This window comes from Vibrio sp. McD22-P3 (genome assembly GCF_021568915.1).
GTDB classification, from domain to species: Bacteria; Pseudomonadota; Gammaproteobacteria; order Enterobacterales; family Vibrionaceae; genus Vibrio; species Vibrio mediterranei.
In genome coordinates, this window is record NZ_JAKGTN010000011.1 from 57,672 (window position 1) to 173,014 (window position 115,343).

The following is a 115,343-nucleotide window of genomic DNA, read 5'->3' on the forward strand; positions in this document are numbered from 1 at the left end:
ATGCATCTAGGTTTGTATTTGGTGTTTCTTTGTATATTGAAAATAAACCAACAAAAAAGCCAGCTATGCTGGCTTTCTAATTTGAAATACTGCTTTATGAGCAGAGCACGTTAAGTGCGGTAACGAGTCAGTACTCCTCCCAGTGTAATCGTCGCTTTAGTCAGGTTTGATACGCCCACCTCGCTTTGTTCCACTACTTCGCGAATGGTACCGGACTGAACTCGAATATCACTGAGCTCTGCTGCGATTTCAGCAGCCACCGCGCTTTGTTCCGCCGCTGATGTAGAAATTTGAGTACTCATGTCCATTACTGCGCGAGATGAGTCGGCGATAGAATTGACGTCATGTCCAATCTCCGAAATCAGTGTGCTACTGGATTCGGCTTGTTCTACCGTTTGTTGAGTAATGGCGGCAATATTTTGGCTTTCAGATTGAAGCTTTTCAATCATAGCTTGAATCTCGACCGTGGCTGTCTGAGTACGACCAGCTAACGTGCGAACCTCATCTGCGACGACTGCGAAACCTCGGCCTTGTTCACCCGCTCTTGCAGCTTCAATAGCTGCGTTTAACGCTAATAGGTTAGTCTGTTCAGAGATTGCATTGATGGTGGTAATTACTTCATTAATTTGGGTCGTATTATCCGTCAAAGCCGCTACAGAATGTGAAGCTTCTTCGATAAACGCAGACAATTGATTGATATCACCAATAGCTTGTTGAACGCGTTGATAGCTGAGCTCAACTTGCTTGGTATCTTCTTCCGCTTGTTCATTTGACTGACGAGAAATGTTCGACACTTCTTGAGCGGAAGCCGTCATCTGTTCCATAGCGGTAGCAACTGAGTCAAGTGACGCATATTGATTGTTGATTTGGTTGTTACTTTTCGCCATTTCCTCTTGAAAAGAAGAGGCTGTTTCTTCCAGGCTGGTTGCAGATGACTTAACGGTGGTGACTAGCTCAGTTAAAGTGTCCATAGCGCGGTCCAATGCCACACCTATGGTTCCAAACTCATCGCGGCCAGCGACAAAATTAAGACGAGAGGTTAGGTCGCCGTCGGCAATTTTTTGAGTGGTAGAGTAAAGAGTAAATAGTGCACCACCGAGGAAAGTGGCCAACCAATAGCTAAAGATAGAAAAAGGCAGTAGCCAGAGATAAGTGAGAGCAAGAGAGGTAAGTGCTTGAGACTTGGCGTTGTCTATTTGTATAGAAGCTGAAGTGGTTAGGCTGTAATTTTTGCCATCCAACCCGCGAGCTGTTGCTGTTACCTGACCGTTATTGATCGAAGATGCTTGGCTTGTGGATTCTATAACGTTGAAGTTTTTCAAAATGCTTGAGTTACCCGTTGCTGAACTTACTTCTAAATAACCAGATAGCTTGGCTTCAGCACTAGCGATTGCTTGTTGCTCTGCATTTGAGACGCTGTCTTGATAACGACTGACCGCAGAAAAGGTAAGTGCGGCGAAAAATAGGGCAAATAGTACCCACATCTTGTCATTAATCGACATCTTGATGAACAAGGCGTCGATCTTTCTAAATTTCACTTCTCTCATGATAACTCCGGGAGTGATATTGTTATTTGAATAGACTGATAAAATTAAAGGCCCTCATTGAGGACCTTCAATCTTGGTATGATATCGACATTTTATGAAATACATTTAGCTGCATTCATTTTAAATGTGATAACGATCACTTAACTAGCCAAGTGCAGGGAGGATCTTAAATGTTACAAGTAACTGAGAACCAACAATAATCACACCGATCAACATCGATGAATAAAGTGCAATGTGTCCGCCAGCGACTTGATAGCCAGTTTCACTTGTAAACTGTTTACGTGTTTTGGCCACCATGATGGTTGGTAGGAAGATAGCCAGTACAGCAAGTGCGATCGCTGCATACCCTAGTGCCATGATGAAACCTTGTGGATAGAACAAAGCAAAACATAGCGGTGGAAGGAATGTCACTAGCGCAGCAATTGCGCGTTGAGAGAATGACAGACCTTCTGTTTGCTTGGTGCCATTTTGTTTTGAAGTGAACTTGCTGCCCAAATCTCTTAAGTATTCAAAAAGACCTAAGCTCACACCCAAGAATGATGTTACTAGGGCTAGATCAGCGAATACACCGATAATAGTAGCGAGCTTCTCGACATGGACTGCTTCCGCCAATAAGCCAATTAGGTTAGACAAACCAGAGTTTTCAATCAGTGTACTTTGTTGTACTACGCCTAAGGTAACAATTTGCCAGAAAATATAAATAACAAGGGGTAAGCTAGAGCCAATAACAATTGCTTTTTTCAGGGCTTTTGTGTCGCCTTCGAGGTAGTTAACAATCGCAGGAATGCTGCCGTGGAAACCAAAAGAAGTAAAAATGACTGGGATAGAAGCGACAATGAGACCTTGCTGAACAGGCATACTCATCAGGTAGCCTTGGGTGACATTAGGAGCTAGTAGAAATAGAACACTGCCCATTGCGATCAGTTTCAGCGTAAAGAGTACTCGATTGAGTTTATCTACCGCATGAGTACCAATGGTAACTGTTAACGCGACTAAAACGGTAAAAAGAAGAGTGGCCACGGTTCCTGGCAAACGAATACCAAAAAGCATATCTAAACGGTCAGCGAACTGGCCACCGCCACCCGCGATATAGGCCGCACAAAGTGCATAGAACAAAAACAGCATGGCGAAACTCGCGATGTATTTACCTTTTTTCCCAAGTACTTGCTTAGCTAGTGTGTGTAATGTCGCGGAATGATCGGCGTACTGGTGAAGTTCTACCATCAACAGAGCGGTATAAGCCATTAAGGCCCATAAGGCGAACATGAGTACTAAAGAAGTACCAAAACCAATACCAGCAGAGGCTATTGGAAGGGCTAGCATACCAGCACCAATGGTTGTACCGGCAATAATAAGTGTGCTTCCGAGAACTTTTGATTTCATTGTACAGTCTACTTTACAGCTTGTAGGTTACTTTGCATTATCGTTTTAACGAACACTCAAATTTGAGTCATTAATGCTGAATTTTCGAGAAGTATGCAGTGTAATAATCCAAATAACAAGCATAATGTAAACATAAATTCATCTAGTGTAAATTTATGTTTACAGTGAGCGTTGGAGTAGGAGGTTTATTGGCTCCGCAATCGTTTAACAATGAGTTGTATCAAAATAAATGTCGATTTCTCTTGGGTTTCTTACTTTTGTCATATACGTTAGGTAAAACTCTATGACGAGTGTTCAAGCGATTTGTAGTTAGCAGCCTGGTGTTTACGGCTATGAATACAAAGGCGCTTGTTCTAAAACAGGATGACATTATGGAAACACAAACAAACGAAGAAGCACTCGAATGGCTTGATGCTATGGAGATCGGCTTCGAATTACCTGACTGCGAAGAATTGTCGCAAACGGAAGACTAATCAACATTACTACATGCAAACCAGCTCGTACCAATTAACTGTGTGAGCACATAGACTTAAAGCCGCTACACTGAATATATGAATTCGGTTGGAGATGAGATGGTTTGCAACGATTACTACTACTCTGCATTATTCTATTCCCCATACTTTCGGGGTGTTATCTCTACTATTTTGACCTGAACTGGCAGCTGGAAAATCTGGCCGCATTTATTGTCTTCATTCCCGCGTGTTATCTTATCTTCACGATTGTTCTGATTATTATTAAACAGACGTCAGCAGCAATGATGGCTGCGGTGTTGTCGGTTATCTCATTGGTTCTATTCGGAACGACGCCACAGTTTATTACTTCTGATGGTTGTGATGAGAATTACGTCAGTGTGATGCAATACAACACCTATTATGACAATCAACAGCTTGGGAACTTTATTGATTTTGTTCGTGAGCGACGCCCAGATATTTTGGTATTACAAGAAGTGTCCCCGCAACATGGGGAACAGCTTAAACTGTTGAAAGACCTTTATCCTTATCAATATGGTGGGCAGAGGCGAGTCGGTTATCCAAGTGGTCAAATGATACTTAGCCGCGCACCGTTGTATGGTATGAATACCACCACCTCGATATCGGGGCACAACATTATTCAAGTGGTTTGGCGAGCATCCAACGAACGAGATTTGTTTTTGATAGCTGCCCATCCGCCATCACCGCGATCGGAACTACTCTGGCGTGAAAGAAATGAGGTGATTGAAGATGTTGTTGATATGGCGCAAGCGTCGCCGTTAGATGTGACTATTGTGGTCGGGGACTTTAATTTGGCGAGTACGACAAAGCGATTCAATAAAATACTACCAAGCTTTGATAAGCAACCCGTTGCCAGTTGGCCTAAATTCATTAAACGTTGGTCGATACCTTTTGTGCCTGTAGTGGCAATAGATCATTTTTGGATTCGGCGTGTTGGTGGCTCGCAAAATACTATTTGCTTTCGAGAGAGTTTAAAACAGATTCAAGGGTCGGACCATGTTCCGGTCGAAACACGTTTTAAGTTATAGGGGAGCAACAAAAAAGCGACCCTAAGGTCGCTCTTCTTCTGTTCATTATAAATTGAACATCTTTATTTCTTGCGGCAGTATTCTGCAATCACATACATGGCTTGGCCGTTTGCTTTGCCTTGAACGTGTTTAGGGTCGTCTGCGTTAACGCTAATGCCACGAATTACAGTACCTTGTTTGATAACTTGAGAAGAACCTTTGATTGGCAGGTCTTTAATGACCGTTACGTCGTCACCCTTTTTAAGTTCTACGCCGTTTACATCACGTGGCTTTTCAATGTTTTCATCTAGGCCAAGTTCTGCCCATTTGGCTACTTCTTCTTCTAGATACATCATATCAACAAGATCTTGAGCCCAGCCTTCAGCAGAAAGACGTTTAAGTTGACGCCAAGCCATAACTTGAACAGGAGCAACTTGACTCCACATGCTGTCGTTTAGGCAGCGCCAGTGGTTAACATCCATTGTTTCTGGGTTTTCAATTTGGCCTGTGCAAGTGTCACAAAGCATAATCGCGTGATCAACCGTGATTTGGGTATGTGGAGCCACCGCGAAAGGCTTAAGTGCTGTTTCAGCACCACATAGTTCACATTTGTTTTCGCAGCGTTCAAGCATAGTTGCTTCAATAGACATACTTATACCTTTTATTTGGTGAGACGGGCCTAAGCCTCCGTCCGAATAGTTATGTGGTACTTACTTTGAGTATCACCGGTTTGATAGCCGCGCATTATACATGGTTTTAGCCAAAAGTGTGATCGGGAGCGACTAAAACCGCACGATAGACTTTTTGGGCTGTAAGAATATTCTCACTAAGTGAGATTAAAATGGGCATCAAGGCAAGGTTTGGGTATGAGTTCAAACTTTTGTTACTCCACAAATAAACAGTTCACATAACCCATTTGTTTCACTAGATAACTATATAGTTTAAGAGTAAATATAAAACTATATAGTTATTTTAAGTCTGAAGCATATTAGGGAAAGTGTATGACGAGAATAAATCTGAACGGTGATTGGCTGTTAACAAGTAAACAAAAACCGGAAGTTGAAGTAACAATGCAAGTACCAGGCGATAATTACTCTGCTCTACTTAAAGCCGATGTGATTAACGACCCATATTGGGGTTGTAACGAGCAAGAGGTTCAGTGGGTTCGGGATTGTGAGTGGCAAATTAGTCGCGCCTTTGAATTGAGTCAGCAGCAGTTATCCTCTGAGCAGTTACTCTTGTGCTTGTCTCGCCTAGATACGGTAGCGAAGCTTGTCATCAACGGAACAGAAGTCGACACTTTTTCCAATATGTTTGTCTCGCGTAGGATAGATATCAAGCCATATGTTCAGCTTGGCGTTAACACCATTTGTATCACTTTTACGCCAGCCCATCTTGAAGCTAAAAATAGATCGATATCATTACCTTTCCCAATACCGTCTTCGATGGGAAGCAATAACCAAATCCCTCATATGAACTTGCTACGTAAAACCCAGTGTCATTCGGGTTGGGATTGGGGAATTTGCCTAGTTGTTTCCGGCATCTATGACGATGTCTTCATCAGCGTGGTTAACGAAGTTAGCTTAGATCGCGTATCAACGGAGCAAATCTGGAAAGAGGACGGCTCAGTTGAAGTTGTGGTACAGGTTTACCACCAAGCTGTTTCTGGCGTAGAGATATCGATTGGATTTGATGAAGTTGAAACGCGAGTTAAAAGCTCAGACGGCGAGGTGACGTCAGTTAATTTTACCGTTGAGACTCCCAAACTCTGGTGGCCAGCGGGATATGGTGAGCAGCCACTGTATGATTTAAACGTCACAATGGACGGTCAAACAATAAACAAACGCCTTGGTTTGCGTAAGCTAGAGCTTAACAATGCAGAAGATGACATTGGCTCTGCGATGGAATTTCGTATTAACGATTTTCCTATTACAGCGCGCGGTGCGAACTGGATTCCTATGGATGCCATGCCTGCGCGAGAAAGCAAAACTCGTTATGAGTCCTTATTGGGTGATGCGGTCGCCGCTAACATGAATATGATTCGGGTTTGGGGTGGCGGCCAGTATGAAGCCGATATCTTCTATCAAACATGTGATGAGTTAGGTTTGCTAGTCTGGCAAGACCTCATGTTTGCCTGTTCGCTTTATCCATCCACTCAGACATTCGTTGACGATGTAGAACCCGAAGTACGCTACCAAGTTCAGCGGTTAAAAGACCACGCCTGTATTGCCTTGTGGTGTGGTGATAATGAAGTAATAGGCGCGTTGAATTGGTATGAAGAATCGAGAAACAGCAGAGACCGCTACGTGGTGAACTATGACCGATTAAACCGTAAGCTAGCGGATTTCGTCGCTCAAGAAGACCCATCACGAAAGTTCTGGTCTTCGTCTCCTTGTAACGGAGAGCTCGATTATGGCGATTCATGGCACGATGATGCACGAGGCGATATGCACTTTTGGGAAGTGTGGCATTCTGGTGCGTCGTTTAATGCTTACCATAATATTAAACCCCGATTTTGTTCGGAGTTTGGCTTTCAGTCATGGCCTTCATTATCAGAAGTAAAAACCTTTGTACCGCAAGAAGATTGGAACGTAACCTCACCTACATTTGAAGGACACCAAAAGAATGCCTCTGGTAATAGCATTATTACCGAGATGTTTACCAGATATTTTCGGTTTCCGGCTAGCTTTGAGCAGATGCTGTATTTAAGCCAAGTTCAACAATCCATTGCGATTAAAACCGGTTGTGAGTACTGGCGCTCTATATCTACGATTTGTCGAGGAATGTTGTACTGGCAATTAAATGACAACTGGCCGGTAAGTTCTTGGTCAAGTATTGAATATAGCGGTCGCTGGAAACAACTTCATTATCATGCCAAACGTGTATTTGCTCCTACCTATGTACCATTTGTTGAGACTGATGATGCCCTGACCTTGAGGCTGGTTAACAATCGAAGAACTCAAGAAAAGGTCACCGCTGAAGTGATGTGGATGAGTTGGAATGGTGAACCACTTGGCAACTGGAATTTGAACCTTGATATCGCACCGGATGAAAATCAAGAAGTTTGGTCGTTGAACAAATCGCAGTGGCAGACGCGAGCTGACCATGGTTTCTTCTTTGTCCGCTTCGAATCTCAAGGTGAGTGGAGTCAGAATACCTGGTTTGCTAAACCCGAGGTGAAACAGTTGGCCATTAGCAAAGCGAAAATTCAAGTGGATATCGACGGAAGTGCGATAATACTAACCGCTGATAAACCAGCGTTTTTCGTTCATTTGGAGCACGACGGTTCTGGGCGATTTAGTGATTCCAGTTTTACTTTGTTGCCCAATGAGCCTTATCAGGTTAACTATATTGGTGAGGAGTTAGAGACACTGCTATCGACGCTACGTGTCTATGACTTAAGCAATAGCTACTAATTAACGTTGACTTTGCTTCGCCCTTAGAGCCAGTGATACTTTTGATGCTGGCTCTTTGTTCAGTGCGTTACAGATTGTCCAACCAGCTCGGGCGACAGACTCAAGGTCTACACCTGTAGCGATTCCCAACTCATGGCAGAGATAGAGCACATCCTCAGTTGCCACATTTCCAGACGCTCCATCGGCGTAAGGGCATCCCCCAAGTCCGGCGACGCTGCTGTCTATGGTTTGAATACCCATTAGTAGCGCTTGATAAAGATTGGCAAGCGACTGCCCGTACGTATCGTGAAAATGAACGGCCAATTGCGATGTGGGGACATTCTCCAAGACAGCTTCTAACACCCTAGCTATTCTCAGTGGTGTTCCTGTACCGATGGTGTCGCCTAGTGACACCTGATAACAACCTAACTCTATTAGGGTGTCACTGATCGCTGCCACTTGCTCAGGCGTGGTTTTACCTTCATAGGGGCAATCAACGATGCACGAGAGGTAGCCACGAACTCTTAAATTGTGTTGATGAGCAGCTTCAATGACGGGAATGAACCGTCGAATGCTTTCTCCAATTGAGCAATGGATGTTTCGTTGAGTAAAAGACTCAGAGCAGGAAGTAAATACGGCCACTTCGTCAGCACCTGCAGTGAGAGCCGCTTCGAAGCCTTGTAAATTAGGCGTTAGGGCAGAGTAGGTGACTTTATTTTGCTTAGTTATTAGTTGAAAAACGTTAGATGAGTCCGCCATTTGAGGAATACGTTTTGCCGCCACAAACGCTCCTGACTCAATATGTGTTAGTCCAGCGGCTGTCAGTTGATTGATTAGGTTCACTTTGTGTGACGTGTCTACGTTGTTTTCGTTCTGTAATCCATCTCGCGGACCCACTTCAACAATATTAACGTGACTAGGAAGGACAGGATTAGTAAGGGTAGCCATTAGAATTTAATCCTCTTCTTTCCAAATAGGCGGCACTTTGTCGAAGAAGGCTTGCAGACCTTTCTGACCTTGAGAAGAGGTACGAGCATCGGCAATAACTTGGCTTGTGAAATCGATCAATGGAGGATCGATCGTATGGTTGTGGCAGTGCTGAATCAAGGCCTTTGTGTTTGCTATTGCGTTTGGGCTATTGGCAACGAATTTATCGACCAGTGCATCTACGAAGGGGTCAATTTTACTACCTAGTAGTACCTCGTGGACAATTCCAAGCTCCAGAGCTTGAGGGGCGCCCATGACTTCAGCACTCAGCATATAACGTCGAGCATAACGGGCACCTATGGTACGAATGACGTAAGGTCCAATGGTTGCAGGAACAAGTCCAAGTTTCACTTCGCTAAGACAGAAACGACAGTCGGCATGAGCAACTACAACATCGCAGCAGCACAGTAGACCTAATGCCCCGCCAAATGCCGAACCTTGAACGACGGCTACGGTTGGAATCGTTAGCGTGTCTAGACGCTTCATTAGTTCGGCAAGTTTTTGGGCATCTTCCAAGTTTTCGTTTTGACTTTTGTTGGCCATGGATTTCATCCAGGCCAAATCAGCTCCGGCGGAGAAGTGCTTTCCGTTACCACGTAACACTAAGCAGCGGATATTCTTGTCGTTCCCAACGCTAAGCAGTGCATCGAGCAGATCCTCAATCATGGCACCATCAAAGGCATTGCTTTTATGTTGACGATCTAACGTCAGATGAGCGACTCCTTTGGTGTCGACGGTAAGTTTAATAGTATTGAGATTAGTCATAACCGCAGCCCGTTACATTCGAAATATGCCAAACTCACTATCGGGGATAGGAGCGTTATCAGTAGCACGCAGCGCAAGCATCAGAATACGGCGTGTGTCTTTGGGATCGATAATGCCATCGTCCCAAAGTCTAGCACTGGCGTAATAGGGATGGCCTTCATTGTTATAGCGGTCGACAATATTTTGTTTGTAGCTTTGCTCTTCCTGTTCGGGCCATTGTTGATTCTGACGTTTCTTCACCTCACGTTTTACTTGAGTGAGCACATTAGCCGCTTGTAATCCCCCCATCACTGAGATGCGTGCATTTGGCCACATCCACATCATTGTTGGGTCGTAGGCTCGGCCACACATGCCGTAATTGCCTGCACCATATGAACCCCCAATGATGATAGTGAATTTGGGCACATCGGCACATGAGACCGCCATGACAAGTTTGGCACCATGTTTTGCTATACCGCCTTCTTCATATTGCTTGCCGACCATAAAACCAGTGATATTTTGCAGAAAAAGCAGAGGGATTTTACGTTTGGCACACAGTTCAACAAAATGCGCGCCCTTTTGGGCTGACTCGGAAAATAAGATGCCGTTGTTGGCAACAATTCCAATGAGTCGTCCATCAATTCGAGCAAAACCACAGACTAAGGTTGCTCCGTAAAGTGCTTTGAACTCGTCAAACTCAGAGTCATCGACGATTCGAGCTATCACTTCACGGACATCGAAAGATAATCTTAAGTCACTGTTTACGATGCCATATATCTCACTTGGGTCATAACTAGGTGACCCTGTTTTTGTAGCGGTGTGGCTAGCTGGTAACGTATTGCTTATGTTAGTGCTTGTAACGGCTTGTCGGGCTAACTCCAAAGCATGTTGTTCGTTGTGGGCGTAATAGTCAGCGACACCGGACTTTTTACAGTGTACGTCCGCGCCACCAAGTTCTTCATCGGTCACTTCTTCTCCGGTCGCTGCTTTTACAAGAGGGGGGCCAGCGAGAAAAATCGTACTTTGATTTTTGACCATAATGGATACGTCAGCCATAGCGGGAACATACGCGCCTCCAGCGGTACATAGACCGAGTACAACAGCGATTTGCGGTATACCTTTAGCTGACATTCGAGCTTGATTAAAGAAAATGCGCCCGAAATGATCCTTGTCTGGAAACACTTCGGCTTGGTGAGGCAAATTTGCTCCCCCAGAGTCAACAAGATAGATACAGGGAAGGTGGCAGCGCGCCGCTATTTCTTGGGCTCGAAGGTGCTTTTTGACGGTCAGCGGGTAGTAGGTTCCGCCTTTAACAGCGGGATCGTTAGCAATGATCATACATTGAGTGTTGCAAACCGTACCAATTCCAGCGACGACTCCTGCACAAGGCACTTTGTCCTCGTATACCTCCCATGCTGCAAATTGACCAATTTCAAGGAAATCAGAATGCTGATCGAGCAGGGCATCAATACGTTCGCGAACCGGGAGTTTTCCTTTTGCACGTTGACGTTGAATGGCTTTTTCGCCACCGCCTTCCGCGATGGTTGAAAGGTCGGTTTCAAGCTGTGCCACAAGCGCATTCATTGCTTTTTGGTTTTTTAGATAAAGCTCTGAATTGGGTTTCACTTTACTGACAATTTTAGTCATAAATCCCTCCGCTATTGAGACTCTTGGAATAGCTCTCGGCCGATAAGCATGCGGCGGATTTCTGATGTGCCGGCACCGATTTCATATAGCTTAGCGTCACGCAACAAACGTCCTGCTGCATATTCATTGATATAGCCATTCCCGCCTAACAATTGGATCGCATCTAACGCCATTTGTGTTGCAAGCTCAGCGTTGTAGAGAATGACACCAGCAGAATCTTTTCGAGTAATTTCGCCTCTATCGCAAGCGCTGGCGACCGCATACAAATAGGCACGTGCAGCATTGCAGCGTGTATACATATCAGCGAGTTTTGCTTGGACCAATTGAAACTCACCAATAGAGCGGCCGAACTGCTTTCGTTCGTGAACGTAGGGGACAACCAAATCAAGGCAGGCCTGCATGATGCCTAGTGGACCCGCTGCTAGCACGACACGCTCGTAGTCAAGCCCGCTCATCAGTACTTCAACACCGTGATTGATTTCCCCTAGAACATTTTCTAAGGGTACTTTGCAGTTTTGAAACACAAGTTCGCAGGTGTTGGAGCCTCTCATGCCAAGTTTGTCGAGTTTTTGTGCGTGGTTGAATCCTTCGAATTGTTTTTCAATAATGAAAGCAGTAATGCCGTGTTGAGCCGCTGAAGGTTCAGTCTTGGCATAAACCACAACCACATCCGCATCTGGGCCATTGGTAATCCACATCTTGCAGCCATTAAGCACAAAGTGGTCACCGTGTCTTTCTGCGCGAAGCTGCATGCTTATGACATCTGAGCCTGCATTTGCTTCACTCATCGCTAATGCACCAATGTGAGTACCATCAACGAGTCTTGGGAGGTATTTTGCTCGCTGGGCATCATTACCATTTCGAAAGATTTGATTAACGCAAAGGTTGGAGTGAGCTCCGTAACTGAGGGCAATGGAAGCAGAAGCGCGGCTGACTTCTTCTAGAGCGATGACATGAGCAAGATATCCCATGGCAGCACCACCATATTGCTCGTCAACGGTTACGCCGAGTAGACCCATCTCACCAAGCTCTGGCCAGAGGTGGTTTGGAAATGCGTTATCCGCATCTACTCGTGCAGCGATAGGGGCGATGCGTTCGCGAGCAAAAACACTGACATGCTCGCGCAGTAAGTTAATGGATTCATCAAGCCCAAAGTTCAGTGGGCTGTACTGACTAATCATAGAACCTCCCTTTATCTGGAAGAGACTCTACATCCTGTTACTTTGGCAATGAATCACAGCGTCAGAAGCAATTAGCTTGTTTTCTGCTTTCCTAAGGCTTCGATACAACGTTTCTTTGCCACAGATAAGTCTTCCAGTAGTGCATTAATGTCTTCAAGTTGGCGTTTTAAAACCGCTTCTTTTTCATCAATGATGTTGAGCATTTGCGTGAGCTGATGCTCTCCCTGATGTGTGTCATAAAGCTCAAATAACTCGCGTATCTCCGCAAGAGAGAACCCAAGTCTTTTACCGCGCAGTATTAACTTCAAGCGAATCTTGTCTCTTCGTTGATAGATTCGCATCGTGCCTTTACGGTCAGGTTGTATTAATCCTTCATCTTCGTAAAAACGAATGCTGCGAGTTGTTACATCAAATTCTTTTGCGAGCTCGCTGATCTTATAAGTTTCCATCGGTTACTGCTCTCCGAACTATGTTTTGGTCAGGCTTCGCGACCACTGCATTAATTTTAAAAGTCATTACCCAGTCGTTTGATGTAGTGATGTCCGACATTGGCGTAATGAAAAAATGATACGTTATTAAGTTGTTTCTTTACGTTTACGTAAATGTTAGTGCTATGCTTACTCATACGTCAAGGAAATAGTCGAGAATGCAGTTTAAAGACCAACGTCGTCACAAGGGCACAAGGAGAGAGTAATGCATCAACGAGAAGTCTGGATTGTCGCTGCAAAACGAACACCGATGGGACGGTTTCAAGGTGAACTGTCGTCATTCACTGCTCCACAGTTGGGAAGTGCTGCGATAAAGGCGGTGTTGAATAATGTTGCTTTAGACCGATCTTCCGTTGATGAACTCTTGATGGGATGTGTGTTGCCTGCTGGGTGTGGTCAAGCGCCAGCGAGACAGGCTGCTCTAGGCGCTGGAATAGCGGAGTCGGTTCCTTGTACCACGATTAATAAGGTATGCGGCTCTGGCATGAAAACGGTAATGCTTGCCCATTCGATGATTCAATTTGGCGAGGCAAACTGTGTGATCGCTGGTGGTATGGAAAGCATGACCAACGCGCCTTACTTGTTGCCCAATGCAAGACAAGGGATGCGAATCGGGCACAAGTCTGCCTACGACCATATGTTTACCGATGGTTTAGAGGATGCCTATGAAGGCAAGCTAATGGGCGTTTACGGACAAGCTGTCGCGGATGAGCTTGGTTTCTCTCGTGAGCAAATGGACCGTTGGGCGACCATGTCTGCAGAGCGTGCGCTCAATGCGCAGCAACAAGGTTTATTTCGCAACGAAATAGCGCCACTCGATAGCCAGCACCATGAGCCAATTAATGAAGATGAATTACCAAAAACCATCAAACTCGACAAAATTCCAAAGTTGAAACCCGCCTTTAGTCAACAGGGCACCATTACCGCAGCAAACTCAAGCGCTATCTCTGACGGAGCGGCTGCGCTTCTGCTGATGGAAAAAGAGCAGGCTATCGCTCTGCAGCTCAAGCCTTTAGCCATCATCAAAGGGCACGCATCGTTTGCCAGAAAACCTAGCGAATTCACGTTGGCCCCTGTTGGAGCTATCAAACAGTTACTTACTAGACTCGAATGGTGCGTGGATGACGTAGATGGATGGGAGATCAATGAGGCGTTTGCTGTCGTAACGCAAATAGCGGTGAATCATTTTAAATTGGACAGCGACAAAGTGAATGTGAATGGAGGAGCCTGTGCGTTAGGTCATCCTCTTGGTGCAAGTGGCGCACGAATACTGGTTACTCTAATTCATAGTTTGAAAGCAAAATTAGCGGATTCAGAGAGCGAGAAAAGCTCGCTCAAAGGTGTAGCTGCATTGTGTATTGGTGGTGGGGAAGCGACCGCAATAGCTATTGAAATTCCGCGTTAATACGGAGAGGGAGATCATGAGTGAGAAAGTGCCTTTGTTTATCGACGGTGAATGCCGTCAATCATTAGCATCTGAATGGCTAGACGTCACCAACCCAGCGACCAATGAAATCATTGGCTCGGTACCAGTCACGCTCGACATTGAGATACAGCGTGCTATTGAAAGTGCCGTACAAGCGCAAAAGGATTGGAAAGAGGTACCTATTTCTGAACGCGCGCGAGTGATGCTTCGTTATCAGCATTTACTCAAGGAACATCATGATGATATCGCAGAACTGCTTTCAAAAGAGACAGGTAAAACATTGGCGGATGCCAAGGGAGATGTTTGGCGTGGCATTGAGGTCGTCGAGCAAGCCGCTAATATTGCCAGCAATATGATGGGAGAGACTGTCGAGAACGTAGCGACAGATATAGATGGCTATTCTATTGTTCAGCCCCTTGGCGTTTGTTGTGGTATTACGCCTTTTAACTTTCCAGCTATGATTCCGCTTTGGATGTTTCCTATAGCAGTTGCAGCCGGAAACAGCTTTGTCCTCAAACCCTCTGAACAGGTGCCGCTAACATCGATAATGCTTGCTGAGTTATTTCAGCAGGCGGGTGCGCCTAGTGGAGTTCTTCAAGTGATTCACGGTACGAAGCCTCAAGTGGATTATTTGCTGAAACATCCAGATATCAAAGCCATATCATTTGTAGGCTCGGTACCGACCGCTCAATACATCTATCAAGTAGGCACTCAATACCACAAACGGGTTCAAGCATTTGCAGGGGCTAAAAACCATATGGTGGTTATGCCGGATGCAAATAAAGCTCAGGTAATAAATAACCTTGTAGGAGCATCCGTCGGAGCGGCGGGGCAGCGATGTATGGCGATTTCAGTCGCTGTATTTGTTGGTTCCTCTAAGCAATGGATAGCTGAACTGAAAGTTGAAATGGCGAAGATTAAACCTGGATCCAAAGAGGATCCTGAAGCTGCTTACGGTCCATTAATCAGCCAACAGGCTAAGCAGCGAGTTTTGTCTTTTATTGAGGAAGGTAAGCAATCTGGAGCGATATGCGAACTCGATGGTAGTCACTGTAGAGTAGATGGCTATCCCAATGGCAATTGGGTTGGCCCCACCTTGTTTAGGGGTGTTACGACTGACATGTCTATCTACCAACAAGAAATTTTTGGTCCGGTTTTAGTGTGCGTTGAAGTGGATACGCTCGAACAGGCGCTTGAGCTAGTAAATCGAAATCCCTACGGTAACGGTACTTCAATTTTCACTGCTAGTGGCGCTGCGGCAAGGAAATATCAACACGAAGTGCTTGTCGGTCAGGTAGGGATCAATGTTCCTATTCCCGTGCCATTACCATTTTTCTCTTTCACCGGATGGCGTGGGAGTTTTTATGGTGATCTGCATGCTTACGGTAAGCAAGCTGTGCGCTTCTATACGGAAACCAAAACAGTCACGTCGCGTTGGTTTGACGATGATATTCCTGATGGGCCTAATTTGACGATTCAACTTAAGTAGTTTCACTGCGGAAAATCGCAGAGCGCTTAAATCATGAAAGTGGATGGTGAGGTAATGCTATGGATTTTGAACTGAATGAAGACCAACGAGCGTTTTCGGAGACGGCTTTTCAGTTTGCCAATGAGCACTTAATGCCTAATGCAGCACAATGGGACGAAGAATGTATCTTCCCTAAAGAGGTGTTAAAGCAAGCTGGTGAATTGGGCTTTTTGGCACTGTATACACCAGAACAAGAAGGCGGTTTAGGATTAAGTCGTCTTGACTCGTCTATTGTGTTTGAAAAGCTAAGCATGGGTTGTACCTCCACCACGGCCTTTATGACCATCCACAATATGGTGACATGGATGGTAGCCAGTTTTGGAACGGAAGAGGCTAAGCAGGCGTTTTGTCCTAGTTTAATTAGTGGAGATTGGCTGGGGTCTTACTGTTTAACGGAGGCGACTGCGGGATCAGATGCGGCTTCATTGCTGACAACTGCCGAGAGACAAGAAGACAGTTACATCATTAACGGTTCAAAAGCCTTTATCTCAGGGGGGGGGGGAGACCGATGTATTAGTGGTAATGGCAAGAACGGGTGGCACTGGTGCTAAAGGTATTTCGGCATTTGTTGTACCTGCAGATTGTGATGGAGTCAGTTATGGACGCAAAGAGCCGAAGATGGGCTGGAATAGCCAACCAACGCGAGCCATCACATTCGATAACGTTGTTGTCCCTGCGAAATATCGCTTAGGTGAAGAGGGACAAGGTTTTACCTTTGCCATGAAAGGGCTGGATGGTGGGCGAATCAATATCGCGACTTGTTCCGTAGGAACGGCACAGCATGCGTTAAATCAAGCTGCTCAGTATCTTCATGAACGAAAGCAATTTGGAAGTAGTTTAAGCCAGTTTCAAGCTTTACAGTTTAAGTTGGCAGACTTGGCAACGGAGTTGGTTGCGGCGAGACAGATGGTACGTTTGGCCGCATTTAATCTAGACAATCAGCATCCAGATGCGACGACCTATTGCGCGATGGCGAAACGATTCGCAACCGACGTTGGATTTAAAGTGTGCGATGGTGTGTTGCAACTCTTTGGTGGTTACGGCTACATCAAAGAATACTCGCTTGAGCGTCATTTCAGAGACGTAAGAGTGCATCAAATCTTAGAAGGGACCAACGAGATTATGCGCTTGATCATTGCAAGACGAGTCCTAAGCGACGCATTCGCTATTGAGTAACGCATTCAACACGGAGAAGACAAAATGTCAGAGGTCAGTTCGATTCCTTATACCATTGATAATCACGTGGCTGTGTTAACCATGCACAATCCACCCGCCAATACGTGGACGTGTGAAAGCTTAGTTCGTCTTAAACAGCTGATATTCGAGCTAAACGATAACAAAGATGTCTATGCGCTGGTTATCACAGGCAACGGAGACAAATTCTTTTCCGCCGGTGCTGATTTGAAGGTTTTTGCTCAAGGGGATAAAGAAAGTGCTTGCACCATGTCAAGAGTGTTCGGAGAAGCGTTTGAGGCGTTGTCCGGTTTTCGCGGCGTATCAATTGCCGCAATTAACGGCTACGCGATGGGAGGCGGTTTAGAGGTAGCGCTCGCTTGTGATATTCGAATTGCAGAGCAACAGGCCGTCTTAGCACTTCCGGAAGCAAAAGTGGGTTTACTACCTTGTGCGGGGGGAACGCAAAACCTTACGGCTCTGGTAGGTGAAGGCTGGGCAAAACGAATCATTTTGTGTGGAGAGCAAGTATCGGCACAAAAAGCACTGGATATAAGATTGGTTGAAGAGGTTGTTGAAAGGGGTAAGGCGCTGTCTGTCGCAGTAGCGTTGGCAGAGCAAGTTGCTCATCAATCACCTAGCTCGGTAACGGCATGCAAGACATTGATTCAGTCAAATCGACACGATTTTATTTCTCATGGTTTAGTCAAAGAACGAGAGCTGTTCATCCGATTGTTTGATACCGAGGATCAACGAGAAGGGGTGAATGCTTTTCTAGAAAAAAGACCACCCGAATGGAAGAACAGCTAGGAGAGCAAAATGTTAGATACGGTGAATTTTCAAGAACTTCCCTGTGGTGAAGACGGCTATGTAGTTGCTATAGCCACGTTAGATAACAGTACCTCATTAAATGCACTCACTCACAATATGATTGTGCTACTGAAACAACAACTCGAAAAGTGGCATCAGGACGAGCGAGTGGTGTGTGTGGTTTTGGACGGTGCGGGTGAAAAGGCGTTCTGTGCGGGTGGCGATGTACGAGCCATGCACACCATGATGAAAACGGAACCAGCAGATGTGGCCAAAGCGTACTGCGAGCAGTTTTTTAGCGTGGAATATGAGTGCGACTACCTCATTCATAGCTACTGTAAGCCTATCATTGGTTGGGGAGACGGTATTGTGATGGGCGGAGGAATGGGGCTGTTTATGGGAACCAGCCATAAGGTTGTCACGCCTGCATCACGTTTAGCCATGCCAGAAATTAGCATCGGCCTCTTCCCCGATGTGGGGGCAACTTACTTCCTTAACCAACTTGAAGACCGCTTGGGCCTGTTTTTAGGACTGACTGGCGTCATGTTTAATGCCACGGATGCGATGGACATTCATATGGCGGACCATTTAGTTGTCCCTGATGCTAAAGAGAAGTTCATTAATCAGTTGCAAGAAACCAATTGGATCTGTGTCGAAGATAGTTACGAATTTATCTCTGAATGTTTAGATAAATTGGCCGCCAAAGATAAGTCCAACTTGCCAGCACCTCAGTTGAAACCGCGCTTGAATGAAATTTGCGCGGCATGCAACGCAACCGACATTGGGACGGTATTCACTAATATCATGGCGTTACCGGGTAACGAAAGGTGGTTGACAGCAGCGAAACATAACCTAACTGGAGGCAGTCCTATTACTGCTCATATCTGTTTTCGACAAATTAATGACTATAGCAATTTATCGCTTGCGGATTGTTTTCGACTCGAACTGATTCTCGGTGTTAGGAGCGCTACATTAGGGGAATTTGAAGAAGGGGTGCGTTCACGTCTAGTTGACAAAGACGGCGCACCACATTGGAAGTATCCAAACATTAACTCAGTTGATAAAGCCGTAATTGACGAGTTGTTTACCTCATTGTGGCGAGAGCAAGAACATCCTCTATTTCAGCTTGGTCGGGTTTAAGGAGAAGCGCTATGAATCAGTCAGAATGTAATACCATTGCATTTGTTGGGCTTGGTAACATGGGCGGTCCTATGGTGGAAAACCTGTTAAAAGCCGGTTTATCCGTCAATGTCTTTGATCTTGTCCCTGAGCTTGCTAAGAAGCTTGAATCTGTCGGTGCGAAGGCATTTAACAGCCTAGAAGCGGCGGTTGAAAATGTTGATGCGGTAATAACCATGCTTCCAGCGGGAGAGCATGTGCGAGCGGTGTATTTAGGTGACCATCATGGAGGTGAAGGGCTACTCAAATTGGTAAAACCGGGTACATTCCTTATAGATTCTTCGACAATTGATCCGGATTCCGCAAAGTTAGTTGCTAAAGAGGCAACCAAAAATGGATTGAGTTTTGTTGATGCGCCTGTCTCTGGTGGCGTAGCAGGTGCCAAAGCTGGAACGCTTACATTTATTGTCGGTGGTACTGAGCAAGCGTTTGAAACCTCACAACAAATCTTAGCTCATATGGGGAAGAACATCTTCCATGCAGGGCAAGCCGGTGACGGCCAAATGGCTAAAATTTGTAATAACTTGTTATTGGGCATCGTCATGTCTGGAACTTGTGAAGCCTTGAGCCTTGGGGTCGATAACGGTCTCAACCCTGAGGTACTATCAAATATTATGCAACAGAGCTCTGGAAGAAACTGGGTTTTAGAACTATATAACCCTTGTCCGGGAGTAATGGAATCTGCTCCAGCGAGCAATCAGTACGCTCCGGGCTTTATGAGTAAGTTGATGTCAAAAGACTTGGGATTAGGGATGCAGGCTGCGGCTAATAGCCAATCTGCTGTTCCTATGGGCGCATTAGCGCGTAATCTCTACGCATTTCATAACAATAATGGCAATGCAGAGTTAGATTTCTCCAGTCTGTTTGAGTATTTTCGTAGTGAAAGGGAGAAGTAGATGGAACTGAAACAGAGCGTTATCGCCATTACCGGTGCTGGCCAAGGATTAGGTCAAACAATGGCGACAAGTCTCGCACAACAAGGAGCGCATCTCGCATTGATGGACGTGAACCTTGAAGCGTTGGCACAGACCAAACAGTTGTGTGAGGATTTAGGGGTTAAAGCACAAATCTATCAAGTAGATGTGACCAATGAAGAGCAGGTGGAATCTGTATTTAGTGACATTGTCACTGATTTTGGGGCGCTAAATGGTTTGATTAATAATGCCGGTATTCTTCGCGATGGCATGTTAGTTAAAGCGAGAGATGGTGAGATATCTAAGATGTCTTTAGACCAGTTCAACTCGGTCATTAACGTCAATCTCACCGGTACGTTTTTGTGTGGCCGTGAAGCCGCAGTAAAAATGATCGAGACGGATTCAAGAGGCGTTATTATCAACATCTCAAGTGTGTCGAGAGCAGGTAATATGGGGCAAACCAACTACGCCGCTTCTAAGGCGGCGGTGGCGACCATGGCTTCCGTTTGGGGGAAAGAACTTGCGCGCTATGGCATTCGCGCTGCTGCCATTGCTCCGGGTGTCGTTGAGACATCAATGACCGCGCAAATGAAGCCAGAAGCTCGTGAAAGACTTGAGCATATGGTTCCAGTAAGACGAATGGCCGATCCGTCAGAGATCGCTCATACGGTGCGTTTTATACTGGAAAATGAATACGTGAATGGTCGCGTCATCGAAGTGGATGGCGGTCTGGTGATTTAACCGCCTTTGTTCTTATTGACGATTACATAGCTTGATAATTTGGACCGCCACCGCCTTCTGGTGGGGTCCATTTTATATTGGCTGATGGGTCTTTAATATCGCAAGTCTTGCAATGCAGACAGTTACTGGCGTTGATTTGCAGCTGTTTGCGACCTTCCACTTCAATAATCTCATACACACCAGCAGGACAATAGCGCTGACTAGGCTCGTCAAACTGTGGAATATGGCTATCGGTGACCACATTGACATCGAGAAGTTGCAGATGACACGGTTGATTCTCTTCATGCTGGGTACCAGACAAATAAACCGAAGAGGGTTTGTCAAAACTCAATACGCCATCGGGCTTTGGGTAGGTGATGTTAGGCACACTGCTTTTATGTGCTAACTGTGAGTGATCATCACTGGCGTCAGTCACTCTCCAAGGAATCGGGCGATTGAATAAACGTGTCCATACATTTTGTTCTAGCACATTGAGCATACCTCCCAGAGGTTCGCCAAAACGATGCAAGTTAGCGCCAAAGTTTTGTGTGTCGCTGAGTTCTTGATGGAGCCACGACGCTTCAAATAAGGATTGATAATCCGGTTCATTATGCTCGCATCCCTTCGCGAGTTGCTGATAAACCGCCTCGGCAGATAACATGCCGGACTTCATTGCGGTATGGGTGCCTTTTATTTTGCCCATGTTCAGTGTGCCAGCATCGCAACCAATGAGCAGCCCTCCAAGGAACTGCTGTTTGGGGAGCGAACGAAGGCCACCTTTAGCGATGGCTCTTGCACCAAACGAGATACGGTCTCCATCATGAAGGTATTTCGCAATGGCTGGGTGGTGTTTGAAGCGTTGAAATTCGTCAAAGGGACTTAGGTGAGGGTTGGTGTAATTAAGGTCGACAATAAGACCTACAGCGATTTGATGATTGTCCAAGTGGTAGACAAAAGTGCCTCCTGTGGTTTTAGAGTCGTGCAAGGGCCAACCGACGCCATGAATGACTTTGCCTTTGGCGTAGTGGGGCTGCTCATCGGGTAGTTGCCAAACTTCTTTGAATCCAAGAGCGTAATGCTGTGGCTGCTTGCCCTGATCGAGCTTAAATCTATGAATAAGTTCCTTGCCTAAATGGCCACGCGCACCTTCAGCGAAAATGGTGTACTTACCTTTTAATTCTATGCCTGCTTCAAACGTGCTTTTTTGTTTTCCTTGCTTATCTAATCCCATATCTGAAGTACAAACACCAACTACTGCGCCTGTATCTGAATAAAGAACGTTCTGCGCTGCAAAGCCAGGAAAGATTTCAACGCCAAGTCGTTCTGCCTGCTCTGCAAGCCATTGACACAACAAGCCAAGACTAATGATGTGATTCGATTCGTTGTTGTGCAGTGTAGTTGGCGTTAGAAATGAAGGTATGTTTAAGTGATTGTATTGGGTGGTCAGATAAATGAAGTCATCTTGCTGGACAGGATTGTTCACTGGCGCGTTTAGCGATTGCCAGTCAGGAATAAGCTCATCAAGCGCTCTGGTTTCAAACACTGCACCAGAGAGGATATGAACCCCAATTTCGGCACCTTTCTCAATCACACATACCGATAACTCTGACTCGTTTTGCGTCGCAAGCTGAATAAGATGGATGGCACTAGCAAGCCCCGCAGGACCGGCACCAACTATAACCACGTCAAATTCCATGCATTCTCTTTCCATGTTCACCACCTAATTTTGCAAAATGGATCCATTTTGGAACTCTACGTATAACTATAGTGCAGTTGACGTAAACGTAAACTTTACTAAGCTCAAATAGTAACCATTAGGCTTGTTCGTTTTATCCAAGGAGTCGGTATGAAGGTGTTAGTTGCTGTAAAGCGTGTCGTTGATCCCTATGTAAAAGTTCGTGTCCTTAAAGATGGTAGTGGCGTTGAAACCGCTAACGTCAAAATGTCGATGAATCCTTTCTGTGAGATTGCTGTGGAAGAAGCCATAAGACTTAAAGAGTCTGGCTCTGTAGACGAAGTAGTGGTCGTGAGTATTGGTGATAAGACAGTGCAAGAAACGTTGCGCAATGCCCTTGCTTTGGGAGCTGACAGAGCGATCCATATAGAAGCGGCAGCATCACCTGAGCCTTTAGCTGTAGCAAAAATCTTGAAAGCGATGGTTGAGAAAGAACAGCCAACATTGGTTCTACTAGGTAAACAATCGATCGATACGGACAACAATCAAGTTGCGCAAATGCTAGCGGCTTTGACGAGTAGACCTCAAGGAACGTTTGCCTCGCAAGTCATACTGTCGGGTGAGCATATTGAAGTCACTAGAGAGATAGACGGGGGACTGGAGACCTTGAAACTGACATTGCCAGCCATCATCAGCACTGATTTGAGGTTGAACGAACCTCGTTATGCGTCCTTACCCAACATCATGAAAGCCAAACGCAAGCCACTCGATGTTATTGATGTTGATTCATTAGGCGTGGATTTGATGCCAAAACATCAGGTGATAGAAGTCTTGGCACCCAAAGCGCGTCCAGCAGGCGTGAAAGTCACAAATGTAGATGAGCTGATCGATAAGTTAACAAATGAAGCGAAAGTACTTTAAGCCGAAGAGTATCAAGGGGAGATAATTATGGATACGCAAATTCTTGTTATTGCAGAGCACGATAACCACAGCGTAGCGCTTGATACCTTTAAAACGCTATCCGCAGCGGCGCAAATAGGTGGTGACATTTCGGTGCTTGTCATGGGGTATCAATGTCAGGAGGTAATAGAGCGTATTGGCCACTGCGATATCGTCAAGCAAGTGATCGTCGCCGACGATGAACAATTTAGTCATTTACTTGCTGAGAACGGAGCACCAATAGCGGTGCAGCTTGCCAAAGACTTTACACATATTTTGGCTCCAGCGACGACATTTGGGAAAAATCTGCTGCCACGTATTGCTGCGCTGCTCGACGTCGGCCAGCTATCTGATGTCGTGGAAATTGTGACGGCAGATACGGTTATCCGTCCAATTTATGCCGGTAACGCGCTAGCGAAAGTGAAGTCGACAGAGGAAAAAATACTCATGACGATACGCGGTTCGGCGTTTGAAGCAGTGGGGCATGACCCCGCGAATCAAGCGACAGTGATAATGGTCGGCGGTCATGATGTTGGGAATGGTCTTTCTGCATTTGTCTCTCAGCAACAAAATGAAAGTGAGCGCCCTGAATTGGCGGCTGCTCGTGTTGTTATTTCAGGTGGGCGTGGCGTAGGCAGTAAAGACAACTTTACTTTGGTGGAACAGCTCGCTGATAAACTCGGTGGTGCTATTGGTGCGTCGCGAGCTGCGGTTGATGCAGGGTTTGTTTCAAATGACCTGCAAGTTGGTCAGACGGGCAAAATAGTCGCACCGGATTTGTACATTGCTATCGGTATTTCAGGTGCAATCCAACATATGGCAGGGATGAAAGACTCTAAGGTGATCGTCGCGATAAACAGTGATCCTGAAGCACCCATTTTCCAAGTTGCGGACTATGGATTAGTAGGGGATTTGTTTGACATTATGCCGGAGCTTATCGACAAAGTACCTTAAGAGCTTAGGTTAAAAACAAAGTCGCTACTTTGCTGTTAGGACAATTCCTACAGCGCGTATGAGGTTGGTTGTTACTCGATAATGTATTTCCAATATATTGAATAGTAAAGACTATTTTGCTCTTAAAAATGAATTGGTAGAGAAGTTGTTTTTGGGTGCTAACTTTTTGTTATGAATATCGTTGATTTCGTATAGGATGCGCCACCCGCAGTTTTTCGTCGGCAACGACTAGGCAAACATGTCCGCCAATTCTCTCTATACTGACCTTTCTGGTTACTACGACCTAATGTGTGTCGATATTGATTACCAAGCGCAGAGTCATAACGTAAAACGATTGCATCAATTGTTTGGAAACCAAGGAAATACTCATCTTGATTTAGCATGTGGCACTGGCCCTCATGTCCGTCACTTTATTGATTATGGTTATCAAAGTAGTGGTTTGGATATCAATCAACCTATGTTGGATTTCGCGTCGGTTAGATGTCCGGAAGCTCAGTTTTCGCTACAAAATATGAGCGAATTTACTGTTACACAGCCACTTGATTTGATTACCTGTTTTCTCTATTCGATTCACTACTGTGACGGGATAGAAAGGCTTAAACAGTGCATCAATAGTGTATTTAATGCTCTGTCAGTCGGTGGCGTATTTTGCTTCAATGCGGTTGATAGGTTAAAAATCAATAACCATTCTTTTGTTCAGCATTCCGTAGAGAGCGAAGGCAGTAAATTCACGTTTCGTTCAGGTTGGTATTATGAAGGCCAAGGTGAGCGTCAGGCGCTTAAGCTTAACATTGAAAAAAACACAGGTGACGAAACGCAAAGTTGGTTTGATGAACACCCGATGGTGGCTTTTACTATCCAAGAACTAAAAGCACTATTAGAACCGCTATTCGACGTACACCTGTTTGAACATGACTATGAAAAAATCACGCCTTGGGATCAGCAATCGGGCAATGTTCTAGCGGTTTGCGTTAAGAAGTAACAGCGTCGTGCTAGGTTTCATCGAGAGTAAATAAATCAAAGCTCGTTAAATATGCAACCTAGCTATCATATTGAACACCCTTAACTTGAAGCGAGTGCACTTCGCTTGCAGGATAATGCACTCTGTTTTAAGTCACTAAGGAATGTTTGATGGCTGGTATTACCGAGCTAGAGCAGTTATTGAGCTCTATGAGTCCATGTCTTCTCGAAGACGAAGTCGTATTCTGTCATGTGAAAGGGGCGCTTAAGGAATATACAAAACTCGAGTTGATTGCTACCTTCATTGAAGCGGAAGGCCTCACACTTGTCCTACCTAAAGCCGAAGCTGTCAAAGCGAAATTGAGTTTTGAGTCAGTATTTCAACAAATTACGCTTAATGTTCATTCTAGCCTTGAAGCTGTAGGTCTAACCGCAGCCGTCTCCTCAAAATTGGCGGACAAAGGCATTAGTGCCAACGTCATTGCTGCCTACTATCACGACCATATTTTCGTGCCATCACTAGAAGCTCAAAAAGCTTTACTAGCTTTACTAGCTTTACAAGAGTTTAGTGACGACAAATCCAGCAATGATGGAGCATCTAATGACCGCTGCCATTAGAGCGAAAGCCGTTTGCCTTTTTCGACATAACGGAAAGGTGTTACTTGCAGAAGGTTACGATCCTGCAAAAGACCAGCACTACCTGATCCCCGTTGGTGGTGGCATTGAGTTTGGTGAAACGTCGCGAGAGGCCGCTGAACGAGAAGTAAAAGAAGAAATCGGCGCAGATGTAACCTCCCTTGAACTTCTTGGCGTTAGTGAGAACCTCTTTACCTTCGATGGACGCTCTGGACATGAGATTGTGTTTGTCTATCAGGGGCGATTTGTTGATCAAGGTTTCTATCAAAAGACGCATGTCGACGGGATTGAAACTAATGGAGTGGAATTTGTCGTTAAATGGGTTGAAGAAAGCGAGTTATTAGCAGGAAAGATACCGCTGCATCCAGACGGTATCTTAGAAATGTTACGCTGAGGATAGCGAGAGAAAACGACTGGATAGATGAACAAATTAACAAGGAAATGAATATGAAACAAAGGACGTTTTCATCATGGCTGCATACTGAGCTGCCAATCATTCAAGCGCCTATGGCCGGAGTACAAGACAGTAAGCTTGCGATAGCAGTAAGCGAAGCTGGTGGTTTAGGCTCTATACCTTGTGGCATGCTTTCTAAAGAGCGTATTGTAAAAGAATTAGAGTCCATTACAGCAGCGACCGATAAACCCTACAATCTCAATTTTTTCTGTCACTCAATGCCTAACTTTGATCAAGAACGCCAAGCTCAGTGGCGTAATCGACTTGCACCCTATTTTGAAGAGTTGGAACTCGATATTGCCATTCAACCTAGCATGGCAACGCGCATGCCATTTAGCAAGGATATCGCTGATGCTATTGAAGCATTTAAACCTCCTTACATTAGTTTCCATTTTGGGCTGCCGAACAAGGCTCTTATAGAACGAGTAAAAAGCTGGGGGACATGTATTTTATCTTCGGCGACTACCGTCGAAGAGGCGATTTGGTTAGAGAATAACGGAGCGGATGCGATTATTGCTCAAGGAGTGGAAGCGGGCGGTCATAGGGGAATGTGCTTAACGGATGATCTTGCTACTCAATTACCAGTCGAAGATCTTATCAAGAAAATTGTTGAGAATGTCACTGTACCCGTTGTGGCGGCTGGAGGCATCAGTACTGCTGACAAGGTTGAACACGCGTTTAACATAGGTGCAGAGGTAGTTCAGGTGGGGACCGCGTTTCTATTGTGTGACGAGGCCACGACATCGGCTTTACATCGTGATGCTATCAAAAGTACTCAGTCTCAGCATACTGCAATTACCAATGTATACTCGGGCCGACCGGCACGAGGAATAGTCAATCGTGCAATGAGGGAGCTAGGTTTCGTCACACAGGAAGCACCACAATTTCCCTATGCGTCTATCGATATCACACAGCTCAGAGGACAGGCGGAGCAGCAAGGTAGTGCAGACTTCTCGCCGCTTTGGTGTGGAGAAAGCACTGAGGGTTGTAAGGAAGTATCGGCAGCGCAGATACTCAGAGATCTCGCTAGAATCTGATTAACCAGCGTAATATTGCGATAAACCTTATTTGTTCATAAATCATGGCTATTCATAAACTCGAATTACTATAGGGAACCCACAATGGATTACGACCAATTCAACGAATTTTGCGGCGCTTTCCCAGCGACCAGTCATGTTATTCAATGGGGCGATGCTCATGTTTGGAAGGTCGGAGGTAAGGTCTTCGCTATTGGGGGCTGGAACAAAGAGAGCGGGGCTGCGTTTACTTTCAAAACGTCGGATTTGAATTTTGATTTTCTTAGTGACAGTGAAGGCTATCGGCCTGCGCCGTACTTTGCGAGTCGTGGAATGAAGTGGATACAGCAGGTGGAGACATCAGGTCGACTTGACGAAGAATTACAATATTACCTTAAAGAATCATATCGGCTGGTGGCGTTAGGTCTAAGTAAGAAAAAACGTGGTGAGCTAGGTATCGTGATTGACGGCTAACTCACCCCGTTTAACGTTTAGTCAATGGTTGGCCGCTGCAAGTGCTCAACCAGTACTTTGACGAATCGTGCTGCTTCGCCACCAGTACAGGCTCGATGATCGAATGTGATCGACAAAGGTAGCGCTTTGATGACTGTTGGCTGACCGTTTTGTAAAACTAGTTTCTCGATAATTCGACCAGCTCCTACAATAGCGACTTGAGGCGGTGAGACGACAGGGGTCGCGAAAATTCCAGCAATGGCACCAAAGTTCGACAGTGTTATCGTCGCGTGTTGTAGTTGTTCTCTGCCTATTCGCCTAGCTCGAATGCCCTCTACAGTTTCATTTAACCAGTGGCGAATTCCTTGTTGGTCAAAACTGTCGGCGTTCCTGAGTACTGGCACATACAATCCATGGCTACTATCTACCGCGATTCCGATATTCACTTTGCTATGAACACAACGTGTCATTGTATCGGCATCAAACCATGCGTTTAAAGCCGGCTCTTTTTGGCAAGCAAAGACAACAGCTTTAATTAAACGGCCGGAAATATCCTCTTTTTGTGACCAATTGGACAACAACGCCTCTTCAGTGATCGTCACGGAAGCAACGTTGTGATGTGAATCCGCCATAGTGCCGACCATGGTGCGTCTTGCACCTTTAAGTACTTCCGTACCTGGTGTTTGTCGGTCGAGTTCGTTGTAAATATCTGTGTCAGTAATAACACCGTCGTGCCCGCTACCTTTCACCTTTAATAGGTCAACACCGAGCTTCTTAGCGAGAAGCCGAGCAGACGGCATCGCAGTGACCGTTTGTTCAGAGTTTGAATGGTGAGCAGGCCCAACCCAAAAGTCATCAACTTCAACGTGGTGTGTGTGGTTTGATACATTGCCAACAACGGTTGCTGCATCGCTTGATGTGGCTTTAGAGTGGGTGGCAGACGCTTCCGTGACCACTTCTTCAATCTCAATCAGCAAACTGCCGATGTTGATGACGTCACCTTCCTCCCCATGACGGCTGACGATTTTCCCACTGTAAGGTGCTGGCACTTCTACAACGGCTTTCGCGGTTTCGACGGTTAAGATCACCTGATCAACGTCTACATGTTCACCAACGTTAACATGCCATTGAACAATTTCAGACTCAGCGAGTCCTTCCCCTAAATCTGGTAATAAAAATGACTTCATTTCCAGCCCTCCACAAGTTCGCGTGCGGCAAGTGTGATGTCTTGTTCTTGAATTAAGAAATAGTCTTCGTTTTTGTAATATGGCATAACGGTGTCGAGCCCAGTAACACGCCTAGGTGGGGCTTTGAGAAGACACATAGAATGTTCGGAAACTCGAGTAATGATCTCCGCTCCGACACCACAGCTTTGGCTTGCTTCATGGACGACAAGTAAACGTCCGGTTTTTTCCAGTGATTTAATAATGGTGTCCATATCGAGAGGCTTTATACTCGCGAGATCGATGACTTCTGCTTCAATTCCTTGTTCCGAAAGCGATTGGGCGGCTTGCAGGGTTTCAACTACACAAGCTCCCCAAGTGACGACCGTGAGATCTCGTCCTTTTCTTAGTGTGTAGCAGGTATCAAGAGGCAGAGCTTGTCCATCGTTTACTACGGGTGATTTGACTGTTCGATAGATTCGCTTTGGCTCGAAAAACATTACAGGGTCGTTACTACGAATCGCAGCTAGCAGAAGTCCGTATGCTCGTTGAGGAGAGGAGGGAACGACGACCTTTAATCCAGGAATATGAGCAAACAGGGTTTCGATGCTTTCAGAATGATGCTCAGGGGCGTGTATGCCGCCACCAAACGGTGCCCGAAATACCGCAGGGCAGGTTAACCGACCTCTAGTGCGGTTTCTCATTCTTGCAGCATGACAGATGAGGTGTTCCATCGCAGGAAAGACAAAGCCCTGAAATTGAAATTCCGCAATAGGTCTTAACCCTTGTGTTGCCATGCCAACTGCAACACCTCCTATTAGGGCTTCGGCAAGAGGAGTATCAATCACCCTTCTTAATCCAAATTTCTCTTTTAAACCGACAGTAGCGCGAAACACACCGCCGTTGTCTCCAACGTCTTCGCCTAGTAGCACGACGTTTTTGTCGTGCTCCATTTCATAATGAAGTGCCAAGTTAACCGCTTCAATAAGCGTGATTTCGGGAGTTTGTTGATTAATCATGTTTGCCTCCCTGCATTCGCAACGTCTTATTAATCAGCGTATCTCTTTGCGGTGCTAGCTCGCTTGTTGGGGTTTCGTAGAGATAATCGAACGCCGACTCAGGTGGTTGAGGTGGGGTGGCTAAATAACGAGTAACAGCTTCTTCAACGATGGTTTTGGCTTCTTGAGCCAGTAACTGTTCCTGTTCATCAGACCAAAGGCTTCGCGCGATTAGATAGGATTTTAGACGTTTTATTGGTTCATAGTCCCACGCTTGTTGTAGCTCTGAATCACTACGGTAACGACTAGCATCATCAGCGGTAGTATGGTCACTTAGTCGATAGCTGATAGCTTCAATCAAAGTGGCTCCTTTGCCCTTTCTAGCTCGATCGACCGCTTGTAAAATGGTGTCATACATCGCAATAACATCGTTGCCGTCTACTGTCAGGCCAGGTAATCCAGCTCCAACCGCTTTGTCTGCTAAAAATTCTGCGCCACATTGTAGCGAGCGAGGGACCGAAATCGCCCATTGGTTATTGTTGACGACAAAAATCAAAGGAATGTTCCATGCACCTGCACAGTTGAGTGATTCCAAGAAGTCGCCTTTAGATGTGGCTCCATCTCCACAAGTCACCAAAGCGACATCGTGGTTCCCCTTAATTTTTAACGCGGACGCCACTCCTACGGCATGAGTGCATTGTGTGGCGATAGGAACGCAGAAGGGAAGATCGGTGCATGGTGAGCCATCATCAAATTCGAAATCACTGCCTCGCTCATCGCCTCCCCAGTATTGGAGATTTTTCTCTATAGCGATACCACGAACCCAGAGAGCGGGCATATCACGGTAATAAGGAACAAAGACGTCTGATCTTGTGAGAGCGTGACCGATGGCGATACCGATGGCTTCTGCGCCAAGATGGGAAGGGTAGGTACCAAGTTTGCCGGTTCGCTGAAGAGCAACGGCTTTTGCATCGTATGTTCTCGCAACTACCATGTCGCGATAGAACTGAAGTAAGGTGTTCTCATCTGCCCAGTGGGGCAACGGCTTAACGAGATTACCTTGGTAGTCGATAAAACGATGCATGGGTAATGCTTGTACGTTCATCTCGAACTCCTTTTCGCACGCTCTGATAAGAGCTAGTGCTAGAAAATCCCAGGGTACAACCTTGATTTTTGTTTTCAGACATGATGGTAATCGTCTGAAGACAAAAGAATCATTGATACTATAAGTGTAATCAAATTGTTAAAAAGTGCCGCATTTAGATGCCCTGATACTAGTAAAATTAACCTTACAGGGGTACTTATGTGAATTAATATATGGAATTGAAAATAAAATCTGGGGATATCGACTGGTTTTGAACGAGCGCGATTGTTTGGTGTGATATATGTCACTGGTATTACCTGTTGTAATTTCATGTAGAGGTTGGGCAACTACAACAGGTTTTCTGCCATATGTGGGTCTTGAGCTCTAGATCTCTTCACATAGCTCGAGTGGTAGACCGTCAGGATCTTGGAAAAACGTAAAACGCTTACCAGTGTATTCGTCAATTCGTATTGGTTCTACGTCAATATCATTTGCTTTTAGATAATCGGCAATTTGCTCTAGTTTGGTGACATTAAATGCTAAATGTCTTAAACCCATAGCTTCTGGAAAGCTAGGACGTTCAGGAGCTCCAGGGAAAGTGAACAGCTCAAGTTGCGTGCCATCAGGTAAGGCGAGATCTAGTTTGTAGGAGTCTCGATGTTCGCGATAGTTCTCGTCGATGATTTCCAGCTTTAGTATGTTGACATAAAAGTGTTTCGACTTTGCGTAGTCGGAACAAATGATGGCGGTGTGATGGATCCCATTAAGCATTTTGTCTTCCGTCGTTGATTGGTTAATTGGTTAGCTTGGATGGCAGTTCCTTGACGACATAGTCAATAAACACGCGTAAGCGGGCCGGCATATACTTGGTTTGTGCGTATTGGAGTGCAACGGCTCCATGGTAGTTACTCTTGATGGTCCAATCCGAGAGGACGGGCACAACACTGCCATCTTCTATGGCTTCAGAAATAACAAAATCATGAAATATTCCGATGCCGAGACCTTGTTTAACGCCATGGAGGCGCATCTGAGAGTGGTTGATGGCATAGCGTCCCGCTACTTTCACAGTATGAAACTCATCGTCTTTGAGAAAATCCCAAATGTTGTCGCGTTCCGTTTCAGCAAGGTAGAGGCAGTCATGTTTTTCAAGATCACTTGGTGTATGGGGCAGTCCGCGCTTAGCAATGTAATCGGGACTGGCACACAGTACGAGGTTAGTTGGTCCTAACTCTTTCATAACCAGGTTTTCGTCTGGTTTGTCAGTAAGTTTGAATGCAACGTCGATGCCCATGCGCAACAGGTCGATTTCGCCATCAACGGCGCGAACTTTCAATTGAATTTCCGGATATCGCACTAGGAAGGGAGTAATAAAAGGTTGTAATACCGAGTTAAGAAACGCTTCCGGTGCGGCGACAGTAATAGACCCGCTTGGCTCAGTATGGTCGGATTGAGAGACGTCAATGGCCTGTTGTGCCGCGTTCACCATTAACACACTTTGGTCGTAAACCTTTTGCCCAGCCTGAGTGATAACCAACTTGCGCGTAGTGCGCTCAAACAACTTTGCCGATAGCGCGCTTTCAAGACGAGTAATGGTTTTAGATAGCGCAGACGGCGTGACCCCCAGCTTTTTTGCGGCGGCGGTAAAACTGCCTTCGTTTACTACCAAAATAAAAGATGCGAGGTCAGGTAATAAACTCAATAGCTTATGGCTGAACATTATTGTTGCCTCAGATTCACTAATGGTTTTCCATCTTAAGGGATAATCGTTTGCACCACAATGAACTAAAATGATTCCAATCTAGATATAAGGCGAATCAATACGCTGTAAATATCACCTCCCTACATAACCTATTGATAAATAGGATAGAAAAAGGAATCCACTATGTCTTCTGCGTTTTATAAGCAAATCCAAGAGCAAATTGAAGAAGTAAAAGCTGAAGGACTTTATAAGTCTGAGCGCATCATCACTTCTCAACAACAAGCGGCTGTTGAAATCTCAACAGGTGAAGAAGTACTAAACTTCTGCGCGAACAACTATCTTGGCCTTGCAAACCATCCTGCACTTATCGACGCTGGTAAAGCGGGCATGGATAAAAACGGCTTTGGTATGGCTTCAGTTCGTTTTATCTGTGGTACTCAAGACATTCACAAAGAACTTGAGCAGAAACTGTCTACATTCCTAGGTAAAGAAGACACTATCCTTTACACATCATGCTTCGATGCAAACACAGGTTTGTTCGAAACTATCTTGGGTAAAGAAGATGCCATCATTTCTGATGCGCTAAACCACGCTTCTATCATTGATGGTGTCCGTTTGTGTAAAGCAATGCGTTACCGTTACTCTAATAACAATATGGAAGAGCTTGAGCAGCAGCTGATCGCTGCTAACGAAGCAGGTGCTCGCCATAAGCTAATCGTAACTGACGGTGTATTCTCGATGGACGGTGTGGTTGCAAACCTTCCTGCAATCTGCGATTTGGCAGATAAATACGATGCGCTAGTGATGGTTGATGACTCTCACGCAGTTGGCTTCATGGGTAAAAACGGCGCCGGTACACATGAGTTTCACGACGTTGTAGACCGTATCGACATCATTACTGGTACGCTAGGTAAAGCGATGGGTGGTGCATCAGGTGGCTATACTTCTGGTAAGAAAGAAGTGATTGACTGGTTACGTCAGCGTTCACGTCCATACCTGTTCTCTAACTCTGTAGCACCAGCTATCGTCAATGCGTCTATCCGTGTTCTAGATTTGCTACAAGAGAGTGGTGACCTACGTGAACGCCTATGGGAGAACGCTGCTCATTTCCGTACTCGTATGGAAGGTGCTGGTTTCACTATGGGTGGTGCCGATCATGCAATCATTCCAATCATGCTAGGCGACGCGAAAGTGGCTGCAGAGTTTGCTGAGCGTGCGTTAGCGAAAGGTATCTACGTTATTGGTTTCTCTTTCCCAGTAGTACCTAAGGGCCAAGCTCGTATTCGTACTCAAATGTCTGCGGCTCATTCTCGTGAGCAACTTGACCGCGCTATCGATGCATTCATCGAAGTTGGCAAGGATATGGGTCTTATCTAAGGTTTTTAGGGTTTCGGGTTTAGAACCTGAAACCTGTCTTTAAGGTTACATTATGAAAATTAAAGCGCTATCTAAGCTAAAGCCTGAGCAGGGCATTTGGATGACCGAAGTGGACAAGCCTGAACTTGGTCACAACGACATTCTAATTCGTATTAAGAAAACGGCAATTTGTGGTACTGATGTACACATCTATAACTGGGATGAGTGGTCACAAAACACGATTCCTGTTCCTATGGTTGTCGGCCACGAATATGTAGGTGAAGTAGTTGGTATTGGCCAAGAAGTTCGTGGCTTCGAAATTGGCGACCGCGTATCTGGCGAGGGTCACATTACTTGCGGACACTGTCGTAACTGCCGTGGCGGTCGTACTCACCTATGCCGCAACACAGTTGGTGTTGGTGTAAACCGCACTGGTGCGTTCTCTGAATACTTGGTTATTCCAGCGTTCAATGCGTTTAAGATCCCTGAAGGTATCTCTGACGACCTAGCATCTATTTTTGACCCGTTCGGAAACGCTGTTCACACTGCGCTGTCTTTTGACCTAGTTGGTGAAGATGTACTGATTACAGGCGCTGGCCCTATCGGCATTATGGCCGCTGCGGTTGCCAAGCACGTAGGTGCGCGCCACGTAGTTATTACAGACGTTAACGAATACCGTCTAGATCTTGCAAGACAGATGGGTGTAACACGTGCCGTAAACGTTGCAAAAGAAAACCTAAAAGATGTGATGGCAGAACTAGGCATGACTGAAGGCTTCGATGTAGGTCTTGAAATGTCTGGTGTTCAAGCGGCATTTAGTTCAATGCTTGAAACCATGAACCACGGTGGTCGTATCGCACTACTAGGTATTCCACCATCAGACATGGGTATCGATTGGAACCAAGTGATCTTCAAAGGTCTGGTGATCAAAGGTATCTACGGCCGTGAAATGTTCGAAACATGGTATAAGATGGCAAGCTTGATTCAATCTGGCTTAGATCTGACGCCAATTATCACTCACCATTATAAGATTGATGATTTCCAAGAAGGCTTCGACGTCATGCGCAGCGGGCAGTCTGGAAAAGTTATTCTCGATTGGGAATAACTTTAAGGCATATTGTGAAATAAAAGAGCCAGAGATAATTCTCTGGCTCTTTTATTTAATAAATAGCGACTAATTGTTTTGCTCTTTATCTCTATTTTCGTAGTAGTCCCAAACGGTGTAACGTTCGTCGTCAGAGATAACGCAATAAGGTACACGTTTACCTTCTTCTGAGAATCTTTCTAATTTATGTCCTTGCTCAACGCAGTAAACATAAGCAGGGTCACTTTCAACCGTTATTTCGTCTACATCATATTTATCTGGCTCGCTCGCACAACCAGCCATAACTCCCACCGCTAATGCGCCAATCACCCATTGTAACTTTTTCATTCTTTCTCCTAGTTGGAATTCACGCTTTGAGTTAAGTGTAGGAGATTTCAAAGGAAAAGTGTTTTGATTGAGTCAAATTATTCAATATTTTATGAGAATGACCGGTCAATTGTCGTTTCGTTCCCAAAATTCCTACAAACGGTGCTTCATTGATTAAATAAGAACAAAACGGTGAGTATGAAACTCACCGTTTAGTCGCTTCGAAGCGCTAAATATACTTGTTACCTTCACCAAAACGGTAGATAAGTCGAGTTCCCCATAGTTGGTCTCGAGCACCAGAATTACGATGGTAAGCGTATTTCCAGTCAGCCTGCAGAGACCAATTGGCATTGAGGGAATAGTGTACACCGGTGCCAATGTTCCATTGTAGCTTTTTAGTATCGCGGTCTTTATCCAACATGGCTTCACCTACGCCAGCATTTAAATAAGGTTTAAATGCGCTGCCGGGCATAAAGTAGTACTGAACATCTAAGCTATAGTTCTCATAGATGTGCTTTTCGTTGCTTACCGTCGAGTCATAATTTCCTTGCATATAGCCTAAGCGAGTAGAAAACTGCTCTGTGAAGTACAAGCCCAATGTAAAGGCAGGAGCAAAGTCGTTTTTCAGGTTACGTTCTTTATCCAACAGCGGATACGCAAAGCCGGCACTCACACCAACGATACCGTAGGTAACTGGGTCGTCTGTGTACTGGTGGTAGTTCTTTTTCTGTCTACGTTTAAGGCTGTCATCCGTTTCACCTGCACCAAACGCATAGTTAACTTGCATTTGGTACTTAGTCTCTACTTCACCATTGCGCATGACATTGGAATGAACGCCGACGAAACCAGTACCAGCTTTAATTACTTCGCGCCCTGCAATGTTGTTTACGCCTCGCCCCAGACTATCGACAGGGTCTAGGAAGAACAAAGCTGTTGAACCTAGGGCATCAGAACCCCAAACAGTTCCTCCTCGTAAGCGAATTTCTTTTTCTTTGTTGAATGCCCATTCACCATATACCCAGCCAAGGGTAGGGGTAACAACCAAATCTTGAATTGATGGGATCTCTGCAAAGGCTTCGATACCATATTCCCAATAGAAGGTGGACATAAGTGTGGAATACATAAACGCATCCCACTGTCTATAACCAGATTTCCGAGCAGCTTGGTAATAAACACCACCAAAATAAGGGTGTCCGATGTAGTTGATAATGTGGTCATCGCGATCCCAGACAGGACCCGAGCGCACGTTATCCCACCACTTATTCATTAACTGGACATCATCTTTTTCCCAGTTAGTAATAGATTCGGGCATCAGTGCTAAAACACCTGCTACACCAACGCCATACGCAAAAATAGATTTAGTTTGAGACCAGAGTCTTTCACTGTCTTCGCCATTCTGAGGGTTAAAGAGAGACACACGATATGGAGAATCATAAAAGTTTGTTGGGTTGTCTGACTCATTTGCTATACGTAATTCTTCAAAACTGCTGTTAGTAGATATGGAACGGTATCCAAGGCTATTCAGTTGTGAAGACTGAGTTGAGTCAAACTCTGAGTCAGATAATTTCTGATCTTCAGCGATGGCTTGTTGAACAAAATCTTGCTGAGAAATAGCAGGACTATGATTATCAGAGGACAATGTGTCATCTTGAGCGAAAGTCGTTGGAACGCCGACTAAGATAGATAATGCGATTAGCGATTTTTGAAGTTTCATATTGTAAGAGGAACTTGGCAAACGAATTTATAATATTAGTTGCTTAAGGTCCCTTTAAGCGAGGGAGCAATAATACAGCGTTCATTTATGTTAGTCGCTTATTTAGTCAGGGCAAAACTGTGTCTAAGTGTAAAAGAATGTTTTTGTGATAGACTTCTCGCAATATTTCATAGGTTAGTAGGTTACAAGTGAGACAAATTACCACGGCTATTCATCCTGATATAGAACATCTCGATGATAAAAAAATCATCAAACGTAATGCAACTCGCGCAATTGCGATTGACGGTGAAAACATTTTGCTGCTGTTTACGGAGCGTTATCATGACTATTCTCTTCCAGGAGGAGGATTAGATGAAGGTGAGGACGTTATCGCAGGTATGGTGAGAGAGCTAGAAGAAGAAACGGGTGCTCAAAATATCCATTCAATTAAGCCGTTTGGAATATATGAAGAATTTCGTCCATGGTATAAAGATGATGCAGATGTAATGCATATGATTTCTTACTGTTATTCATGCAAAGTCGACCGAGAGCTTGGCGCGACTGCTTACGAAGATTATGAAGTAAAGAATGGTATGAAAGCGGTTTGGATAAACATCCACGAGGCAATCGCCTTTAATGAGAAGACCATGGCAGAAAGCGATAAAAAAGGGATGAGCATCGAAAGGGAAACCTACTTGCTACACTTGATCGCAAAAGAAATGCTATAGAGTTTAGGGGATTACACAATGAAATTGATGACTAAAGACGACAATTTCTTTTTCTTGCTTGGTTCTCTACTGGTATTGTTTTTCTTAAGTGCTGTCGTTCATCAGTTCAAAGATGATGCGCAAGACTATGTTCTCGCACTACTGATTCTTTGTATGAGTACGTCGATCGTCGGCGTACATAGAAAACAGACCTTTTATCGATCTTGGTACGCTGTAATGATAACCGTGGTCGTGATTTCAGGTAGTATCTCTATTTTTGAAGACTATGACCTTTCATTAGTCGCTATGTTTGCGATGTTGTTCTTCGTTTTAGCGCAAACCTTTTCCGCTTTGAAGCAGGTGATGACACCTAAGAAAGTCACACTGAATCAGATTGTGGGCTCTATATGCGTTTACTTGCTCTTTGGCTTGTCGTTTGCGTTTATATACCTGATACAGCTTGAACTGTTTGTTGAACCCTTTAACGGCTTGGAAGCAAAACCATGGCTGGATAACCTTTTCGAAGTCATCTATTTTAGTTTTATCACACTAACGACGGTTGGCTACGGTGACATCTCACCGGCACTTGCTATTCCCAAGTTTTTCGTTTTTCTAGAATCGATTACAGGCAGCTTCTATTTAGCGATAATGGTCGCCAGTTTAGTGAGCAGCCATCTTTCCCAAAAAGAAATCCACTAGTACTTAGATAGAGCAGCGACTGGCTGCTCTTTTCATTTCAGCCTGTCTCATTGGCATTGCATCAATAGTTTCCTTTACTAGGGCCCAATCTGTTTTTGCTCCCCAGCGCAGTTTTTCCGAGCCATCTTTACCAATTAGAACAGCTGCATGCTCACCCTTATTAATTCCATACATTTTGATAAGTGTTGCGTAATCAAAAGTCTCTTTTACCCAAGCAGGGGAGGAGAACCCGTCCTCGGTAATAACCAGAGTGACAACATCTCTTTCATCTAACGAGCATTCATTAGTAAGTGTACCCAACAAAAACTCTTTCACTTTGTCGTCGTTGCTAGGTGCAAAGTACATCACGCTTCGATGCGACATATCGTAATGAACCTCTTCAGAGTGTCTAGACCCATATTCTGGATAACCACAGGCGGTGCCGCTCAACAATGTCAACAGAGCGATTAGTCCAACATTTTTCATCGTTACCTCCTAAAGCTATCTCAAACGGTTATACGTTAAGTTTAGCAATTGAGTTTTCTATTGCTAAAACAATCAAACATGAATTCTGGTATCATGGACGGCAAATTGATAAAGATGTTTATTATGGAATCAATAGCGATATTTGTAGATGTACAAAATGTCTACTACACCACCCGTCAGGCGTTCGGTCGCCGATTTGATTACAATGCGCTTTGGGCTAAGCTGAGCCAAAGTTATCGAATTGACATTGCAAGAGCCTACGCTATTTCGTCAACTGACCCTAAGCAGAGGCAATTTCATCACATTCTAAGAGGTATTGGTTTTAATGTTCAGCTAAAGCCCTTTATTCAGCGTTTAGATGGCAGCGCAAAAGGAGATTGGGATGTAGGGTTGGCTTTGGATGTGTACGAAACCGCAAATAGTGTAGATAGAATAGTCTTGATATCTGGAGATGGTGATTTTCAAGTTTTGGTGGAACGTATTCAGCAGAGGTTTAACACCAAAGTTACGGTAGCCGGTGTGAGATCGTTGACGGCCAATAATCTAATCCAAGCAGCTGACGACTATATTGAAATTGATTCTGATTTGTTGATAGGTCAATAGAATGAAAAGCAACCTTCTCAAAGGCGCACTAGCCACAGAATTTAAGACAGTTTCTGCGATGATGCGCATTTATTGCAAACAGCATCATGGAAGCGATGAGTTGTGTGAAGATTGCAAATCATTGCTGGTCTACGCTGAGACAAAACTGGATCGTTGCCCATATGGTGAGTCCAAGCCTACGTGTAACAAGTGTCCGATACACTGTTATAAACCAGAACCTAAAGCTCAGATGAAAGAAGTCATGGTTTATTCTGGACCAAGAATGTTACTGCCACACCCGATCTTATCAATTCGACACCTTTTACACGAGAGAAGAGAGGTTCCTAAGAAGCCCGAGGCGGGGCAGTCTAATCGAGCAAAGCGTAAAGTTAAGTAAGCGCGTTGGATAGCTAATGGAACTATGAGCCTGCGAGCGCAATAACGTGTGAAACAAGGACACCCAATGTTAAATGATTGCGCAGAGTCGAGTAGGTTGAAGGGAAGGATGAACTTGCCGTAGATAACTTGACTTTTTCTACGGCCCAAACACAGATATACCCCACCATTGATACTACTAATGCTAGCTGAAACTGTTGTGGAGCAATCAAAATAACCAGCCAAGCCATCAAACAAATCAGATTGCTGAGTAAAAGCATAGGCAGCGACAATGGTTGGTTTTCGCCAGACAAGGCATGTGACCACAGAATGCCACACAAAAAGCTCAATATAATCCCACTGTACGCGATGAAGACTATTCTGGTATTTATGCCGAAAAGTTCTGCATTGGCATTAAAACTAGCGATACAAAGCGCAAAGGGGATTAATCCGAGATAACCCAACCAGTTCATCATCTTTACAAGTTGGAGTCGCTCCTTAGCAATCATAGTAGCTTCCTATTATTACTTGAATATCAACAAGTTTAAGACGAGAAACACTAAGATGCTAACTATTGTCGTTAATAAAACATTTTTGGTTACCCATGCCATAGCAACAGCAAACGTTGCGGCGAGCATATAAGGTAAGTTATCTGCAAGTGACAATTCTCCATGAGGTAGAAATACTATAGGTCCCCAAATAGCGGTTAGAACAGCAGGACTCGCGTAACTTAAAAATCGCTGAGCAGAACTACTCAACCGCAACGGTACTTTAGGTTCTAAGAACAAATAACGACTTATAAATACTACGGCGGTCAACGCTAAAATAACTAAATACGTCATCGTTTGAGTCTCTCTTCACTCACATAACCCACTGTCATTCCAATTAGGCTTGCCAATACTAAACCCATACCAATATCAAGCGCGGCAAACGCGACAGATGCCAAAAGAGCTGACAATGCTGCTAGGAAAATTGGCGTCGTTTTTATGTTTGGCACTACAATAGCGATGAACGTTGCCGCTACCGCGAACTCTAAACCGTATTGCTGTAAATCTGGTATTTGGGATCCTATGACGATACCGACGAAGGTAGCGATATTCCATATCAAATAAAATGATAGCCCTGCTCCGAGTGCGTACCAACGATCAAACTTTTTAGGATCGTGGTGGCCGCAAAGAGCGAAAAGCTCATCAGTGAGCAAGAAACCGAGCGCGACTCGCCAACGTAACGGTAAGACAGAAATATGGTTTCTCATTGAGAGTCCATATAAAAAATGTCGAGAGGTAATAAAGAAAATGGTGATGACCATAGCCAACAAGGTTGCGCCAGACTTAATCATACCCATAGCAACAAGTTGAGCCGCTCCTGCAAAAAGAATTGCGCTCATCGCTTGTCCTTCTAGTGGTGATAAACCAGAATCGATCGCAAATGAACCGGCTAGAAAACCCCATGGTACTACCGCTAGACTAAGCGGCATCATCGCTATAGTTCCTTGGGTGAGCCTCTTGAATTTGGTTTTAGAACTTTCCATATAACACTCCTTTGTAAGCAAGAGATTGTATTTGTAATGTCAATTTTCAAGTGTGTAGATATATGAAATCAAAATTATTTTTGTATTTGACGACCTGATAATATCTTGCTCCCCTTAATATTATTAGAGCTCTATCTAGTTTCATGCGTAACGTTGTTTTCTGTTTGACATTGATAAGCACCATGGCATTAGCCAATGAATCAGCCGTTTCGTCTCATTTAAAAGTAAAGGACGAAGATTTTGGTCGTACTCTGCCTTTCTTTGGAGATCGAGTACGTAGCGTTGGAATTAGGCTGCCCAAACCGATCGGGATATCATTGTTTACTCATCAGCAAGAAGACTTAATGAACTTGAGCGACTTTAAAGTTGACGGTGAGGCGGTAGGGGACTTATTGCCGGACGGAGCAAGTCAAACGGTAAATACAACGAGTATTATCGCGGTGAGAGGTGATGTTTGGTTGCTGCCTTTTTGGGGTTTTAACGCCATGATAGGCAAAGCGGTCACTACATCGGACATATCAATTGGTGTTAATGATTTAATTAACGACAACATTGCAAAGCTAGAACTTAATGGAATGGCAACGACGTCGACCATTACATCGATAGGCACAACCTTAGCGTATGGGCATAAACAGTTTTTTACGACCATAGATGCACAATATGTCTCTACAGCTGTCTCCGGTGTAGGTGTTGATTTGGACGCCTTGGTGGTGACTCCGCTAGTAGGGTTTAATATCGGGGACAGCGGCTGGAAAGTTGTAGTCGGTGGACAGTACCAAGATTATCAAAGGCAACTTAAAGGACAGTTTGCAGACATCCGGTTTAGTGCCAAACAAACTTCAAGTAGATGGTCGACAATGGTTGGAATGCAAAAAGAGTTCAGTGATAACTGGGAAGCCTCGTTAATGGCGCAGAGTGGTAAGACGAGGGAAGGCGTGACGTTTATGTTAGGTAAACGATTTTAAACCACTTGTTGCAATCTAGGAAGCAAAGCAGTTGGCATAGCCAAGTGATATCCTTGATAGAAGTCGATCTTCAGCGCTTTCATCGCAACATGTTGTTCTTCTGTCTCTACACCTTCTATTACGGTCTTCGCACCCGATTGTTTAGCAAGTTTTAAACCCGTTAGTAACGGTCGTTGATTTCCACTCATATACTCAGTAAGCAACTGACGGTCCAACTTTAGTATATTAGGTCTAACTTGCTTAACCCTTTCTGGACTTGATTCTTTACATCCAAAATCGTCGATAGCAATTAGAAAATCTTCGTTACTTAGCTGGCGTGCAGCTGAAGCCAATGTTCTCGCACTAAAGGCCGTTAACTCCACAAGCTCAACAACGACTCTTTTATTATCGATTTGCAAAGCTTTAAGTCGAGACATTAACAGTGATGATTTCAATCCTTCTGCCGCCAGCCTTTCACTAGAGATCGGAAGGAAATTAAGAAATATAAGTCGATTGTTGTACAAGGACATACTGAAATTACGCAGATGAATGGCGCGGCTTAATCTGTCCACATTGAGTTGATCGGCTAATGAAATTTCGTCATTCTGGAAAAATAGATTGGGTGGAATTGGCTCGTCATTTTGGTCAAATAAGCGAACCAATGCTTCCATACCGATTATTTCATTTCTTATATTGAATATAGGCTGGAACACACTTTTTAAGGTCAAGTGTTTATAGGTTGCAATACAGCACCCTGAACGATCGAGTCTTATTCGTTGGGAAAATTGATGTTTATCGGTTAGCAGCATTTACAGCGTTTTATAAATGAAATTCAAACTATCATGGCACGCTGATCGCGGATGTCAAATTCAGTAACTGAATGATATCTGTGATAAATATCACTATTATTGGCTGAGCTAAGGTGAACCATTAACGTTTTTTGAAAGTGAATTTGTCTCAGTGTTTATAATTTGATGAAATCTTGTATAAAAAGCAGACAAAACTCGGCCAAAAATCTTAACTACGTTGATCTGTCTCATATTTGCGATAGCAATAGTATTGATTAATGTAATCGATTAACTATTTATAGATTTGTATGTTTTTTTTGAAACACATCTCATTTTAACGTTCATCAAAGAAATCCTTGTTCCTTATGTATTTGCTCATTAAATGATAGGAAAAAGGCCGAGCTAACCAGGATACTAATGAACGCCCAAACCTCACTAATGAAGGTGTGTTTTCATAAATGCGCCCGTTGTAGAGCCATAACATTTTTCCCACGTGCCAGTACGCGAATGGAATGGGCGGTAAAAACGTGACGACGTCGAGGTCACAACATATTCTGTAAGTTTTATGGGCTAATTTAAAACGCTTTTTAAATCCATAACCCCCAATAGCAGGTTGGCCAAACGTAACAATGCGTTTTATCGACTTAGGGTATTTTTGTTCAAGTGCATCAGCAATAATACATCCGATCGCGCCACCAGAGGAATGACCTGTAATCGCGATACGTTTACCATTCTCAATCAACTCAGAAGCGATGCTCATCGTGCGTTCGAATACAGAAAGACCTAATTGGTCTTTTTTGTGTGTGGGTTGGCTTTCTTGGTTAAGAATAAAGTGAAAGCCTGCGTGGATGGAGTAGTTGAGCCCAAAGTGTCGACAGCTTCTTTGCCACATAGCGAAGTTTAATAACCAATCAGTAGGACTGTGAGAGCCTTTAATTACGATGACCGCTTCTTCTTTGTTTTGGCTCCACAGAATACGAACGACGGTTTTTCCAGATCTATTGGCGACAATTCGTTGTCCGTTAGGATCGAAACCGTAGCGTGTTTGTTTGAATACTCGAGGGTATGCCAAGTTACACAACACAGCGTATTTTTCATATTGGTATCGTTTGAGACTTTTCACTTCAACTCTGGTTTGGTTAGTAACGGAACCACTATGAGAAATTGTAGTTAAAGTTTGATGACAACTACCATGAAAAACAAAGGGGGTTATGGATAAATAATGGCGAAAAGCTGAACGTACTTTAATACTGGGTCTTGATTAGCCGTTCTTTTTAACGGATGAGTGAAATTAATGAAGCTAGGTGTCATCGCAAGTCGATTTCGAAGTGAGCCGCTAAGTGAACTATCGGCCTCAAGCAATTTAACTCCTTGGCGGGCATAACAGTCGAGATCGGGTGGCAGTGTATTTTGCCACCAATGGATAATTCCTCTGCTCTGAGCACACCGATTGATCCAGTGGTCGGCGACAATCACCAAAATATCCTTAGATTGAATGGCGTAATGATTCTCTGCTTGCCATTGTTGAAGGTGAGTAAATAGGCGCTCTTTACTTGCAGAGTTAGCATTGATGAAATGATGAGTGATTATCCAAATAGTCCCCAAAGAAGAACTGACCCGATAATTACATGAGCTTGCTGAATCGTTTCTCGAATCTAACGGTGCTAGTGTTGCCTCATGGCCCAAGCTTATAAAGCTTGCGGAAACTCGTCTTGCAAACGCGAGTCCGAGGTGATGTTCGATCATTCCACCATTATGGACGGCAGGGTAGTGCTGGTGGCAGAGTTTTTGGCAGTCTGCTTGAAAGTTGCGAATACTATGAACTACGATATCTTGCAACAATGAAAAATCCTTCTTCCTTGAAACGGAATCTTTATTAGATTCGTTTTTCCCAAGTGCCCCAACGCACGACACCCAACACATCAATATCATTATCACTGACTTGATGGATCGCATTCTTGGTTGTGTCGTCGCCATACCAGACGTGGATGATGGTACCAACTTTAACAAGAGTAAAAAAATCCGGATAGGGGTTACCCGGAAGTCTTGCTAGTACGATGTCATCGTTAACCCAAGGCTTATTTGGATTAACGAGCGCGATACAATCCCATTTATAGGAGACGGACCCAGTAACTGGGTACATTACGCCAAAACACTTTTTGTATTCAGGAGGAACAGGTATAGATCCGACTGAAGGTGGCATGTCGCCGCTTAACAGTGCATTGACCTCTGTACGATTATAAACAGCTACAGTGATCGCACTTTGGTTTGCTGCATGGGTAATATCTTCAGCGTCTGTATGTTTGTCGCCTACACCAAAGCAAAGCCAATGCGCTTGCACTTTAAAATAATCAGCGATTAATGAAAGATCTTCAATAGACGGATAAGTACGTGTTGGGCCTTTCGTGAGGTAACGTCCTATTGTGGCTTTACCTTTTCCGATCGCTTCGGCCAACTCGTTATTGGTAATATTTTTCTCTTTTAGCAGTGCAGAAATGCGTTCTTGATATCCGTCGGTCATGCTTCCTCCATAAAATTGTCTTTATGATAGTTTATGGGTTTCAAAAATGAAACTTATAAGGAAAATAATCAAAGATTATGAGACTTGCGTGGAAAATTGTGAAAGCGGGACGGGGATCCACTGCGGAATACTTGCCTTAACTCAAGCAGTGTTATAGTTAACCCTTTAATTGTAACAAATAATTAGGAATAACATGTTCGATAGCAAAAAAAGAGCAGAGCTCATTAGTGATTTACAAACCTATTTTAGTGATGAACTTGACTATGACTTAGGGCAGTTCGATGGTGAGTTTTTACTAGATTTCCTAATCAAAAAATTAGGTCCCGCCTTCTATAACAAGGGGTTAGATGATGCCAAACAGGTACTTGAACGGAAAATTATGGACATTAGTGATGAGTTATATGAGATAGAAATGCCAGAAGATAGCTAAGTGACTAATTGATAAATAAATATCTTGTTCGAAAAAACTGAAGAACATTATCAAAGAGTGATTATCGTTAAAGTGTCAATTTAGGTAAATACTGTATCTCAAAGGTTGTATGGTTGTTAAGATACTAAATGAGATGCAATATCAAATAACGGAATTGGTAATGACTGGAAACGAAGTAAAAAACTATAACCCTATGGCGAGAGCGCTGCATTGGCTTTCTGCGATTGTGATTATAGGAATGTTTGCCGTTGGGTTATGGATGGTTGACTTAACCTACTACAGCGAGTGGTACAAAACAGCTCCTCATTGGCATAAGTCGATAGGTATTCTCTTAGCTGGTTTGACGGTTTTTCGTCTTCTTTGGAAAAGTGTCACTGCCACGCCAAAAATTGAAGGCCACGCTATTGAACAATTAGGTGCAAAAGTTGGCCACTTACTGATGTATCTAGCTCTGGTCGTTATATTCGTCAGTGGCTATTTAATCTCTACCTCAGATGGTAGGGGCATAGAAGTATTTGATTGGTTCACTGTACCTGGAGCAGGTGAGTTGTTTGCTAACCAATCTGACATAGCGGGCGAAGTTCACTTTTATGCTGCTTGGTTCGTTATTATTGCCGCCGCTGGACATGCACTAGCCGCGTTAAAACATCACTTTATTAACAAAGATAATACTCTTCGAAAAATGTTAGGAGTTTCGAAATGAAAAAGACACTAATCGCTACAGGAATGGCAGTGGCAATGATGTTGCCGCTAGGTGCAAATGCTGCAGACTATGTAATTGATACGAAGGGTGCACACGCCTCTATTAACTTTAAAGTGAGTCACCTTGGTTATAGTTTTATTAAAGGTAGATTCAACAATTTTTCAGGCGAGTTCAGCTATGATCCAGCAAACATTGACGCATCAGCGGTAGAAGTCGTTGTTGATACTACAAGCTTAGATTCAAATCATGCTGAGCGTGACAAGCACATCCGCAGTTCAGACTTCATCGATGCAAGCAAGTTTTCTGAAGCAACGTTCAAAAGTACTGGTGTAAAAGACAAGGGTGACGGCAAACTTGACGTAATGGGCGACCTAACACTTCACGGTGTAACACAACCAATCACGATTGAAGCAGAGTTTATCGGAGCCGGACAAGACCCATGGGGTGGTGAGCGTGCAGGCTTTAATGGTACTACGCGTTTAGAGTTGGCTGATTTCAAGATTCCAGTCATGGGCGATTCAAGCTATGTTGACATGGAACTTCACGTAGAAGGCGTGAAGAAATAACCATTTCTTATCAGCATACTAATTTGATTTTTCAAGCCCCTTTTTAAAGGGGCTTTTTTGTGAACCAAACTAAATCAAAAATACTGATAACTATCGTCAGATTTCCTTTCCTCTTAAGTTGCGAATCATTTACTAATATTTCGTTAACTGCTTTCTATAAATAACTAATTTTCTTCAACTACATTAGAAAAATCTTTGTATCTAACATTCGCCTCGTTCTCAGCAATGAGCACACCAGTTACCAACGGAACGGCTCGGTAATTGGCGAAATGATTGGTCTACGGTGAGTGGCTGATGTTTCGATAGGGCGAAGGGATAGTCGCCAAATAATAAATCCTATTTTCCTTATTGATACGAAGAGTTATAACAATGAAAAAGACAATAATCGCACTTTCACTTACTACTTTATTCGCAGCACCAGTTATAGCTGGGCAAGCACCAAAAGTAATAGACATGAAAGACGCAGAAGCAACGGTTAATTATATTGTTGAACAGCACAACCTATCTGTAGATAAAAGCGGCGATATTTATTCTACGCTTTATGACCATAACGGTAAAATAAAAGAGTTTGTAAAAGTTGGCAAGACTGACGGCAAAACTTATACAGTCACAGACAAGTCCACCGGTGAGACAGTAGCGATCGACATTAACAGCAGCAAAATTGACTATAGCGACTCTGTCGGTGGCAATGAGTCTTTTATCGTCGTTCCTGAAAATAACGTGATTATCGATGACCCTAGCAATGAGTATCAAATTGTTGAAAATCGGGACCTCGAAAACTTTTTTGATGAGAACGAGCTAGTAATCGACGAAGCAGGTCAAATCATTACTAAATACGGTGAAGGAGAAGTTGTCGGAACGGTAACTAACAAAGATGGAGAAGTCGAAATCACTTCATACATTGATGGAAAGAAACACACAGCATCAATCAAAAAGTATGATGAAACAGCTTCAAAAGTAAAAGTTGATACTGAAGATGCACCAGCTCCAGCACCACTGCCAGATCTACATGTGAAAGTTGAAGACGCGACAGCGGCAGCACGAGAACTAGAAAAAATCGCTGCTGGAGCATATACCGAAGCTACTGCAGCATATAGCACGCTAGACAACAAGATTGCTGCAAACACGAAACGCATTGACTCTTTAGAAGCTGATATGGCAAAAATGGGCAACAAAATGCTAGACCTTGAAGACCGCATGGATGGTGTTGTCGCAACATCTCACGCTGTGACTAACGCACGCCCAATGGTTCAAGATGCTGGTGAGTTTGCTATGGGTGTTGGTATTGGTGCTGCGGGTTCGAAGCAAGCTCTTGCTCTTGGTGGTGCATATCAATTTAACGCAAACTGGTCGTCATCAATGACTGTGAACTACGAAACAGCAGGTAAGCGTTCTAATTCTCAAGTATCTGCTGGCGCAGGTGTTCAGTACCGTTTTAAATAATAATAACTAAGTCTTTACGAATAAGATTGCCCCGGTTTTTACACCGGGGCTTTTTTCGGCCAAACGACTTATTTCCTAGCCAAAAACTTTTGTGTCGAACTATGCAGTTTCAAGCTCACGTTCAACAATATTCAGGCGCTCACCATAGATTGGGCGAACTGCTTTCATAACTTCTGCTCTAGACAGCACACCTACTAAGACGCCATTCTCAAGAACCGGTAGCACATGTGGCTTACTGACCTTCATCGCTTTAGCGCGTTCTTCAAGTGATAGAGTAGAGAAACTTGTAGCGATGCCCATAGAGCTCACCGGGTATAGCTGTTCTTTGTCGATACAAAGAAACTCAGCCACATCAACCAATTTTTCGGTAGCATTGATGGCGACGACATCACGGCTCATTAAGTCCACTACTTTCTGACCTTGCTCAGGAATGTAGTCTTGGCACCAAAGATCGACCATTACGTCGTGGACAGAGAAGAAGCCAACCAAACGTCCTTCAATATCGGTGACTGGTGCGCTTGTTAAGTTGTGGTCTAAAAGCGTATCAAGTGCAACAGCAGTAGGCATTTCAACACTAAGCGTTACCGGTTGAGTGTTCATGATGTCTTTTACGATGATGTTGTTGTTCATTTGCGTCTCCTTTACTGACGTTAGCGCAGTAGTTGTTGTGATTGCAGTGACATTTGCTGCTTTTAGTTGTGGTCTTCGGTAGATGCTCCAATTGGCAAGCCCTACCAAAACCGCGCCACCGATGATGTTACCTAGCGTGACTGGTATTAGGTTATTAGTGAGAAAGTGCATTGGGGTTAGGTCGCTAAACTGTGCAGCGGTTGTACCCGTTGCCGCCCAAAACTCGCTGCCCGCAAAGTTCTGAATAACGATTCCAAGTGGCACCATAAACATGTTTGCTACGCAGTGTTCAAAACCGCTGCTAACGAACATAGCGACAGGTAAGACGGTCATTGCAGCTTTCGTCATAGCGTTCGCTGAACTAAAGGTTAGCCATATCGCTAAGCAAACAAGTAGGTTACAAAGCACACCTAATGCAAAAGCTTGTACCCACGTATGATGAAGCTTATGTTGAGCGATATTCAGTGCGTTAAGGCCCCACTGACCGTTGTCCATTTGGTAAAGCCCGGCTGCTGACACAATCAACAGCAAGAACATTGCGCCGATAAAGTTGCCGACATAGACCTTCCCCCAAATTGACAGCATTTTTCTGAAACTGATTTGCTTATTTGCCCACGAGATGCTCGAGAGAACAGAGCTGGTGAATAGCTCTCCACCGCAAATAACAATTAAAATCAGACCCATGCTGAATGCGAGTCCACCCGCTAATCGGCTTAGTCCCCATCCTGCATCTGCACTTCCAGTCGTAACTGTGATGTAGAAAAGGAATGCAAGCCCAATGAAGGCCCCGGCCATGATGGCCAGACTCATCGTCATCCCACTGGTTTTCTTCGCTTTACTTAAGGCAAACTTTTCAGCTTCTGCCATCATTTCAAGTGGCGAAAAGAGCAGATGATTGTCGGAGCTAGCTGATGCCATTAATGACTCCTTACTCTTGTCGTATTGGATGTTTCGCGCATTTCATAACTCCTTAATCAAAGTGCGAGAACAAGGCCCCTTGCCGTGTTCGAATCTAGATTAAGGGGTAGAGTACCTAGTGGTAAAATTGATAATTTTTAAAATCTAAATCAGAAATATTGATAACTAATCTGCACAAGGTAGAATAAGGGCTGTTGTCCATAACGTACTGTTTTTAAGTGAGAGATTGACAGGTTAATGAGATTCTTGGTGGTGAAATAATAATCACAAAAAATCCACCTGACGGGCAGCATAAGGGAAACTGATGATGTCCGGTCGACGCCTGAGAATTGATTGCGGCATTCAATTTGGATTTAGTAGTGGAAGGAAAGCAGATGCGATATTCATTAAAGCAGTTAGCAGTATTTGATGCAGTAGCCGATACAGGAAGTGTCAGTCAAGCTGCTGAAAAGCTGTCTTTAACCCAATCAGCCACTAGCATGTCGTTAGCGCAATTAGAGAAAATGCTTGGCCGCCCTTTATTTGAACGTCAGGGTAAGCAGATGGCGTTGTCCCATTGGGGAGTCTGGCTGCGTCCAAAAGCGAAACGCTTGTTACAAGACGCCCAGCAAATTGAGATGGGGTTTTACGAACAGCATCTATTGAGTGGCGAATTAAAGCTTGGTGCTAGTCAAACACCAGCAGAACACTTAGTCCCTGATCTTATTAGTGCAATCGACAACGACTTCCCAGAAATGAGAATTACGTTGGGAGTGCAGAGTACTGACTCAGTTATCGAAGGTGTTTTGGATTACAAATACGACCTTGGCATTATTGAAGGTCGTTGCGACGATAATCGAGTTCACCAAGAAGTTTGGTGTCGAGACCACTTGACTGTGGTGGCATCTGCCCATCACCCTTTTGCAAAAAGAGATAGAGTGAGTCTCGCTCAACTGGAGCAAGCGCGCTGGGTATTGCGCGAACATGGTTCCGGTACTCGTAAAATCTTTGATAGCTCCATTCACCATCTCATTGCAGACTTAGATGTCTGGCGCGAATACGAGCACGTACCCGTGCTTCGTAGCATGGTCGCAAATAGCCAATACCTAACTTGCTTACCATATCTTGATGTAGAGCGCTTTATTGAAGCTGGTCAGTTGGTTGCGTTGAACGTTCCCGAACTAGAAATGGAACGCACACTGTCATTCATCTGGCGTGCTGATATGGCCGAGAACCCTTTAGCTGAATGTGCAAAGAGAGAGGGGCTACGAATGATGAAAGGTCGCCCTTCAGTTTTATAGTGATATTTATCACATAATTAATGTACGCAATGTAATTTAAATAATTTTAACGTGATCGTAATCACGTCAATATTCAGTGTGTTTGTTAACCTAGCATAATCAATCATTTTGCTAGGTTAACCCTTTATGAGTCCACTAATCGCTATTTCAATTACCACAGGTATTCTCTCTGGCATCTGGGGATGGACAGCGATGTCGTTAGGTTTGTTATCGTGGGCCGGGTTCCTAGGGTGTACAAGTTACTTTGCATCACCGAAAGATGGTGTAAAAGGTTTAGCACAAAGCTTACTAACCAATATGTCTGGTGTCGTTTGGGCTTTAGTGATCATTCATGGCTCTTCACTGGTCAACCTAGAGATCGTTGGCTATTTAATGACGGCTTTAGTTTCATTCTTTATGTGTTTTCAAGCAAAACGTGATTGGTTAGGTTACATTCCAGGTACGTTTATTGGTGCTTGCGCAACTTTTGCAGCCAATGGTGACTGGCAAATCGTTGTACCGTCTTTAGTGCTTGGTGGACTGTTTGGCTATTCAATGAAAGCCAGTGGACTTTGGTTACATCAACAGCTTTCCGTCAAAACGACTCAAGAGTTAGTAAAAGACTGAATTTCAAAGTTAAAGCCTGGTATCAAAACAATTGATATCAGGCTTTTCATTAAGTATTACCGTTCGCCATAGTCACAACTCGTTTCAAGATCCACCTTATCAATAGAGGGATGCTGTCTGGTCCTCTTTCTTCACATTCTGCCACAATCGCCAGTGCGAGGTCGGGTTTTGCAAACTTTTTGAGTACACGGGTGACCACCTTTTTTGGTGGTATTGGGTGGTCATGAGGAATTTTGATGAGATCCCTAAAGAAATCTTCAAAACCATGTGTATACAGATAGTGCTCAATATCTCTATCGGGTAATTCGGTTAAATGATGGCGCGGATGGTCGCCATGTAATTGATGAATAACAGTAGTTGCGTATTTCTTTCCGGCAGCATCACCGTCCGTAACAACATGCCAGTCAATACCAAATGCTTGAGCGACTTTGATCAAAGACTTAAGACCTGATTGTGCAAATTCAATGATTTGAACGCCTTCAGCGGATAGGTTATAGCCCGAAAGATTAGCGAGCTCATTGAACAGCCATACCTCAGTCTCGCCTTCAACCAGTAACCAACAACGGGCAAAAAGTGCGCGCGAACGATGAAATCGGATATGAAAACCAACCCGTCGCAAGTCATCTTTAGTTAGGTTGTTAGGAGAAATACTTGTCGTAACAGTTTTATCAGACTGTCTGACGAGTCGGCGGATAGATTCCAGTGGGACTGCGCCGAGTAAGTCACTACTGTTCGTTGTGAGGATCTTTTGCATAGGAAGCATTTGCAATAAGCTCCACGCGCGGGAGAGGTGAGTTGGGTGTAAACGACCTTCAGGATCTTCAATGATGAGTATTGGACGTGCGCAACGTCTGAGTTCAGTTGGACCTTTTGCCTGTAGATAAGCATTGAGCAACCCCAATAGCAGCAACCGCGTTTGATGGTTCTTCGTTTCATCGATCACTTGGGAGAGATTTTGCTCATTTGAAGGCCGCGAGAAGAATACCCCATCGCGATTGCCATTTTTGGAAAGTCCTCGTGAGTGGCTTTTAAATGAAAAATAGTGCTCTACCAACACCTTCATCGAGTTGAGGCTACTTTTCATTTCTCCTTTATTCACATGGCCAGGTATCGCCATTAATCGACGCACTGTGTTATTAATTCGCTTTTCAGAGCGTGAGTTATGACCATTAGTAGCAATCTCATGGTGGTAGAATCTACGCGAGTCTCTAAGTCGTATAACAGGGTGAAGTGTCATCAACTCTTGCGCTAATTTCTCTGAATGGTGTAACCGTAGCGGAGAACCATTTACATCAAGAAAGGCATAGTGCTGAGTGACATCATAGCCTTCTAATGTAGCGCTGATTCGATAATAGAAACGTTCTACTCCATTACTGTCTTGCTGCCAGATAGGTTTGAGCTTGCGATAACGGCCTGAGTGAGTTTCGTTTCTTTCAGTGGCTACAAAGGAGAGAATAATCTGTAGGTGCCTCGTTTGGGGATGTGAAGCGGCGTAATCGACGTGGAAATCTTTCATTTCGAACTGATACAGTTCGCCGTCAGCAGGAAGTACAACACACAAGGCATCAAGTAAAGAAGATTTACCCCATGTATTTTCACCAATCAACGTGGTTAGGTCATTGAGCGCGAGAGAGAGGCGCTTAATGCCGCGAAAACCGGATATATCAATGCGTTCTAACTTCATCCAATTCTCCTTAAGTTGTAGTTAGTACGTAGAATCGAAAATACTAACTATCTCAATCAATTATAAGAGGGTTTTCGAGATTGAGCTGTAATCAAGCTCATATTAATTTCAAATATCCATAGAGAATTTATGTGATGTATATCAAACACAGACCTGTATAATGTGCTCTGCATTTCAAGAACTTCATTGGAATGTCACATAAAGCGGTCTAACATCAGAGGGGAGATAACAGAGAAACGCTATGAAGAAAAACAATAAACCTCTCAAACTAACGATTGCTCATATCAATGATACTCACTCATACTTTGAACCAACGTCTCTTCCATTAACCATCGTCCATAACGAAACTGTATATCAACCATTTGTTAGCGCTGGCGGCTTTGCACGCATTGCAACTCGAGTTGAACAGCTGAGAGCACAGGCGGATGATGAGGCATTCTTGCTGTTACATGCAGGTGATTGTTTTCAAGGGACGCTGTACTTCTCTTTATTTAAGGGCGAAGCAAACGCTGAATTACTCAATGAACTTAGACCAGATGCGATGGCACTGGGTAATCATGAACTTGATATGGGTAATGAACCTGTCGGGAAGTTCATTAGAGAAATAGAGTTTCCGTTATTGGCGGGTAACTGGAACCTCTCTAGAGAGGGGGACAAAGAGTTTCCGCTAAATGGGCATCCGAATCTATACCAATATGATGTGGAGCAAAAAACTGCACAATGGATAGTGAAGAGTGTTGGGAACGAACAAGTGGCCATCTATGGTTTGTCTATCGACAAAATGGCTGACATCGCGAACCCGGACTGTGATACAAGCTTTGAGTCTTCGCTAGAGGTTGCGCGAGCGACTATCGCCGCCATTAAACAAAGTGGTATCAATAAAATCATTATCTTAAGCCATATGGGCTATGAGACCGACCTTGAAATAGCGGGCCAATTGGAAGGTGTTGGGCTTATTATCGGCGGACATAGCCATGTGTTACAGGGTGACTTTTCTCAACTAGGATTGGCTTCCAAAGATCACTATGGCGTTAATGTGAATGGCACATATGTGGTTCAAGCGGGCTACCATGCGATGATGATGGGCCATTGTGAAATTGAGTTTGATAGTGATGGTTCAGTGGTGAGCTTTTACGGCAAAAACGAACTGTTAGTCGGACGCCGAGTGTTTATGGATGTAGACGGTGAGGTATCATCCATTCCTTATGAAGCGATTCGAGATAGAGTTCAATCGCATCCGAACGTCCAGGTTTGTCGCAAACATCCGTCAATCAAACAGATAATGAATGATAAGTACCGTCCTAGAGTAAAGGCATTACAAGAGCAAAAAGTGACGACTCTGAATCATACTCTTCGACATATTAGGCTCCCAGATGAACAGGGCGGTAGTGAGATTGCTCCTCTCGTTGCTGCGTCATTTTTGCACACCATGAAAGCGCTTGGTCATCAGGTTGACTTTGCTATTCACAATGCGGGTGGCGTACGCAATTCCCTTAATCGCGGCGCTATTTCGGTGGCGGACATTGCCGGAAAATTATTGCCTTTTGCCGTGCCGATAGGCATCTATAAGATAAAAGGGAAGTACATTCCACGTATCATCGAAGGCGCAATCGACAACGCAATAGGTAATGGTGTTATAGGAACGGGTTCAGGCAGTTATCCATATACGTCGCAACTTGAGTTTCATTATGACAAAGACAAACCTAAAGGGGCTCGAGTTACAGATATTAAGATTGCTAACCAGCCAATCGAGTTGAACAAAATATATACTGGCAGTTCAAGCGCTTACACCATGAAAGGAAAAGAGGGCTACGACGCCATATTAAATATGGAAGGGACAGGTACTGTTACAAATTGGTCTATGGCTGATTGTTTTATAAAGCTTTTATCGGATAGACCGTATGTAGTGAATAGAATAAACCGAGAAAACAAAGACTCGGTTCCAAAATAATGGAACGTAAATTGCTTTTATTGAACTGATCTTGACGGTTGCAGTCTATCGAAACAGATTGCGCCACATTCACTGGAGGAACCATGTGGAACAGAGATTGGATTGATACGCTTGTGGTACTGAGTTGGATAGGCGCATGGTCGCTACTAGTCTACTTTATACCAGGAGGGGCAATTTAGCCCACACTGCACTTTAGCCAGCTCAAATGAGCTGGCTTCTTTTTTTTGGTATTTTTTATCTTAGAAGCTGATAAGAAAGGGGTTGGCCGAGAACCGCTTAATCTCGGCCGTTCCAGACGCGCAAGCAAAGGCGTTCCGTAATCAAAACTAAGAGCCAAGGCTTGCGTCGTCAAGAGAAATCGCACGTGATCCTCTATAATTATCAAAAAAAACTGGTTTAGTTTTACTATGTGCGGTCGACTTAACATTATCGATGATCCATTTAGCCAATTTGTATCACGTCAACTTGGCATTGCTTTTTATGCCGCGCCCAATCTAGACATTCGGCCGAGCGAACGGCTTCAATGCATTGTTGCGTCTCCCGAACAAGAATTATTTCAGTTTCCACTTGGTTGGGGGCTCCGAACAAGCTGGAGTAGTAAGTTGATTATTAATGCTCAAGCTGAAACGGTATCTATTAAACCGACTTTTCAACAAGCTTTTGCTTTACATAGGGTCGTTGTACCATGCTTTGGTTGGTATGAATGGAGTCAAGAAACCTCGTCCACTGAAAACAAAACCAAGTATTTATTTTATGCAGCAGATAAGTCGCCTTTGTATATGGCAGCTATTGGTTATCCGGAGTCGACGCGGGTTATCACACTCACAACTGCACCGACACAGGAGTATCTACGCTATCATCACCGTATGCCAGCGCTGCTTGCGGCTGAATCGGTTTCAGATTGGCTTAATTGCAATGCTCTCGAAGCGGAGGCTTTGTTGAAAAGTGGATTAATACGTAATGCTTGGACTTGCCGGCCCGCATAAAAAGCTAAGTGAAAACAACATCACTTGTGATTCATCGAGAAGGAAGTAAAATCTTTCAGACTTTCAAATACAAAGGGTAAACTTGGTATGATGCTCATCGCTTATAAACTGGTGAAATTAGCGATTATTACTGCTGTGTTTTTGACAATTTTTGATCTGGTCGCTTACGGTGAAATAACGTGGTTCAGTCGTTGGTTTGGTTAAGCAAGAAACCATTACGTATAAAAAAGCCTCATCTAGTGAGGCTTTTTTCGAATTCTGTTTGTACTAAGCGTTAGAGCTTACAACACGCTTTTCTTGTTGCATCTTGATTAGGAAGTAAACGTTGACGCAAGCTATAAAGCCGTTGGTGATAACAACTGGCATAGAATCAATAGCCAGTCCATAAGCTGTAAATAATGCACAGCCGATAAAGTTCAACACTCGTAGCTTTACGATATCCTTCATCGTTAATGAGATAGCCACCATAATTGATGCTGCATAACCCAATAACTCAACCATATTAATGTCCATAATGTGCTCCTCTAAATCTTGCCAGTGAGTCTGGTACCTATTCTTCTCATCATGAGATTTACGAGGAAGCTCCTTGCCTCGAACGGTGTTGCTAATTCGGGTGCACTATATCAGCCAGAGTTCTGTGATGGAAGCCTCACTTTTGTGTTCGGAGAGGGTTAGCGATTACGCAAACGTTTTTTTGGCTGACCTTAGTTACGAAGAACGGTTTTTGTTGAGTAAAATGTTAAAAAAAAGCCCGCTTTAAAAGCGGGCTTATAAATCCGGTTAGGCGATTACTTCTTACCTTGAACCATTTGCTTGTCTTCTTCAGTCAGTTCGCGAATGCGACGGCTGATATCACGACGAGCTTTTGAAATCTCGGCGCTCTTGATGATGTGGTCATCAACACGATCTTCGTAGTCTGCTTTCATATTTTTGATGATGGTGACGATTTCATCGTGAGTCATTTCAGGCTTGATGTAGTCCATCAAGTTTTCTAGCAAGTCTACACGTTTACGGTTATCACGAACTTTTTTCTCGTTATCTAGAAGCTCGCGTTTTAGTTTGTTCTTACGACGTGCTTGTGCAACGATCTCGAATACGCTACTCATAAGTCCTTTCCTAAATTATTGTCAAAATCTAGCTTGATTAAAGCATAACAAAACTCGTTATAACAGCCCTTAGATCAATACTGACGGTCTATTGCTCATAATGTCATCACTCAAGAAAGAAACAATTGAGTTAATAGCTCACTTAGCGCTATGATTTCCGAACCCAATGTTTGTCAATTTAAAGAAAACCATGTTACCTCACTCAAAAACACTTCCTGAATTCAAAAGTGACATAGTGATCAATCAAGAGGAACCTCAAGTTTCGCCGTCAAAGAAACTGAAGGGGGCTTATATCAACGAGCGCTCTCGACTGGAAGTGACGGAAGTTGAGCTCAACCGTAGTAAGGTTGTGATGGTCGACCAAGATGGCAATTTTATTAGGGTTCCGTTTCTTTCTGAACACTAGGTACGTATGCTTACTTCTGTAAGGTTTAAAGCGAATAAAAGGATATAACAATGAATATAGAACTTTCCTTGGTCGAGGCTCGTGTTATCGGATGCCTTATCGAAAAAGAAGTGACAACGCCCGATCACTATCCCCTTACGTTGAATAGTTTAACAACAGCATGTAATCAAAAAAGCAATCGTGACCCAGTGTTATCTTTGTCAGAAGCCGAAGTTCAAGATGCAGCTCAAGCATTGATTTCTCGCCGTTTAGTGAGTGATGAAAGTGGCTTTAATAGCCGTGTATCGAAATTTCAACATAGGTTCTGCAACACGGAATTTGGTGACTTAAAACTGAGCGCTCAGGAAAAAGGTATTGTATGTTGCTTGCTGTTGAGAGGCGCTCAAACTCCAGGTGAATTACGTACCAGAACTAACCGTCTATGTGAGTTCACGGATGTTAAAGAGGTAGAAGCTGTTTTAGATGCGATGAGCAGTCGTGAAGGCGGCGCTCTTGTCGTTAAACTCCCAAGAGAGGCGGGTAAACGTGAGTCTCGATACATGCACCTATTTAGTGGCGAAATCGACATTGAGGAGTTTGCACAGCAATCTGCTGGTCCTATTTCCGTCTCCACTCCGACGACCGAGCGTATTGAAGCTCTAGAGCAAGAAGTTGAATCTTTAAAGTCTGAGCTTAGTGAGCTCAAAGCGCTGGTCAATTCACTTATGTAATGCGAGAAAGGGTAGCAATCATCGCTACCCTTGTTTTTTGGTGTATTTTGAAATTAAGTCATGGAAGTTGAAAACGAAGAGCCATCTTGGTTTGTTTACCTTGTTAGAACCTCTCAATCGGCATTGTATTGCGGTATTACTAATGATTTACAGCGGCGCTTTAAACAACACCAAGAAGGTAAAGGAGCCAAAGCGTTGCGTGGTAAAGGGCCTTTACAACTTGTGTGGAGTCAATCCGAAATAAACAAAAGTGAAGCTCTAAAAACAGAAATAGCGATCAAGAAGCTCAGGAAAGTGCAGAAAGAACATCTAGTAAAGCAGGCTGTCCGTTTCGAGCGAAAATAACTGTAGCAAGATGACTGGCTGAACACATAGATGTTGTATACACTTGTTCTATAACAGAATAATGATAAGCAACACATGAACAGAATCTATTCAACTTTGCTAGCTTCCATAATCATTCCATTCGCCACTCAGTCGGCAGCGAGTGAAATATTGCCGGGCTATTGGGATTACCAAGAATATCTCCGTGCCCATCCTGTTCAAGAACAGCTTACCAATGAACTTTCCGAGGTTGTTAGGCGACAGCCAACACCACTCTCTGTCGAGCAGAATAAACCAGTGACAATATCGGTGGTTTACCCCGGTCAACAGGTGTCTGATTATTGGGTTAGGAACATCAAAGCCTTCGAGACACGTATGGAAGAACTTGGTATTAACTACGAGCTAAACCAAGTTTTTACTCGACCTAATATTGATTTGCGACAGCAAAGTGTTTCGCTGATGGAAGCGGTAAAAAACAAGTCCGGTTATTTGATTTTTACACTAGATACGACACGTCATCGTAAGTTCATTGAACACGTAATTCATTCAACTGACACCAAGCTCATTTTGCAGAATATCACGACTCCAGTGAGAGCATGGGATGAAAACCCTCCGTTTCTTTATGTTGGTTTTGACCACGTGATTGGCAGTCATCTACTCTCAGATTACTTTAAACAGCGCTTTGAAAATAACCATTCCTATTCTGTCTTGTATTTTTCAGAAGGTTACGTTAGCGATGCACGTGGCGGTACATTTATCCAAGACATGGAAGACTCGGGTAACTATCAACTCGCTTCATCCTATTACACAAAAGCGAACAAAGAGAGTGGCTACAAGGCGGCATTGAGTAGCTTGCAACAGAACCCAGACATTAGCTTTATTTATGCTTGCTCAACGGATGTAGCTTTAGGCGCAGTTGATGCTCTAGAGCAGCTTAAACGCAATGATATCGTTATTAATGGTTGGGGAGGAGGGTCTGCTGAACTTGATGCAATCGCTAATAATAAGCTTGATGTAACCGTTATGAGAATGAATGACGACACTGGTGTTGCAATGGCGGAAGCTATTAAGTGGGACCTTGAAGGAAAGCCCGTACCAACGGTTTATTCCGGTGATTTTGAACTAGTTACCAGTAAAGATTCTCAATCAAGGATCGATGAATTGAAAAAGAAAGCATTTAGATATTCTGATAAAAGCTGATGCCACTAACGAACTTCAATAAACATAAAACACTCGCGACGCTTATTACTCGTACGGTTGTATGGGTAGTGACGATCTTTACTGTAGGGGTGTTGATTCAAAGTTGGCATTTAAGCCGAGATATCGTGCAAGAAGAAGTGCAACGAACCTCGCGCCAAACGAGTAGTTTAATACATAACTTCTTCGAATATCGCCTCGCTTCGTTACAAATTTTGCAAGACAGTAATGCCAAAAGTGATACGGTTGAGAGTTTTTTCAACAATCATGATTCTCGCTCGTTAGACTATTTTTTTCTCCGAGAAGACAACCTTGAGCCAATCCATTCTCCAGACTTTCGATTTATCAGTCATTTAAGTGATGTGATTTGGGATGACGGCAATGCTCTTTTCTATGGTTTGGAGTCTTCTAGTTTAAATGAGCTGTTTCACAAAGTAGACATCCACAGTAATTGGAATGCACTGGTTACTGACTCTCAGTTAGGACTTAAGCACACTTTGATTCGACGTACGCCAATTATCCAAAGCGAGTCGGGGGAAGTCCTTGGGTTCCTATTTGTTGGCGTTGTTCTAGATGACAATGCAGGTTTGTTAGCTAGCTTGTTGCGTGGCAGCAATAGTGATGATGTTATTCTGCGTTTTGGTAATAAATTTATTGCGTCGACCATTTCACCTGATGACAACTATACGATTAAATCAATTTCTGATTTGATTTATAGCGGAGAAACAGATTTAAATCGTTTATTGATCACTGAAACAAACTTAACTGTCGGGACGAAACAAGATGTCTTGACTATCTTTTCAGTACAGCGAAACCCTAGTGTTCTGGCACTACGTAATAGCTATTTATTTTGGATTTTTCTTTCGCTTGTCGTTATAACCACCATATCTTTTTTAACTAGGCGCTGGCTAAATAGAAAAGTAACTCAAGAGTTGTCTGAGCTGATGGTTTACACCAAAGTCGCTGTAAATAAAGAGCGGGTTCAGAGGTTTGCTGGTTCAAGTATCCATGAGTTCAATCATATTGGTAACACGTTAAGCAATACTTTTGAACGCTTGTCAGAGCAAGAAAAACTGTTCCAAGATCTATTCAATTTTTCTCTTTCCCCAATCATTGTCTGGACTGAGAAAGCCACTATTCTCCAAATTAACCCGGCAGCGAAAAAATCATTAGAGCTGTTTGAAGAATTAAATCAGTCAAACAGCGAGAGCTTTGTTCTATTTGTAAACGAGATGACGCCACTTGTTATGAAGGCGAGTATGGGAGCGACGTTAACAGGTATTGATGTCCCTATTGGGGAAAAAGTTTTTAGGTGGAGTTTATCCGCGATTCAGACTAGGGATGACAGTACGTTGGTGCTATCACAGGGCCAAGACATTACTAAATTGGTCGAGGCAGAAAAGCAAAGTATTAAAGCTCGCAAAGAAGCCGAATGGTCAGCTAAAGCTAGAACTGACTTTTTAGCGAAAATGAGTCATGAAATTCGTACACCATTAAATGGAATCTTAGGTATTTCACAGCTCCTTAAGCAAGGAGGTGATGATGGTAAATATCAAGAACAAATTGAAGTGCTTTGTAACAGTGGTGAACACCTACTGGCAGTGTTGAACGATATTTTAGATTTCTCCAAAATTGAGAATGGTAGCTTTAAGCTTGAAAAACATAACTTCAAGTTCAAAGAAGTGATTACTGCGATTGAGGGTATATATAAGCCTCTTTGCGATCATAAGAATATTGAGCTCGTTATCCAAAATGGTTTAAATGAAAATACAGCCTTAAATACAGATCAGGTTCGCCTCAATCAGATTTTGTTCAATCTAGTTAGTAACGCGATAAAGTTCACCCACAAAGGGCACGTTAAGGTAAGTTTTGCGCTTAAAACCACAGATTCGAGTAAAACCAATTGGTTAACTATTCATGTCGAAGACACCGGTATTGGTATCCTTAGTAATCAAATTCAACAGGTTTTTGACCCATTTGTTCAGTCGGAAGCAACGTTGACACGTGAGTATGGTGGTAGTGGTCTTGGGTTAGCGATTGTTAAAAACTTAGTAACTATTTTTGATGGTCAAATCAATGTAAGTAGTGAGGTAGGTCGCGGGACTCGATTCGAAGTTAGGTTACCCGTAGAAACAGCAATCGGGCAAGCTGAACAAAGTGTTGAAGAAACGGTTATCGATTTCAATTTGTTTTCTGAAGTAGTAAATGTGCTGCTGGTAGAAGACAACCATACCAACGCCTTTATTGCCAAAGCCTTCTGTGAAAAGTACGGTATGAATGTGATTTGGGCTAAAGACGGGCAGGAAGCGCTAGAGATTCTGAGTACGATGTCGTTTGAGTTGATCTTAATGGACAACCAATTACCTTCCGTATCAGGTATTGAAGTGACTAAACGAATTCGGAATACGATTAATCAAAAAGTTCCTATCTACGCTTGTACCGCAGACAATTTAGATTCAACCCGACAAGCCTTCTTTGCTGCTGGCGCAGATTTTGTCATTGTGAAACCGATTAAAGAGAAATCTCTTTACGAAGCATTACGACACTTCAAACAATATCATTATCACCTAGGAGCAAACCAGACGGTAGAGAAGTAATTAAGGCAGGGAAGCGCAATTCGCTTCCCTGTTTTTAGTCGTCGGTATGGACTAACGAGCGAGCTTGTGATGGGCATTGGAGAAGTGGCCAGCACAAAATGCACCAACAATCGACAGCTCACCAGCCAAACAAAGGCTTGCTGCAACTTCCGCCAAGGCTTGGGAGCTACCGGTTCCATGCAAACCTAGTAAATCTAAGCAGGCTTTTTGACTTGGTAAGCCTGTGCCGCCCCCAACCGTACCAACCATTAGGTTTGGTAAGGTTACGCTAGCATACAACTCGCCCGCATCAGTCACTTCCATACGCGTCATGCCAATAGCAGACTCTGCAACGCATGCGGCATCTTGCCCACAAGCGATATAGAGTGCTGCTAACGCATTGGCGTAATGTGCGTTGACCCCGATAGTACCACTGAGCGCTCCGCCAACCGTGGTCATCTGACCAAACTGCGCCATTTTTTTTGGGGTAGTGTGAAGGTATTTTTCGACTAGGCTTGCTGGAATAAGAACTTCAGCGGTGACTTTCTTGCCTCTAACGCTACGTAGGGTTTGAGAGTTGGCTTTTTTATCACCGGATAAGTTACCGTCGAGAAACGCATAATCAGGCTCGATAGGGGTATGCATCATGATGTAATCAAATACAACGTTGGTTGCTATGGTCACCATGTTTTGACCTGAAGCGTCTCCTGTCAAATACTCGAATACCAGATAAACATGATTACCTTCAATATTGACGTTGATATCGCTTAACTTTCCGTGTGATGTTGTAGATTCAGCTAATTGTTTAAAGTGGTCAAACTGTGTTACTAACCAAGCCACAAACTTTCCGGCTTCAATTAACGACTTGAAGGCGAAACCAGGGGTACGCGTTACGCCCTCATTAAGCAACATAGCGCTAGCACCGCCGCAAGCAGTAATAAGATTAGCACCTCGGTTGTAAGAAGCGACAAGAGCGGCTTCTGTTGTTGCCAACGGGACTTGATAGTCGCCCTGTGCAAATAACCCATTGACCCGTAGAGGACCTGCTGTACCAACAGGCATTTTTAGAGTGCCTATGAAAAACTCGATATTTTTGGCATAGCTATCCATTTGGGATTCGGTATGAGCATCGAGTAATTGTGACTTGGCTTCCGAGTTATCAAGAATTCCCCAGCGGTAGTCAACATTACGAGCAGTTAGATAAGGGCTACGATTCACTTTTCGAGAAGGTGTGTGTTGCTTAGGCGATAACTTAGCATCGAACTCAGTCAAAGTGAGATCTTTATCAATACTAGTGAGGTAATCACGTTTATGAAGGTTAACTTTTGGCATGCGGATCTTAGTAAAACAGTTTGGAAGGGGATTCTACCCACCTAACACTCAGATACAAGGAGTTCCAGTGCGGTTATGTGACATCTTATTACTTTGCCACGTGAATCCAATGGGTTACTGAGAGAAAATGCAATACTTTGAAACAATACAACGGTTGGTATTTACTGGAATAGTTGTGTCAGAGCGCTGACTTCTTCGTCACTAAGTAGACTCGCAGCACTTGGGGAAAGTTGGTTGGAAATTTCACCTTGTAACGCTTTTAATTGCTGAGGAGATAGCAATTTGAGTTGTTCTCTTAACTGTTCAAACTGTTGCGTCGACATTCTATGACCTTTATTTAAATTGTTGAGTAAAGCAGTCTGAGTTCCGTTCATCTTCACATCGTAATATGGTGCTGATGCTTAATCTATCGTTGAACTGATGAGAATTTGTCCGAGTATTGTAAGGAACAGTTAATTGAACTGTAAGAATAGTCAGGTTGCTTTCACTTACAATAAATAGAAGCAACCTGAATGGCGGGGGGACAGCGAGGTCTAAACCTGTTTGGTGCCCTCATTATGTGGTTGTGTCAGGGCGTCAGTTAACGCGTGGAATTCGGGCAACATTCGATAAATTAAGTGTAATTGTTGCAGGACCATACGAGCCGAACGATCATCTTCATCACGCCATTCTATTAATCGTCGGTGTATATCAAACTGATCAACGGTAGTTACGTTATTTTCATTCCCCATACCTTCAAGTTGATTTTCTAGTAATTCGATATGATGGTTTATGGTCCTATGTGCCTCCAAGACGAGAAGGTGGATTGACTCGTCTTCGAGTCGTTGCCTATGCGCGCCCAAAGCCGATACATAACTGAGAAGCGCATGACTTAGCGTTAAGAAGCGAAAGCTCTTATCGGTGTCCACTTGATAACGTCCTGGTTCCGCCAACATATTTGAAATCGCAGTCGAAAGATTAGCATCGGCATTATGAGCATCGCGTCTGGCGATACGATAATTCAGGTCATCTTTTTTACCCAGACGATATTGACCGATAATCTGCATTAGATATCTTCGATTTGTCCTCAGCGAATTCGCCATAATCTTGTGCATACGTTTCGACTCCCAATCCGGGAGAATAAAGTAGACGGCACTTACTGCTAGAGCACAGCCAATAAGTGTATCCATCAGACGTGGCAATACCACGGCGTAACCTTCACCAAGCTGATGAAAACAAAGCAGCACAAGAACTGTGATAAAGCCGGTAGCGTATCCGTAATTGTTGATTCTAAATGCAAAGAACATCACGCCAGACAGGACAATCAGGAACAGTTGGCTCTCAGGAGAAGGGAACAGAGTAAGTAAAGGGACGCCGACAAATAACCCAACAAGTGTACCTGCAATTCGCGCTGAGAGCTTTTGACGTGTTGCGCTGTAGTTTGGCTGGCACACAAAGAGTGTCGTCAGCAAGATCCAATAGCCTCGATCGAGATTGAAGCCTTGAATAATGCCATAGCCAATAGTCAGCGCTATTGATAGGCGAACGGCATGTCGAAACAGTATCGACTCTTTCGACATACTTGCTTTGATTCGATTCCACATCGCTGTGAACGTATGTGGGTTGGTGTCGTCCAGTATCCCGTCTTCTAAAACGTTACTATCCGGATTACTGACGTTACTAAGTAGCTTTTCTACAGTAGCCAAGTTATTAAACAGATAATTTAGCTGAACTAATAAAGGCGACCATTCAGGATTATTTTGTTGCTCCAGATACTCAATTGAATCTTGTAATTCGACTAACGCTTTAATCGAGTCGTTGCTGTGAGAGTATTTTTTCCCCAACTTAAGTGCAAAGGCGATCTCTTTACAGGCTTTAGCCTGCATTTCCAATACATGCTTGAAACGAAACAGGACATCAGAATGCGAAAATTGGGTCGCCAACTCTTGATAGCGATAGTGACTTGAGCTTACGCGCTCATGAATGTCTTGCGCGATAAAGTAAACCTGTAAAAAGCGATCACTTGGTCCATCGACGTGACCACGTCGAGAGCGGTTCAATAACGTCGATTTGCAAGCATTGAGCGCGAAGACGGTACATGCATTAAGGCTAGCTTCTTTTAAGCGATGCGGTTGTGGAATCAGGTTTAACGTAGGGTGGAATAAGTTTCTTTTAGCATCTAGATACAAACTCAATTCATTAAACACATTAGAGAGACTTTGCTGGACAGGTTGCATTGGCCAGAAACTATTCCAAATAATAGAAACTAAGTAATACCAACTCGCACCACCTAGTAGTAACAAAGGCTGGAACCAAATGTTCGTGCTTTCATGCGCTCCGAGCATAGTATAGATGGCGAGTAACAATGAGCCGAATGCGATACTAGAGTAACGAGGGCCGATGGCTCCGAGAATAATAAACAGGAACGTTGAACAAAAAAGCCCAATCGCGAACAACCAAGGTATGTTAAATAGAATCTCTATAGAAAATGCGGCAATGGCAAAGCAAATGAGGGTAAGGGTGATGGCTTTAATGCGCCCGAAGAAATTGTCGTCAGTTTCGGCGAGCGCAGCGGCGATGACGCCGAGAATTAATGGTGTAACCCATGTGTGTTGCTCGAAGTACCAAGCTGGAATCACAACGCCTAATAGCGCTATGAGCATTAACACACTGTAGTTAAACGTTTTATTGGCCCATTGAAGGCGAAGTTGACCAAGAATGCTCACAATAGAATGCTGTATCTGATAAAACCGTTATTCTAGCAGAAACTACTGTGGCTTATAAATGACTGTTTTCTAGGAAGAACGAGTAACATTCGTTCTTCCTAATAGCAAAAGGTGAGGAATTAACGCTTGTTCTTTAGGTAACGTTTACGGCGTTCTTCTTTGCGTTTAGCTTTCTCTTCCGCTTTACGTGTAGCTTCGATTTCCACTTGAACGAGCTCTTCAGTAATCATTTCAGGTAATTCAAGAGTGACTTGACCTAAAGTACCGTTTCGCAATTCGTGAAGTAGAATCTCGGAAGCTTTGTGAAGGTTAACACGACCACCAGATTGTAAAGCACCGCGTTTACGACCAATTAGCTCCATAAGTTCCAAATCAGATTCAGGAAGTTCTTCGTCGATCTGATAACGTTCTTTCAGACGTTCTGGATACTGAGCCGCCATATATTCCACGGTGTAGAACGCCACTTCATCGTATTCAATAGCGGTATCTTTTACTGCGCCAGTAGCCGCCAATCTAAAACCACTATGGGGGTTTTCGACTTTTGGCCATAAAATCCCCGGAGTATCAGAAAGCACGATACCGTTTTGCAAGTTAATTCGTTGTTGACGACGAGTAACGGCAGGTTGGTTGCCTGTCACTGCGATGGTTCTGCCGGCAAGGGTGTTGATGATAGTAGACTTACCAACATTTGGGATTCCCATGATCATCGTGCGAATGTTTTTACCAATCTCTTCACGGTGTGGCGCGAGTTTTCGACAAAGTTCAAGAATTTTATGCACTTCTTGAGAATTAGATGTGGTGATGGCCATTGCCTTAACACCTTGCTCTTTCTCTAGGTGCTCGATCCAAAGTTCCGTCTTTTCTGGATCCGCCAAATCACGTTTGTTCAACACCTTGACGACAGGTTTGTCGCCCCGGAGTTGAGAAATCATAGGGTTTTCACTACTAAATGGAATACGTGCGTCAAGCACTTCAATAATGACATCTATTTGTGGGATGACTTCTTCGATTTCTTTGCGAGCCTTGTGCATGTGGCCTGGAAACCATTGAATTGTATTGTTAACCATTTGAATACCTTGGATTAAAGTCTTTGTTTGCGTTGTTTGGGGTACAGTGTGGGGTACATAAATTTTAATTGGTACCTAATCGGACTTTGAGTCCATTGTTCTGCCAAGCCAGCAAACAACAATATCTCTATTGTGATGATCTTAACACTTTATTTAGTGCGCTGTAATTAGCAGAGCAACAATCAACACTGAAAAAACTTGTTATGAACTGGGCTTAACAATGGAAACCTAGTTTTCGATTACTTACTACTCAACTAATCACGCTTTCTATGAAAAACGTAGTCCTATAGTGTTCATTGCGTTACGTTTCGTCTTGTAATATATGCTGGTGGACATAAGGAAAGACGGAATAGATGAGTAAGTTATTAAAGCTAAAGAAACACCTGACTATCGAAGATGCGACCAGATACATTTCTAAGTTTATGGAAGAGCCAGTGACGGTTGCTGATATCTATGATCTCGTGCTGAACGGAAAGCTAACATTGTCTGTTCTTCTCAACAACCAAGCGTTTGTTGTTGGGGGGCGGTGCATAGAAAAACCTGACAACGAATCAAATCAGTATCAAGTGGATGAAAACCTGCTAACAGGTGGCCGTTTAGACAGCCCATATTCGATTTGTCTAGACGATGAGCTGAGTATCGAGAAAGACAAGTGGCTTATTTTTGATAAAGAAATTTTAGCGATCGATGGAGTTTGGGATCTGGCAATGATTGGCTTGGAACGTCATAAGGTTCAGGTTCTGTACAATAATGAAATTAATAGTGAAGAACCAAAGCTCTCCGTACCCAACGATTTCTTTTTAAAGCGTGGTCAACAGGTATTCAAGGTTAAATCACATATACCGCTTCTGATAAATGACCACAACAAAGCCGCTTTGCAAACAAAGATGGAAAGTCTTCTTGCGTCTAGAGGACTTACTCTCAAAGACGTAGAAAACAACAGTTATGCACTAGATGTTTTAAGCGATCGTGAGCTTGACGATTTTTCGGCCATTAGCCTAGCATTTGCTCTTTCTCATGAAACTGAGGTAAACACTACGGATACACAACCTCACGATTGCCTAACGCTGGAAGATATCAGCTATCAGTTCGTTATTCGGACAAGTGAGCTAACCCGTTTCTTCCAGTCATCAGAAGTTGACTCGGAAACAGATCATGACGAGAGTCCTATGCATCCGAGAGAGAGAAACTCTTACCTTGCTTTAATGGGCGTGTTTGCTGAAGAGGCGGGTATAGACCTTTCCAGGCGTGGTATCAGTACATCTATACAAGCAATGATGGAAATTCGAGGTCTTTCCATGTCCGACGACACGATTAGAAAGATCACCAGTCAAGTTGCTGAAGCAATGGAAAGAAAGCGGATGTAAAAACCTAATTAGGATTTTCCTTTTCCTAATTAGGATTCTCCTACCTACAAATCCAATAACCTCTTGGCTGTCTTATAAACAACCACGAGGTTTTTTTATGTCTAATAAGATTATTCGTTTACCAGTTGTTATCCGAAAGACTGGTTTATCACGCAGCACTATCTACTTACGCATGTCAAAAGGCGAGTTTCCTTGCTCCATTTCATTAGGTGAACGTGCCGTAGGATGGGTGGAAGAGGACATTGAACAGTGGGTGCAAGAGTGCATTTCAAAAAGTAAGAATTTAGGGTGCTAGTGAGTGAAGAAACGATTGAATCCAAATTTAGCCAAGATCCACCGTAGCTATACGGTGGAGGAGGTCGCCGAGTTGTTCAATGTTCATAAAAGAACGGTGAGAAACTGGGTCAAAAGCGGTTTGCCAGTATACAACGAGCTACGTCCACTACTGATATTGGGTACCGACTTAAGGCTATTTATTCGTCAGAACCGTCAGGGAAACAGACGTCAATGTAATGGTTCTGAGTTGTATTGTTTGAGGTGCAGAGCACCACGATTGCCTAGCCCTGATTCAGTGAAGTTTGTGCAGTTACCTAGTGGTATAGGGAGAGTATTTGGAACATGCGTCAAGTGTGGTTCGAAGGTGAATAAATTCTTTAGTTGGAGGCGATTGGACTCCGTTCGCAATGAGTTGCTGGTGGAAAGTACCGATAGCACAAAAACACATAAGTATGAGAGTTAGTCCTCTCCTAAATTGTACCTAACTATGAGAACTCAATAATATGAAGAAAAATAACTCAAACAATGTTCGAGCAATTCGCTGCTACTGTGAATTTTTGAAAGAAGCGAAACGTCAGAGTGATTCCTCTGTAGACGGTATAACGAAGGCGATAAACCGCTTTGAGGAGTACACCAAATACAAAGATTTTAAGCAGTTTCATCGCCAGCAAGCGGTTGGGTTTAAGAAGTACTTAACGGAGCAAAAAAACGCAGTGACTGATAAGCCTTTGAGCAAGGCTACGATACATACGACGTTGAGACACCTAAAGGCGTTCTTTCAGTGGTTAGCACTACGGAGCGGCTATCGTTCTCGATTAACATACAGTGATACGGAGTATTTCAATTTATCTGAAAAGGATGCTCGCATCGCCAATGCCCGCAGGAAAAAGCCAGTGCCAACCGTTGAGCAGATTACTCAGGTTCTTACTGCTATGCCGTGTATGACTCACATTGAAAAGAGAGATCGAGCTCTTGTAGCTTGTACACTTCTGACTGGGGCACGAGATAGAGCGCTAGCTTCGTTAAAGCTAAAGCATATCTGTATTGCAGAGCAAAGCTTATATCAGGATGCGAGAGAGGTGAAAACGAAGTTCAGTAAAACATTTACAACCTACTTTTTTCCAGTAGGTGAGCTTCCTCTGCAAATTTTGACGGAATGGGTTAGCTATTTGGAACATGAACTATCATTTGGGGCTGATGATCCCTTGTTTCCTAAAACAAAGGTAAAAAATAGCCCTAGTCACAAGTTTGAGACGATGGGGTTAACAAATGAACACTGGACAACAGCTGGTCCTATTCGTCGAATATTTAAACAGGCATTCAAAGCTGCTGAGCTACCGTATTACAACCCGCATAGTTTTCGCAACACACTAGTGAGACTAGGTGAAAAATTGTGTAGTAACGCTGAAGAGTTTAAAGCGTGGAGTCAAAACCTAGGGCATGAGGGGGTTTTAACCACTTTCTATAGCTATGGTGAGGTTGCTGACTATCGACAAGCAGAGTTGCTAAAGAAGTTAGCGAAATCGAGCACAGATACACCGTCGGACATGAAGGAGCAGTTTGAGCAATTTATGGCGTTTCAAAAAATGATGTCTAACCAATAATCCTTTATTTCTGCAAACTGGAGAGACTGGTATCAACAAATATTCGTATGTTGATACCAGTCAGCTCAACGGAGTATTGGTATCATAAAAATATCGTGTTTACTTAATGATACCATTACTTTATGATTCCCCTATAATTGATACCATCTTGAGGCTGGGAAAAGTAATGCGCGTATTTGCTTACTGTCGTGTGTCGACAACCGAACAAACTACCGAAAACCAAATAATAGCTATTCGACAGAAAGGATATGAAGTTACTGATTCGAGAATCATTAGTGAAACTGTCTCTGGCTCGATAGAGGCTATGAAGCGTGAAAGATTTAAAACGCTAGTAACTCATCAAATGGAAGAAGGGGACACGCTGGTGGTGTTAAAGCTAGATCGTTTGGGTAGAGATAATATTGACGTACAAAACACAATTAACCTTTTAACGGAAAAAGGGATTAAGGTGGTTTGTTTAGATTTACCAGTAGCAGATCTTTCAAGTGCTGAAGGAAAGCTAATGCTACAAATGTTCTCTGCTTTTGCTGAGTTTGAGAGAAATCGTATCAGGGAGCGAACCAAAGAAGGAATTGAGCGAGCAAAAGCTGAAGGAAAAAAGCTAGGTCGCCCTGCTGCTCATCTGACAACTAGAATGGTACAAGACAAAAAGGCCGAAGGTTTGTCTCAGTCAAAAGTTGCGTCAGCGTTAAACCTAGGTATCGCTACAGTTAAAAGGCACTGGAATAAGGCTAGCTAGGTAAAATTTTAGTTATGTCAAATTAATACGTTAAACCACATTTTGGAATCTTCTGGTACAATACGCGCAACTCTTTTTCTGTGTATTTATTAGTAAGGTTTTCAATGGTTCGTGAACACCAACAAGAACTTCAAAAACAGCTCTGGAACATCGCCAATACACTACGTGGCAATATGTCAGCAGACGACTTTCGTGACTACATTCTGGGGCTTATCTTCTACAAGTATCTATCAGACAAGCTAAACCGCTACTGTGATGAGCTACTTGCCGAAGATGGCATTACCTTTGTTGGAGCTGTTGATGATAAAGAGCTGCTCAATGACCTTCGTGAAGAGTGTGTCGAGAACCTTGGCTACTTTATTGCGCCTAAGCAGCTTTTCTCTAGCCTAGCGGGGCGTGGCAAGAAGCAAGAGTTTATTATCGATGAGCTTGATCGCACTCTTGCTGATATTGAACAATCCACCACAGCGGCGGACTCTGCTGATGACTTCAATGGTTTGTTTGAAGAGTTAGATCTTAACTCAAGCAAATTAGGTAAAAACCCAGACGCACGTAATAAGCTAATCAGTCAGGTTTTGGTTCACCTAGATAACATCGATTTTCACCTAGAAAATACCGAGATTGATTTGCTGGGTGATGCCTACGAATACCTTATCGGTCAGTTTGCCTCTGGTGCGGGTAAAAAGGCGGGTGAGTTCTATACCCCGCAACAGGTTAGTAAGATTCTCGCTAAGCTTGTTAGTCTAGATGGTAATGTGAAATCGGTATATGACCCTACTTGTGGTTCAGGATCATTGCTACTGCGTGTCGCTCGTGAAGTCGGTAGCCATAGCCTAGAGTTTTGTGGTCAGGAGCAAAACCCAAGCACTTATAACCTAGCTCGTATGAATATGCTGATGCACGGCGTACGTTACGATAAGTTTGATATCAAAAACGATGACACCCTAGAGCACCCAATGCACCTAGAGCAACGTTTTGATGCGGTAGTAGCGAACCCTCCGTTTTCTGCCAACTGGAGTGCTAACGAACTGCACCTAAACAGTGAGCGCTTCGCCGATTACGGCAAGCTTGCCCCTAAATCGAAAGCTGATTTCGCTTTTGTGCTTCACATGATCCACCAATTGAATGAAACGGGCACACTAGCGGTGGTTGTTCCTCACGGTATCCTATTCCGTGGTGCGGCAGAAGGTCACATCCGTAAACATCTTATCGAGAAAAAGAACTACCTAGATGCCGTGATTGGCTTACCTGCGGGTATCTTCTTTGGTACAAGCATTCCAACTTGTATCTTGGTATTCAATAAGAACCGCAAGAACGATGACAACGTGCTGTTTATCGATGCCTCTAACCACTTCGAAAAAGGCAAAGCGCAAAACTTTATGCGCAATGAAGATGTCGATCGCATTGTAGAAGCCTACAGTAAGCGTGAGTCTGTCGAGAAATTTGCTCATGTCGCTGAGCTATCCGAGATTGCGGAGAATGATTACAACCTCAACATCCCTCGCTACGTGGATACCTTTGAAGAAGAAGAGCCTGTTGATCTGGATGCAGTAGCATCTGACCTTGCAAAGCTAGAAACGAAGATGAACTCAGTAGACGTTGATATTGCTGATTTTTGCTCTCAGCTCAACATCAAGGCACCGTTCTAAGGTAGGTATTTCATGACAGAACAGATGAATGTACCGAAGCTGAGGTTTTTTGATGAGCCTTTAACTAATGTCGGTTTTGACTCGATAGCTAAAATCAAAATAGGTCTGACGCATACGCCAAAGTATGTAGCTGAAGGTAGACCCTTTTTATCCTCGAAAAACATATCGGGTGGGTATATTGATTTTGATGATATAAAGTATATGTCAGAAGAAGAATTTCAGACTTTACCAAAAAGTGCTAAACCAAAGGTTGGAGACATTCTCTTTACAAGAGTCGGTTCAAACTTAGGAAACCCAATCGTCCTTGAAGATGATATAGAGTTCGGGATATTTGTGAGCTTGGGTGCTATCACTGTCAGCGAAAGGTGTAATAACCACTACGTTAAACACTGGATGGACACTCAATATTTCTGGAGGCAAGTTGAACAAAAAGTAGCAGGTGGAGCCAAAAACAATCTGAATTCTTCTTGGTTAAAAGAGTTTAAGTTAAAGCTTCCTTTACTTGCCGAACAACAAAAAATCGCCTCTTTCTTATCTAAGGTAGATGAGAAAATCACACTACTTACCGAGAAAAAAGACAAGCTCACCGAGTACAAAAAAGGTTTGATGCAGCAGTTGTTCAATGGCAAATGGGAAGAGCAAGATGGGCAGCTAACCTTTGTTCCACCGACACTGCGCTTTAAAGCGGATGACGGTAGCGAGTTTCCTGATTGGGAAGAGAAGAAGTTGGGTGATGTTGCTACTTTTTCTAAAGGAAAAGGTATATCTAAAGCAGATATTGTAGAAGACGGTGCTACTCCATGTGTGCGTTATGGTGAGTTATATACCACTTATAATGAAGTGATAGAGAAGATCAAATCTAAAACCAATTTGCCCGTTGACGAGTTAGTTTTGAGTCGTGCTAACGATGTAATTATTCCTTCCTCTGGTGAAACAGCTCTCGATATCGCTACTGCCTCGTGCATTGAATCTGCAGGTATAGCTTTAAGTGGCGATCTTACAATTATCCGGTCCAAGATGAATGGTGCCTTTCTATCTTTTCAGTTAAACACTGTAAAGAAATTTGAATTGGCAGCATTAGCACAAGGCGCATCCGTGATTCACTTGTACGCTGCTCACTTAAAGAGCTTGAAAGTCTCGATCCCTCAGATTGAAGAACAAACCAAAATTGTGAACTTCTTATCAGCTATCGACAAGAAGATTGGCTTAGCCAACTCAGAGCTTGAGAAAGTCAAAGAGTGGAAGAAGGGGTTGTTACAGCAAATGTTCGTTTAATTTAACTGCTCGATTGGGACGATACGGCGTTAGCTGCGTTTATTCACCTCAATCGCTTTGTTAAATGCTACGGAAATAACGTTAGTTGGATATATAAATAGAAGAATTATGAGCACACAATCAGAAGCACAACTCGAAAAAGAGCTAATCGATCAGCTTGTCGCTGCCGATTTCAAACCTGTTGATATTGGTAACGCAGAGGCGCTAAAGGCTAACCTCAAAACTCAGCTTGAGAAAGCCAATGGTGTAACACTAACCGAGCGTGAGTTTGACAGTGTGCTCATTAAGCTTGAAAAAGGCAGCATCTTCGATAAATCCAAGCGCTTGAAAGGCAAGGTGGATGTCACTCGACAAGACGGCACCACCGATTACCTGACTCTGTTATTTGATGATGCGACGAAAAACTGCTTCCAAGTTACCAACCAGATAACCATTCAAGGCACGTACGAGAACCGCTACGACGTCACCATCTTGGTGAATGGCTTACCGTTGATTCAAATTGAACTAAAACGCCGAGGTATTGAGCTAGCGGAAGCATTCAATCAGATTAAGCGTTATGACAAACATACCTATGGTGCGCAAGGCGGGCTGTTCAACTATGTACAGTTGTTCGTTATCTCTAATGGTGTTAACACCAAATACTTCTCTAACAACCGTGAACTTTCATTTAAGCAGACTTTCCACTGGACGGACGTTGAAAATAACAAGATTAACTCACTGCCTCAGTTTGCCGATGCTTTCTTAAATCAACCTCATCTGACGAAGATGCTCACCCGTTACATCGTACAGAACGAGTCAGGTAAGTTTTTGATGGTGCTGCGCCCCTACCAATTCTATGCGGTAGAAGCGATCGTTAATCAGGTTAAGACCAACAATAACCACGGTTACATTTGGCACACTACAGGCAGTGGTAAGACACTGACTAGCTTCAAAACCGCTCAGATCCTCTCTACGCTTGAGGATGTGGATAGAGTGGTATTCGTGGTCGACCGTAAAGACCTCGATTATCAAACAGCCAAAGAGTTTGATGCTTTTTTAAGAGGCAGTGTCGACAGCACGGGTGACACCAAAAGCCTTCTGAATCAGTTCCTCGGTTCACGACCTGTACCAAAGAAAGCCCTAAACACCAAAGAAAGTGGTGTTAACGATGGTGAAGAGCTACCGCAAGTTGCTGAGTATGCGCCTATCTGCAGTAATAAAGTTAATCGCATCAACAAGCTGACTATTACAACGATTCAAAAGCTTAATAACTTGATCACTAAGCCTCGATTTAAAGGACAGGTTGAGCACTTACGCCAAGAGCGAGTGGTTTTCATATTCGATGAGTGTCACCGTAGCCAATTTGGCGAAACGCACCAAAACATCGTCGACTTCTTTGAAAAAGCACAGCTATTTGGTTTTACGGGGACACCTATCTTCGCTGACAATGCGACCGTTAAAAAAGTGGAAGGAAAAGGGACGCAGAAGCGAACTACAAAAGATCTGTTTGGTGAGCGTCTTCATAGCTATGTGATTGTTGATGCCATTAAAGATGACAACGTTCTTCCATTTGCTATTGAGTATTACGGCAAGCTGAAACATAAAAACGACGGCATGGATGTCGATGTTAGCAGTATCGATGTCGCCGAGTTCTTTAGCTCTCCAAAGCGCATTAAACAAGTGTGTGAGCACATCATTGGCATCCACGGTCATAAGACCAAACGTAAGTTTAACGCCATGCTGTGTGTGGCAAGTGTGCCTGACCTCATCACCTACTACGACACCTTCAAAGCCCTTGAAGAAGAGGGTAAGCATAAGCTCAATATCGGCACCATTTTCAGTTACGGTGTAAATGAGGAAGAAGAGTTCGAAGGCGAAGTCAACGTTAAAGGCTTAGCGGAAGCCAATGCCAAAGTGCATAGTCGAGATAAGCTGGACGCTTACATCGAAGACTATAATCAGCAGTTTGGTACAAGCTACTCAACCCAAGATACCGACAGTTTCTACAACTACTACAAGGATCTATCGAACCGCACCAAGAACGGTGAGGTAGATATTTTGCTGGTGGTGAACATGTTCCTTACAGGTTTTGATGCTCCCGGTTTGAATACCATCTATGTCGATAAAAACCTTAAATACCATGGCTTGGTGCAAGCCTTCTCCCGAACTAACCGCCTAAACGGCACAGTGAAGTCGCATGGTAACGTCATGTGTTACCGCAACCTCAAACCGCAAGCGGACGAGGCGTTTACGCTGTTCTCAAATAAACAGCCAATCGAGTTTATTGAAGTACCAGATCTTAATGGGCTGACGGAAGACTTTTCTAAAGCGCTTGAAGCGTTGAAAGCAATTGCTCCTGATGTGCAAAGTGTCGATGACTTGCCTGACGAAGATATGCAAGCGAGCTTTATTAAGCAGTTCCGCATCTTGATGCGCTTAAAGAACCAACTTGAGACATTTAGCGATTTCGACATTGAAACGCTTGGAATGTCTGAGCAAGAGTTCGTTGACTACGCCTCTAAATACAGCGATTTAGCTCGTGAATTCAAGAAAGGGCCTGCTGATAAAGAGTCTATCTTAGCAGACATTGATTTTGAGCTAGAGTTACTTCAAAGAGATGAAGTTAATGTTGGCTACATTCGTCATCTGCTAATGACAATGTTCGAAGAGTCTTGTGATGAAGCGAAAGAGAAAAAACGTCAAGTTATTGCTAACTTGCTGGCGACAGAACCGACTTTGTATAGCAAGCGTTCTCTCATTGAAGATTTTATCGAGAAGAGTATGCAAGGCTTGGTACAAGGTGCTGAATTTGATGAGTACATAGAAGAGCAAAAGCAAAAAGAACTAAGCCAGATAGCAGAAGAAGAGAAGCTAGACACCGATAGGTTCAGCGAAATGGTGACGAACATCGAGAACGGTATGAGTGTAGACAGCTTGAAGTCGGATGATATCGCCCAGCTCACAACTGAGAAGATGACTTTTAGAACACGCCGCACAATCTTGCCAAGGATATCTGAGCGACTAAAGGCGTTTACTGAAACCTTTATTAGGGGCTTTCATTAGGCGACAACACCGATTCTAAATAGGGTTCGTCTGTTAATAAACCAGTTGTTAACTAGCGTCTATAACGAAGATTTATCGAAAGGTCATTATCTTGTATGAGTTACTACAACCAAAATGCCGAAGAGTTTTTTAACGCAACGATTAATGTTGACATGGAAACTCTCTATCGGGAGTTTATTACCTTACTGCAATCCGGAAGCGCTATTTTAGATGCAGGTTGTGGCTCTGGGCGTGATTCTAGAGCTTTTAAGGAATTAGGCTTTAATGTTCATCCTATTGATGCCAGTGAAGAACTAGCAAAGTTGGCTGAAGCCACAATTCGTCAACCCGTAGAGGTCACTACTTTTCAGAATTTTAAATCTGACAAAAAGTTTGATGCTATTTGGGCGTGCGCTTCTCTTCTTCATGTCCCGTATAACGAGCTGGAGGATGTTTTTGTTAATCTGTCAAAACATCTTGCCTTAGGAGGCGTGTTTTATTGCTCTTTCAAATATGGCGAAACTGAGGTTGAACGTAAGGGGCGACTATTTACTAACTTGAATGAGTCCCTTTTGGATAACGTGCTATCGAGTACTACTTTACGTACACATAAAACGTGGCAGACATATGATTTGCGCGAGGGACGTGAAGATGAGAAATGGCTCAATGCAATTTTGATCAAGGACGTATAGTGAACTTTACCGACGAAGATTTTTTTAAAGGCATCGTATTATTTGGTCTAAATGCTGCTACTTATAAAATGGGTCTTGCTCAGACTCTTCTTACTGCTTCAAGACATCAGCAAAGTGAGATCGAGTGGGGGCAGTTGTCAGAACTGTACTTTGACTTTTATATGTTGCGTCTAACGAACAATCCAATGCCCCAGCAAGGGAACCCTAATCGTATGACCAAGATGGAGCGCATTGTTAAGGAGCATCAATTGGGTGTCCTTAAACGTTCTGAGGCAATACAAAAAGTAGGGGATACTGCATTTGATGATGTCGTCCCACGTTTTCAAACTATTGGAACGGATAAAAGTATTGTTGCCAATCACTTCTATGAAATTGAAATGGGGAAGAAGTTGATTCTCAAAGATTCGTTGTTGGGATTGAACAATAGTCAATTGGATACCTTAGGTGAAGAAATTGATGCTAGGTGGGGTCTATTAGAAGGAGCGTTCAGCATCAATCAGACAGATTTCGAATTAGCGAATGATATTCGAGAAATCTACCTTAAAGACGGTTACGAACGTAAAGCGTTGACAAACAACATCCCATTTTTATCCGGTTATCAGGGTAATACTTGTTTTTACTGTGGTGAAAAAATGGACGGGGATATTCATGTTGATCATGTGCTTCCTAGACAAGTACTAAATCATGACGAGATCTGGAACTTGGTGTTAGCGCACGGTGATTGTAATCTGTTGAAATCAGACCGCCTTGTTGGCGAGCATTTCATTACTAAGCTAATTGCACGAAATGAGAACATTATGGGTAGTAACCATCCTTGGAAAGCACAAATTCAGGTTTCACTAGGCACAACCCCTAAGAGACGCTCGATTAATTTGCGCCGTCATTATGACAATGTGAAAACGGTGCTTGGTAACTACTACTGGGGTGGTTCAGACTCCTATAATCCGGCAAGTGATCCTTTCTATAGAAGATTGATTACTGTATTGAATAACAAATGATAAAAGTCGATTACAGTTGACTCAGTAAAGTAACGCCTGTGGTTGGATCAGGCGTTGAAAGGTATGATGGAAGCTGGAATAGTTGATTGGCAGACGCCACCTGAACCATTGCTTACTAAATAATGTTAGTTTGCTGCTAAGATAAAATCACTCCACCAATTCATAATCTCTTTCCTTTGTTCAAAGAAATCAGAACGGTTGTAGCTTGCTCTGGTTTCGTTTTGATCTGAGTGGGACAAACAGGCTTCGATATGCAAAGTGTCGAAGCCTTGTTCGTGTAAAGCCGTAGAGGCAATAGATCGTAAACCGTGAGCAACAAGTTCATCTTTGAAGCCAAGGCTTCGCTTTAGAGCAGCATTAGCTGTATAAACGCTTACGTGGCTTGTAGGGTTACGCTCACTTGGGAACACGTATTCATGCTCTTCACTCTGCAATCGCATCTGCGATAAAATCTCAATTGCTGCCTCTGTTAGTGGCACTCTATGTTCTTTCCTACGCTTCATTTCTGCTGGTGGGATAGTCCAGCACTTTTGGTTCAGATCTATGTCACTCCAACGTGCCCGAGCGGCTTCTTTTGGTCGGGTCATTGTGTGAAGCTGCCAAAGAATCAACAGTTTAGTTTTGTGGCGAATGTTGGCGTTATCTTGTAGTTGCTTTAATAATCTATTTAGTAACTCAGGTCTTATCGTCGGCATGTGCTCTACTTCATGCTTTTCAAATGCGTTAATCATGCGAGTCAGTGGGTTAGCGATGATAATGCCGCTATCAACGCCGTACTCCATAATTTGGTTAAGGGATTGGCAAATTCGCTTAATAGTCGATAGCTTTTGGTCGTCCTCAAGTGGGCGTAAAGCTTGTACTGCGCTCAAGCGAGTGATGGAAGCAATTGGAGTTCTACCAAAGTGGGGAAAGGCGTATAGCTCTAATGTCCTCCAGATACGTTCGGCATGATTAGCACTGACAGTTTTCTTCTTCCTGCTGAACCATTCTTCAGCTACTGCGAAAAAAGTATTGGTTTCTAGACGAATGGCTTCCTGCTTAAGTTGCTCCAGATGGTCTTTTGGGTCAATTCCATTGGCAATGAGATTACGGTGTTCTTGAGAAACTTTTCTTGCATCAGCCAGTTTTAGGGCAGGGTACGAACCAAGAGATAGTTTTTTTACCTTCTTAGTTACTGGGGCGCTATATCTGAATTGCCATGACTTTGTGCCATTCGGTCGAATACGAATGTTGAGTCCGTTCCCATCAGCGAGGATGTATTCCTTATCTCTAACTTCTGCTTTTTTGATCTCTTTGTCGGATAGTCTGACGGTTAATTTTGGCATGCGAACCCCTCAAGAAAATTTGCGAGGAGTATACAGGAGTTTAGTTATATGGGGTACATCATGGGGTACAAAAAGCGCTGGAAACAACGAGTTTTCTTAGGACGTTATAAAACTGTAACGTTAAAATAAGATATTGATATTTCGTGTTTAATTGGAAATCATTGAATGCCGTTGGAAGTTAATACTTAGGTCCTGGAAACCATTGGATAGACATGAGTGAAAACCTATATTTTGAAATTTGTGCACATTGTAGGAGGTTCAACGAGATAGTAAAGCCCTGCATTCGAGTGGCGAGCGAAGTTTTTGTCGCAAAATTCTTGAATAATAGGTGGAGCAAGCGCTTATATCGACTACTCTTTTTGGCCGAACTCGGTACGCAGCCATTGTCTTAGCGTAATAACACTTTCGTATTTCAAACTCTTTAGAGGACACGCAAAGTAGAACGCTTGATAAGGATTTGGGATGGGGGAACCAAGTTCAACTAGCAGTCCTTGTTCCACTTCATCTTTGATAAACAAACGGTGAGTGACAAGTATGCCTAAGCCTCTGATGGTGGCATGTATAGCTTGTACAGAAGCATTAAAAATCAGGTGATTATGGTATCTAGGGAGTGTTAAAGCGTTGGCATTACACCATGTATCCCAATCATATTTCCGTCTATCGTTAGTAACCAAAATGCTAGGATAATCCCCTAGCACAGCGTCGAGTGATATGGCTGCGTGTTTATCGAGTAGGTTAGGGCTACACACTAACACCAATTCATCGTCACCCAGTTTTTCACAATAATAATCTTGCCATTCGTCTGTTTTACCGTGAATCAAGGCGATATCGACGCCTTCTCTCTCAAGGTTAAAACTGCCAATTAAGTTTGAAATACGGATATCCAGATTTGGAGCAAAATGTTGGAGATTGGTTACTCTCGGGATCCACCAGTGAAGAGCCAATGAGTTAACCATGTTTACAGTAAGCCTATTTGTCACGGTTTTGTTAAGCAATGCTTCATTAGCTTCAACAATTTTCTCTAGAGCAGGCGCAACTTTTTTATAGTAAAGGCGGCCTTGTTGATTTAACTCTATGCGCCGTCCAATTCGAAGAAACAGCTTAGTATCGAGTTTTTCTTCTAATGATTTAATTGACTGACTTACAGCTGAGTGACTTACAAATAGCTTTTGTGCCGCTTCGGACATGCTTCCTGTTTCGGCTACGGCTACGAATGTATAGATGGATTTGAGTGCAAGGTATTTTTTCATTTATCACTCTATGTAAGTAAAACTTACATAATCATTAATAATTACTCAGTATTTTTCAGTGATCGCGATCACTATAATTTAGCCCAAAAGACACATTTCGCGAGCACGATACATGATTAAAATTTCACTAACCCATACTCCTGTTTTCTATATGTTATCGTCGACACTTAGCTTATCTGCCACTGGGTTATTAACTAAATTCTTGTCTGAAAGCCTTGATGTGACCACATTGGCGTTCTTACGATTTGCGCTTCCTGCTTTGCTCATATTTTTGATACTGCTTTTCACTAAGATAAGAACACCTAATTTGGCCATGGCCAAGTTACTCGTCGTAAGAGCATTGTGTATTGGAGCCTGTCAACTGTGCTTTATTTATGCATTGAACAAACTCTCACTGGTGGAAAGTGCAGTGCTATTTGGAACAGGGCCTGTTTTTATCGCAGTTTTGGAAAAGATACTCTTCAATATTAAGCTCCATTGGTCGACTATCGTAGCGTTGTTTATGACGTTTATAGGAGTGGTAACGTTGGCCAATGATGGTAGTGGGTTTGTTGTCAAACCTGAACTTTTAGTCGGTCTTCTGGCGGGGTTCTTTAATGCTGGCTCTCAACTCAGCCTATATAAAGCGTCAAAAACGGAAATGTCAGGTTTAGAAACTAATGCTTGGACATTTGGTATTGCGAGTTTAATTCTACTACCGATTGTGACGTTTTCTCACTGGACTTCTCCTGTGAGTATTTTCAGCGACAATGCTGTAAATACTGGGGTTCTTTTGGCTTTGGTGATTATGGCACTATTGATTATCAATACGCAGGTTTCGCGACACAAAGCCTATTCAACTGCTGATAGCAATTCCCAATTAGCACCTTTAATCTATAGCAATCTGGCTTTCACAGCGTTATGGCAATTTCTTGTGTTTGATGTTGATTTCAGTCACACACAGTTACTTGGTTTAATGCTCATTGTAATGACCAGTGTTCTAACAACGGTATTTCCGCCTCAAAAGGTCATTATTTCTCATAAAGAAAAGTCTTCCGTCGCAGGTTAGCTAAATTGAATTGCAGATTGAAAATAGATTTAATGGAAAGTATAACTATTTGAAATATAGTAAATAAATATATGGCATGAGTTTTGTAGACATCTGATTGATCATTCATAAGCAGGGAACAGCAGATGAAAAAACAGATGTTACCACAAGGCACAAAACGACTGGTGGCTTCCTTGGCCCTGAGCGGACTATTGTTTAGTACGTCTAGCAACGCCGCGCCGTTTGATACGTGCCCAAGCAAAGCCTATCTTTTCCAATCTAATCCAGTTCAAGTTTATGGTGTCAACCTTGTTACGGGCACGACTAGTCTATTGCAAAGTGATACTGGTATGAATGTGAACATTAACGGTGTCGGTTTCGACTTTGACAACCGTTATATCTATGGGTATGACACTAGCAATAAGCGAATCGTTCGCTTAGGGAGTGACTTCCAAGCGGAAGTCGTGAATACATCGGGTTTACCAACTGACCACACTTTTTATGTCGGTGATGTCTACGAAAGTGTTTATTACCTTTATAGAACAGGAAAAGGACTTTTTACTATCGATCTTTCACCACTCGCGAGTGATAGTAGTGCAGTTTTACCGGTTAATCGAGTGACGACGCGTGCGGTAGTAAGTCTCACTGACTTCGCTTTCCATCCAAGCGACGGCAAGCTCTATGGCGTGGATAACGGCTCGGGTGCTTTATATTCGTTTAACGCTAGCACAGGTCAGGAAACTTATATTGGTGATACTGGCGAAACGGGTACGTTTGGTGCAGGGTACTTCGATGTAGATGGCTACTATTATGTGTCGAGAAATCAAGATGGTCAGATCTATCGCATTGACCTTTCACCGGGTAATGCCGCAAACATTACTGCGGGCATAGTTCCGGCTGTCAAATTTGCCGATGGTCCAAATTCGAACCAAAACGATGGCGCTCGATGTGCGAATGCACCAGTGATAGATGAGGACTCAAACATTGATTTTGGAGATGCTCCGGAAAGTTACTCAACAAAACTTGCTGACAATGGCCCACGACATGAGCTAGACGGTAGTACATGGTTGGGAAGTGGGGAACCAGATGGTGAACAAGATGGACGTTACAACAATTTAGCGGATGATGAAGTAGGCACTGATGATGAAAACGGTGTGGGATTTGTCACTGCGGTCGAACCAGGGCTCGATAGTATTGTTAGGGTTAATGCTTCCACCTCTGGGTATCTGTCTGCATGGATAGATTGGAACCAAGATGGTGACTTTGCGGATGCGGGGGAGCAGATTTTTACCGACGAATCGCTATCTGCGGGAAACAACGATCTAGTTTTTACAGCTGATATTGATGCAACAGTGGGTACAACTTGGAGTCGTTTCCGCTTTAGTCAACAAACAGGGTTAAATTATTTTGGTGGTTCAACGAGTGGTGAAGTTGAGGATCATGCTCTTACGGTTACTGGAGATGGCATCACCGTTCGCTATTATCCCAATGCCACTGGTTATGCCACTGTTGCGTTTGAAGATAACTGGCCTTATACCGCCGACTATGACATGAACGATGTCGTTGTGCGTTACCGTGTCACGGAAATTCTCAAAAACGACCAAGTAGTAAAATCTAAGATTGATGGTTACTTAGGGGCAGTGGGTGCATCTTACCATAATGGCTTTGCTATCCGACTCAAAGGTGTCAATCGTGACGATATTGATAGCGCTACCACTCGTCAAATCCAAAACGGCGAGACATTGGCTTCAAGTGGATTAGAACTGATTTCTAATGAAGCGATTATTATCATCACTAACGATACGTCGACATTTAAAGTAGACGGTTGCGATTTCCATAGGACTTTGTCTTCATGTGCTGAGCAAGAGGATGTGCAACTCAACTTTACGGTTCACGTTAACTACAATAGCGGCACTACTACTGGGTTAATGGCTATGCCGTACGACCCTTTCATTTTCGCTACAGACAATACGTATCATGGAGATGGGTTTACTGAACCAGGGCGTAAATGGGAAGTGCACCTACCTAACTACGAACCAACTGAGCAATTTGATGCAGATATGTTCGCTGGTTTAGGCGTCGATGTAAGCAACTCAAATACTGGCGTGTACTTTAAGACAGCAGAGAATCTGCCTTGGGCGCTATTAATAAATGACGAGTGGGAGTGGCCACTAGAGTATATCGATTTGGTGGTTGCGTATCCTCAATTTGCTACTTACGCAGAGTCATCTGGAGAGAATGCTCAAAACTGGTTTGAATCGCAATATGCTGCGCCCGGCAAATGTTACGTTCCTTAGGAGATGATTATGAATACCAAATATATAACCTTACTAATTGCCTTCGGAACACTCACTGCTTGTGGAGGCGGTGGCGGTGGTGGCGGCGACTCTTCAGGTGGGGGCTCTACGGGGAATACCACCGAGGCCGCTCCTGAGCCGGTTCCAGCTCCGGTTACAGTGTCAGTATCAAGAACAATGGGTGATCTGTCTATACCGGATACGTTGGATTATAAGCCAATCGAAGACTACTCATTGGACATTGACGCAAGTAACGACGTAACTGGTAGAGCGTTTGCCTCGGTTTATACAGAATATGAGGACGACGGCTCTGGTGTACTCACTCCAGTGTACGACAGTAAAATCGCCTCTACGTCACTGAACAATGGGAGTGCTCAAATCGATTTCTCAGCTGCAGAACACGTTGATGCGTTCTTAGTTGAAATCTGGACCTATGATGGTAACCCACCGGCTCAGAAACTCGTGTCAGCGAGTAGTAACAACCTCGCTTGGTGAGAAAAAGAGGAAAATACGAATTGCCCCGTTTTACGGGGCTTTTTAATGGCTTGCTACTCAACAACACAGTACAATGCGGGGAAATATTCGATTCAAATCACATTATGAGCCAAGAATACAACGACGAACACTATGACGACGATGCCATTGAGATTGAAGCTATTGGTATCGAAGTTTCAAGCCATCCAATCGAGCTATACAAACTATTTAAGGTAGCAAACCTTGTTGGAGGCGGCGGTGAAGCTAAGCACTTTATAGCGGAAGGCTATGTAGCGGTGAATGGCGAGCTAGAAACACGAAAACGACGCAAAATGTATGATGGTGACTTCTTTGAGTTTAACCAAGAATATTATGTCGTTGTATGTGACAAACCGCCTGTTGAACCTGAGGAAAGAAAACAGCTGCAACCTAAACAGCCAGAGGTAGCAGCGCCTTCGTCAAAACAAAAAAAGCAGAACAAGCAGCAAAAAAAGACGAGAGAGCAATCGGCTAAACAGAAAAAGAAATCTACTGAGCCGAATAAAGCGCGCTCTAAATCAAAAGACCCAAATAGCGGACGTGGCGGTATCGATTTTTTCTAAGACGATTTACGTTATGCGAGCAATCGATATTCGCTGTCGTTAAAGTGCCACAGTTTCCGCTGATAATAGAGGCTTAATAGCAATAGAGGAGATAACAATGAAATTTGAGGTAGATACGCATACTCATACTTATGCAAGTGGGCATGCCTACAGCACCATTATTGAAAATGCTAAAGCGGCAAAAGAACATGGATTAAAAGTCCTGTGTACTACAGATCATGCTGATTCAATGCCTGGTGCCCCTCACTTTTGGTTTTTCTCCAACCAACGTGTTATCCCAAGGTTTCTATCTGACGTTGCTATTATTCGCGGTGTAGAGGCAAATATTCTTAATGTGAATGGGGACATTGATGTACATCCTACGTCATACAAAGCACTTGATTGGATTATTGGCAGCTTTCATGAACCTGTGTTTAGACCTTCTACTAAGGAGGAACACACTCGAGCGCTCATCAATACAATTGAAAGTGGCAATGTGGATGCGCTTGGACATTTGGGAAATCCGAACTTTGACTTTGATTTTCAAAGCGTAGCGGACTGTGCGGCAGCCAATCATGTCGCAATAGAGATCAATAACTCAACGCTGAGAGGGCACAGCCGAGTCGGAAGTGTGGACCGCTGCTATGACATCGCTCGAGCAGTAAAGCGCGCGGGTGGGTACATCACTACAGGCAGTGACTCACATTTTTGCGATACCATTGGTTTATTCGAACTGACCAGTGAATTGCTGACTACGGTTGAAATGCCGACGGATAAGATTATTACTTACAACGCTCGTCAATTCTTGGATTTCCTAGAGCTGAGAGGACGCGCACCGATAGAAGAGTTTGCCGAATTCTAAGATTTGCGTAAATAACGTTTAGAAACAATTTCATTAACGTTGTAGTAACGAGATTTAGTAAACTCGGTATTCAGACCTCAGGAAACTGGGATCTAATTGATCTTCAAAAGGAATAATAATGATAAAAATAACTACGGCTAGCCTGCTTACATCAGTTCTTTTATTTTCTACTAGTGCTCTAGCAGAGGAGGTGGACCTCAAGAAGAACATGCAAGCCATGAAGTTAGCATTTAAACAAGCAGCAGAAGCTCAGTCCATTGACGAAATGCGCAAACCAGTACTTGATTTGGAAAATCTAATTGCCGACTCAAAGCAAGGTGATTATCCACCAGAGAAAACAGAATTGTATTTGGAAGGTTTCAAAAAGCTGTCAGGCGCGGTAAGTGAAGTCAATGCGGAACTGGATCAGGGTGACCTTGAAGCGGCCAAGCAATCATTACGTGAAGTGGACAGCTTGAGATTGGAGTACCATGACAAGCGTAATCCAAGTATTTGGAAGCGTCTGTTTGGTTAACTGATATCGAATTCGGACATTAAAAAGGAGCACTCTTTGAGTGCTCCTTTTGATTTAGATTAAATAGGTAGCGCTATGCCTGTGCAAACTTAAAGGTTCGGTAGCCCCCAATTAAGTTCTTGGCTTTATAGCCATTATTCACTAATTGACGATATGCAACGTTACCGCGTAACCCCACTTGGCAGTAAATAATGATCTCTTTATCTTTAGGAAGCTCATCCATACGTTGGCGCAGCTGATCTACGGGTATATTAATTGCGCCGTCAATGAAACCAACGTTTTCTAACTCACCTGGATTACGTACATCCAGCAACAACTGGTTGTCGCTCAAATTATCTATTTCATCGAAATGTATCGGTGTTGCATCACCTTTTAAAATATTATTGGCAACGAAGGCTGCTTGGTTGATGACATCTTTGGCGCTGCCATAAGGGGGAGCGTAAGTTAGTTCAAGATGTTGTAGCTGCTCTACGGTCATTCCTGCACGTTGAGCCACAGCTAAAACATCGATACGTTTATCAATGCCGTCTTTTCCTGCTGCTTGCGCACCAAGAATTTTGCCAGTTTCGGGGCTAAACAATAGCTTTAACGAGACTATTTCCGAACCAGGGTAATAACCGGCATGACTAGCGGTATGTACGTATACTTTCTCGTACGCGATATTATCACGTTTAAGCAACTTTTCGTTTTTACCCACGGACGCTACTGCAAGATCGAAGATCTTAACAATCGCAGTACCTTGTGTGCCTTGATAACTCTCTTTACGGCCTAACATGTTGTCAGCAGCCATCCGACCTTGACGATTAGCAGGCCCAGCTAACGGAACGAAGCTAGGTTTTCCTGTGATGAAATCAGGATCTTCAACAGCATCGCCTACTGCATAAATATACGGGTCGCTGGTTTGTAGGTGTTCGTTGACCGAGATACCACCAAACGCACCAAGTTCGAGGTCTGCGTTTTGGGCTAGGGTATTTTCCGGTCTGACACCAATAGACAAGATAAGCATATCAGTATTTAACGCATCGCCATTGTTTAATGTTAAACGTAACTTGCCTTGTAAATGTTGATGTTCGTTTGTCTCTCCAGCATTTTGATCGGCAATATGTTCATTCGGAATATACTCAACAGATTCAAGTGCTGCACTCAATCTGAGATCAATGCCTCTTTGTTTAATCTCTGCATGTGCAAAACCTGCCATTTCTTTATCAACGGGCGTCATCACCTGATCGGCCATTTCTATTAAGGTGGTATTGATTCCTAGCTGGTGGAAAGCTTCCATCATTTCTAATCCGATAAAGCCACCGCCAACGACTGTTGCATGCTCAGGCTTATTCATTTGAATCGTCTTTATGATTCGATCCATATCGGGGATATTACGAAGGGTATGAGTCAATGGGTTATCAATGCCTGGTATGGTCGGTACAAATGGAGCCGCGCCAGGACTTAGTAATAGAAAATCATAACTTTCAGAATATTCACTACCATCAACGAGGTTGCGAACAGTAACAAATTTGTTCTGTTTATCGATGGAAATGACTTCGTTCATAACACGAACGTCAACATTAAAACGAGCGAGGAAACTCTCTGGAGTTTGAAGTAATAACTTTGAACGGTCGGTGATATCTCCACCTATGTGATAGGGAAGACCACAATTTGCAAATGAAACGAAAGGTCCGCGCTCAAACATAATAATTTCGGCTTCTTCACTCAAACGTCGAGCTCTTGCTGCTGCAGATGCGCCACCTGCAACTCCGCCTACGATTAAAATCTTAGTCATACTTTACCTCTGTCAGTGTCGTTTAGGTGCGATGTTCTAAACGTGCATTCAATGTTCATTTGTCGTTACTATATCAATAAAATTAGAAATGTCTAATGTAAAATTATCTAAATATTAAAAAGCTAATTAAGTATTGACTAAAGTAATAAATTGGATAGATAATGCGCGCTATGCAAAATGATCAAATCGTGGAGACTGCCGTTGTGGACTTAATGGAAATGAAAAGCCGAGTCATCGATGTAGCGGATGTACTCAAAACATTATCACACCCTGATAGGCTATTTGTTTTATGCCAGCTTGTAGATGGCGAACAAGGTGCAGGCCAGCTTCAGTCCAACTCAAACCTAAGCCAGTCTGCTTTCTCCCAACATCTGTCAGTATTGAAGAAAGCAGGGCTAGTAGGGATAAGAAAAGAAGCTCAACATGTCTATTACTCTTTAAAAGATCAGAGAGTTGCAGGGCTTATAAGCCAATTACATAGTTTATATTGCCATTGATAGGGCTTTCTGTAGTGGGTTCAATTTGCGAAATTTTCGTTAAGTTTCGCCACTAACATTATTTTTAGATTTAACTCTTAGTGAGGTAACAATGGAGTTTTCAATTCCGTGGGCATCGTTATTAGGCGGCATGATGCTAGGGCTTTCCGCGACTATTTTACTATTTTTCAACGGCAAAGTAGCTGGTATTAGCGGCATAGTGAGCAAAATCTATAAAGGAAGAGCCGGCGATACAAGCTGGCGTGTATTGTTCGTATTGGGAATGGTTGTCGGCGGAGTAGCAACCGCAAAATGGTTTGGATTAGCCCCTGTTGCTATGGTCGTGTCAACACCATTAGTTCTTATCTCAGGTTTACTCGTGGGTATGGGTACTAAATTAGGCAATGGCTGTACAAGTGGCCATGGTATTTGCGGAATGGGTCGACTATCTGTTCGATCAGTAATGGCGACTGTAACCTTTATGGTGGTGGCCATGTTGACCACATTTGTTATGACACACGTGCTTTAGGAGTTTTGAATATGCAAAGGTTGATATCTATCGTTGCAGGTTTGCTATTTGGCGCAGGTATGATCATCTCAGGCATGAGTGACCCGAAGAATGTCATTGCTTTTCTCGACGTTACTGGCCATTGGTCACCTGATTTGGCGTTTGTAATGGGTGGAGCATTATTGGTATTTGCACCAAGCTATTGGCTAATCATCCGCAAGAGAAAGGAGCCAGTATGTGCAGATTCATTCTGCTTGTCCGACAACAAGAAAATTGATAGTCAGCTACTAAGCGGTGCCGCTCTGTTTGGGTTAGGTTGGGGGATTGCAGGTATCTGCCCGGGACCCGCAATTGCATCGATGGCAAACGGCAGTTATAGCGTATTGGGTTTTGTTGTCACTATGTTGGTTGGTATGTTCATTGGCGATAATATCTCAAGGAAAGAAAACGGAAAACAAGCAGCGTAGTGGCTTACCGTATTTATTGGATTACTCCTCAACTAAAGTGACATTACAGCGCTATGCCCACCAAGAAGATCACTCTTGAAGGTTGGGTTAAGTAATAACCAAAATACTGTAAACATCAAAATTGGAAATGTCATCTCTAGTTAATCATACAACTCTATCGATAAAGGGCAGTGATCACTCATTTGGTGCTTTAGCACGTCCTCGACTGGCATGAGACTTTGAACAGCAGGACTTGTTCTTAACTCTGGACTGACGATGATGTGATCGATGAGAGAGCGAAATTGGTGTATTTTGTCGTTATTCTTGCGAGATTTTACTTTACACGTGGCTTTAGTTTGCTGAGAGGTTAAACGCGGCGCAGTATCTAGACCATTGGTGATTGTCTTCCATAACCAATCGCCGTTATACGCTAGGTTGTGATTGAAATCACCCAACAAAATGTATAACTCGTTTTGTTGTTCGACCTGCTTTAGCCAACTATTTATGACTTTTCCTTGTTTTTTTAAAGTATGACATGAGTTTTGATTGACGAATTTTCCCGAGCAACCGGCTTTTAAGTGCACTGACAACAGGTTTATTGTTTTGTTGTCCACGTTAAGTTTGATTGCAGAAGCAAATCTTAGTTTACTACCTGTACTAAGAGGGAAGTCCGCTGCGTCTTTGATGGACAAACCCTTTTTCACAGCGAAGCCAGTGTATTGGTTAATCGCGGAGAATTGATGTTGTTTATTAGATGGTAGTGCACGATCCGACAAATAAATGTCGTAATCGTTGCCAACTATTTTACGGATGGCTTCCTGACTATCTACTTCTTGAAACGCTAACACGGAGGGCGAGAGGACTTCAAATTGACGTGCTAAAGCGAGAAAGTCGTCCTTTCCCCTTTGACTTGCTTCGAACTTTGATGATGGATTAAGCGTTAACCATTCAATATTCCATGTAGTAAACGTTGTTGCTGACACCAATGTAGGAAAAAGTGATATTCCAATTACTAAAGAAAATAACCACTTGTAATAACTTAATGTTCTTTTCATCGCACTTGCCATTTTAAAATTCCCTCACAGCCAATGTGCCGCAAGCGTTACTAAAATTGCAACCAAAAATGCGTTAAATTTCGTGAAAAATTTTGTTTTTCCTTCATATGAGATCTACTTCATCTAGATCGAATTCTTCTTGTTCAGTAGCCAATTTTTATTGATCTGAATCAATACTTTGGCTTGGTGCTTTTCGTTAAATACACCACAATATATTGTGTCAGAATAAAAAGTAACAACCCTATATAGTGTATTTGTGGATAACTCTGTGAGTATACTTTGGGTAAGGAGAAAGGGTGAAAACAATCGTAATCAAGAGAGACGGCTCTCGTGCTCCGTTTACAAAGGATCGTATTGAAGCTGCTGTGGTAAGTGCGGCGGAACATGCAGATAAAGAGCTCGAAATCTACGCTAAAAATGTGGCTTTAGCGGTAGAGCTCAAACTGCAGGATTGCGAACATGTAGACATTCAAGAAATTCAAACAGCGGTAGAGAATGAACTAATGCAAGGTCCATATAAAGGACTTGCTCGTTCGTACATTGAATATCGTCATGACCGTGATATTGCTCGTGAAAAGAAAAGCGCTCTGACTAAAGAGATCGAAGGTCTGATTGAAGAAAGCAACGCCGATCTTCTTAATGAGAACGCTAATAAAGATGGCAAGGTTATCCCGACGCAGCGTGATTTGTTGGCGGGTATCGTCGCTAAACACTATGCGAAGACTCGAATTCTTCCTAGGGACGTTGTGCAAGCACACGACGAAGGCGACATCCATTATCACGATCTTGATTACGCGCCTTTCTTCCCGATGTTTAACTGTATGCTCATTGATTTGAAAGGCATGTTAACGCATGGCTTTAAGATGGGTAATGCTGAGATTGATACTCCTAAATCAATTTCAACTGCTACAGCTGTAACCGCACAGATTATTGCTCAAGTGGCAAGTCATATTTATGGTGGCACAACGATTAACCGTATTGATGAAGTCTTAGCGCCTTACGTAAAAGCAAGCTATGACAAACATCTTCAAATTGCTCAAGAGTGGGACATTCACCAGCCAGAAGCATTTGCTCAAGCTCGTACGGAGAAAGAATGTTATGACGCATTCCAATCATTAGAGTACGAAGTCAACACCTTGCACACTGCCAACGGACATTATGTTGTAAAGCACTTTATGAAAATTATATGTGTGTGTGCGTACTATCTAGAGCAAGGGGATTTCATTTTAGCCCTTCAAGCCTCTAAAATGTTGAATTTCTCAACAATAGAGAATTCATTTCACCTGGCTGAGTTGGCTGTTTTTTCGGGAGAGTACTCTCGTGAGTTTCAAAAGAAACAAAACTTACAAAAACAAGCCTTTCAAATTGCAGCTCAGAAAATAAAACTATAAGGAGAAATGAATATGATTATGAAGCAACACGAATTAGCAGTTGTGGTTAAACGTGACGGTGCAAAAGCAACCTTTAACGCACAACTCATTAAGAATGCTGTTCAAGCAGCAGCAGAGAGCATCAACAGCCCTAAGCGCGAACTTGGCGATATTGTAGCCGCTAACGTATGCGAGAAGATGAATGGTAAAGTCGAAATAGAGATTTCCAAGATCCAGTCTCTGGTCGAAAAAGAATTAATGCATGTAGATGAAGATGTAGCTCGTGCTTACATTGAGTATCGTCATGACCGTGATATACAACGTGAAAAAGCAAGTGCATTAAGTGCTGAAATTTCTGGTTTGGTTGATCAAAGCAACGCTGATCTACTGAATGAAAATGCAAATAAGGATGGCAAAGTAATTCCCACGCAGCGCGATCTTCTTGCAGGTATCATCTCTAAGCACTATGCAAAACACCACATGCTACCGCGTGATATTGTTCAAGCACATGAGATTGGTGAGATCCATTACCATGATCTGGATTACTCTCCATTCTTCCCGATGTTCAACTGCATGATTGTAGATCTAGAGAACATGCTGAAGAACGGTTTCAGAATGGGTAATGCAGAAATCGACACACCTAAGTCAATCCAAACAGCAACAGCCGTTACTGCCCAAATCGTAGCGCAAGTAGCTAGCCATACTTATGGTGGTACTACATTGAACCGTCTAGATGAGGTACTAGCACCTTACGTTACAGTAAGTCATGAGAAGCATCTCACTACGGCAAAAGAGTGGGATGTACCAAATCCTGAGGCTTATGCACGTAAACTTACAGAAAAGGAAGTTTACGATGCATTCCAATCTCTTGAGTACGAGATCAATACGCTTTTCTCAAGTAATGGGCAGACCCCCTTCCTTTCTGTGAACTTAGGATTGGGTACAAGCTGGGAGTCTAAGTTGATTCAGAAGTCTATTTTTCAAAATAGAATCAAAGGATTAGGTAAAAACAAGAAGACTGCTGTTTTCCCTAAATTGTTGTTCACAATCAAAGATGGCATCAACCTTAAAAAAGAAGATCCAAACTACGATATAAAGGAGCTTGCTCTAGAGTGTGCTTCAAAACGTATGTATCCAGACATTCTGAACTACGACAAAGTAGTGGAAGTTACTGGTTCATTCAAAGCCCCAATGGGCTGCCGTAGCTTTCTAGGTCGTTATGTAGATGAGAATGGCAATGAAATTCACGAAGGACGTAATAACCTCGGCGTCGTGAGCCTGAATCTACCTCGTATTGCTATTGAGGCTAATGGTGATGAGGCGAAGTTCTACGAAATTATGGAAGAGCGCACAGAGCTTGTTCGTCGTGCTCTCGAAACACGCATTGACAGACTCCGTGGCGTGAAGGCACGCGTTGCACCAATACTATATACAGAAGGCGCTCTGGGTGTTCGACTGAACCCAGATGACGAAGTGTTGGACATCTTCAAGAATGGTCGTGCTTCAATCTCGATGGGATACATTGGTATTCATGAAACCATCAACGCTCTTTACGCTAAAGATGGTGAGCATATTTTTGATGATAAAACTCTTCGTCAGAAGGGTATCGAGATCGTTAAGTTCCTGAAGAATAAAGTAGATGGTTGGAAAGAGCAAAGTGGCTGGGGCTACAGCTTATACAGCACGCCTTCTGAAAATTTGTGCACTCGATTCTGCGCACTAGATACTAAAGAGTTCGGTGTACTAGATAGCGTGACTGACAAAGGTTACTACACGAATAGCTTCCACCTTGATGTCCAGAAGAAAGTTAATCCATACGACAAGATTGACTTCGAGATGCCATACCCTGAACTAGCGAGTGGTGGCTTTATCTGTTACGGCGAGTTCCCTAACATGCAGCGTAATATCGAAGCGCTAGAGAATGTGTGGGACTACAGCTACGACCGAGTGCCTTATTACGGCACTAACACGCCAATTGATGAGTGTTATGAGTGTGGTTTTACAGGTGAGTTCGAGTGTACAAGTAAAGGTTTTACGTGTCCGAAGTGTGGCAACCACGATCCTAAGAAGGTATCGGTAACACGACGTGTTTGTGGTTACTTGGGTTCACCAGATGCTCGCCCGTTCAACTCAGGTAAGCAGGAAGAAGTTATTAGACGTGTTAAACATATGTAGTGTATTATGAATTACCATAAATATCAGCAGGTTGATGTTGTAAATGGTGAGGGTACACGTTGCACCCTGTTTGTTGCAGGGTGCGAACATAACTGCCGTGGTTGCTACAACAAATCGACACTGAACCCAAATTCTGGTCACCCATTCACCCAAGAGATGGAAGATCAGATAATCGCTGATCTTAAAGATAAGCGTATAAAGAGACGTGGCTTATCTTTATCTGGCGGCGATCCTCTTCATCCTGCTAACTTAGAACAAATTTATCAATTAGTTTTGAGAGTAAAAAAAGAATGTCCAGACAAAGATATCTGGATGTGGACGGGTTACACCTTAGCTGAATTGAACCTAAAACAGCAGGCGATCGTGAACAATATCGATGTGCTTATTGATGGGAAATTCGAACAAGATAGCTATGATCCTGAATTACTATGGCGTGGTTCTAGCAATCAGGTAATTCATCGCTTTAGAGACATTTAAACCACTGATAGACAAGGAGCTGTCATGGCAGATTATATTAAATACTTACCAGTTGATAATGGTGATAGCATTTTAATCAAGTCGGGTTATAAGTCGGTTCTTACAGACATTAAATACCGCACTTCTGATGATGATGTATATGATATTTTTGATGATATTAAAGACTCATGCACAGACAATAAGTTAAGCCTTTTTGTGTCTACTCATCAAGATCAAGATCATGTGTTAGGCTTTTCCGACGTATTTCATTGTGGCACTCCAGACAACTGGAAAAATGATGGCAAAACGCTACTTGTTTGTGAAATAGCATGTTCTGAACGAGCATTGACAGAAGAGAAAACAGATCAGTCAAGAGCGATATTAAACGAAATTCGCCGTCGCAATCGGCTTAAAGGTACAGTGGCTGCTGATAAGGAAGGGAATCGCTTAAAAATCGTCAAAGAAGGTGACAGCTTATCGGTAGGAACTAAGCTTAAAGGTAAAGTTTTAGCACCAAACAGTGAAGAGGTTGAAGGCGAAAGCCGCAATAACAGTAGTGTTGTAGTGCGTTGGGTCTATAGTGGTGATAAAAATAATACAAAGATTCTTTTAGGTGGTGATGCTGAGTGTGAAGTATGGGAACGCCTTGATACTGACTATAAAGTAGAAGATCTAGATTGGCATTTATGTACCGCACCACATCATTGTAGTTTGACTCCTTTTGCGAAGAAAGAAGACAAAACAGATAAAAACAGCGACTACGTAGATAATGACAAGGCTATTAATGCCCTTAGTCATCCATTGGGAAAAGCATTCGTTGTATCTTCTTCTAAAAAAATTAAGGATGATGATGATAATCCGCCTCATTACAAAGCTAAGAAGAAGTGGATTTCAATATTGAAAACTTCTGATAAAGATGAATCCAAAGAACGTTTTTTCTGTACAGCAGATCACGAAGGAAAAACGGCTCCTGTGGTGTTTACTTTGGATGATAAAGGTATAACTCTAGAGAAGAAAACGAAAAGCAGTAATGCTACTAAAGCGGCCGCAGTCAACAAGCCTACGACATATGGATAATTGAAATGCCAGCACTACCAGATTGGATTGGTTATGATGTGAGGGTATTAGAGCAGCACGAAGACGTGCTGCTCTCTTCTATTAACGTATTGGAACAGTCGGTCGATGTCTGTTTTGATATTCATTTCCCTCATTACCCTCAAGCTCCTGACAAGCGAATTCATAATCCAGAAAAAATAACGTTAAGTTACGCAAAAACTGAGGCAAGAGACGCGCCTGATGTTCTGGCGATTCGAGATGATTTTCCTCGACATCTACCTCATTTAAACCCAACTAAGGTGACTTCGCCAGTCTCAATCTGCTTATGGCGTAAAGGTGGAACTAAAGCTCTATACATGCAAAAAGGTATCGAAAGCCTTGTCAGCGTGCTACAAGAGTGGTTGGTTGACGCATCTTTGGGAGATCTAAATACTGATGGATGGGAACCATCCCCTCGAACGAGTTGTGCTAGCCTAGTTACAAATGCGCCGAAGTTGCAAGAGATGATATGTAACCCTAAGAACGCAGGAATGCTATTAAAGCTTGATACAAAAGTTTTTTTTAGTAGATTCAAGGGGGTGCTATTTGGTGTCTCTGCTAATAAAGCAGATATTAACCTCAAAAATATTAATAGCTATGTTAACGCAAGGAAAAGCGGTCAATGTGTTACGCAGCAAGTGAGTATCAAGGGAGAACAGCTTGAGCACCTAAACACGTTTGTCATAGTGCCAAACCATCGTTGTGTTAATGATATTAATGATAGCAGTGAAATAGAGTCTTTAGCTGATCTTAAAGCGTTTGCTTGTGATGATACTTTCAATAACTTTATTGAGATTGTTGAGTCTGAGTTCTCTCGTTTCAACGAAGAGCGAGCAGCTATAGTTGTTATTGCTAAACGTAGACCTAAAGCGATGATCTCGGAAATAATGGGGCTTTCTAAAGATGAAGAGTATAGAAAAGTTGAGTTGCTTCCGTTTCTAATCCACTATCGTAGACGAAAAACTCATGTAGACTTTTTGTCGCTACGCTCTCGAATGAAACCAGAAGAGTTAGCTCAAATCTCTGGGGTTGAACCCAACGAAGGCTCGTTAGGTTTTATCGGTGCAGGTGCGTTGGGCTCTGCAATCTCAGATCAATTGGCGAGATCTGGCGTCTACAATATCAAACAGTGGGATAGGGATAGTATAGAGCTACACAATTCTGCTCGTCATGTTTGTATTGACTCTACTTTTGAAACGCCAGTGTTGTCAACTAAAGCGAGAATGGTTGTTGACCGACTAAAACAGTTGAGTGAAGAGCATCGAAAGGGGATTGAAGGTTTTGATAAGCATTTTGAAATCCAAAATGAACGAACTGCCTGCTCTAAACTCGATTTACTTGTAGACACAACTGGTTCAGATCTCATGGGGTCATGGCAAGAACGTCCTTCATGTGCCGTTACACGAGTTTATGTTTCCGATAGCGGGCGTATTGGTGTAATACAATGCCAGCAAAGTAATGGGGAAGGTGCAGACATCCTAGATCTTGATGCATACCTGATCTTATCTTCGTCTTGGGTGGAGGCACTACGTGACTGGTTGATTCGAGATGCCTCTTTAGAAGCTAAGCTAGTAGGCTTAAGTTGTAGTAGTGAAACTTTGGCCTTGCCTTGGTCTTCAGTACTAAACCATGCTTCAACGTTTGTGCCATTAATCAGAAAACAAATGTCTCAGCCGACAGCGATGTTGGGTATCAATGTTTTAGATGATGACGGTCTACCCAGAGGATACGTCCCTGTAGCCCAGCAAGACGAATTGAGCTTCGAGGCTCAAAAGGTTGCTGATGTTGATGGAGTTGAATGGTATATTACCATTCATTCGTCTGTGATAGAGAAATGCGATAAAGTAACTCGTGAGTATTCGCCAAAAGAAGCTGGCGGTTACCTATGTGGTCTAGTGAATATGGAGCTAAATCGTATCTCAATAGTGTTTGCATCCAAAGGTACATTTACATCTACCCCAACGGGATTGACTCTGGAGCCGCTTGATAAAGACAGTGAGTGTAATGCTTTGATGAACAGTTGTAATGAGATGTTATTACCACTGGGGACATGGCATTCACACCCTCACTCTACATCTAAAGAGTCGAGCATTGATTCGCGTACATTGGAAGAAATTACGAAACAAAAACAACCTCTACCGTTTGTAATGCTGATCAAAGGAACTGATGGTATCAACCTAAAAGTAGGGTACAACAGGAACTTTGACTGAAAATGAATGAATTACTCGCTAAAATATCATCATATAACTTGTTTAATTACTTGTTTCCTGGTGCGCTATTTGTCGTATTATTAGAAGAACTTACACAATTCTCACTAAGGCAGGATGATCTAGTCCTAGGTGTCTTCTTTTACTATTTTATTGGCTTGGTCATCAGCCGTATTGGTTCGGTGTTGGTGGAACCAATTCTAAAGAAGCTACGAGTTGTTAAGTTTGCAGACTATGCGGACTATTTAGTAGCGTCAAAAGAAGATGGACTAATTGTTACGCTTTCGGAACAAAACAATATGTTTCGGACTCTGTGTTCTGTGATGTTGTGTCTTGGAGGGGCGAAGATATGGGAGTTTTATTCGTTACAGGCTCCTTGGTTCAGTGACAATATGGAAGCTATCGTAATTGGCGGTTTAGGGGTATTGTTTGTTTTGGCCTATAGAAAACAAACCGCCTACATTAGCACTAGAGTTGCACGTCATACCAATACCAACAATTGATAATCAGATTTATGCTAATTGAACTATCAGTTTTTAAAAATTACTGAAGCGCTCTTGGTTCAGCGTTGATTGTTTAAGTTGCTTTGTTGGGCGTCGAAGGATAACTTCTTAATACGCGAGTTTTCCGATTAATAGGGCTTTAAGCAGATACTTAAACGTACAGTCTACCCGCCTGATGAACAGGCGGAAGCTGTCGAGCTTGTTTTAGAGCAGGCTGACCTGGTAAACCCATAAAGACTTATTATTGTTCGCCACCTTTGTCCTGCAAGGGTGGTGCAATAGTTATAGTAGGTGGCTTAGAGGATGAAATGGCCTTGTAGGGTGCGCAAGCGCGTATCACTGTCAGTTGTGATAAGTAACCAGCTAGGCTGGGTATCGGGCGGATTCTAGGGGGAACTCCCCCGTATTTTTCTTTCCGCCCTTATCCCTGCGGGGCTATTATCATTTGCTATGAATTATGCGCTCAATAAAAGTTGGTTTTGGAGTTCCGCTTTAAGGTCGAAACCCGTACAAATTCTCATATACGCAGGTTTGCTGTTTATTGCCTTTGTTAGCGTATCCATATCACCAATAAAGATGGTGGCGATTTTCGAGCGTGTTAGCGCAGTATAAATCATGCTGTTCTCCACAAATGATGTGGAGGTAGAACTAGGTAGTAGAACGATAGTGTATGCAAACTCAGAGCCTTGGGTTTTATGAATTGTGATACCGTAACAATGTACTAACCCAGTATCAAAACATGCACCTTCATCGATATAGACTGTCTTTTCAGCAAACTGGCAGACTAACTTCTTTTGTATGTTTTCACCTGCATCTTCTTGCTCGTAGACAATATCAGTGACAGTTGCCATATCACCGTTGTATAGGTCAAGAGATACGAAGTTCTGAGTGACAATAACGCGATCACCCTTGGCAAACCCCCACAGGGTATCAGAGTTATCACTGTATCGCTCGTTTGCTATAAAATGGCTGTTGATGGACACTGTTGATAATGGGTTATCAGCATTAGAGTAAGGCGTGATCACTTGCGATTTATCTAAGCCTAGTTGCTTAGATAATGAATAAGCGTTTTGGATAATTTGTGAGTCATTAATTTGCGAATAGTACACGCCTGCCTGACCAGTAAAAGAGCTCAGGTCTGTTAGTTCGGTTAAAGGATTGTTTGAAAACTCTTGTGTTCTGTTGCACCACTCTGATTTCATTGAGTGACCTACAGTTCGCACCAATGTGGCAACTTCTCTGATTGGGTTGCCAGATCCTTGTCTGTGAACTCGCTTAAGCTCGCTGTAAGGCACTGTAGCAGCATTTAAGGCACCAAGACTGACTGCGTGCTGCCAAACCACTCCAAAGCCAACAGGGGCTATCTGAGCAATGTCTCCGACCATTGAGATGCTATATCTGGAAGCGTGCTTATCGAGGAGTGACAAAAACTCTACCACAAGAGATAAATCAAGCATTGACGACTCATCAAAAACAATTAGTGGGTTATCGTTAAGCTGTATTGCCCCCTTGATGTCAGGGTTATTTAAGGTTCGTTCAATCTGTCGAATTAACCCTCTAACCGTATAGCTACAGACCTCATACTCGCTCTCTCCGAAAAGGTTTGTGTTTTGTTTTCGGATAACGCACATTCGTTCTAATTCATCATTAACTCTTTTCTTAGCTATGCCTGCTACTGCCACAAAATATGCAGGTCGGTCTAAACGGTTACATACGTACTTAACACATGCCATAGCTGTGCTTTTCCCTGTACCGCCTTCACCCTGCGCGATTGACAGGTCATTGGTCAGGGTATTGAAAGCGAGTTTTTTTTGTTCTTCGGTGAGGTTAAACCCGTTCATCCTTGATGAGTGTTCGTCAAATTCATTAATGAGAGAAAAGATGCGATCACTAGGTAATTTACCTTCCTTAGAGGTGGCGATTTTTGAAGCCATTGATCTCTCGACTATACTCTCTAGGTTTGCAAGCCCAACGCCCTGATAGTCACCTTTACTCGTTCTGCATATTGCTGTTAGTGAAAGACCCGTATCAATCGCAATATCAATCAAGCCCTCACCAATCAACGATGATAGGGCTACCCTAAACTTCTCCTCAGTGATAGCCGTATGGTTTTGCTTCAGTTCGCGATACACCACGCAATCAATAGCGCCAATCAACCGAATAGGGGAGTCGTCAGGAATACTAATTTCTCTCGTCTTTCTTAGTCGCTCAGCTACGCCCCATGCATTGTTAAAGCGGGTTCCCATGCGTATAGGAGCATAAGGGTTACTTGTTAACAAGCTCTTTGTGGAGCGACCTAACAGCCTGAATAGCCGATGTGCTGTGCGTGTGTCATAACCAGCCTGGTCGATGAATTCAATAGACTCAAACTCAGCATGTACGTTTTGGTATGCTGTTAAAAACGCCACGCCACGCTCAATGCTGTTGAATGCATCAACGAGAGCAGCGAGGTTTCCGTTTTTTAACTCATTCAGAAATTGCCTTGCAGAGCCTACTCTTTTGATAGCCTTCATAATTCGAGACTTGCCACATCCGATACCTCGGAACTCTGGATGTCCGAGGAATAGCTTTTTAGTTAGAGTTGGCAGTTCATATTGTTTTAATGCTCGTTCGAAGAGCGTAAGCTCTCCCTCTACATCGAATGCGACCAATAATAATTTACCTGAGGTTGCATGATGTTGTGGGCGATAATTAATCAGCTCTTTTTGATTGGAACATGAAAATAGCCACACTTCTGCTTCGCTGGGCTCCTTATACGCGAAAGCTTTTTTGATATAAACAGACAATCGCTTGTTAGTATCGATGCAGTTACCATAAACTATGTATGCGTTTAACAGAGGATGTACACTGGTAACTAATAATCTAAGTTCGGTCAAATGTTCGCCCCCCACTGAGGATAGAGTTTCTAACCTGCTCTGCATGACACCTCATATGGTCATCAACAGATTGTTTTGAGGCAGCCAATTTCAGTTCCAACTCATGTATCCGTGCATCCCGTTCAGAAACTTCTATTTTCAGCTTCTGTTCCAGTGTTTGAATTTGAGCGTTAAGCGTTACGATTAATTGACCTTGCTCGTTAATATCGCATTGCTGACTGGCAACTAGGTCATCTCGTTTTTTCTCAGTTATGGATCTTGGCTGAGAGTCCTCAATACCGATATTTTTCACATCTCTGGGAAGAGCATCCCTAATGACTGAGTTTTTGTACAGAGTTGCACGATCCTTGAACGCGCACCATCTAGCCAATTTACTGGCATTGATTCCTAGCTCGTTCGTGCCACGCTCATCTCGTGGAAATTTGATTCCCATCTCCCGCATCTGGCTAATAACTTGTTTATAGCATTCGACGTATAGAGCAGATTTAGCAGTACCTCTCAGTTGTTTTTGTTCAGGGGTCAATCTGATAGGTTCGATATCCATAATAATTTAATCCCTGTGTGAGGTGGGTGTGGTGCGTGCCTGCCATGCTAGATATGGCTGTGTCTGCTCAGAATTGACAAGGGTTTCACCAAAATATTCAATTCGCCCATCTGGCATCAGGTCTAACCCTACATCCTCGTGATCAAGAATTCGAGCTAACGCTCGGCATAGCTTCTCGACATTAATGTCAGCTTGTCTGCTCTCAGTTGCATCTTGTAGCGTCAGTTGTGAGTTCGATGCATCAGAAATAGCAAGTTCTGCCTGTCTTAGTTCAATTTTCAGCTTTTTGATCTCGTTATTTAGAAGCCCAATCTTTGACCTATAGATAGCATCTTGATGTACCCAGTTTTTAGGCTGAGGTTGTGCTAGGGAACCAAGGCTATTCGTGCTAGGCGCGACTTTTATCAAAGCGGTCTCAAGGTATCCTCGGTAGTATCCACCCTTATCCTCACTTTTTAGAAGAGTTGAATAACCAATCCCTGTATCCCGCTCCAATTGTTTTGCAAGCTGATCCATATTAGAAATACCTGCCTTGAGACTAGGCGTTGCGATGTATGTATCGAGAGTTTTAATAACCAACTCTATGCGCCCCTTCAGGGATTGTGTCCTTTTGTTAACCATTAGATAACGCCTTTGTTACGTTGCTTTGTAGCGGACTTCTCATTAGAGGTTGAGTGTTTGATAAATCACACTCAATAACCTCCAAAATCTGAGCTTTGGTAATAATATTTGCGTCTAACATACTCATGATTGGGGACATAATATGTCGAGGGTCTAAGGAATCATTTACGAAACAGGCTTCAACATTTTTCATAACCTCATTACTAGCGTTCTTAGAATCGTTTAAGATTTTCTTCTCAATCCTGGCTACAGTTTTTTGGATTTCAGGGCTATTCAGTGAAGGCACGTCACTCATACTGGTCATATGGTTGAGTAACAACTCTGCCAAAGACATTTTGAATGTTTCGCATGATATTGATTCTTTGAGCAGGCGAGGGGCAGGTACAACAAACTTATTAGTATTCTTTTTGCCTAGCAGACTGCTCCGTGTTTGCTCAACAATCCTCAGAGCTGCCTGCCAACCGAGTAGTTCTGACTTTAAAACAGATTCGTTGCGTTTAAGTTGAGCCACTTCGATTTTATGTACAGCTTCGTCAGCAACTTTATTTCGGTTTAAGTTAATTAGTGATGTTACATTAGTCTTCAAATCTAACTCTAGTCGCTGCACCATCCTTGAAATAGAAATCAGGTTATCTACATGACAGATCTTAATTCGACAAACGCCGCATCGTTGATAACCACCATTTTCAGCTATGATTTCTGAGGGGCATTCCATGTTGTGAACACAGATGTGGGTTGATGAAAACGCGATCATGGATAAAGGAGTGGAGGCAACCAGATCCATACCAGTATCTTTAATGATTTCATCACCATCATCGTCAACAGTAACAATTGGAATCGATGTGAAACCGTACAGGCTCATCGTCTCTCTGGGGTTCTGCTTGAACGATTCCCGAACCTGATCCTGTGAGACATCACTAGTGCACATAGGCATTATCTCATCCTTGTTTTTGTTACCGCGCACTACCATTAGATTGGCTCTACGATACTCCCCGACCTTACGCGCCCGATCCTCCTCAGTCTCCCTGTTGTAATAGGCGGTTGTACTGATTTGCATGTGACCGATGTTTTTACTGACAGTCTCTATAGGTATATAACCAACCCTGTGGCTAACGTAGGTCGTTCGAGATGAGTGAGGAGTTAGTATCGCCAACAATTTCACACGATGTCCATCAGCATCAAATCCAAGAGTTCGATTTTTACCTGAAACCTTAGCTCGCGTGACGAATTCACTATCAGCAGTGATGGTTCTCTCTACTGTTTGTGCTGTCATAGAGTCTTTAGCGGATAGAGGCACCATTTTAACAAACTCACAGCTTTCCATCATATCAGTGAAGGAGCTATTGATAATACCTTGAGAAATCGTAAGGAATATTTTCCAAATGTCGCTCCATACCAGTTCTGAAAATGCCTCTCCAGATGCGTTGCGAAAAAGGACGTCTATCTCTCTCTTGTCATCATAAGGTACTAGGTGGTCAACATCTGTTCTCAAGTTTTGAAATTCTCTTTCTGCTCTTAGCATTGCTATAACATCAATATGAGAACTGGCTTTCCATGGTTTGCGACGACTTTTATCAGTGCTTACCAATAGCTGAACAATACCGTCCTCATTTGCATCATCTACATATTTGTCGAAATGACGTTTGTCTAGGTAGCGGATATGTTTGTGTCGTATTCCTTGTTCAAGAGCTACAATAATGCCCCTGATTGGCCCAAGTAAAGGAGCGACTAACTGCGCCTTATCCGTATCTATGGTTCCATACTTAGTCATCGAAAATGGGTTCTCAATGATTTTCGAGGTTGCGTCCAGCCGCTTGTAGGAGTATTTCAGTTGATCATCGACGTACCAAACGATTGGGGAAAATCCTGCGCAATCATGAGAGTAAACAGCTCTTCTTAGCGCTTTATTATTGTTCTCTCCAACACGAAGAGAGTCATGATAGTGCTCCAATGGCACTGCCCAGTGGAAAACATTGGCTAAAGGCTTACTCTCAGCAATATCACCGCTTAAAGGGGAGTTGTGTAATTGATATCTCAATATTCCAACAGGCGTAGAGATTTTTGCCCCCATTTCAATCAGCCTAAATGGGTTATCAGTATGGTATGAATTTACGGATCTGAAACCTAGCAGTTCAGGGGTATAACCTTCGAGAATTCGCTCTTGTAGGTATGATCCAAATTTTTCTAGGGCGTAGCCTACTTGCAGAGATACTGCGTATTCATCCCGTGTAAATACATTCTTCACTGACTCGCTCAGAGAACCGAGTTTGATACCGCGTTGCGACTTATGCCATGCATTAGTGAACTCCTTGGGTTGTAAGAGCTTACCAATGGAGCTTACGTGTTCGTTGTCAAAACGAAAGTTGGTTTCAATAGAGTTAATGGCTGCTTTAACCCATGTAGCAACTGAAACCGACTTGCGCAGTATAAATTCCCCCAATGTGCGTGGCCATTGGTCTGTATCGATGTCTTGGTTGGAAAATGACCGAATTACGAACGTCTCTCTATCCAATTCTCTTAGTGTCGTAGGTGTGGATATAGCTTCGTTTTCAGCCTGTTCTGGAAACATCGCGCACCAGCAGGATATGTACCCAAGGTACTGGTAGATTACGTTCCAACCCCACTTAGGGTTACTAGAAGAGCTTGCAGTCATTGAGCTGAGGTGCTTGTCCTTGTACACATCCCAATTAGTGTGGTCAGGCTCATCAATCAAACCACGATTATAAAACTCCTGAGTTGATTGGTAATCATTGTCAGCGAAGAACTCAAAAAGTGCTTCTTCATCCTGTTCGTACATAACCTCTTCAAGGTTGAATTGTGTAGCGGTGTTGAGTTGGAGCAGTTCAGATCTATAGGCATTGGTAATGGCATGAGTATGACCAGACAAACTCTCCCGTTTATGACAGCCCAATCTTGAGGCGGCTGTTCTGAACTCATTAAACGCAGCTTTTGCACCTTTGAATGGCATTGTGTTGTTCGACAATTCCTTTAGTGTGTGTGCGTCACAAGGCTTTTGGGAATCATACGTATCGTACAGACAGAATAGTCGTGTTAGGTCGTCGTAGGAACTTACAGTTACGTCTTTTGGTGAGTATAGCGTGCTACAGTAGAGGATGCTTGCTAATTTGTCATAGCACTTTCCATCCTCTCGTTCCACCAATTTTACCTCCAACGAAGGAGCATTACCTATGTCATTAATTAGTTCCGTGAACTCAAGTTGCAGATTTTCACAGTATTCGTCAGACGCGCCAAACATAGGGGGGCGAGAACGATGGCTAGAAGATTTGAACTTACTAAACTCGCCAAACTTTTCGGAACTTAATTCCAAGTTGACAGTAATGGGGAGGACTACCAAGCCCTCTCTCCAAAGCTTAATAAGAATCAATCTGGAATATAGGATGACGGTTTGGTAGACTCCTTTACTGATTTGCACGGGCTCAATTCCTATTGATAGGAATAATTTTTCTATTTGATTAACGAACTCTACTGCTCCGTGATAACCCTTATAGCCAGGTTTTCGTGCATGGGCCTTTCTGGTAGTGAAATTGGCAGCGCTGGCTTTATGAGATGCAATATTCAGTAGTGTTTCTGTATCAGAGATGTTTGCTGCTATCTCACATATCACACAACGTACATCAGCCTTACCTATGCTGAGATTGGAGCTGCGATTCAGGATATCCATCTCTGGAACACAAAAATTTTTTTCAACACCTACATTGGAAAAAAACGTTGAGACCTGTCCCCCTAGCTGAAGGGCTATTTCAGTACAGCGTCTATCTGCCTTTTCTTTACCTGACGGGTAGTAGGCGGAACTAGTAGTGTTGAATATCATTATTGGTGTGCCTCCAGTTTCATTAGCATCTCATTGACTTTTTTTGCTTTTTCGAGCAAAGCATGATGTTCCGTTAACAACTTAGCCTTTTGATCGTCGAGGTTAAGGCGTGTGATATCACGAGATAATTTGTGTTGGCGACCCAGTTTCTCAGAGTCATCGCGTTTGTATTTTACGGTACTGGTGTAGTTGACATGACCTATCAGGTTACTGACATCTGGCATCTCATAACCAAATTCTAACTCTCCATCCTCGGTTAGACGTGGGCACTCTTTATGTAGGTAGAAGACCAGAGCGTGACGAGCGAAATGCGGCCCGTGAAGCGAGTTCTTTGAAATTCCAATTGCCATTAAGCCTTTTTTAAAACGCTTGACGATATTGGAGTGGCTACGTTTTTTGTCGGCACGTTGAGTCAGAAGATACGGTCGTCCCCTGTTGATGTTTTTTTCATAGGTGAACAAAAAGTCGTGACTATAATCAGTGACCATATTCACTAGCAGCTTATCTAGTGATTTCCAAAATATCTCTTCAGCTACACCAAACAGGTGTACCTCATTGTTCAAAGTATTACGGCCTTTCCATGCTGAACATAGCATTTGTTCCTCTGTGGTTAGACCTCGCTTAGAAATATTTTTGGTCAAGAATATTCTTCGTTGCGTGAAATCGATGTGTTTGAGCTGGAGCATCAATGCCTCACTGATACGCAAGCCCCCTGCGAAAGCTAATGCGAATAGGGTGCGATCACGATCTGAAAGCGATTCCTGATTGAGAAATGACTCTATTTGCTCCTGTGTGATTGCGATCTTATCTCTGACAGGGGAGTCTTTAGAGGGCAGGCGTGAAAATACCTGACTTGTTTCACCATGCATATTTTGTAAACCTAGAATTCCTCCCAGTGCTGTGTATTTCTGCCAAAATAGTTTTTGTGCCTGTGATATCTCGGTAGAGTTCCAAACCTGTTTGAATATTGGTTGGTACTCAGACTCTGACGGTGAGATTCCCATGGATCGAATGAGTCTGTCATGTACCGCTCTGCCATACCGCTCAGAGATATTGATATAGTGCTCGATCGCATTTAAATGCACATTAACTGAATTATTCCCAAGCTTGGGGCGATATCCGTCCATCAGTGCTCTTATCGTCTGAAGCTCATGAGAGGCGTTAATTGGAACTGTTTTTTGAATGTATGCGGGATAGTTCGTGACCATTCTATATGCATGATGCAGATTCAAGGGAGTGTCTGTTCCCATCACTCCTGCTTCATGTAAATAGTCGATAAATTTAATCACAGGATTTCGATACGTAGCTAGTGTGTTTGCACTCAGGTTTTGCTTTTTAGTGGTGGTCTCTGCTAGGCGAGCCATTTCCTCCTCATATGCACGAAACTCATCGACCTCGGAACCGTCACTAACCCTATATAGGTGATGAGTGGTGGTCTCGATTAAACAAGAGTCTACAAAAGACTTTTGATGTTTAGTTTCGTATGTAAGATTCTTTAATTTCATGAGAGTATATATAACCCTTAAACTTGTATGTATATAACGTTAACTCACTGTAATATAAAGATCAACTAAATGATTTTTGTATTAAATCCGTGAGAGCTGATTGCTATAATACATAATGGTCAAACACCATTTGTTACTTTCGGCTTTGGACTTGGTACGAGTTGGGAGTCAAAACTTATCCAACAGTCGATTCTGAAGAATCGAATCGCTGGTCTTGGCAAAAACAGCAAAACAGCAGTATTCCCTAAATTGGTGTTTGCAATCAAAGATGGCTTAAATCATAAGTCTGAAGATCCAAACTACGATGTTAAACAGCTAGCGTTAGAGTGTGCGTCTAAGCGTATGTACCCAGATATTTTAAACTACGATAAAGTGGTTGAAGTAACGGGGTCATTTAAAACGCCAATGGGTTGTCGTAGTTTCCTTGGTACATACGAAGAAAACGGTGAACTTCAACATGAAGGGCGCAATAACCTTGGTGTTGTGAGCTTGAACCTTCCTCGCATTGCTATCAAAGCCAATGGTAGTGTTGAGAAGTTTTATGAGTTATTAAACGACCGTTTAGTGCTGGCGCGTAAAGCTCTTGAAACACGTATTAGTCGTCTAGAGAAAGTTAAGGCTCGTGTTGCCCCAATCCTTTATATGGAAGGCGCATGTGGTGTACGTCTAAAAGCAGACGACTCTATCGCACCAATTTTTAAGAATGGTCGTGCTTCAATTTCTCTTGGTTACATTGGTATTCATGAGATGGTTACGGCTCTATTTGGTAATGACGTTCATATGTACGATGACAATACTATGCGCGACATGGCGCTTGATGTTATCAAGCACATGAAGCAAGTGGTAAACCAATGGGCTGAAGAAACCGGCTACGCATTTAGCTTGTACGGTACGCCAAGTGAAAACCTATGTAGTCGTTTCTGCCAAATTGATACTAAAGAATTTGGGATCATCGAAGGGGTGACAGACAAAGGCTACTACACCAATAGCTTCCACTTGGACGTGCAAAAGAAAGTTAATCCATACGACAAGATTGACTTTGAAATGCCTTACCCAGAAATCTCCTCTGGTGGTTTCATTTGTTACGGCGAATTCCCAAATATGCAGCGTAACATTGAAGCATTAGAGAATGTATGGGACTACAGTTACACGCGCGTTCCTTACTATGGTACGAATACACCAATTGACGAGTGTTATGAGTGTGGCTACATGGGAGAGTTTGACTGCACTAGCAAAGGCTTCACTTGCCCTAAATGTGGTAACCACGACTCTACTCGAGTATCTGTAACGCGTCGTGTATGCGGTTATTTAGGTAGTCCAGATGCGCGCCCATTTAACTTTGGTAAACAAGAAGAAGTTAAACGTCGCGTTAAACACCTTTAATATCAATTGCTAAGAACCAAGAGAGTCAATATATGAATTATCATCAGTATCATCCTATCGACGTAGTCAATGGACCTGGTACGCGTTGTACTCTCTTTGTTTCGGGTTGCGTTCACCAATGTCGAGGCTGCTATAACCAAGCGACATGGTCTTTGCGTTCAGGACATAGCTTTACCGATGAGATGGAAGATCGGATCATTGCGGATCTAAACGATACTCGTATTAAGAAGAGAGGTTTATCGTTATCTGGAGGGGACCCGTTACACCCCTCTAATGTAAACCGTATACTACAGCTGGTGGAACGAGTAAGGCGTGAATGTCCCGATAAAGATATCTGGCTTTGGAGCGGTTATTTGTTACAGGAGCTGTCCCCTGAGCAACAACAAGTGATTGACCTAGTTGACGTGCTTGTCGATGGCAAATTCGAAAAAGAGTTGGCTGACCCAGAGTTAGAATGGCGGGGCAGTTCGAATCAAGTGATTCATCGATTCAAACAGTTTTAATATAAAAGAGGGAGCGCAATGCTCCCTTTACTATGTACACTCCGAATTAATCCTGTTTATAACAAAACTATTTCAATATTTTTAATCTAATGCTAACGTGATGCCACTACTTGAATTTCAAAGGGTTGTGACTTTCATGTTCTCTCAATTACCCGAGCCTGTGCTCGATCCTATTCTTTCCTTATCCGTTGCTTTTAGAAATGATGAACGTGCCGACAAAGTTGATTTAGGCATTGGCGTTTATCGTAACAGTGACGGGCAAACTCCAATAATGAAAGCCATTGCTGAAGCTCAGCGCATTGTCACTACGGAACAACAGACTAAAGCTTATGTTGGTCTTGCTGGGTGTGAAGAGTTTAACCAAAGTATTGCTAAAGTCGTGTTTGGTGAAACACCTATTTATGACCGTATGTCCGTCATTCAAACTCCGGGCGCGAGTGGTGGTTTGCGTATGTTGGGAGATTTACTAAATGTTGCTCAGCCAGGGACAACGGTTTGGCTTTCGAACCCAAGCTATGTCAACCATAAACCAGTAATGGAAGCCGCGGGTCTACAGGTTAAGTATTATCGCTACTTTGACCCAACAACTAAACAGGTTGACCGTGATTTAATGCTATCTGATATTGCTCAAGCAGGACAAGGCGACGTCGTATTGCTTCATGGATGTTGTCACAATCCAACTGGCGCTGATATATCGTTAGAAGATTGGAAAACCATCACAGAGCTAAGCGTGAAAAATGGTTTTGTACCATTTGTTGATGTCGCTTATCAAGGCTTCGGTGACGGCTTAGAGCAAGATGCATATGGTCTTCGATATATGGCTGAAAATGTTGAAGAAATGCTCCTTACTACTTCATGTTCTAAGAACTTCGGGCTATATCGTGAACGCACTGGAGCAGCGATCGTCATTGGTAAAAATGCGACTGAGGCTGCGAACGCGAAAGGTAAACTGCTTACACTAGCTCGAGCGACGTACACAATGCCACCGGACCATGGTGCAGCATTGGTCAAAACCATCTTGGCCGATGAATACTTAACCAACATGTGGTCAACGGAACTGACTGAAATGCAACAACGATTAGTTGCATTGCGTGATGGCCTTTGTAAAGAATTGAAAAATACTCATTCATCTGATCAATTTGACTTTATCATGTCTCACAAAGGCATGTTTACTGTGCTAGGATTTACACCAGAGCAAATGCAGCGTTTGCGTAATGACTTTGCTATTTACGGTGTAGACGATGGGCGAATTAACATCGCTGGCTTATCTGAGTCGCAACTGCCCTATGTAGCCAATGCGCTGATTGCTGTCAGTCAATAATCGATGAGCATTTTTGCACGTCACAGAAATAGAATTAATAAAGGTGAATGAATGAAACCGTGGAAAGTGATTTTACCACTGATGTTAAGTGGTGGCTTAGTAGCTTGTTCTACTACACCAACTGAGCCAGTGACTCCACCACAAGTTGAACAGCCTAAGCAAGACACTGAAGCTGCAAAATCAGAAAAAGAAACCGAAAAAAGTGCAACTGAAACTGAGAGCACAAAAACAGAAAGTGATACTCAGAAAGCACAACCAGAGAAAGAGACAAAACCCGCAGAGAAACCTGAGGCTAAACCAGAAAAGCCAGTCGTTAAGCCTGCGCCAGTGAAAAATGAAGAGGGTAAACTGATACTAGGTGAGCAAGAATATGTTCGTTTAGTTGATATGAAAGTTACGACTAAAGCTCGAATAGACACTGGGGCTACCACATCGTCACTGAGTGCCGTCGATATCGTTCCATTTGAACGTGATGGTAAAGAGTGGGTTAAGTTCAAGGTAAAGCATAGTGGTGTAGAGTCTAAAGAGATGAGTATGCCAGTTGAACGTTGGGTGAAAGTAAAACAATCTAGTTCCGAAGAAAGCGATAAACGCCCAGTTATTGTATCCGTCATTAAGATTGGTGATATGACTAGCAAGACTGAGTTTACTTTGGCTGACCGTACGCATCTCAAATACCCAGTGTTATTAGGTCGTAGTTTCTTTAGAGATATTGCTCTTGTGGATGTGAGTCGTAAATACGTCCAACCTAAACCAAGCAATAAATAATCCAAGTAACGGGTAATAAAAAATGGCTTTCCAATCGGAAAGCCATTTTTCTATATAAGAAGCTAGAAGCTAGAAGCTAGAAGCTAGAAGTTAAATGCAACAGACATTTCGACTTGGTTTCCGTAGGTTCCGTTGTCAAATATGGCGGCACCGAGTGAAAGCACGTCTGTTGAATGGAAACGTGCGCCCACTTTCCAAATGAATTTAGTGTCATCATGCCCGTTAAGCATACCAATTCGAGCATCACCTTCCACATTTTGAAGGAACCAAATACGAGAGCCGATATTAAACTCAGATGCGAAGTCTGTATTCCACTTATCGTGGCTCTTTGTTTTTATGTTATGAACTAGTAATTGTCCATACACATCTGCGAATTGACCCGCTGGTCCGTTAAAACCAATACCACCAGCCACGTCCCAATCACCTTCAAATCGACTGTCGCCACGAAGTATAAAGTGGGTGTTTTCTGTGAAAAACGTAGTAAATTCAGCTCCAACAGTACCAGGATCGGCGCCTAAGCGAACTTGAAAAGCATTGTAGTTGAAGTTGTTAGCGTAAACCAACGAAGGGGCGGCGACTGCCAATGATAATAGGGCAGTACGGCTTGCTTTACCTAGCATGAGAACTCCGTGATGAATTGATGTCGACATAGTCTCTAAAAATGAGTTTGTCCAGTATATAGAAAAATGGTCTGCAAAATACAGACCATTTTTGACTAAGTCGAACTTTTCTTTACATTATTTGAATGTGGTCAACCTCAATTTCTGGTGTATTTCCACCTTCGTACTCTCCGAAAATTCTTACTTTAGTTTCATTATTAATAGGTGTAGTTAATCGCGCATCGTCCATATCTACTTGAATTTCAGCATCACCGTCACTGAAAATAAACTTATCGTCCCGAACTTGACGAACTAAATAGCCATCAACAATAACGTTTTTCTCAGTAAACATACTGGTATCAGTTAATAGCTCGGTTACAGAAATCGTTTCAACCGGCCCTGTATATACGACGCTAGGCGATTTAGAATCATGGTGCCCACCGTCTTTTGCTAACACAAGAGTTGGAGTAAGAATTAGTGCCGCTGCTAGAGTCAATACCGTTTTTTTCATAACTTGGTTCCTTTTAGAGTGTCTCTTTAGTTGTCGATTACTATTAAAACGTAGTTAAGCTTAACCATTGCTGAGTGCGGCATTCATTTTCCATTCACTGCAGTTTTTTAGGCTGTCGGTTGGGTCTGAGGAGTAAAAAAGGTAAACTTACCAAAGACTTCATAGCAATTTGAGAATATATGCGTCGCACTTCACAAGCTCTAATGGTTCAAGGAACAACTTCAGACGCAGGTAAAAGCGTCTTGGTGGCAGGATTATGCCGGGTCTTAGCGCGGAAAGGGATCAGTGTTGCCCCATTCAAGCCACAAAACATGGCATTGAACAGTGCCGTCACGAAAGATGGCGGCGAAATAGGCCGTGCGCAAGCTGTTCAAGCGCAAGCTGCTCGTGTTGACGCAACAGTTGACATGAATCCGGTTCTGATTAAACCCAATTCAGATACTGGTGCTCAAATCATTATTCAAGGCAAAGCTTTTGCTAATATGGATGCTGTTGGCTTCCACGACTACAAAAAAGTG

General features: G+C 43.2%; 107 protein-coding genes and 3 pseudogenes (1 of these 110 only partly in view). 67 read left to right on the forward strand and 43 right to left on the reverse strand.

The genetic code is table 11. The features are described 5' to 3' along the window. Positions 1 to 110 precede the first annotated feature (110 nt). Positions 111 to 1,547 (reverse strand): methyl-accepting chemotaxis protein, encoded by a 1,437-nt coding sequence (locus tag L2W36_RS14185; RefSeq protein ID WP_236110350.1) that lies wholly within the window; start codon positions 1,545 to 1,547, stop codon positions 111 to 113. A 144-nt stretch (positions 1,548 to 1,691) separates the two neighbouring features. Beyond that, a complete protein-coding gene (locus L2W36_RS14190; protein WP_236110351.1) occupies positions 1,692 to 2,930 on the reverse strand; it encodes an aromatic amino acid transport family protein in 1,239 nt (412 codons plus the stop codon). A gap of 577 nt (positions 2,931 to 3,507) precedes the next feature. On the opposite strand from L2W36_RS14190, the gene L2W36_RS14195 reads away from it, so the two are divergent. Beyond that, positions 3,508 to 4,449, forward strand: a complete 942-nt coding sequence (locus L2W36_RS14195) for an endonuclease/exonuclease/phosphatase family protein (RefSeq protein ID WP_198558872.1) — start codon at positions 3,508 to 3,510, stop codon at positions 4,447 to 4,449. A 62-nt stretch (positions 4,450 to 4,511) separates the two neighbouring features. Here L2W36_RS14195 and L2W36_RS14200 read toward each other — a convergent pair whose 3' ends face one another. Beyond that, positions 4,512 to 5,078 carry a PhnA domain-containing protein gene (locus tag L2W36_RS14200; protein WP_006074368.1) on the reverse strand — a complete coding sequence of 189 codons (567 nt, stop codon included), beginning with the start codon at positions 5,076 to 5,078 and terminating at the stop codon, positions 4,512 to 4,514. 351 nt (positions 5,079 to 5,429) lie between these two features. Here L2W36_RS14200 and L2W36_RS14205 point away from each other — a divergent pair, with 351 nt between their 5' ends. After that, on the forward strand, positions 5,430 to 7,844 hold the full coding sequence (locus tag L2W36_RS14205) for a glycoside hydrolase family 2 protein (protein WP_236110352.1): 2,415 nt from the start codon (positions 5,430 to 5,432) through the stop codon (positions 7,842 to 7,844). On the opposite strand, the gene L2W36_RS14210 is transcribed toward L2W36_RS14205, so the two are convergent. The 5 genes from L2W36_RS14210 to L2W36_RS14230 all read right to left on the reverse strand — a co-directional run bounded on the left by L2W36_RS14210 (position 7,845) and on the right by L2W36_RS14230 (position 12,831). Continuing rightward, positions 7,845 to 8,771 (reverse strand): hydroxymethylglutaryl-CoA lyase, encoded by a 927-nt coding sequence (locus tag L2W36_RS14210; RefSeq protein WP_236110353.1) that lies wholly within the window; start codon positions 8,769 to 8,771, stop codon positions 7,845 to 7,847. It abuts the gene before it with no gap. A 6-nt stretch (positions 8,772 to 8,777) separates the two neighbouring features. Next, the gene (locus tag L2W36_RS14215) at positions 8,778 to 9,575 is read right to left on the reverse strand and encodes an enoyl-CoA hydratase-related protein (protein WP_236110354.1); all 798 of its coding nucleotides are present in this window, start codon (positions 9,573 to 9,575) and stop codon (positions 8,778 to 8,780) included. 12 nt (positions 9,576 to 9,587) lie between these two features. Next, positions 9,588 to 11,201: a carboxyl transferase domain-containing protein gene (locus L2W36_RS14220; RefSeq protein ID WP_236110355.1), complete on the reverse strand. Its 1,614-nt coding sequence runs from the start codon at positions 11,199 to 11,201 to the stop codon at positions 9,588 to 9,590. 11 nt (positions 11,202 to 11,212) lie between these two features. After that, the gene (locus L2W36_RS14225) at positions 11,213 to 12,382 is read right to left on the reverse strand and encodes an isovaleryl-CoA dehydrogenase (protein WP_236110356.1); all 1,170 of its coding nucleotides are present in this window, start codon (positions 12,380 to 12,382) and stop codon (positions 11,213 to 11,215) included. A gap of 71 nt (positions 12,383 to 12,453) precedes the next feature. Continuing rightward, positions 12,454 to 12,831 (reverse strand): MerR family transcriptional regulator, encoded by a 378-nt coding sequence (locus tag L2W36_RS14230; RefSeq protein WP_006074362.1) that lies wholly within the window; start codon positions 12,829 to 12,831, stop codon positions 12,454 to 12,456. Positions 12,832 to 13,075: 244 nt separating this feature from the next. On the opposite strand from L2W36_RS14230, the gene L2W36_RS14235 reads away from it, so the two are divergent. The 7 genes and pseudogenes from L2W36_RS14235 to L2W36_RS14270 all read left to right on the forward strand — a co-directional run bounded on the left by L2W36_RS14235 (position 13,076) and on the right by L2W36_RS14270 (position 20,641). Next, on the forward strand, positions 13,076 to 14,275 hold the full coding sequence (locus L2W36_RS14235) for a thiolase family protein (RefSeq protein WP_236110357.1): 1,200 nt from the start codon (positions 13,076 to 13,078) through the stop codon (positions 14,273 to 14,275). A gap of 16 nt (positions 14,276 to 14,291) precedes the next feature. Next, entirely contained in the window at positions 14,292 to 15,785 is a 1,494-nt protein-coding gene (locus L2W36_RS14240; protein ID WP_236110358.1) for a CoA-acylating methylmalonate-semialdehyde dehydrogenase, read from the forward strand. A 59-nt stretch (positions 15,786 to 15,844) separates the two neighbouring features. Then, positions 15,845 to 17,000 (forward strand): annotated as a pseudogene (locus L2W36_RS27325) (acyl-CoA dehydrogenase family protein). Between the two features lie 24 nt (positions 17,001 to 17,024). Beyond that, a complete protein-coding gene (locus L2W36_RS14255; RefSeq protein ID WP_236110359.1) occupies positions 17,025 to 17,807 on the forward strand; it encodes an enoyl-CoA hydratase in 783 nt (260 codons plus the stop codon). Between the two features lie 9 nt (positions 17,808 to 17,816). Beyond that, positions 17,817 to 18,947, forward strand: coding sequence for an enoyl-CoA hydratase/isomerase family protein (locus L2W36_RS14260; RefSeq protein ID WP_236110360.1), 1,131 nt, complete (start codon positions 17,817 to 17,819; stop codon positions 18,945 to 18,947). Between the two features lie 11 nt (positions 18,948 to 18,958). Next, on the forward strand, positions 18,959 to 19,882 hold the full coding sequence (gene mmsB, locus L2W36_RS14265) for a 3-hydroxyisobutyrate dehydrogenase (RefSeq protein ID WP_062458896.1): 924 nt from the start codon (positions 18,959 to 18,961) through the stop codon (positions 19,880 to 19,882). Then, entirely contained in the window at positions 19,883 to 20,641 is a 759-nt protein-coding gene (locus L2W36_RS14270; RefSeq protein WP_031493739.1) for an SDR family oxidoreductase, read from the forward strand. A gap of 22 nt (positions 20,642 to 20,663) precedes the next feature. Here the strand turns inward: L2W36_RS14270 and L2W36_RS14275 are convergent, their stop codons facing one another. Next, positions 20,664 to 22,331 (reverse strand): electron transfer flavoprotein-ubiquinone oxidoreductase, encoded by a 1,668-nt coding sequence (locus tag L2W36_RS14275; RefSeq protein ID WP_236110361.1) that lies wholly within the window; start codon positions 22,329 to 22,331, stop codon positions 20,664 to 20,666. Between the two features lie 135 nt (positions 22,332 to 22,466). Between L2W36_RS14275 and L2W36_RS14280 the strand changes: the two genes are divergently transcribed. The 7 genes from L2W36_RS14280 (at position 22,467) to L2W36_RS14310 (ending at position 27,728) form a co-directional block, all read left to right on the forward strand. Beyond that, positions 22,467 to 23,216 (forward strand): electron transfer flavoprotein subunit beta/FixA family protein, encoded by a 750-nt coding sequence (locus L2W36_RS14280; protein WP_107307453.1) that lies wholly within the window; start codon positions 22,467 to 22,469, stop codon positions 23,214 to 23,216. Positions 23,217 to 23,243: 27 nt separating this feature from the next. Next, the gene (locus tag L2W36_RS14285; protein WP_236110362.1) at positions 23,244 to 24,188 is read left to right on the forward strand and encodes an electron transfer flavoprotein subunit alpha/FixB family protein; all 945 of its coding nucleotides are present in this window, start codon (positions 23,244 to 23,246) and stop codon (positions 24,186 to 24,188) included. Positions 24,189 to 24,426: 238 nt separating this feature from the next. Beyond that, positions 24,427 to 25,170: a class I SAM-dependent DNA methyltransferase gene (locus tag L2W36_RS14290; protein ID WP_236110363.1), complete on the forward strand. Its 744-nt coding sequence runs from the start codon at positions 24,427 to 24,429 to the stop codon at positions 25,168 to 25,170. Positions 25,171 to 25,319: 149 nt separating this feature from the next. Then, a complete protein-coding gene (locus tag L2W36_RS14295; protein ID WP_236110364.1) occupies positions 25,320 to 25,766 on the forward strand; it encodes an ACT domain-containing protein in 447 nt (148 codons plus the stop codon). Beyond that, entirely contained in the window at positions 25,750 to 26,178 is a 429-nt protein-coding gene (locus L2W36_RS14300) for an NUDIX hydrolase (RefSeq protein WP_236110365.1), read from the forward strand. The genes L2W36_RS14295 and L2W36_RS14300 overlap by 17 nt, the downstream gene beginning before the upstream one ends. 53 nt (positions 26,179 to 26,231) lie before the next feature. Then, positions 26,232 to 27,275, forward strand: coding sequence for an NAD(P)H-dependent flavin oxidoreductase (locus L2W36_RS14305; protein ID WP_236110366.1), 1,044 nt, complete (start codon positions 26,232 to 26,234; stop codon positions 27,273 to 27,275). Positions 27,276 to 27,359: 84 nt separating this feature from the next. Then, positions 27,360 to 27,728, forward strand: coding sequence for an MmcQ/YjbR family DNA-binding protein (locus tag L2W36_RS14310; RefSeq protein WP_062458875.1), 369 nt, complete (start codon positions 27,360 to 27,362; stop codon positions 27,726 to 27,728). Positions 27,729 to 27,745: 17 nt separating this feature from the next. Here the strand turns inward: L2W36_RS14310 and L2W36_RS14315 are convergent, their stop codons facing one another. The 5 genes from L2W36_RS14315 to L2W36_RS14335 all read right to left on the reverse strand — a co-directional run bounded on the left by L2W36_RS14315 (position 27,746) and on the right by L2W36_RS14335 (position 32,669). After that, positions 27,746 to 28,894: a dihydrolipoamide acetyltransferase family protein gene (locus L2W36_RS14315; protein WP_236110367.1), complete on the reverse strand. Its 1,149-nt coding sequence runs from the start codon at positions 28,892 to 28,894 to the stop codon at positions 27,746 to 27,748. After that, a complete protein-coding gene (locus tag L2W36_RS14320; protein ID WP_236110368.1) occupies positions 28,891 to 29,889 on the reverse strand; it encodes an alpha-ketoacid dehydrogenase subunit beta in 999 nt (332 codons plus the stop codon). Before L2W36_RS14320 ends, L2W36_RS14315 begins: the two co-directional genes overlap by 4 nt. Beyond that, on the reverse strand, positions 29,882 to 30,973 hold the full coding sequence (pdhA, locus tag L2W36_RS14325) for a pyruvate dehydrogenase (acetyl-transferring) E1 component subunit alpha (protein WP_096442610.1): 1,092 nt from the start codon (positions 30,971 to 30,973) through the stop codon (positions 29,882 to 29,884). Before pdhA ends, L2W36_RS14320 begins: the two co-directional genes overlap by 8 nt. Positions 30,974 to 31,336: 363 nt before the next feature. Continuing rightward, positions 31,337 to 31,723 carry an SMU1112c/YaeR family gloxylase I-like metalloprotein gene (gene gloA2, locus L2W36_RS14330; RefSeq protein ID WP_236110369.1) on the reverse strand — a complete coding sequence of 129 codons (387 nt, stop codon included), beginning with the start codon at positions 31,721 to 31,723 and terminating at the stop codon, positions 31,337 to 31,339. 22 nt (positions 31,724 to 31,745) lie between these two features. Next, positions 31,746 to 32,669, reverse strand: a complete 924-nt coding sequence (locus L2W36_RS14335) for a LysR family transcriptional regulator (protein WP_198558893.1) — start codon at positions 32,667 to 32,669, stop codon at positions 31,746 to 31,748. A gap of 165 nt (positions 32,670 to 32,834) precedes the next feature. Between L2W36_RS14335 and L2W36_RS14340 the strand changes: the two genes are divergently transcribed. Both L2W36_RS14340 and tdh read left to right on the forward strand, forming a co-directional pair. Then, on the forward strand, positions 32,835 to 34,028 hold the full coding sequence (locus L2W36_RS14340) for a glycine C-acetyltransferase (protein ID WP_006072831.1): 1,194 nt from the start codon (positions 32,835 to 32,837) through the stop codon (positions 34,026 to 34,028). Between the two features lie 52 nt (positions 34,029 to 34,080). Next, positions 34,081 to 35,112 (forward strand): L-threonine 3-dehydrogenase, encoded by a 1,032-nt coding sequence (gene tdh, locus L2W36_RS14345; RefSeq protein ID WP_006072830.1) that lies wholly within the window; start codon positions 34,081 to 34,083, stop codon positions 35,110 to 35,112. 69 nt (positions 35,113 to 35,181) lie between these two features. Here tdh and L2W36_RS14350 read toward each other — a convergent pair whose 3' ends face one another. Next, the gene (locus tag L2W36_RS14350) at positions 35,182 to 35,439 is read right to left on the reverse strand and encodes a putative hemolysin (protein ID WP_006072829.1); all 258 of its coding nucleotides are present in this window, start codon (positions 35,437 to 35,439) and stop codon (positions 35,182 to 35,184) included. A 208-nt stretch (positions 35,440 to 35,647) separates the two neighbouring features. Continuing rightward, entirely contained in the window at positions 35,648 to 37,132 is a 1,485-nt protein-coding gene (locus tag L2W36_RS14355; protein ID WP_236110370.1) for a DUF3943 domain-containing protein, read from the reverse strand. Positions 37,133 to 37,320: 188 nt separating this feature from the next. On the opposite strand from L2W36_RS14355, the gene L2W36_RS14360 reads away from it, so the two are divergent. Then, the gene (locus L2W36_RS14360) at positions 37,321 to 37,839 is read left to right on the forward strand and encodes an NUDIX hydrolase (protein ID WP_006072827.1); all 519 of its coding nucleotides are present in this window, start codon (positions 37,321 to 37,323) and stop codon (positions 37,837 to 37,839) included. 18 nt (positions 37,840 to 37,857) lie between these two features. After that, on the forward strand, positions 37,858 to 38,517 hold the full coding sequence (locus tag L2W36_RS14365) for a potassium channel family protein (RefSeq protein ID WP_236110371.1): 660 nt from the start codon (positions 37,858 to 37,860) through the stop codon (positions 38,515 to 38,517). Between the two features lie 3 nt (positions 38,518 to 38,520). On the opposite strand, the gene L2W36_RS14370 is transcribed toward L2W36_RS14365, so the two are convergent. Continuing rightward, a complete protein-coding gene (locus L2W36_RS14370) occupies positions 38,521 to 38,982 on the reverse strand; it encodes a DUF4174 domain-containing protein (RefSeq protein WP_124942051.1) in 462 nt (153 codons plus the stop codon). A 123-nt stretch (positions 38,983 to 39,105) separates the two neighbouring features. Between L2W36_RS14370 and L2W36_RS14375 the strand changes: the two genes are divergently transcribed. Both L2W36_RS14375 and L2W36_RS14380 read left to right on the forward strand, forming a co-directional pair. Beyond that, positions 39,106 to 39,585 carry a LabA-like NYN domain-containing protein gene (locus L2W36_RS14375; protein WP_031496709.1) on the forward strand — a complete coding sequence of 160 codons (480 nt, stop codon included), beginning with the start codon at positions 39,106 to 39,108 and terminating at the stop codon, positions 39,583 to 39,585. A 1-nt stretch (position 39,586) separates the two neighbouring features. Further along, the gene (locus tag L2W36_RS14380; RefSeq protein WP_198558894.1) at positions 39,587 to 39,961 is read left to right on the forward strand and encodes a nitrous oxide-stimulated promoter family protein; all 375 of its coding nucleotides are present in this window, start codon (positions 39,587 to 39,589) and stop codon (positions 39,959 to 39,961) included. A 22-nt stretch (positions 39,962 to 39,983) separates the two neighbouring features. Here the strand turns inward: L2W36_RS14380 and L2W36_RS14385 are convergent, their stop codons facing one another. Genes L2W36_RS14385 through L2W36_RS14395 form a run of 3 tightly spaced genes read right to left on the reverse strand, consistent with a single transcriptional unit; the run spans position 39,984 to position 41,470 of the window. Next, entirely contained in the window at positions 39,984 to 40,448 is a 465-nt protein-coding gene (locus L2W36_RS14385) for a DUF3429 domain-containing protein (protein WP_236110372.1), read from the reverse strand. 15 nt (positions 40,449 to 40,463) lie between these two features. Continuing rightward, entirely contained in the window at positions 40,464 to 40,781 is a 318-nt protein-coding gene (locus L2W36_RS14390; protein WP_236110373.1) for an AzlD domain-containing protein, read from the reverse strand. Then, the gene (locus tag L2W36_RS14395; protein WP_236110374.1) at positions 40,778 to 41,470 is read right to left on the reverse strand and encodes an AzlC family ABC transporter permease; all 693 of its coding nucleotides are present in this window, start codon (positions 41,468 to 41,470) and stop codon (positions 40,778 to 40,780) included. Before L2W36_RS14395 ends, L2W36_RS14390 begins: the two co-directional genes overlap by 4 nt. Before the next feature lie 182 nt (positions 41,471 to 41,652). Here L2W36_RS14395 and L2W36_RS14400 point away from each other — a divergent pair, with 182 nt between their 5' ends. Beyond that, positions 41,653 to 42,435 carry a hypothetical protein gene (locus tag L2W36_RS14400; RefSeq protein WP_236110375.1) on the forward strand — a complete coding sequence of 261 codons (783 nt, stop codon included), beginning with the start codon at positions 41,653 to 41,655 and terminating at the stop codon, positions 42,433 to 42,435. Here L2W36_RS14400 and L2W36_RS14405 read toward each other — a convergent pair. From L2W36_RS14405 to L2W36_RS14420, 4 genes are all read right to left on the reverse strand, one after another. Then, positions 42,432 to 43,223, reverse strand: a complete 792-nt coding sequence (locus L2W36_RS14405; RefSeq protein ID WP_038222630.1) for an EAL domain-containing protein — start codon at positions 43,221 to 43,223, stop codon at positions 42,432 to 42,434. The genes L2W36_RS14400 and L2W36_RS14405 overlap by 4 nt on opposite strands. Before the next feature lie 313 nt (positions 43,224 to 43,536). Further along, a complete protein-coding gene (locus tag L2W36_RS14410) occupies positions 43,537 to 44,325 on the reverse strand; it encodes a lipase family protein (RefSeq protein ID WP_236110376.1) in 789 nt (262 codons plus the stop codon). Between the two features lie 86 nt (positions 44,326 to 44,411). Continuing rightward, positions 44,412 to 45,044 carry a hypothetical protein gene (locus L2W36_RS14415; protein WP_236110377.1) on the reverse strand — a complete coding sequence of 211 codons (633 nt, stop codon included), beginning with the start codon at positions 45,042 to 45,044 and terminating at the stop codon, positions 44,412 to 44,414. Positions 45,045 to 45,078: 34 nt separating this feature from the next. After that, complete coding sequence (locus tag L2W36_RS14420) at positions 45,079 to 45,723, reverse strand: helix-turn-helix domain-containing protein (RefSeq protein ID WP_236110378.1); 645 nt, start codon at positions 45,721 to 45,723, stop codon at positions 45,079 to 45,081. 193 nt (positions 45,724 to 45,916) lie between these two features. Here L2W36_RS14420 and L2W36_RS14425 point away from each other — a divergent pair, with 193 nt between their 5' ends. From L2W36_RS14425 to L2W36_RS14440, 4 genes are all read left to right on the forward strand, one after another. Continuing rightward, positions 45,917 to 46,153: a DUF2164 domain-containing protein gene (locus L2W36_RS14425; protein WP_006072814.1), complete on the forward strand. Its 237-nt coding sequence runs from the start codon at positions 45,917 to 45,919 to the stop codon at positions 46,151 to 46,153. Positions 46,154 to 46,313: 160 nt separating this feature from the next. Further along, the gene (locus L2W36_RS14430; RefSeq protein ID WP_198558898.1) at positions 46,314 to 46,856 is read left to right on the forward strand and encodes a cytochrome b; all 543 of its coding nucleotides are present in this window, start codon (positions 46,314 to 46,316) and stop codon (positions 46,854 to 46,856) included. Beyond that, positions 46,853 to 47,422: a YceI family protein gene (locus L2W36_RS14435; protein ID WP_006072812.1), complete on the forward strand. Its 570-nt coding sequence runs from the start codon at positions 46,853 to 46,855 to the stop codon at positions 47,420 to 47,422. The genes L2W36_RS14430 and L2W36_RS14435 overlap by 4 nt, the downstream gene beginning before the upstream one ends. Before the next feature lie 369 nt (positions 47,423 to 47,791). Continuing rightward, positions 47,792 to 48,865 carry a YadA C-terminal domain-containing protein gene (locus tag L2W36_RS14440; protein WP_236110379.1) on the forward strand — a complete coding sequence of 358 codons (1,074 nt, stop codon included), beginning with the start codon at positions 47,792 to 47,794 and terminating at the stop codon, positions 48,863 to 48,865. Between the two features lie 99 nt (positions 48,866 to 48,964). Here L2W36_RS14440 and focA read toward each other — a convergent pair whose 3' ends face one another. Beyond that, entirely contained in the window at positions 48,965 to 50,413 is a 1,449-nt protein-coding gene (focA, locus tag L2W36_RS14445) for a formate transporter FocA (RefSeq protein ID WP_063603544.1), read from the reverse strand. Between the two features lie 374 nt (positions 50,414 to 50,787). Here focA and L2W36_RS14450 point away from each other — a divergent pair, with 374 nt between their 5' ends. Together L2W36_RS14450 and L2W36_RS14455 are read left to right on the forward strand one after the other, a co-directional pair. Then, a complete protein-coding gene (locus tag L2W36_RS14450) occupies positions 50,788 to 51,693 on the forward strand; it encodes a LysR substrate-binding domain-containing protein (protein WP_006072809.1) in 906 nt (301 codons plus the stop codon). 126 nt (positions 51,694 to 51,819) lie between these two features. Beyond that, on the forward strand, positions 51,820 to 52,299 hold the full coding sequence (locus tag L2W36_RS14455; RefSeq protein WP_006072808.1) for a DUF1097 domain-containing protein: 480 nt from the start codon (positions 51,820 to 51,822) through the stop codon (positions 52,297 to 52,299). A gap of 49 nt (positions 52,300 to 52,348) precedes the next feature. Here L2W36_RS14455 and L2W36_RS14460 read toward each other — a convergent pair whose 3' ends face one another. After that, on the reverse strand, positions 52,349 to 53,983 hold the full coding sequence (locus tag L2W36_RS14460; protein WP_006072807.1) for an ATP-dependent endonuclease: 1,635 nt from the start codon (positions 53,981 to 53,983) through the stop codon (positions 52,349 to 52,351). A 241-nt stretch (positions 53,984 to 54,224) separates the two neighbouring features. Here L2W36_RS14460 and L2W36_RS14465 point away from each other — a divergent pair, with 241 nt between their 5' ends. Together L2W36_RS14465 and L2W36_RS14470 are read left to right on the forward strand one after the other, a co-directional pair. Further along, positions 54,225 to 55,934, forward strand: coding sequence for a bifunctional metallophosphatase/5'-nucleotidase (locus L2W36_RS14465; RefSeq protein WP_236110380.1), 1,710 nt, complete (start codon positions 54,225 to 54,227; stop codon positions 55,932 to 55,934). A 407-nt stretch (positions 55,935 to 56,341) separates the two neighbouring features. Next, on the forward strand, positions 56,342 to 56,920 hold the full coding sequence (locus tag L2W36_RS14470; protein ID WP_236110381.1) for an SOS response-associated peptidase: 579 nt from the start codon (positions 56,342 to 56,344) through the stop codon (positions 56,918 to 56,920). Positions 56,921 to 57,187: 267 nt separating this feature from the next. Here the strand turns inward: L2W36_RS14470 and L2W36_RS14475 are convergent, their stop codons facing one another. Then, the gene (locus L2W36_RS14475; RefSeq protein WP_006072803.1) at positions 57,188 to 57,433 is read right to left on the reverse strand and encodes a YgjV family protein; all 246 of its coding nucleotides are present in this window, start codon (positions 57,431 to 57,433) and stop codon (positions 57,188 to 57,190) included. Positions 57,434 to 57,708: 275 nt separating this feature from the next. After that, complete coding sequence (locus L2W36_RS14480; protein ID WP_006072802.1) at positions 57,709 to 58,026, reverse strand: DUF496 family protein; 318 nt, start codon at positions 58,024 to 58,026, stop codon at positions 57,709 to 57,711. Between the two features lie 190 nt (positions 58,027 to 58,216). Here L2W36_RS14480 and L2W36_RS14485 point away from each other — a divergent pair, with 190 nt between their 5' ends. The 5 genes from L2W36_RS14485 (at position 58,217) to luxQ (ending at position 63,260) form a co-directional block, all read left to right on the forward strand. Next, entirely contained in the window at positions 58,217 to 58,432 is a 216-nt protein-coding gene (locus L2W36_RS14485; protein ID WP_236110448.1) for a hypothetical protein, read from the forward strand. A 50-nt stretch (positions 58,433 to 58,482) separates the two neighbouring features. Beyond that, a complete protein-coding gene (locus tag L2W36_RS14490; protein WP_198558902.1) occupies positions 58,483 to 59,142 on the forward strand; it encodes a YceH family protein in 660 nt (219 codons plus the stop codon). A gap of 60 nt (positions 59,143 to 59,202) precedes the next feature. Then, complete coding sequence (locus tag L2W36_RS14495; protein WP_236110382.1) at positions 59,203 to 59,487, forward strand: GIY-YIG nuclease family protein; 285 nt, start codon at positions 59,203 to 59,205, stop codon at positions 59,485 to 59,487. A 75-nt stretch (positions 59,488 to 59,562) separates the two neighbouring features. Next, positions 59,563 to 60,666: an autoinducer 2-binding periplasmic protein LuxP gene (locus tag L2W36_RS14500; protein WP_006072798.1), complete on the forward strand. Its 1,104-nt coding sequence runs from the start codon at positions 59,563 to 59,565 to the stop codon at positions 60,664 to 60,666. Beyond that, entirely contained in the window at positions 60,666 to 63,260 is a 2,595-nt protein-coding gene (gene luxQ / locus L2W36_RS14505; protein ID WP_236110383.1) for a quorum-sensing autoinducer 2 sensor kinase/phosphatase LuxQ, read from the forward strand. The genes L2W36_RS14500 and luxQ overlap by 1 nt, the downstream gene beginning before the upstream one ends. 51 nt (positions 63,261 to 63,311) lie before the next feature. On the opposite strand, the gene L2W36_RS14510 is transcribed toward luxQ, so the two are convergent. The 4 genes from L2W36_RS14510 to ylqF form a co-directional block, all read right to left on the reverse strand. After that, positions 63,312 to 64,571, reverse strand: a complete 1,260-nt coding sequence (locus tag L2W36_RS14510) for a hydroxymethylglutaryl-CoA reductase (protein WP_236110384.1) — start codon at positions 64,569 to 64,571, stop codon at positions 63,312 to 63,314. Positions 64,572 to 64,732: 161 nt separating this feature from the next. Next, complete coding sequence (locus L2W36_RS14515; RefSeq protein ID WP_006072794.1) at positions 64,733 to 64,894, reverse strand: hypothetical protein; 162 nt, start codon at positions 64,892 to 64,894, stop codon at positions 64,733 to 64,735. Between the two features lie 210 nt (positions 64,895 to 65,104). Beyond that, a complete protein-coding gene (gene yccS, locus L2W36_RS14520; protein ID WP_124942064.1) occupies positions 65,105 to 67,276 on the reverse strand; it encodes a YccS family putative transporter in 2,172 nt (723 codons plus the stop codon). 119 nt (positions 67,277 to 67,395) lie between these two features. After that, complete coding sequence (ylqF, locus tag L2W36_RS14525) at positions 67,396 to 68,343, reverse strand: ribosome biogenesis GTPase YlqF (RefSeq protein WP_236110385.1); 948 nt, start codon at positions 68,341 to 68,343, stop codon at positions 67,396 to 67,398. 353 nt (positions 68,344 to 68,696) lie between these two features. Here ylqF and L2W36_RS14530 point away from each other — a divergent pair, with 353 nt between their 5' ends. The 10 genes from L2W36_RS14530 (at position 68,697) to L2W36_RS27435 (ending at position 79,964) form a co-directional block, all read left to right on the forward strand. Further along, the gene (locus tag L2W36_RS14530) at positions 68,697 to 69,710 is read left to right on the forward strand and encodes a hypothetical protein (RefSeq protein WP_236110386.1); all 1,014 of its coding nucleotides are present in this window, start codon (positions 68,697 to 68,699) and stop codon (positions 69,708 to 69,710) included. A gap of 97 nt (positions 69,711 to 69,807) precedes the next feature. Further along, positions 69,808 to 70,005, forward strand: coding sequence for a helix-turn-helix transcriptional regulator (locus L2W36_RS14535; protein ID WP_236110387.1), 198 nt, complete (start codon positions 69,808 to 69,810; stop codon positions 70,003 to 70,005). A gap of 54 nt (positions 70,006 to 70,059) precedes the next feature. After that, positions 70,060 to 70,449: a helix-turn-helix domain-containing protein gene (locus L2W36_RS14540; RefSeq protein ID WP_329605676.1), complete on the forward strand. Its 390-nt coding sequence runs from the start codon at positions 70,060 to 70,062 to the stop codon at positions 70,447 to 70,449. Positions 70,450 to 70,489: 40 nt separating this feature from the next. Then, positions 70,490 to 71,590, forward strand: a complete 1,101-nt coding sequence (locus L2W36_RS14545) for a tyrosine-type recombinase/integrase (RefSeq protein ID WP_236110388.1) — start codon at positions 70,490 to 70,492, stop codon at positions 71,588 to 71,590. A 166-nt stretch (positions 71,591 to 71,756) separates the two neighbouring features. Beyond that, positions 71,757 to 72,329: a recombinase family protein gene (locus L2W36_RS14550; protein WP_236110389.1), complete on the forward strand. Its 573-nt coding sequence runs from the start codon at positions 71,757 to 71,759 to the stop codon at positions 72,327 to 72,329. Positions 72,330 to 72,433: 104 nt separating this feature from the next. Further along, positions 72,434 to 73,978: a type I restriction-modification system subunit M gene (locus L2W36_RS14555; protein WP_236110390.1), complete on the forward strand. Its 1,545-nt coding sequence runs from the start codon at positions 72,434 to 72,436 to the stop codon at positions 73,976 to 73,978. A gap of 12 nt (positions 73,979 to 73,990) precedes the next feature. Continuing rightward, the gene (locus tag L2W36_RS14560) at positions 73,991 to 75,253 is read left to right on the forward strand and encodes a restriction endonuclease subunit S (RefSeq protein ID WP_236110391.1); all 1,263 of its coding nucleotides are present in this window, start codon (positions 73,991 to 73,993) and stop codon (positions 75,251 to 75,253) included. A 108-nt stretch (positions 75,254 to 75,361) separates the two neighbouring features. Further along, positions 75,362 to 78,295 carry a type I restriction endonuclease subunit R gene (locus tag L2W36_RS14565; RefSeq protein WP_236110392.1) on the forward strand — a complete coding sequence of 978 codons (2,934 nt, stop codon included), beginning with the start codon at positions 75,362 to 75,364 and terminating at the stop codon, positions 78,293 to 78,295. A 95-nt stretch (positions 78,296 to 78,390) separates the two neighbouring features. Beyond that, positions 78,391 to 78,966 (forward strand): class I SAM-dependent methyltransferase, encoded by a 576-nt coding sequence (locus tag L2W36_RS14570; protein WP_236110393.1) that lies wholly within the window; start codon positions 78,391 to 78,393, stop codon positions 78,964 to 78,966. Beyond that, the gene (locus L2W36_RS27435) at positions 78,966 to 79,964 is read left to right on the forward strand and encodes an HNH endonuclease (RefSeq protein ID WP_236110394.1); all 999 of its coding nucleotides are present in this window, start codon (positions 78,966 to 78,968) and stop codon (positions 79,962 to 79,964) included. Before L2W36_RS14570 ends, L2W36_RS27435 begins: the two co-directional genes overlap by 1 nt. 125 nt (positions 79,965 to 80,089) lie before the next feature. Here L2W36_RS27435 and L2W36_RS14580 read toward each other — a convergent pair whose 3' ends face one another. Together L2W36_RS14580 and L2W36_RS14585 are read right to left on the reverse strand one after the other, a co-directional pair. After that, a complete protein-coding gene (locus L2W36_RS14580; RefSeq protein WP_236110395.1) occupies positions 80,090 to 81,289 on the reverse strand; it encodes a tyrosine-type recombinase/integrase in 1,200 nt (399 codons plus the stop codon). 350 nt (positions 81,290 to 81,639) lie between these two features. Next, complete coding sequence (locus tag L2W36_RS14585; RefSeq protein ID WP_236110396.1) at positions 81,640 to 82,539, reverse strand: LysR substrate-binding domain-containing protein; 900 nt, start codon at positions 82,537 to 82,539, stop codon at positions 81,640 to 81,642. A 112-nt stretch (positions 82,540 to 82,651) separates the two neighbouring features. Here L2W36_RS14585 and L2W36_RS14590 point away from each other — a divergent pair, with 112 nt between their 5' ends. The 6 genes from L2W36_RS14590 to L2W36_RS14615 all read left to right on the forward strand — a co-directional run bounded on the left by L2W36_RS14590 (position 82,652) and on the right by L2W36_RS14615 (position 88,294). Then, entirely contained in the window at positions 82,652 to 83,587 is a 936-nt protein-coding gene (locus tag L2W36_RS14590) for a DMT family transporter (RefSeq protein WP_236110397.1), read from the forward strand. Positions 83,588 to 83,712: 125 nt separating this feature from the next. Then, positions 83,713 to 85,863, forward strand: coding sequence for an LruC domain-containing protein (locus tag L2W36_RS14595; RefSeq protein WP_236110398.1), 2,151 nt, complete (start codon positions 83,713 to 83,715; stop codon positions 85,861 to 85,863). A gap of 9 nt (positions 85,864 to 85,872) precedes the next feature. Further along, positions 85,873 to 86,358: a hypothetical protein gene (locus L2W36_RS14600; protein ID WP_006072781.1), complete on the forward strand. Its 486-nt coding sequence runs from the start codon at positions 85,873 to 85,875 to the stop codon at positions 86,356 to 86,358. Between the two features lie 104 nt (positions 86,359 to 86,462). Then, positions 86,463 to 86,939 (forward strand): RNA-binding S4 domain-containing protein, encoded by a 477-nt coding sequence (locus L2W36_RS14605; RefSeq protein ID WP_124942067.1) that lies wholly within the window; start codon positions 86,463 to 86,465, stop codon positions 86,937 to 86,939. A gap of 97 nt (positions 86,940 to 87,036) precedes the next feature. Then, positions 87,037 to 87,780, forward strand: a complete 744-nt coding sequence (locus tag L2W36_RS14610; protein WP_236110399.1) for a phosphatase — start codon at positions 87,037 to 87,039, stop codon at positions 87,778 to 87,780. A gap of 118 nt (positions 87,781 to 87,898) precedes the next feature. Further along, complete coding sequence (locus L2W36_RS14615; protein WP_006072776.1) at positions 87,899 to 88,294, forward strand: cytochrome b562; 396 nt, start codon at positions 87,899 to 87,901, stop codon at positions 88,292 to 88,294. Positions 88,295 to 88,367: 73 nt separating this feature from the next. On the opposite strand, the gene L2W36_RS14620 is transcribed toward L2W36_RS14615, so the two are convergent. Beyond that, the gene (locus L2W36_RS14620; RefSeq protein ID WP_236110400.1) at positions 88,368 to 90,071 is read right to left on the reverse strand and encodes an FAD-dependent oxidoreductase; all 1,704 of its coding nucleotides are present in this window, start codon (positions 90,069 to 90,071) and stop codon (positions 88,368 to 88,370) included. 161 nt (positions 90,072 to 90,232) lie between these two features. Between L2W36_RS14620 and L2W36_RS14625 the strand changes: the two genes are divergently transcribed. The 3 genes from L2W36_RS14625 (at position 90,233) to L2W36_RS14635 (ending at position 91,522) form a co-directional block, all read left to right on the forward strand. Further along, on the forward strand, positions 90,233 to 90,568 hold the full coding sequence (locus tag L2W36_RS14625) for an ArsR/SmtB family transcription factor (protein WP_006072772.1): 336 nt from the start codon (positions 90,233 to 90,235) through the stop codon (positions 90,566 to 90,568). Between the two features lie 91 nt (positions 90,569 to 90,659). Beyond that, positions 90,660 to 91,076 (forward strand): YeeE/YedE family protein, encoded by a 417-nt coding sequence (locus L2W36_RS14630; RefSeq protein WP_006072770.1) that lies wholly within the window; start codon positions 90,660 to 90,662, stop codon positions 91,074 to 91,076. Between the two features lie 11 nt (positions 91,077 to 91,087). Next, entirely contained in the window at positions 91,088 to 91,522 is a 435-nt protein-coding gene (locus tag L2W36_RS14635; protein ID WP_006072768.1) for a YeeE/YedE family protein, read from the forward strand. A 140-nt stretch (positions 91,523 to 91,662) separates the two neighbouring features. On the opposite strand, the gene L2W36_RS14640 is transcribed toward L2W36_RS14635, so the two are convergent. Continuing rightward, on the reverse strand, positions 91,663 to 92,556 hold the full coding sequence (locus L2W36_RS14640) for an endonuclease/exonuclease/phosphatase family protein (protein ID WP_236110401.1): 894 nt from the start codon (positions 92,554 to 92,556) through the stop codon (positions 91,663 to 91,665). 296 nt (positions 92,557 to 92,852) lie between these two features. On the opposite strand from L2W36_RS14640, the pseudogene nrdD (L2W36_RS14645) reads away from it, so the two are divergent. From nrdD (L2W36_RS14645) to L2W36_RS27515, 7 genes and pseudogenes are all read left to right on the forward strand, one after another. Next, positions 92,853 to 93,710 (forward strand): annotated as a pseudogene (gene nrdD, locus L2W36_RS14645) (anaerobic ribonucleoside-triphosphate reductase); the annotation flags it as partial. 249 nt (positions 93,711 to 93,959) lie between these two features. Then, the gene (gene nrdD / locus L2W36_RS14650) at positions 93,960 to 96,101 is read left to right on the forward strand and encodes an anaerobic ribonucleoside-triphosphate reductase (protein ID WP_443088397.1); all 2,142 of its coding nucleotides are present in this window, start codon (positions 93,960 to 93,962) and stop codon (positions 96,099 to 96,101) included. A gap of 6 nt (positions 96,102 to 96,107) precedes the next feature. Continuing rightward, a complete protein-coding gene (gene nrdG, locus L2W36_RS14655; protein WP_236110402.1) occupies positions 96,108 to 96,578 on the forward strand; it encodes an anaerobic ribonucleoside-triphosphate reductase-activating protein in 471 nt (156 codons plus the stop codon). Positions 96,579 to 96,602: 24 nt separating this feature from the next. Then, positions 96,603 to 97,634 (forward strand): hypothetical protein, encoded by a 1,032-nt coding sequence (locus L2W36_RS14660; RefSeq protein ID WP_236110403.1) that lies wholly within the window; start codon positions 96,603 to 96,605, stop codon positions 97,632 to 97,634. Between the two features lie 5 nt (positions 97,635 to 97,639). Continuing rightward, positions 97,640 to 99,862 carry a ThiF family adenylyltransferase gene (locus L2W36_RS14665; protein ID WP_236110404.1) on the forward strand — a complete coding sequence of 741 codons (2,223 nt, stop codon included), beginning with the start codon at positions 97,640 to 97,642 and terminating at the stop codon, positions 99,860 to 99,862. A gap of 2 nt (positions 99,863 to 99,864) precedes the next feature. Then, the gene (locus L2W36_RS14670) at positions 99,865 to 100,362 is read left to right on the forward strand and encodes a hypothetical protein (RefSeq protein WP_236110405.1); all 498 of its coding nucleotides are present in this window, start codon (positions 99,865 to 99,867) and stop codon (positions 100,360 to 100,362) included. Positions 100,363 to 100,509: 147 nt separating this feature from the next. Beyond that, the gene (locus L2W36_RS27515; protein ID WP_443088399.1) at positions 100,510 to 100,596 is read left to right on the forward strand and encodes a hypothetical protein; all 87 of its coding nucleotides are present in this window, start codon (positions 100,510 to 100,512) and stop codon (positions 100,594 to 100,596) included. A gap of 221 nt (positions 100,597 to 100,817) precedes the next feature. On the opposite strand, the gene L2W36_RS14675 is transcribed toward L2W36_RS27515, so the two are convergent. From L2W36_RS14675 to L2W36_RS14695, 5 genes are read right to left on the reverse strand one after another with little or no spacing between them, the layout of a single operon-like run. Next, on the reverse strand, positions 100,818 to 103,238 hold the full coding sequence (locus L2W36_RS14675) for an AAA family ATPase (RefSeq protein ID WP_236110406.1): 2,421 nt from the start codon (positions 103,236 to 103,238) through the stop codon (positions 100,818 to 100,820). Beyond that, on the reverse strand, positions 103,225 to 103,782 hold the full coding sequence (locus L2W36_RS14680; RefSeq protein ID WP_236110407.1) for a hypothetical protein: 558 nt from the start codon (positions 103,780 to 103,782) through the stop codon (positions 103,225 to 103,227). The genes L2W36_RS14675 and L2W36_RS14680 overlap by 14 nt, the downstream gene beginning before the upstream one ends. Before the next feature lie 6 nt (positions 103,783 to 103,788). Then, positions 103,789 to 104,403, reverse strand: coding sequence for a hypothetical protein (locus L2W36_RS14685; RefSeq protein WP_236110408.1), 615 nt, complete (start codon positions 104,401 to 104,403; stop codon positions 103,789 to 103,791). Continuing rightward, positions 104,396 to 108,235, reverse strand: a complete 3,840-nt coding sequence (locus L2W36_RS14690; RefSeq protein WP_236110409.1) for a hypothetical protein — start codon at positions 108,233 to 108,235, stop codon at positions 104,396 to 104,398. The genes L2W36_RS14685 and L2W36_RS14690 overlap by 8 nt, the downstream gene beginning before the upstream one ends. Continuing rightward, positions 108,235 to 109,599, reverse strand: a complete 1,365-nt coding sequence (locus L2W36_RS14695) for a site-specific integrase (protein WP_236110410.1) — start codon at positions 109,597 to 109,599, stop codon at positions 108,235 to 108,237. The genes L2W36_RS14690 and L2W36_RS14695 overlap by 1 nt, the downstream gene beginning before the upstream one ends. 255 nt (positions 109,600 to 109,854) lie before the next feature. On the opposite strand from L2W36_RS14695, the pseudogene nrdD (L2W36_RS14700) reads away from it, so the two are divergent. From nrdD (L2W36_RS14700) to L2W36_RS14715, 4 genes and pseudogenes are all read left to right on the forward strand, one after another. Continuing rightward, a pseudogene (gene nrdD / locus L2W36_RS14700) lies at positions 109,855 to 111,123 on the forward strand (anaerobic ribonucleoside-triphosphate reductase); the annotation flags it as partial. Between the two features lie 32 nt (positions 111,124 to 111,155). Beyond that, positions 111,156 to 111,626, forward strand: coding sequence for an anaerobic ribonucleoside-triphosphate reductase-activating protein (gene nrdG / locus L2W36_RS14705; RefSeq protein WP_236110411.1), 471 nt, complete (start codon positions 111,156 to 111,158; stop codon positions 111,624 to 111,626). Positions 111,627 to 111,762: 136 nt separating this feature from the next. After that, positions 111,763 to 112,947, forward strand: coding sequence for an amino acid aminotransferase (locus L2W36_RS14710; protein ID WP_236110412.1), 1,185 nt, complete (start codon positions 111,763 to 111,765; stop codon positions 112,945 to 112,947). Between the two features lie 51 nt (positions 112,948 to 112,998). Next, positions 112,999 to 113,715 carry an ATP-dependent zinc protease family protein gene (locus tag L2W36_RS14715; protein WP_236110413.1) on the forward strand — a complete coding sequence of 239 codons (717 nt, stop codon included), beginning with the start codon at positions 112,999 to 113,001 and terminating at the stop codon, positions 113,713 to 113,715. 83 nt (positions 113,716 to 113,798) lie between these two features. Here L2W36_RS14715 and L2W36_RS14720 read toward each other — a convergent pair whose 3' ends face one another. Together L2W36_RS14720 and L2W36_RS14725 are read right to left on the reverse strand one after the other, a co-directional pair. Next, positions 113,799 to 114,335, reverse strand: coding sequence for a hypothetical protein (locus L2W36_RS14720; protein ID WP_006072758.1), 537 nt, complete (start codon positions 114,333 to 114,335; stop codon positions 113,799 to 113,801). Positions 114,336 to 114,447: 112 nt separating this feature from the next. Next, entirely contained in the window at positions 114,448 to 114,825 is a 378-nt protein-coding gene (locus tag L2W36_RS14725; protein ID WP_031496370.1) for a YgiW/YdeI family stress tolerance OB fold protein, read from the reverse strand. A 179-nt stretch (positions 114,826 to 115,004) separates the two neighbouring features. On the opposite strand from L2W36_RS14725, the gene L2W36_RS14730 reads away from it, so the two are divergent. Beyond that, on the forward strand, positions 115,005 to 115,343 hold the 5' end (the start) of the coding sequence (locus L2W36_RS14730) for a cobyric acid synthase (RefSeq protein WP_236110414.1). 1,131 nt of this gene lie beyond the right edge of the window; only the first 339 of its 1,470 coding nucleotides appear in the window; it begins with the start codon at positions 115,005 to 115,007; its stop codon lies beyond the right edge, outside the window.

What these genes read in the sequence shown, in the direction of transcription:
- L2W36_RS14185 (WP_236110350.1), bottom strand. Translation starts at nt 1,547, where the DNA reads ATGAGAGAAGTGAAATTTAGAAAGATCGACGCCTTGTTCATCAAGATG.
- L2W36_RS14190 (WP_236110351.1), bottom strand. Translation starts at nt 2,930, where the DNA reads ATGAAATCAAAAGTTCTCGGAAGCACACTTATTATTGCCGGTACAACC.
- L2W36_RS14200 (WP_006074368.1), bottom strand. Translation starts at nt 5,078, where the DNA reads ATGTCTATTGAAGCAACTATGCTTGAACGCTGCGAAAACAAATGTGAA.
- L2W36_RS14205 (WP_236110352.1), top strand. Translation starts at nt 5,430, where the DNA reads ATGACGAGAATAAATCTGAACGGTGATTGGCTGTTAACAAGTAAACAA.
- L2W36_RS14210 (WP_236110353.1), bottom strand. Translation starts at nt 8,771, where the DNA reads ATGGCTACCCTTACTAATCCTGTCCTTCCTAGTCACGTTAATATTGTT.
- L2W36_RS14215 (WP_236110354.1), bottom strand. Translation starts at nt 9,575, where the DNA reads ATGACTAATCTCAATACTATTAAACTTACCGTCGACACCAAAGGAGTC.
- L2W36_RS14220 (WP_236110355.1), bottom strand. Translation starts at nt 11,201, where the DNA reads ATGACTAAAATTGTCAGTAAAGTGAAACCCAATTCAGAGCTTTATCTA.
- L2W36_RS14225 (WP_236110356.1), bottom strand. Translation starts at nt 12,382, where the DNA reads ATGATTAGTCAGTACAGCCCACTGAACTTTGGGCTTGATGAATCCATT.
- L2W36_RS14230 (WP_006074362.1), bottom strand. Translation starts at nt 12,831, where the DNA reads ATGGAAACTTATAAGATCAGCGAGCTCGCAAAAGAATTTGATGTAACA.
- L2W36_RS14235 (WP_236110357.1), top strand. Translation starts at nt 13,076, where the DNA reads ATGCATCAACGAGAAGTCTGGATTGTCGCTGCAAAACGAACACCGATG.
- L2W36_RS14240 (WP_236110358.1), top strand. Translation starts at nt 14,292, where the DNA reads ATGAGTGAGAAAGTGCCTTTGTTTATCGACGGTGAATGCCGTCAATCA.
- L2W36_RS14255 (WP_236110359.1), top strand. Translation starts at nt 17,025, where the DNA reads ATGTCAGAGGTCAGTTCGATTCCTTATACCATTGATAATCACGTGGCT.
- L2W36_RS14260 (WP_236110360.1), top strand. Translation starts at nt 17,817, where the DNA reads ATGTTAGATACGGTGAATTTTCAAGAACTTCCCTGTGGTGAAGACGGC.
- mmsB (WP_062458896.1), top strand. Translation starts at nt 18,959, where the DNA reads ATGAATCAGTCAGAATGTAATACCATTGCATTTGTTGGGCTTGGTAAC.
- L2W36_RS14270 (WP_031493739.1), top strand. Translation starts at nt 19,883, where the DNA reads ATGGAACTGAAACAGAGCGTTATCGCCATTACCGGTGCTGGCCAAGGA.
- L2W36_RS14275 (WP_236110361.1), bottom strand. Translation starts at nt 22,331, where the DNA reads ATGGAAAGAGAATGCATGGAATTTGACGTGGTTATAGTTGGTGCCGGT.
- L2W36_RS14280 (WP_107307453.1), top strand. Translation starts at nt 22,467, where the DNA reads ATGAAGGTGTTAGTTGCTGTAAAGCGTGTCGTTGATCCCTATGTAAAA.
- L2W36_RS14285 (WP_236110362.1), top strand. Translation starts at nt 23,244, where the DNA reads ATGGATACGCAAATTCTTGTTATTGCAGAGCACGATAACCACAGCGTA.
- L2W36_RS14290 (WP_236110363.1), top strand. Translation starts at nt 24,427, where the DNA reads ATGTCCGCCAATTCTCTCTATACTGACCTTTCTGGTTACTACGACCTA.
- L2W36_RS14295 (WP_236110364.1), top strand. Translation starts at nt 25,320, where the DNA reads ATGGCTGGTATTACCGAGCTAGAGCAGTTATTGAGCTCTATGAGTCCA.
- L2W36_RS14300 (WP_236110365.1), top strand. Translation starts at nt 25,750, where the DNA reads ATGACCGCTGCCATTAGAGCGAAAGCCGTTTGCCTTTTTCGACATAAC.
- L2W36_RS14305 (WP_236110366.1), top strand. Translation starts at nt 26,232, where the DNA reads ATGAAACAAAGGACGTTTTCATCATGGCTGCATACTGAGCTGCCAATC.
- L2W36_RS14310 (WP_062458875.1), top strand. Translation starts at nt 27,360, where the DNA reads ATGGATTACGACCAATTCAACGAATTTTGCGGCGCTTTCCCAGCGACC.
- L2W36_RS14315 (WP_236110367.1), bottom strand. Translation starts at nt 28,894, where the DNA reads ATGAAGTCATTTTTATTACCAGATTTAGGGGAAGGACTCGCTGAGTCT.
- L2W36_RS14320 (WP_236110368.1), bottom strand. Translation starts at nt 29,889, where the DNA reads ATGATTAATCAACAAACTCCCGAAATCACGCTTATTGAAGCGGTTAAC.
- pdhA (WP_096442610.1), bottom strand. Translation starts at nt 30,973, where the DNA reads ATGAACGTACAAGCATTACCCATGCATCGTTTTATCGACTACCAAGGT.
- gloA2 (WP_236110369.1), bottom strand. Translation starts at nt 31,723, where the DNA reads ATGCTTAATGGGATCCATCACACCGCCATCATTTGTTCCGACTACGCA.
- L2W36_RS14335 (WP_198558893.1), bottom strand. Translation starts at nt 32,669, where the DNA reads ATGTTCAGCCATAAGCTATTGAGTTTATTACCTGACCTCGCATCTTTT.
- L2W36_RS14340 (WP_006072831.1), top strand. Translation starts at nt 32,835, where the DNA reads ATGTCTTCTGCGTTTTATAAGCAAATCCAAGAGCAAATTGAAGAAGTA.
- tdh (WP_006072830.1), top strand. Translation starts at nt 34,081, where the DNA reads ATGAAAATTAAAGCGCTATCTAAGCTAAAGCCTGAGCAGGGCATTTGG.
- L2W36_RS14350 (WP_006072829.1), bottom strand. Translation starts at nt 35,439, where the DNA reads ATGAAAAAGTTACAATGGGTGATTGGCGCATTAGCGGTGGGAGTTATG.
- L2W36_RS14355 (WP_236110370.1), bottom strand. Translation starts at nt 37,132, where the DNA reads ATGAAACTTCAAAAATCGCTAATCGCATTATCTATCTTAGTCGGCGTT.
- L2W36_RS14365 (WP_236110371.1), top strand. Translation starts at nt 37,858, where the DNA reads ATGAAATTGATGACTAAAGACGACAATTTCTTTTTCTTGCTTGGTTCT.
- L2W36_RS14370 (WP_124942051.1), bottom strand. Translation starts at nt 38,982, where the DNA reads ATGAAAAATGTTGGACTAATCGCTCTGTTGACATTGTTGAGCGGCACC.
- L2W36_RS14375 (WP_031496709.1), top strand. Translation starts at nt 39,106, where the DNA reads ATGGAATCAATAGCGATATTTGTAGATGTACAAAATGTCTACTACACC.
- L2W36_RS14380 (WP_198558894.1), top strand. Translation starts at nt 39,587, where the DNA reads ATGAAAAGCAACCTTCTCAAAGGCGCACTAGCCACAGAATTTAAGACA.
- L2W36_RS14385 (WP_236110372.1), bottom strand. Translation starts at nt 40,448, where the DNA reads ATGATTGCTAAGGAGCGACTCCAACTTGTAAAGATGATGAACTGGTTG.
- L2W36_RS14390 (WP_236110373.1), bottom strand. Translation starts at nt 40,781, where the DNA reads ATGACGTATTTAGTTATTTTAGCGTTGACCGCCGTAGTATTTATAAGT.
- L2W36_RS14395 (WP_236110374.1), bottom strand. Translation starts at nt 41,470, where the DNA reads ATGGAAAGTTCTAAAACCAAATTCAAGAGGCTCACCCAAGGAACTATA.
- L2W36_RS14400 (WP_236110375.1), top strand. Translation starts at nt 41,653, where the DNA reads ATGGCATTAGCCAATGAATCAGCCGTTTCGTCTCATTTAAAAGTAAAG.
- L2W36_RS14405 (WP_038222630.1), bottom strand. Translation starts at nt 43,223, where the DNA reads ATGCTGCTAACCGATAAACATCAATTTTCCCAACGAATAAGACTCGAT.
- L2W36_RS14420 (WP_236110378.1), bottom strand. Translation starts at nt 45,723, where the DNA reads ATGACCGACGGATATCAAGAACGCATTTCTGCACTGCTAAAAGAGAAA.
- L2W36_RS14425 (WP_006072814.1), top strand. Translation starts at nt 45,917, where the DNA reads ATGTTCGATAGCAAAAAAAGAGCAGAGCTCATTAGTGATTTACAAACC.
- L2W36_RS14430 (WP_198558898.1), top strand. Translation starts at nt 46,314, where the DNA reads ATGACTGGAAACGAAGTAAAAAACTATAACCCTATGGCGAGAGCGCTG.
- L2W36_RS14435 (WP_006072812.1), top strand. Translation starts at nt 46,853, where the DNA reads ATGAAAAAGACACTAATCGCTACAGGAATGGCAGTGGCAATGATGTTG.
- L2W36_RS14440 (WP_236110379.1), top strand. Translation starts at nt 47,792, where the DNA reads ATGAAAAAGACAATAATCGCACTTTCACTTACTACTTTATTCGCAGCA.
- focA (WP_063603544.1), bottom strand. Translation starts at nt 50,413, where the DNA reads ATGGCATCAGCTAGCTCCGACAATCATCTGCTCTTTTCGCCACTTGAA.
- L2W36_RS14450 (WP_006072809.1), top strand. Translation starts at nt 50,788, where the DNA reads ATGCGATATTCATTAAAGCAGTTAGCAGTATTTGATGCAGTAGCCGAT.
- L2W36_RS14455 (WP_006072808.1), top strand. Translation starts at nt 51,820, where the DNA reads ATGAGTCCACTAATCGCTATTTCAATTACCACAGGTATTCTCTCTGGC.
- L2W36_RS14460 (WP_006072807.1), bottom strand. Translation starts at nt 53,983, where the DNA reads ATGAAGTTAGAACGCATTGATATATCCGGTTTTCGCGGCATTAAGCGC.
- L2W36_RS14465 (WP_236110380.1), top strand. Translation starts at nt 54,225, where the DNA reads ATGAAGAAAAACAATAAACCTCTCAAACTAACGATTGCTCATATCAAT.
- L2W36_RS14470 (WP_236110381.1), top strand. Translation starts at nt 56,342, where the DNA reads ATGTGCGGTCGACTTAACATTATCGATGATCCATTTAGCCAATTTGTA.
- L2W36_RS14475 (WP_006072803.1), bottom strand. Translation starts at nt 57,433, where the DNA reads ATGGACATTAATATGGTTGAGTTATTGGGTTATGCAGCATCAATTATG.
- L2W36_RS14480 (WP_006072802.1), bottom strand. Translation starts at nt 58,026, where the DNA reads ATGAGTAGCGTATTCGAGATCGTTGCACAAGCACGTCGTAAGAACAAA.
- L2W36_RS14485 (WP_236110448.1), top strand. Translation starts at nt 58,217, where the DNA reads ATGTTACCTCACTCAAAAACACTTCCTGAATTCAAAAGTGACATAGTG.
- L2W36_RS14490 (WP_198558902.1), top strand. Translation starts at nt 58,483, where the DNA reads ATGAATATAGAACTTTCCTTGGTCGAGGCTCGTGTTATCGGATGCCTT.
- L2W36_RS14495 (WP_236110382.1), top strand. Translation starts at nt 59,203, where the DNA reads ATGGAAGTTGAAAACGAAGAGCCATCTTGGTTTGTTTACCTTGTTAGA.
- L2W36_RS14500 (WP_006072798.1), top strand. Translation starts at nt 59,563, where the DNA reads ATGAACAGAATCTATTCAACTTTGCTAGCTTCCATAATCATTCCATTC.
- luxQ (WP_236110383.1), top strand. Translation starts at nt 60,666, where the DNA reads ATGCCACTAACGAACTTCAATAAACATAAAACACTCGCGACGCTTATT.
- L2W36_RS14510 (WP_236110384.1), bottom strand. Translation starts at nt 64,571, where the DNA reads ATGCCAAAAGTTAACCTTCATAAACGTGATTACCTCACTAGTATTGAT.
- L2W36_RS14515 (WP_006072794.1), bottom strand. Translation starts at nt 64,894, where the DNA reads ATGTCGACGCAACAGTTTGAACAGTTAAGAGAACAACTCAAATTGCTA.
- ylqF (WP_236110385.1), bottom strand. Translation starts at nt 68,343, where the DNA reads ATGGTTAACAATACAATTCAATGGTTTCCAGGCCACATGCACAAGGCT.
- L2W36_RS14530 (WP_236110386.1), top strand. Translation starts at nt 68,697, where the DNA reads ATGAGTAAGTTATTAAAGCTAAAGAAACACCTGACTATCGAAGATGCG.
- L2W36_RS14535 (WP_236110387.1), top strand. Translation starts at nt 69,808, where the DNA reads ATGTCTAATAAGATTATTCGTTTACCAGTTGTTATCCGAAAGACTGGT.
- L2W36_RS14545 (WP_236110388.1), top strand. Translation starts at nt 70,490, where the DNA reads ATGAAGAAAAATAACTCAAACAATGTTCGAGCAATTCGCTGCTACTGT.
- L2W36_RS14550 (WP_236110389.1), top strand. Translation starts at nt 71,757, where the DNA reads ATGCGCGTATTTGCTTACTGTCGTGTGTCGACAACCGAACAAACTACC.
- L2W36_RS14555 (WP_236110390.1), top strand. Translation starts at nt 72,434, where the DNA reads ATGGTTCGTGAACACCAACAAGAACTTCAAAAACAGCTCTGGAACATC.
- L2W36_RS14560 (WP_236110391.1), top strand. Translation starts at nt 73,991, where the DNA reads ATGACAGAACAGATGAATGTACCGAAGCTGAGGTTTTTTGATGAGCCT.
- L2W36_RS14565 (WP_236110392.1), top strand. Translation starts at nt 75,362, where the DNA reads ATGAGCACACAATCAGAAGCACAACTCGAAAAAGAGCTAATCGATCAG.
- L2W36_RS14570 (WP_236110393.1), top strand. Translation starts at nt 78,391, where the DNA reads ATGAGTTACTACAACCAAAATGCCGAAGAGTTTTTTAACGCAACGATT.
- L2W36_RS14580 (WP_236110395.1), bottom strand. Translation starts at nt 81,289, where the DNA reads ATGCCAAAATTAACCGTCAGACTATCCGACAAAGAGATCAAAAAAGCA.
- L2W36_RS14585 (WP_236110396.1), bottom strand. Translation starts at nt 82,539, where the DNA reads ATGAAAAAATACCTTGCACTCAAATCCATCTATACATTCGTAGCCGTA.
- L2W36_RS14590 (WP_236110397.1), top strand. Translation starts at nt 82,652, where the DNA reads ATGATTAAAATTTCACTAACCCATACTCCTGTTTTCTATATGTTATCG.
- L2W36_RS14595 (WP_236110398.1), top strand. Translation starts at nt 83,713, where the DNA reads ATGAAAAAACAGATGTTACCACAAGGCACAAAACGACTGGTGGCTTCC.
- L2W36_RS14600 (WP_006072781.1), top strand. Translation starts at nt 85,873, where the DNA reads ATGAATACCAAATATATAACCTTACTAATTGCCTTCGGAACACTCACT.
- L2W36_RS14605 (WP_124942067.1), top strand. Translation starts at nt 86,463, where the DNA reads ATGAGCCAAGAATACAACGACGAACACTATGACGACGATGCCATTGAG.
- L2W36_RS14610 (WP_236110399.1), top strand. Translation starts at nt 87,037, where the DNA reads ATGAAATTTGAGGTAGATACGCATACTCATACTTATGCAAGTGGGCAT.
- L2W36_RS14615 (WP_006072776.1), top strand. Translation starts at nt 87,899, where the DNA reads ATGATAAAAATAACTACGGCTAGCCTGCTTACATCAGTTCTTTTATTT.
- L2W36_RS14620 (WP_236110400.1), bottom strand. Translation starts at nt 90,071, where the DNA reads ATGACTAAGATTTTAATCGTAGGCGGAGTTGCAGGTGGCGCATCTGCA.
- L2W36_RS14625 (WP_006072772.1), top strand. Translation starts at nt 90,233, where the DNA reads ATGCGCGCTATGCAAAATGATCAAATCGTGGAGACTGCCGTTGTGGAC.
- L2W36_RS14630 (WP_006072770.1), top strand. Translation starts at nt 90,660, where the DNA reads ATGGAGTTTTCAATTCCGTGGGCATCGTTATTAGGCGGCATGATGCTA.
- L2W36_RS14635 (WP_006072768.1), top strand. Translation starts at nt 91,088, where the DNA reads ATGCAAAGGTTGATATCTATCGTTGCAGGTTTGCTATTTGGCGCAGGT.
- L2W36_RS14640 (WP_236110401.1), bottom strand. Translation starts at nt 92,556, where the DNA reads ATGAAAAGAACATTAAGTTATTACAAGTGGTTATTTTCTTTAGTAATT.
- nrdD (WP_443088397.1), top strand. Translation starts at nt 93,960, where the DNA reads ATGATTATGAAGCAACACGAATTAGCAGTTGTGGTTAAACGTGACGGT.
- nrdG (WP_236110402.1), top strand. Translation starts at nt 96,108, where the DNA reads ATGAATTACCATAAATATCAGCAGGTTGATGTTGTAAATGGTGAGGGT.
- L2W36_RS14660 (WP_236110403.1), top strand. Translation starts at nt 96,603, where the DNA reads ATGGCAGATTATATTAAATACTTACCAGTTGATAATGGTGATAGCATT.
- L2W36_RS14665 (WP_236110404.1), top strand. Translation starts at nt 97,640, where the DNA reads ATGCCAGCACTACCAGATTGGATTGGTTATGATGTGAGGGTATTAGAG.
- L2W36_RS14670 (WP_236110405.1), top strand. Translation starts at nt 99,865, where the DNA reads ATGAATGAATTACTCGCTAAAATATCATCATATAACTTGTTTAATTAC.
- L2W36_RS14680 (WP_236110407.1), bottom strand. Translation starts at nt 103,782, where the DNA reads ATGGATATCGAACCTATCAGATTGACCCCTGAACAAAAACAACTGAGA.
- L2W36_RS14685 (WP_236110408.1), bottom strand. Translation starts at nt 104,403, where the DNA reads ATGGTTAACAAAAGGACACAATCCCTGAAGGGGCGCATAGAGTTGGTT.
- L2W36_RS14690 (WP_236110409.1), bottom strand. Translation starts at nt 108,235, where the DNA reads ATGATATTCAACACTACTAGTTCCGCCTACTACCCGTCAGGTAAAGAA.
- L2W36_RS14695 (WP_236110410.1), bottom strand. Translation starts at nt 109,599, where the DNA reads ATGGCTCGCCTAGCAGAGACCACCACTAAAAAGCAAAACCTGAGTGCA.
- nrdG (WP_236110411.1), top strand. Translation starts at nt 111,156, where the DNA reads ATGAATTATCATCAGTATCATCCTATCGACGTAGTCAATGGACCTGGT.
- L2W36_RS14710 (WP_236110412.1), top strand. Translation starts at nt 111,763, where the DNA reads ATGTTCTCTCAATTACCCGAGCCTGTGCTCGATCCTATTCTTTCCTTA.
- L2W36_RS14715 (WP_236110413.1), top strand. Translation starts at nt 112,999, where the DNA reads ATGAAACCGTGGAAAGTGATTTTACCACTGATGTTAAGTGGTGGCTTA.
- L2W36_RS14720 (WP_006072758.1), bottom strand. Translation starts at nt 114,335, where the DNA reads ATGCTAGGTAAAGCAAGCCGTACTGCCCTATTATCATTGGCAGTCGCC.
- L2W36_RS14725 (WP_031496370.1), bottom strand. Translation starts at nt 114,825, where the DNA reads ATGAAAAAAACGGTATTGACTCTAGCAGCGGCACTAATTCTTACTCCA.